Raw genomic sequence first — 115,343 nt, forward strand, 5'->3', positions numbered from 1 at the left:
ACGCCCGGTTACATTCCGAACCCGGAAGCTAAGGCTCTTTGCGCTGATGGTACTGCAGGGGGGACCCTGTGGGAGAGTAAGTCACCGCCGGACTTCTTTTTAGAAAGCAAGGGCCGCCTCTCTGAGGCGGCCCTTTTGCTTTAACATGGATTAGAAACGCGCGAACAAAATAGCGAAGGAAGATAGATGTCTGAATCAGGTCCGGATAATTACACACGCCCCGAGGGTGGCTCCGGCGACTCGTCTTCCGACCGCCGTCCGCGCGCTCGCGCAGATAAGGACGCCGCCCGTTCGGCGGACCGTGCCGCAAGATTTAAGGCTCAGCGCGAAGGTGGCGCCGGTAGCAGTGTAAACCGCGACGCCCGCCCGCATCGCGACGGACAGCGCCCCTCCGGCGACCGTCCTCAGCGTGATGGCAACCGCTCCTACGGTGACCGTCCCCAGCGCTCCTTTGGTGACCGTCCCCAGGGTGATCGTCCTCAGCGTGATGGTAACCGTTCCTACGGTGACCGTCCCCAGCGTGATGGTAACCGCTCCTACGGTGACCGTCCCCAGCGCTCCTTCGGTGACCGTCCCCAGGGCGACCGTCCGCAGCGCGAAGGCAACCGTTCCTATGGCGACCGTCCCCAGCGCTCCTTCGGTGACCGTCCGCAGGGTGATCGTCCGCAGCGTGAAGGCAACCGTTCCTATGGCGACCGTCCCCAGCGCTCCTTCGGCGATCGTCCGCAGGGTGATCGTCCGCAGCGTGAAGGCAACCGTTCCTATGGCGACCGCCCGCAGCGTTCCTTCGGAGGTCGTCCGCAAGGTGATCGTCCTCAGCGTGATGGTAACCGCTCGTACGGTGATCGTCCCCAGGGCGACCGACCCCAGCGTTCCTATGGCGACCGTCCGCAGCGTGATGGTAACCGTTCTTACGGTGATCGTCCCCAGCGCTCCTATGGCGATCGTCCGCAGCGTGATGGCAACCGTTCCTTCGGGGATCGTCCCCAGGGCGACCGCCCTCAGCGTGATGGTAACCGTTCCTACGGCGACCGTCCCCAGCGTGGGGGAGCGGGACGTAACGGCGGCGGCGAGAACCGGCTGTGGACGCGTGACGGTGCACCGGCGCGCGGTGACCGTGATGCGAACCGCTACGAGGAGGAACTGACCGAGCAGCAGCGTCTGGCCAAGGAACTCAAGTCGGTTCGTACCCGGCATGAGGACCCGGAGATTCCCGAGGGCATCACCGAGGACCAGCTGGACCGTCACTCGCGCAATGAGCTGAAGACCCTGACCAAGGAGAACGCCGAGTGGGTGGCACGCCACCTGATCATGGCCGCCGGTCTGCTGGAGCACAACGCCGAGCTGGCTCACCAGCACGCAACCTCCGCCGCGCGTCGCGCCGGCCGTATTGGCGTGGTCCGTGAGACCCTCGCCGTGACCGCCTACAGCGTCGGTGACTACCAGCTGGCCCTGCGCGAGCTACGGACTTTCCGTCGCATCACCGGATCCAACGAGAACATCGCACTGATGGTCGACTGCGAGCGCGCCCTCGAGCGTCCCGACCGCGCCCTTGAGGAGGGTCGGACCGTTGATCCGTCGACCCTGACCCCCGAGGCGCGTGTGGCCCTGGCCATCGCGATGTCCGGCGCACGCCTCGACCAGAACAAGCCCGAGCTGGCCCTGGCCGAGCTGCAGATTCCCGAGCTCGACCCGAACCGCGCGTTCGACTGGAGCCCGGATCTGTTCTCTGCCTACGCCGAGGTCCTGGGCGACCTCGACCGAGACAAGGAAGCCGCCACCTGGCGTAAGCGCGCACGGATCGCCAGCGAGGCGATCGACGAGCGCTACAACCTCAGCGGTGCCGAGACCATCGACATCACCACGATCTACGAGGACTTCGCGACCGACCTGCACGCGGACGAGGAGCAGTTTGACTCCGAGCATTCCGAAACCTCCAGCACGGACGCTCAGGCGGATGCTGATGCCGAAGCCGATGCTGTAGTGGATGCCGAAGCCGAAGGCGCTGCCGAGGCCAACACTGTCGCCGACGCAGCCGCCGTAGTGGAGGCCGAGGTCGAGGCAGAGGTCGCCGCCGAGGAAGCGGTTGTTGCCGAAGCCGACGTCATCACCGAGGTGGCCGCCGAAGCACACGCAGACGCGGAAGCTGCCGCCGAAGCAAACACCGTTGCCGAAGCCGCCCTCGCGATCGAAACCGAGGTTGAGGCAGAGGTTGCCGCCGAGGAAACGGCAGTGACCGAGGCCGAAGCCGCCATCGAGGCCGCCGAGTCGGCGGAGCAGACCGATGGTGCAAACGCCGCTTCGGAGCCGGCTGACAGCGCAGACGCTGCTGCTGAGCAGACTGACAGCGCGACCTCCGGTGCCGACCAGGCCGATACGGCGAAGACCACTGCTGAGCAGGGCGACGCCGCGCACCCCGCTGCGGAATAGGCCGACAGCTTACACACGGGTGATGGGGCACCCTCCGAGGGGGTACTCTCGGAGGGTGCCAGCACCTCGGCGGCAGCGGACCGATGGTCCGCCCGTGCCGTCGAAATCGAGGAGGAGAACACCGATGGTCGTACCGTTTCTGCGTCGTAAGCAGTCGTTGACAACCCCGCTGACCGGCCGTGACGCGGTCTTCGCGGACCTGGACGGCGTCGTGTACGCCGGTCCCGGTCCGATCCCGCACGCGGTTGAGTCGCTCAACCGCGCGGCGGAATCGGTGCGGGTGGGGTACATCACCAACAACGCCTCCCGGACCGACGCCACCGTCGCGGCACACCTCACCGAGCTGGGCCTGAGTGTCCAGCCCTCGGACGTGGTCACCAGTCCGCAGGCGGCGATGACCTTGCTGGGCACCCTGGTTGAGCCGGGATCCACGATCCTCGTGGTGGGCGGCGACGGCCTGGTGGATGAACTCACCAAGGCCGGTTACGTGGTCACTCGTACCGCAGCGGACAACCCGGTCGCCGTGGTGCAGGGTTTCGCCCCGGATGTGGCCTGGACGCACCTGGCCGAGGCCGCCTTCACCCTCGCCCCGCGCGAGGGCGAGGCCGAGCTGCCGTGGATCGCCACCAACACCGACTGGACCATTCCCCAGGCCCGCGGCATCGCCCCGGGTAACGGAACCCTGGTCTCCGCCGTGCACACCGCGGTGGGGCGTCTGGCCACCGTCGCCGGCAAGCCCGAGGTGCCGATCTTCATCGAGGCGAAAAACCGCTTTGGCGTGACCAACCCGATCATGATCGGGGACCGTCTGGACACCGACATCCTCGGTGCCAACCGTGCGGGAATCGACTCGGTTCTGGTCCTCACCGGGATCGACCGCCCCAAGCATGTCCTGGCGGCACCGCGCGACTCGCAGCCGACCTACATTCTGGGCGACCTGCGCGAACTCCACGAACCCTACCCGGAAACCGAGTTCAGCAAGGACGGTCTGACCGCCGCCGTCGCGGACGCGGTCATCTCGATCCGTGGCAACGACATCGTGATCGTCAAGGAGGGTGCCAGCGCGCTCAACCGCCTGCGTGCCGCCGCCGCTGTCATCTGGAAGTCGGAGCGTGCGGTGTGGGGCTTCGAGGTCCCCGAGCGCCTCTATCTGGATGATGTGACCGCGGGCTAATCCCCGGCCGAGTAAAAGCAAACCCGTCCCCCCGCGAGGGCGACGGGTTTCTTTTTGCCCACGAGTAGGTTAATAAGGTTGCCCTAACCTAAGATAGGGGATGCTAACTCGTGTTCCGTCTGTCGGGGCCGGTTTGCATTCCCCCACACTCAACTCGGAAAGAGTCCTTCGTGAAAACTCTTCATCGAGCGCTTGGTGTCGCCCCGCTGATTGGCGCGCTCGCGCTGGCCCCGTTGCTCGGAGCCGGTCCCGCCCACGCGGCCCCGGACAACACCCGCTCCTACTCGTATGTTTCCTCGGTCGCCGCCGGTAACCAGGCTCGCCAGTTTGCCCTGGATGAGCGCAACGGCGCCCTGTACGTCCCCACCGATAACGGCGATGGTCAGCCCGGTGCGCTGACCCGGGTGGGCTCGGCCGCGTTTACGGCCGAGACGCCGATCCTGCTGGAATCCGCCGCCACGCGCGTGGCCGTGGATCCGGCAACCAACACCGCGTTTGTGGCGCGTGATGATCTCAACGGCGGCTGGGACTTCGCCCTCACCGGTTCCCTGGACGTGATTGATCTCGCCACCGGGACGGTGACCAAAACCATCCACGGCGTCCCCACCACCACGGACTCGATCGTCTACTACCCGCGCACCAACACGGTCTACGCGATGTCGAACGACTATGTAGTCCCGATCGATCCCGCCGCGGGAACCGTGGGTACCCCGGTGGAGATCTCCACCGTGGCCGACACCTACTTCACCAACGCGGTCATCGACCCGGCGAACGACCGGCTGTGGGCGGGTAACCGCACCAAGGGGACCATCGAAGCCTTTGACCTGCGCACAAATACCTGGCTTAAGGATCAGTCGATCCCGGTGACTACGTTCACGTTCGACGGGACCGTGGTGGGTGGATCGCTCGCCGCCCTGGCCATCGACCCGGCCCTGAACCAGATCTATGCGGTCCTCAACCCCAACAGCAAGGGCGTGTGGAACGCGGGCCTGGGCAAGCTCGTGGTGGCCAATACGCAGACCCGTCAGATCCTGGGTACCCCGATCCAGGTGGGCAAAACCTCGCGGGCGGCGGCGGTGGATACCCGCAGCCACGAGGTCTATGTGACCAGCAGCGAGGACTCCGCACTGACCGTGATCAGCCCGGACACCTGGACCGCCAAGACCGCGGTGGACTTCGTTCAGGCCGGGATCGTCTCGGGTTACGGTACCGGACCGGCAAACCTTTGGGGTGTGGCCACCGACCCGACCAATAACGCGGTGTTCGTCTCGCATCCGTACTCCAAGACCCCGCTGAGCAGCACGCAGTCGGCGATCTCCAAGGTGGCCGTATCGGGTGCTCTCCCCGCCGTGACCGCGCTCGCGCCGGCCCCCGGTCAGGGTGAAACCCAGCCGAGCACCCCTCCGGTGGTCAACCCGGTTTTTAGCGGGCCGAAGGCACCCGCTCTGGCCAAGGGGCCGGACGGTGCGGTGGAAATCACGGCGAACAGCCTCACCTGGGATATCTCCGCGTACGCCAGCGCCTGGGAGGCCCACCCGTACGGCGGGGTGCGCGTGAGTGATAAGAACGCGTTTACCTTCTCTTCGGGGACCGGGTGGAGTGACCCGAAGACCGGTGCCGCGCAGATCGGCTGGGGCGACGCGATCGAGTATCGCCCCTACCCGGGGCTCGCCCCTGATGTGTTCCTCACCTTCGCCAACCCGTACCTGGTGCGAAATGCCGATGGGAGCGGTGCGCTGAGCTTCGACGTGGCCTGGGGAGAGTCCAAAGCCAACGTTTCCGCGGGGTACAAGCGGGTCACTCTGGCTACCTTCACCAACCTGAGTCTGAGCGTTCAGGGGGACGGATCCACCGCGATCTCGGGCACACCTGTCTATGCTGGCCGCGTGTACCAGGCGCCGGGACAGGCGGCCTCGCCCAACTCGTTCCCCAAGTCGTTCATCGATTACCTCGACCCGGCGCTGCGCGGATGGTGGATGACCACCTCGGCCTCCGCCGACGGTAACGCACGCAAGGTGCCCAACCCGATCGCCGGCACCTTTACCGCGACCGCTAAGCCTTCCGAGGCGAATGGTCCCGCCGTCGATGGGGGAGAGACGGTGGTGACGCCGACGCCGGAGCCGTCCACCGGGCCCTCGACCGATCCCTCGACCGGGCCGTCGACCGGGCCGTCCACTGGGCCGTCGACTGCACCTTCTACCGATCCGTCGACTGCACCTTCTACCGATCCGTCGACTGCACCTTCTACCGATCCGTCGACTGGGCCTACGACCGGGCCGTCGACCGCGCCGAGCACGGATCCGTCCGCCGCCCCCTCGATCGATCCGGGAACCCCGGATAACCGCACCGTCGTGCCCGTCACCATCGGCAGCTCCGCCGCCGTGGCCGGTGGTAGCGTGCACCTACGAGCATCCGGATTCGCGGCGGGGGAGACGGTCGAAATCTGGCTGCACTCGACCCCGGTGCGTCTGGCTACCGTCACCGCGGATGCGCGGGGCCTGGTTGAGGCCACCGTGACGATCCCCGCCACCACACCGCCCGGTGCCCACACCCTCAAGCTGGAGGGCACAACCGCCCGCGGCGAGGCACCGGTCACGGTTTCGGCGGCGCTGTCCACCGGTGATGTCGCCCCCGTCTCGGCCGGTCCCGGCCAGCTCTCGCAGACAGGTGCCAATATCGCCGGGGTGCTCATCGCCGGCAGCGTGCTGCTGCTCCTGGGGCTGGGCTTTGTGCTCAAGCGCCGCCGCGAGGAGGGGGTCTAGCCCTTTCTCTGGTCGGGGCCCGTACGCGCGATCGGCGCGACGGGCCCCGGCTTTTCGGGTTTTGGGAGGCGATTTTCTCCGAGAAATAGGTTAATAAGGCATCCCTAACCTAAGCTAGGTAAGGCTAGCCTGATCAACAGTGACTGTGGTCGGGCGATGCTCCTTCCCCCACACCACACTCGGAAAGAGTCCTTCGTGATTACTCTTCATCGAGCGCTGAGTGTTGCGCCGCTGATCGGCGCGCTCGTGTTGGCACCGCTCATCGGTGCCGCACCCGCGCAGGCAGCCGGAGACAACACCCGCTCCTACACCTACTCGTCCTCGGTAGCCGCCGGCAAGCAGGCCCGATCGTTCGCTCTGGATGAGCGCAACGGTGCCCTCTATGTGCCCACCGACGATTCGAAAACCAAGACCGGTGCGCTGACCCGGGTGAGCACCCCGACCTTCACCGTGGGGGACACCTCGATCCCGTTCAGCAGCGGCATCGACAAGCTCGTGGTCGACCCGGCTACCAACACCGCCTTCGTCCCGCGTGCCCGCACCGCAGCCGACGATAAGAGCGGCATGCAGGGAACCCTGGACGTGGTGGACCTGGCGAGCGGAAGCGTCCTAAAGACCATTGCCGGAACCCCCACCAGCGTGAGTTCGATGGCCTTCTACCCGGCCACCCGCACCGTGTATCTGGCAACCTCGACCCAGGTGGTTCCGGTGGGCATCGACGCCGGTACCGTGGGCGCCCCGATCTCGGTGAGCACCGCCAAGTTTCCGTCGCTGACAAACATCGTGATCGACCCCGCCGCCGGCAAGCTCTGGGTGGGCGATAAGGGTAGCGCGGATGTGATCACCGCCATCGACCTGAAAACCAACACCTGGCTCTCCTCGATCCAGATCGGCGTGGGCACCTTTGAATTCCCCGGCGGACCCATCGGCGGTTACCTGACCTCGCTGGGCATCGACCCGGTCCTGCACCACCTCTACGTGGCCTATGACGCCGACTGGATGAGCGATGACCAGGATGGCAAGCTCGTGGTGGTCGACACCGACACCAACCTGATCCTCGGTAGCCCGATCGGGCTCGGTGATACCACCCGCGGCATCGCCGTGGATGCCCGCAGCCACGAGGTCTATGTGACCTCCAGCGCCGATGCGGCCCTACGCGTGATCAGCCCCGACACCTGGACCTCGAAGATCGCCGTGGACTTTGTGACAGCCGGAGTGGTCCGCGACTACGGTGCCGGCAGCGCTAACCTCTGGGCCGTGGCCGCAGACCCCACCAATAACGCGGTGTTTGTCTCCCACCCGTATGATGGCAACCCGATCAGCGCGACCAACTCGGCGATCTCGAAGATCGCGGTGGCCGGAGCGCTGCCGGTCGTCAGCGCGCTGGCCCCGGCCCCCGGCCAGGACGGCACCGCCCCGACCAAGCCCGCCGAGCCCAACCCGGCCTTCACCGGGCCGAAGGCACCCGCGCTCGCCGCAGCACCCGCCGGGGCCGTCGAGACCAGCGGAAACGCCCTCACCTGGGACATCTCGGACTACGCCAACGAGTGGGAAACCCACCCGTATGGCGAGGTGGCCGTGGACCGCGCCGGACTGTTCACCTTCTCGGGTGGACAGGGATGGAGCGATCCGAAAACCGGTGCCGCCCAGATCGGCTGGAGCGACGCGATTGAGTACCGTCCCTACCCGGGCCTTGCCCCCGACGTGTTCCTGACCTTCGCCAACCCCTACCTGATCCGCCAGGCCGACGGTTCGGCCGCGCTGAGTTTCGACGTGGCCTGGGGCGAGTCCAAGACCAACGTGTCGGCGGGATTCAAGCGCGTGACCGTGGCCACCTTTGCCGCGCTCAAGCTTGAGGCGCAGTCCGATGGCAGCACCAAGATTTCCGGAACCCCGGACTATGCGGGTCGCGTGTATCAGGCACCGGGAGCGGCGGCCTCGCCCAACTCGTTCCCCAAGTCGTTTATCGACTACCTGACCCCGGGCCTGCGCGGCTGGTGGATGACCACCTCGGCCTCGGCCGAGGGCAACGCTCGCAAGGTCCCCAACCCGCTCTCGGGCACCTTCACCGCAACTAGCACCCCCTCCACCGCCAACGGTCCCGCCGTCGACGGCGGAGAGGGACACGGATCCACCCCGGAGCCCTCGACCGACCCGAGTACCCCGCCGACCAGCCCGACCCCGGATCCCTCGACCGAGCCCAGCACCCCGCCCGGAAAGCCCGGAAGCATCACCGGTTCGGCGGTCTGGGGTGTGCACGACGCATTCCGCAAGTACATCCTCGGCGACATCGCCAAGGGATCGATCACCGGGACCGGCGGGGCCGTGGCCGATGCCGCCGGTATCGTCACCTTCCCGCTGACCGAAACCACGAAGGCACCCACCACCTCGATCGCGTTCTCCGGGACCGTGACCTACCTCGGTCACCTGGTGGGCGACACCTGGCAGCTGCGCAGCGTGCTCACCGATCCGCGGGTCGAGATTTCCGGAACCACGGCCTCGATCTTCGCCACCTACTCGGCTCGGTCGATGGGCGGCGTGGACACCCCGGCGGGTGCCCCGGTCCTGATCGCAACCGCGGATCTGTCCGGCTCGGTGCTGAAGACCGATGCCAATGGCTCGATCACGATCACCGCCGCACCGACCGTGCTGGCCGAAACCGGACGGGACCTGTTCGGTGGAACCTACCCGGCCGGTACCGCGCTGGCACCGCTGTCGCTCAAGGTGACGGTGACCCCGGCCACCGACCCGAGTACCCCGCCGACCAGCCCGACGCCGGAGCCGTCGACCAGTCCTTCGACCGGGCCTTCGACCGGCCCGTCCACGGGGCCTTCCACCGAGCCCTCGACTGGGCCCTCGACCGCGCCTTCTACGGGTCCCTCAACCGGGCCGAGCGTGCCGCCGACCAGCCCGACCCAGGGGCCCTCGACCGAGCCCTCCACCGGGCCGAGCACTCAGCCTTCGACGCCGAGCACCTCGGACACCCGGGTCACCGTCCCGGTGACCGTGGGGAAGTCCAGCGTGGCCGTGGGTGGGACCGTGCACGTGTCCGCCGCCGGATTCGCCGCGGATGAGCCGGTGGAAATCTGGCTGCACTCGACCCCGGTGCGTCTGGCCGTGGTCAACGCGGACACCCAGGGGCGTCTCGAAGCCGACGTGGCGATTCCCGCCGGTACTCCCGCCGGTGCGCACACGCTGATCCTCGAGGGCAAGACCGCCCGCGGTGAGATCCCGCTGACCGTGACCGGTGATCCCGCGGCCCCCGCCGCTGCCGGTGGACCGGGCGAGCTCTCGCAGACCGGTTCCGATGTGGCCGGAGCCCTGCTGCTGGGTGGGGTTCTCCTGCTGCTGGGCCTGGGCTTCGTGCTCAAGCGTCGTCGACAGGCCGCGGCCGAGTAACACCTCGGGGCGCCGCGTTGCAGAACCCGGACGCCGCCTCATAAAACCCGGCCGCCGCGTCGTGATGCCCTCGGGCACCGCGGCGCGGCGGCTTTGGTGTGTGCGAGGGACCCGGGGACCGTGATGCCGGGAGCGATGCGCGTAATTGGATGCGGGCGCGGGCGGGGCGTCGTCCGTGACGGTGGTCCACGATACGCTGGGACCGTGAGTGATACATCCGATCCCCGCCCCGGCGTAGGCCTGCCCGGCCCGCGCCCCGGCGAGCGTGCCGGCCGCGGCGACGAGCACACCGCGCCTTCCGCGGGGCACGCAACCTCCGCGCAGGCCACAGCTTCCGCAGAGCAGGCAGCCTCAGCGGAGCAGGCCACCACCGCCGAGCGCGCTCGGGCTGCCGAGGCGCTGGATCTGGATCGGCGTGCCGAGGCGCTCGCCGAGATTGTCCGCGATCTGTCCGACACCCTGGATGCCTCCGACCGCATCACCCTGACCTCCGAGGAGAACCGATGATCCGCCTGGATGCTGCCCTAGCCGAGCGTGGCCTCGCCCGCTCCCGTTCGGCCGCGGCCGCGCTGATCGCCGAGGCTCGGGTTCGGGTGGACGGTGCCACGACCCTCAAGGCATCCACCAAGGTGTCCGAAAGCCAGGAACTCTCGGTGGACGGCGACTCCCACTATGTGAGCCGTGCCGCGCACAAACTGCTGAGCGCGCTGGATAACTTCCCGGTGGATCCCACCGGCCGCGTCGCGCTGGACGCCGGCGCCTCCACCGGCGGCTTCACCCAGGTGCTGCGCGAGCGCGGCGCCCGCGAAGTGTTTGCGGTGGACGTGGGTCACGATCAGCTCGCCGCCTCCGTGCGCGCCGACGAGGGCGTGCGGGTCTTTGAGGGCCTCAACGTGCGCGACCTCCAGGGTCAGCACCTGCAGCATAAGAGCGTCACCAACTCCCTGCCGAGCCTCGTGGTGGGCGATCTCTCCTTCATCTCGCTGACCCTGGTGCTGCAAGCGCTGCGTGATGCGGCCGAGCCCGGGGCCGACTTCCTGCTGCTGATTAAGCCGCAGTTTGAGGTGGGCAAGTCGGGGATCAAGGAGGGGATCGTGCGCAAGGCCGACCTCCGTGCCCATGCGATTGCCACCGTGCTGTGGCACGCCTGGGATCTGGGTCTGGCCACCGCGGGCCTGTTGCCCAGCCCGATCACCGGCGGCGCGGGCAACCTGGAATACCTGGTGTGGTTCCGTGATGCGAAGATTCACGACGCCGACCCTGCCGCGACCAGCGGAAATCCGTCAGAATGGGAAGAGACGGTGAAGAAGCTCGCCGCGGAGGGGAAGTCCACGGCATGACCACGGCCAATTTACGCCCGATCCTAGTTGTTTCGCACACCGGACGGGACGACTCCATCGAAGCCGCCCTGCACGTTATCAACCAGCTGCGTCTGGCCGGGGCCACCCCGGTCCTGGAACGCAGCGAGCGGGACGACATCTGCGCGGCCGGCGTCGAAACCGGACCGGTCCTGCTGCTGGATGAGGACATCACCGCGGCCGATCTGGAAATCGTGATCGTGCTGGGAGGCGACGGGACGATCCTGCGCGCCGCCGAGCTGGTGCGCAGGCATCCGGCCCCGCTGCTGGGCATCAACCTGGGCCACGTGGGATTCCTCGCCGAGAGTGAGCGCGACGACCTGGACGACGCCGTACACCGGGCGATCACCGGCGACTACGTGGTCGAGGAGCGGCTGACCCTCGCGGTGGCCGTGGAACAGGACGGCGAGATCGTCTACGAGACCTGGGCTCTTAACGAGGCCACCGTGGAAAAGGCCAGCCGCGAGCGCATGCTTGAGGTGCTGCTCGAGGTGGACGACCGCCCGCTGTCTTCGTTTGGATGCGATGGGGTTGTCGTCTCGACCCCCACCGGCTCCACCGCCTACGGGTTCTCCGCCGGCGGCCCGGTGATCTGGCCCACGGTCGAGGCGATCATGCTGGTGCCGCTGAGCGCCCACGCGCTGTTCGCGCGCCCGCTCGTGGTGGCCCCCGAATCCTCGATCGGCATTCGTCTGCTCCAGCGCAACGCGGGGACCGGCGTGCTGTGGTGTGACGGACGTCGCACCTTCGAGCTGGGCCGCGGCGCGCACGTGATCGTGCGTCGCTCGGGTGTCCCCATCCGGCTGGCACGCCTGCACCAGGGTCCCTTCACCGATCGACTCGTACAGAAGTTCCGCCTGCCGGTGACCGGCTGGCGCGGAGACGGCAAGTGACCCACACTCGGGCAACACGCACACGCGGAGGAGCGTCATGATCGAAAGCATTGACATTCGGGATCTCGGCGTGATCGCGCAGGCATCGCTGCCGCTCGGTCCGGGATTTACCGCGATCACCGGGGAGACCGGCGCGGGCAAAACCATGGTGGTGACCGCGCTGGGTCTCCTGCTGGGCGGCCGGGCGGATGCTGCAGCCGTACGCCGTGGCGCGCATCAGGCGAGTGTGGACGGCCGCTGGAACATCGACGAGGCAACCGGCGTGGCCGAGCGCGTGCGCGATGCCGGCGGACTGCTGGACGAGATCGGCGTGAACGAGGCGGGGGAGCACCGGGTCGAACTGACCCTGGGGCGCTCGGTATCCGCCGAGGGCCGCAGCCGCGCGCAGGTGGGCGGACGGTCAGCCCCGATCGGCGTGCTGGCCGAGCTGGGCGAAAAGCTCGTGGTGCTGCACGGACAGTCCGATCAGATGCGCCTGCGCACCGCCTCCGCCCAGCGCGATGCGCTGGACCGCTTCGCCGGCAAAAAACTGCGCCGCGCGCTCACCGCGTACACCACCGCCTTCGAAACCTGGAAAACCACCCGCGAAACCCTGGCGATGCTGATCGAGCAGCGCGACCTGCGCCATGCCGAGGCCGAGCGCCTGCGGATCGCGCTGGAGGAGATCGAGGCCGCCGATCCGCAGCCCGGCGAGGAGGATGAGCTGACCGCGCTCGCCGAACGCCTCACCAACGTCGAGGACCTGCGTCTGGCCGCCGCCAGCGCCCGCGAGGCACTCTCGGCCGAGGAGATCGAGGGTGGTGCCGACGTGTCGGCGCTGCTGGATCACGCGCGGCGTCAGCTGGAGCGCGCCGTAGGCTTTGACGCAACCCTCGCTCCGATCGTCGAACAGCTCACCGGGCTGGGATACCAGGTGGCCGAGCTGACCGGCGAGCTCTCGACCTACCTGGCGACCCTCGACTCCGATGGTGCCCACGAACTCGAACAGATTCAGGAGCGCCGCGCGTTGCTCTCCAACCTGGTGCGCAAGCACGGTCCGCGCTACGAGGACGTGCTGGAACTGCGGGCCGTGGGCTCCCAGCGCCTGCTGGAACTCGACTCCGACGAGTCCCGGATCGACGAACTCGGTGCCCGGGTCGAAACCGAGCATGCGGCCGTCCTGACCACCGCCGCCGAGCTGACGGCCGTGCGGACGGCCGCCGCCACCCGGATGTCGGCCGCGGTCTCCACCGAGCTGACGGCGCTGGCCATGGCCCAGGCCAAGGTCACCGTGGCCGTCGAGCCGCTGCCCGAGCCCGGCAGCCACGGCACCGACCAGATCACCTTCCTGCTGGCCCCGCACAACGGCGCCGAGCCGCGTCCGGTGGCCAAGGGTGCCTCGGGCGGTGAGCTCTCCCGGGTCATGCTGGCCCTCGAGGTTGTTATCGCGACCAATGAGCCGCTGCCCACCTTCGTGTTTGACGAGGTGGACGCCGGGGTCGGCGGGGCGGCGGCAATCGAGATCGGCCGACGCCTGGCGTCCCTCGCCCGCAGCGCCCAGGTCATCGTGGTCACCCACCTGGCCCAGGTCGCCGCCTTCGCCGGCAACCACCTGGCGGTGGTTAAGGATGATGACGGACGCGTCACCGCATCGAGTGTGCGCCAGCTGCGCGAGGATGAGCGCCTGGCCGAGATGGCCCGGCTGCTCTCGGGTCTGGCAGATTCGGAAAACGCGCTGGCCCACGCCGGGGAGCTACTCGCCCTGGCGGCTTCGGAAAACGCGACCCCGTGAATTTCGGTGCCTCACGCCGGGGAGCTACTCGCCCTGGCCGCCTCGGAAAACGCGGCCCCGTGATTTTCCTCGCCTCACACGACTCACCGAGTGCCGCGGCCCCCGCCGCGGCACTTTCCCCCGCCATCACGGCGGACTCCTCGTCCCCAGGACCCCGGCGCTAGCCGAGTCCCGATATTGCTGATAGGATCAAAGCCCGTGGTGAATAAATCAAACGCGGTATCTCAGAACGACACAACCAAGCATATTTTTGTGACCGGTGGTGTCGTTTCTTCGTTGGGCAAGGGGCTCACCGCCGCGAGCCTGGGCAACCTGCTGACCGCCCGCGGTCTGCACGTGGTCATGCAGAAGCTTGACCCGTACCTGAACGTCGATCCCGGAACGATGAACCCGTTCCAGCACGGCGAGGTCTTCGTGACCGACGACGGCGCCGAGACCGATCTTGATATCGGACACTACGAGCGCTTCCTCGACATCAACCTGTCCCAGGCGGCCAACGTGACCACCGGACAGATCTACTCGGAGGTCATCGCCAAGGAGCGTCGCGGCGAATACCTCGGTGACACCGTGCAGGTTATCCCGCACATCACCGATGAGATCAAGCGTCGCATGCGCCTGCAGGCCACCGAGGAACCCCGCCCCGACGTGATCATCACCGAGGTGGGTGGCACCGTCGGTGACATCGAATCCCAGCCGTTCATCGAGGCCGCACGTCAGCTGCGCCACGAGCTCGGCCGTCGCAACGTGTTCTTCGTGCACGTGTCCCTGGTGCCCTTCATGGGTGCCTCGGGCGAGCAGAAGACCAAGCCGACCCAGCACTCCGTTGCCGCCCTGCGCTCGATCGGTATCCAGCCCGACGCGCTGGTGCTGCGCTCGGACCGCCCGGTCACCGAGGCCAATAAGCGCAAGATTGCGCTGATGTGTGACGTCGAGGAAGAGGGTGTCATCAACACCGTTGACGTGCCCTCGATCTACCTGATCCCCTCGATGCTCAACAACCAGGGCCTCGACTCCTACATCATCGACCAGCTGGGCCTCGAGGCCGGCGAGGTCGACTGGTCCGGCGAATCCGGCTGGAACACCCTGCTGGACGCGGTCGCCGAGCCCAAGCACGAGGTCAACATCGGCCTGGTGGGCAAGTACATCGACCTGCCCGACGCCTACCTCTCGGTCACCGAGGCGCTGCGCGCCGGCGGGTTCGCCAACCAGACCAAGGTCAACCTGAGCTGGATCCCCTCGGATGACTGCGAGACCCCGGAGGGTGCCGCCAAGGCTCTCGCCGGACTCGACGGCATCTGCGTGCCCGGAGGCTTCGGCATCCGCGGCATCGAGGGCAAGCTGGGCGCGCTGAAGTTCGCCCGCGAGAACAAGATCCCGACCCTGGGCCTGTGCCTGGGTCTGCAGACCATGGTCATCGAGTACGCCCGGAACGAGGCCGGCCTGGCCGGAGCATCCTCGACCGAGTTCGACGAGAACACCGAGTTCCCGGTGATCGCAACCATGGCCGAGCAGGTCGACATCATCGCCTCGGGCGACATGGGCGGCACCATGCGCCTGGGTGAGTACGAGGCCGCACTGGCCCCGGGCTCGCTCGCCGCCGAGGTGTACGGATCCGAGCTCATCACCGAGCGTCACCGTCATCGCTATGAGGTCAACAACCGCTACCGCGACCAGATCGCCGAGGCCGGACTGGTCTTCTCGGGCACCAGCCCGAACGGTGACCTGGTGGAGTTTGTGGAGCTGCCGCGCGAGGTACACCCGTACTACATCGCGACCCAGGCGCACCCCGAGCTGCGCTCGCGTCCGAACCGTGCTCACCCGCTGTTCCGTGGCCTGGTAGCCGCGGCGCTGGAGCGTCACGACGCGACCAAGCTGTTCGCCGAGAACGGTGCCGAAAGCGTGGTCGCCGACTAACATGTCCGAACAGCTCCGGGACGTTCCCTCACACCCGCCCATCGCCTCCAGCGAGGCGGTGTTTGAGGGAGCGGTCTGGAACATTCGACGTGATGTGATCCGGTACCCCGGCGGTGACATCACCCGGGAGTACATGGATCACACGGGTGCGGTTGCGGTGCTGGTACTGGATGATCAGGAGCGTGTGCTGCTGATCCGCCAGTACCGGCACCCGATCCGCACCCGGGACTGGGAGCTGCCCGCGGGCCTGCTGGATATCGCCGGGGAAGACCCGCTGATCGGCGCGCAGCGCGAGCTGGCCGAGGAAGCCGATCTGGCCGCCACCGACTGGTCCCTGCTCTCCGAATTTGCCACCAGCCCCGGCGGCAGCGATGAGGTTATCCGCATCTACCTGGCTCGCGGCATCAGCGACCTGCCCGCGTTTGAACGCGAGGCCGAGGAAGCCGATATCGAAAAGTTGTGGGTTCCGCTTGAGGAGGCCGTGGAGGCCGCCCTGGATCGCCGGATCCAAAACTCGCTGCTCGTGGTGGGCGTGCTGGCCGCCGAGGCTTCGCGCCGCCGCGGTTGGGCGAGCCTGGGCGACGCCCACGAGCCCTGGATCCGGCACCCGAAGTTCTCGACCGAGGACTAGCCCGTGGCCGCCGATCCGAAACGGCAGCTGGAAAACTATCTGCGCCATCTGAGCATCGAGCGGGGTCGCTCGCACAACACCCTGCTCGCGTATCGGCGCGACCTGAACCGCTATCTGGCGTGGCTCGGCGAGCAGGACATTGCCGACCTGGGAAACGTCAGCCCCGAACACATCGCGCTGTTTGGGCGCTCGCTCACCGAGTCGGGTCTCGCGGCGGCGAGCGTCGCCCGCATTCTGTCGGCCGTCCGCGGCTGGCACCGGTTCCTCCTGGAGGAGGGCGATCTGGAGCGTGATAGCGCCCGCGAGGTCCTCCCGCCCAAGCTCCCCTCACGACTGCCCAAGGCGCTGCGCATCGACGAGGTCGAGGCGCTGCTGGCGGCAGTGGCGGGGGACGATCCCCAGTCGCTGCGTGATCGCGCCCTGCTGGAACTGCTCTATGCGACCGGCGCCCGGGTCAGCGAGGCCGTGGACCTCAACGTGGACGACCTGATCGACGGCGACATCCTGCGCCTGCGCGGCAAGGGCAATAAGGAGCGCGTCGTCCCGGTGGGCTCCTACGCCCGCGCGGCACTGGACGCGTACCTGGTGCGTGCCCGCCCAATCTTCTCCGCCCGCGGGCTGGCCACTCCGGCACTGTTCCTGGGGGCGCGTGGATCCCGGGTTTCCCGGCAAAACGCCTGGCTGATTATCCGCCGGGCCGCCGATCGGGCGGAGATTAGCAGCGAGGTATCCCCGCACTCGCTGCGTCACTCATTTGCCACCCACCTGATGCAGGGTGGGGCCGACGTGCGTGTGGTTCAGGAGCTGCTGGGGCACTCCTCGGTCGCGACCACCCAGATCTATACCCGGGTGACCGCCGATTCGCTGCGCGAGATGTTTGTGCAGGCGCATCCCCGGGCTCGCTAGTCGCGTTTTTCCGCTCGATGGGTACTCGCGAGCCGGATTATTCGGCTCGACGGGTGCCCGCCGGGGACCGACTTTCTCGTTATCGGGATCGGGGGTGCAAACCCCGACGGGGGCGGCTTTTCCCGCGACGACGCGAGTAGCGTGGAGGTGCGGGGACAAACCGTGCCTCGCGGAGGAGGAGAGCACCACATGAACATGAAGGCCGTACAGTACGTGGAAATCGGCCGTGCACCCGAGGTGCGCGAAATCCCGATTCCCGAGCCCAAGCCCGGCCAGGTTCGGCTGCGGATTACCGCCGCGGGGCTCTGCCATTCGGACTGGTTTGTGATGGGGTTGCCGCAGTCGGTTATGGGGCATGCGCTGCCGATGACCCTGGGCCATGAAGCCGCCGGAATCGTGGACAAGCTCGGCGAGGGTGTCACCGAGTTCTCGGTCGGCGACGACGTGGCCGTTTACGGCCCCTGGGGCTGTGGCGCGTGCGATGAGTGCACCCGCGGCCGCGAAAACTACTGCCCGAACGCCGCCAAGCTGGGTATCCGCCCGCCCGGACTGGGCGCGCAGGGCGGGATGGCCGAATACATGATCGTCGATAGCGCCCGCCACCTGGTTTCACTGCAGGGCCTCGACCCGGTCGAGTTTGTTTCCCTCACCGACGCCGGGCTGACCCCGTACCACTCGATCAAACACCAGCTGGCCACCCTGCCCGCCGGCTCGACCGCCGTGGTGATCGGGACCGGTGGCCTCGGCCACGTGGGTATTCAGATCCTGCGGGCGCTGACCCCGGCCACGGTCATCGCGCTGGATGTGAACGAGGAAAAGCTCGCCCACGCCCGCGAGGTGGGGGCCCACCACGTGGTGCTCTCCAACGCCGACGCCCCGGCGGCGATCCGCGCGCTCACCGGCGGTGTGGGGGCAGACGTGGTCTTCGACTTTGTGGGCGCCGCCCCGACCCTGGAAACCGCCCGAGCCTCGGTGCGGATCGACGGAGCGATCGAGGTGGTCGGCATCGGCGGCGGCAGCGTCCCGGTGGGCTACGGCACGGTTCCCGCCGGAGCCAGCGTGCGTGCGCCCTTCTGGGGGAGCCGCGGCGAGCTGATCGAGGTGCTGGCCCTCGCCCGCACCGGACAGCTGAAGGTCAGTGTGGAGCGCTTCGACATCGCCGATGCCCCCACTGCCTATGCCCGCCTGCACGACGGTTCGATCGTCGGCCGGGCGGTTGTGGTGCCGTAACCGGCCCGTTTCGTTACAGAGAAAAGGCCCGGAATCCGAGGATTCCGGGCCTTTTCCGGGCCTTTTTCGGGTGCTTAGCGGGGGTCGCGTCCCGGGCGGATGCGGGCGATCCAGTACACCACCGCGGCCGACACCAGGAAAGCCACCACGACGCCCAGACAGTAGAGCGCCACGACGCCGTAGCCGTTTGCCGGGTTGAGGAAGGGGTAGGGAACCCAGCCGTCGGTCGCGCCGCGGATCAGGACCACGATGGTCCACACCGCCGGATACACGAGCACCCACCAGAAGGTGCGCCAGGGCAGGGTGACCCGGTCGGTGAAGACGATCCAGTCGAGGACCGCGATGAGCGGGAACAGGACGTGCATCACGAAGTTGCTCCAGGGCAGCGAGGCTCCGCCATCCACCCCGACCAGCAGCGTGTTATAGACGATGCCCACCACGGCCATATAGGACACCGCGAACCCGCGGGCGAGGCTCCAACCGAGGGAGGGGGCGCGTCCGCTCAGGCTGCGAATGGCCACCACGATCAGGACGACACCCATCAGCAGGTTGTTCTGGATCGTGAAGTATCCAAAGAAGTTAAACGGGTTGACCGGTCCCTGGCTCGCCGAATGGATCAGCGAGCCGGTGATCGCCGCCAGCGTGAGCAAACCAAACGCCACACGGAGAATGCCCGCGACCGGATGGGCCGCGAGGCCGAGGCGAGGCTGTGTGATGGTACTCATGATCTCCCTAACGCTGCGGGTGGCTCGATGTGCCGCTGAGGGGAGTCTAGGGGTAGCGGGGCCCGCGGGAAAAGAGAAGGCGGTCGAAGAACATCGTGGCGGACCGGCGTCCACCGCCTCAACCCGTGGGGATGGTCCTCGCTCGGAGCGGTGGCTTCGCGGAAATGGCGGACGGGCGCGCCCTCGGTGGTGATGTGGGTGGTCGCCGGTAGAATCGGTATGCAACCGCAGGAATTCGCCGGACGTTGGGATACGCAGTGGCCAGAGCAGGACAGAACACACCGCTTGAGGGCATCGACTTCGGCCCGACCGGCCGCATTCAGACCGAGTTCCCCGAGCCGGCCCCGCTGTCCGAGCACGGTCCCGCGCGCATCATCTCGCTGTGCAATCAGAAGGGTGGCGTGGGCAAGACCACCACGACCATCAGCATGGGAGCGGCGCTTGCGGCCTATGGCCGCCGGGTCCTCGCGGTCGACTTCGACCCGCAGGGTGCGCTGAGCGCCGGCCTCGGGGTGGTGGCCCACGACACCCCCACGATCTACGACCTGCTGCTGGGGCACACCAAGGATCCGCACGAGGCGATCGTCTCGACCAAGGTGCCCGGGCTCGACCTGATCCCCGCCAACATCGACCTGTCCGCCGCCGAGGTGCACCTGGTGGGTGAGGTTGCCCGCGAGCAGATCCTCGCCAGCGTGCTGCGCAAGGTCAGCGCCGAATACGACGTGATCCTGGTGGACTGCCAGCCCTCGCTCGGCCTGCTGACCGTCAACGCCCTCACCGCCTCCCACGGCGTGCTGATCCCGCTGGAGTGCGAGTTCTTCGCGCTGCGCGGGGTGGCCCTGCTGATCGAGACCATCGATAAGGTGCGCGACCGGCTGAACCCGGCGATCAAGCTCGACGGAATCCTCGCCACCATGTACGACTCCCGTACCCTGCACTCGCGCGAGGTGCTGGAGCGCGTGGTCGAGGCGTTTGGCGACTCGGTGCTGGAGACCGTGATCGGTCGCACCGTGAAGTTCCCCGACGCCAGCGTGGCCGGGGTTCCGATCACCGATTTTGCGCCGGAGCATCAGGCCGCCAAGGCCTACCGTCAGCTCGCGCGTGAGCTGGTAGCGCGTGGTGCCGTCGCCTGATTCGATGCTTGAAGCCCCGGATTCCGGGGTGTTTCGGGTTGCCCTGGATAACTTCGACGGCCCGTTCGACCTGCTGCTGACCCTGATCGGCAAGCGCGAACTCGACATCACCGAGATCGCCCTCTCGGCGGTCACCGACGAGTTTTTGGAGTACCTGCGCGGGCTCGATGCGGCCGAGGAGATGGATAAGGCTTCGGAATTTATCGTGGTGGCGGCGACCCTGCTGGATCTGAAGATCGCCGGGCTGCTGCCCCAGGGCGAGGTGGTGGACGCCGAGGATGCGGCCCTGCTCGAAGCCCGTGACCTGCTGTTCGCCCGGCTATTGCAGTACCGCGCCTTTAAGGAGGCCGCACGCTGGTTTGAGGAGCGACTCCGGGTGGAATCGACCCGGCATCCGCGTACGGTGCGCCTGGAGGAGAAGTTCCGCGCCCGCACCCCCGAACTGCACTGGACGCTGGGACCGCAGGACTTCGCCGCGCTCGCGCTGATCGCGCTGACCCCGCGGGAGATCCCCACCGTGGGCCTCGACCACCTACACGCGCCGCTGGTGAGCATCCGCGAGCAGGCCGCGCACCTGGTGGCGATGCTGCGCGGGGGAGAACCGAAAAGCTTCCGGGAACTGGTGTCCGGGGTGAGCGAGCGCGGGATCGTGGTCGCCCGTTTCCTGGCGCTGCTGGAGCTGTACCGCCATGCCGCGGTGACCTTTGAACAGATCGAACCGCTGGGTGAACTCACCGTGACCTGGAGCGCGCTCGACTGGGATGCCCAAAACCTCGTGAACCTCGGAGCCGACTATGACAACTGAGCCGCTGTCCGCTGAAACCCTGGCTGCGGAGCCGACGGTCGCGGGCACCTCGATGGCCGAGCCGCTGGCTGCCGAGGCACAGCCTACTGAATCCCTGGCCGCCGAATCCCTGTCCTCGGACGTCACGGGTGCCGAAGCAGCCTCGGACTCCCCGCTCGCCCCGCATGCCGCCGCCGACCTCCCGCTCGAGCGTGCGCTCGAGGCGATCCTGATCGTTGCCGACGAGCCCCAGCCGCTGGTAGACCTGGCCTCGGCCGTGGGGGCACCGCTGCGTGAGGTACGTCAGGCGATCGCCAACCTGGTGGCCGACTTTGACGGGCTGCTGGCCGGAGGCGTACGCCGCGGATTTGAGCTGCGCGAGGTGGGTGGCGGCTGGAGAATCTACGTCCGCACCGACTACGACGAGGTGGTGACCGACTATGTGCACACCCAAAATCCCGCCCGTTTATCGCCCGCAGCCCTGGAAACACTGGCCGTGATCGCCTATAAGCAGCCGATCACCCGCGGTGCGGTAGCAGCCATCCGTGCAGTCAACGTAGACTCGGTGGTGCGCACGCTCGCCGGCCGTGGCCTCATCACCGAGGTATTCACCGATTCCGAGACCGGCGCCATACACTACGGCACCACCGATCTGCTGCTCACCCAGTTGGGACTGAACTCCCTGGACGAGCTCCCGCCGATCTCACCGCTGCTGCCCGATGGTGCGGACGGATTCGACTCCGACCTGCGCCCTGCCTGACCACAGAATAGGAAACCTCGCGGATGCCCGCTTCCCCGCTTCACCCCACCAACCAGCCCGACGGCGTACGCCTGCAGAAGGTACTCGCTCAGCGCGGTGTCGCCTCCCGCCGCGTGTGTGAGGACATGATCACCGCCGGTCGGATCGAGGTGAACGGTCAGGTTGTGACCGAACTCGGTCGCCGCATCGACCCCGAGGTTGATCTCGTCTCGGTGGACGGCCAGGCCGTTCAGCTCGACGAGACCAAGCGTTATGTGATGCTCAACAAGCCGGTGGGTGTGGTTTCCTCCCTCGCCGATGAAAACGGTCGTCCCGACCTCTCGGCGTACACCTCGGAGTTCGAGGAGCGCGTGTACAACGTGGGCCGCCTCGACCAGGAGACCTCGGGTCTGATCATCCTCACCAACGATGGTGAGCTGGCCAACGTTCTCGCGCACCCCTCCTTCGGTGTGACCAAGACCTATATCGCCCGGGTTTCCGGCACCATCACCCAGGCTACGATCACGCGCCTGCTGCGCGGCATCGAGCTGGATGACGGCCCGATCCGCGCAGACCGCGCCCGCCTGATGGACGAGTCGGGCAAGACCTCGATGATCGAGATCACCCTGCACTCGGGTAAGCACCGCATCGTGCGCCGCATGCTGGCCCACGTCGGTCACCCGGTCATCGACCTGGTGCGTCGCTCGTTTGGACCGCTGCACCTGGGCACCCTGCCGCAGGGCCGCTACCGCGAGCTCAGCGCCGCCGAGCTGGGTCGCGTGCTGACCCTGGCCCGCAAGGCCAGCGCCCAGCCGGCCGAGCACATCGAGATTGACCACATCGAGCGCCGTCAGGCCGAGCGTGAGCGCGAGGACCGTGAGGCCAAGCGCAACGGCGGCTACCGCGCTCAGCGCGGCGGCGAGCGTGGGGCCTACGTGCCCACCGAGCGTGGCCCCAAGCGCACCGGCCGGGACGAGCGTCGCGGCGAGCGTGGACCGCGCGAGGGTGGACCGCGTGAGCGTGGCTTCAACCGCGAGGATCGAGCACCCCGCGAGGGTGGCTATGGCCGGGACAACCGGGGCGAGGGTCGCGGCGGTTACGACCGCGCTCCGCGTGAGGGTGGCTACAACCGCGATGCACGCGGAGGCTATGACCGGGCTCCCCGTGAGGGCGGCTATAACCGGGATGACCGCGGCGGCCGTCCCGAGCGCGGCGGCTACGACCGGGACAACCGGGCACCTCGTGAGGGCGGCTACAGCCGTGACAACCGCGGCGAGAACCGTGGCGGTTACTCCCGTGACGAGCGCGGCGGACGCGGCGGCTATGACCGGGCACCTCGCGAGGGCGGCTACAGCCGCGACAACCGCGGCACGGATAACCGCGGCGGAGAACGCCGTGGCGGCGAGCGTGGTGGCTACAACCGCGGCGAGAACCGCGGCGGTTACTCCCGCGACGAGCGCGGCGGACGCCCCGAGCGTTCGGGCCACGGCGACCGTGCCGGCCGTCCCGAGCGCGGCGACTACCGTGCCCGCGGTGCCGGGGCACAGGACCGTGGCGGCCGCTCCGGTGGCGAGCGACGCGATGATTATCGCGCCGCCGGCCCCAAGAGCGCCGGCCCCAAGAGCGCCGGACCCAAGCAGCCCGGCCGTGGTGGCGAGCGTCGCGATGGCGGCCCGCGCGGTGGCGGCGAGCGTTTCGGCCGGGACGACCGCAAGCGCTACTAACAAACCGGGGTTTGTCACCACACCCGATCTGAGATAAACAGGAACGATGGTAGAACAGAAATCCAACGCGACCCGCACCCAGGGTCCGGTCCGCATCGTCGGTGCCGGTCTGCTGGGGGCGAGTCTCGGGCTGGCGCTGCGGGACAAGGGTGTCGAGGTTATCCTCGATGACGCCTCACCCAGCAATCTGCGTCTGGCCGTCGACTACGGTGCCGGACGCCTGCCCGCCGCGGGGGACGCCCCCCGCCTGGTGATCGTGTGTGTCCCGCCGGATGTGGTGGCCGACGCGGTCGAGCGCGCGCTCGCCGACTACCCCAACGCCGTGGTCACCGATGTGGCCAGCGTCAAGCTGGCACCGCTGCGCACCCTCGAGGCGCGCGGCATCGACCTGACCCGCTACATCGGTTCGCATCCGATGGCCGGACGCGAGCGCGGCGGGGCGATCTCCGCCCGCGCCGACCTGTTCTTCGGGCGTCCCTGGGTGATCTGCCGCGACGAGGAAACCCGCCGCGAAGACCTCGCCCTGATCGAGGCAGTGGCGCTGGACGTGGGCGGCGTGCTGATCGAGATGACCCCCGAGGAGCACGACGCCTCGGTGGGCCTGGTTTCGCACCTGCCGCAGCTGGTGTCCAGCCTGCTGGCCGCGGGCCTCGCCGATGCCCCCGATACCGCGATCCAGCTGGCCGGTCAGGGCCTGCGCGACACCACCCGGCTTGCCTCAAGCGCGCCCGAGCTGTGGCTGCAGATCCTCGCCGCCAACTCGGGACCCGTGGTCGAGGCACTCGAGGCGATGATCGCCCGTCTCGGCGCGGTCACCGAGGCCCTGCGCGACCCGGACGCCCCCGGTGCCCGCCGCGCGGTGGCCGATGCGATGGCCGCCGGCAACTCCGGCGTCGCCCGGATCCCCGGCAAGCACGGCCAGTCACAGCGGTTTGCCACCATCGTGGTGATGGTGGACGATACTCCCGGCCAGCTGGGCCGGCTCCTCACCGAGCTCGGTGAGATCAATGTCAACATGGAGGACCTGCGCCTGGAGCACTCACCGGGTGCCCAGATCGGCCTGGCCGAGATCGCGGTCCTTCCCGAGGTTAAGCAGCGCACTATCGAGGATCTCGGGGCGCGCGGCTGGAGAATCGCGAGCGTATAGATGTCAAACGTATTTGTGGTGGCCGTCGATGGCCCGGCCGGCAGCGGCAAGTCCTCGGTTTCCAAGGCCGCGGCGAAGCAGCTGGGTTTTGCCTACCTGGACACCGGTGCCGCCTACCGCGCGCTGGCCTGGTACCTGGATGACGCCGGGGTCGATGGTTCGGATACCGCGCTGGTGATCGCCTCACTGCCCGGATTCGAGTACCGCATCGGTACCGATCCCGACGAGTATTTTGTCCTGGTGGGATCCACCGAGGTCACCGAGGCTATCCGCGAACCGCGCATTTCGGCGCTGGTGAGCCAGGTGGCCCGGGTTCCCGAGGTTCGCACCTTCGTCAATAACCTGTTCCGCACCATTATTGCCTCGACCGAAAAGCCGGGTATTGTGGTCGAGGGACGCGACATCACAACCGTGGTGGCTCCGGACGCTCCGGTTCGGATTCTGCTCACCGCCTCGGAAGAGGTGCGCGCCGCACGCCGGGGAGCCGAGCTCACCGGTGATGCCGCCAAGACCGCGGCCGAAGCACTCGCCAAGCGGGATCGTGCCGATTCCGCCGTGACCGAGTTCATGACTGCCGCCGAGGGTGTCTACACCCTCGATTCCACCCACCTCGATTTCCCGGCCACCATTGCCGCGGTTGTCGAGCGGGTACACAACGGGCTCGCAACACCTGAGCCAGCACACACAACCGAATAGACCCTCCGGTGTCCACCGACCCCGGGGGTACGACCGCCTTGCGGTCACCACCGAGCCCGCAACACCTGGGCTCCCTTCAGAAAGAGAACACCGCAGATGTCACCTGACAACTACGAAGACCTGCCCGCGGATGAGGATTTCGCCGAGCGCCTCGAAGGCCTCGATGACGAGCTCATCAGCCAGCGCGCCAGCGCGCTGCGCCTGGGCCTAGACGAATACGACCTGGACGAGGATGACTTCGACGTCCTCGCCGGCGTCACCGATGACCCCAACGCGATCCGCTACCTGCCGGCCCTGCCGGTTGTGGCGATCGTGGGCCGCCCGAACGTGGGCAAGTCCGCACTGGTCAACCGCATCCTCGGCCGCCGCGAGGCCGTCGTGGAGGACACCCCCGGCGTGACCCGTGACCGCGTTACCTATAAGGCCGAGTGGAACGAGCGCAAGTTCTCGCTCGTCGACACCGGTGGGTGGGAGCCCGATGCCCGCGGCATCGACGCCTCCGTGGCCGCCCAGGCCGAGGTTGCGATCGAGCTCTCCGACGTCGTGATGTTTGTGGTCGACTCCAACGTGGGTCCCACCAGCACCGATGAGCACGTTGTGAAGCTGCTGCGCAAGATCAACAAGCCCGTGTTCCTTGTGGCCAACAAGGTGGACGATGTGCGCCAGGAGCCCAACGCCGCCTCGCTGTGGTCGCTGGGCCTCGGCGAGCCGTGGCCGGTTTCGGCCCTGCACGGCCGTGGCGTGGCCGACCTGCTGGACGCCATCATGGGCAAGCTGCCCGAGGTGTCCGCGGTCGCCAAGCAGGAGGTCGGCGGACCCCGTCGTGTCGCCCTGCTGGGACGCCCGAACGTGGGCAAGTCGAGCCTGCTGAACAAGGCCGCCGGTGAGGAGCGCGTGGTTGTCAACGACCTCGCCGGAACCACCCGTGACCCGGTGGATGAGCAGATCACCCTGGCCGGTAAGGTCTGGCGCTTCGTGGACACCGCCGGTATCCGCCGCCGCGTGCACCTGTCCCAGGGTGCCGACTTCTACGCCTCGCTGCGCACCTCCGCGGCCCTGGAAAAGGCCGAGGTCGCGGTTGTGCTGATCGATGTGACCCAGCCGATCTCCGAGCAGGACGTCCGCATCATCGACCTGGTGCTGGAATCCGGCCGTGCGCTAGTGCTCGCCTTCAACAAATGGGACCAGCTGGACGATGACCGTCGTCGCTACCTGGAGCGCGAAATCGAGCAGGACCTGGCCCACGTGGCCTGGGCCCCGCGCGTGAACATCTCGGCCCGCACCGGCCGTCACCTGGAGAAGCTGGTTCCGGCCCTTGAGCTCGCGCTCGAGTCGTGGGACACCCGCATCCCCACCGGCAAGTTCAACGCCTTCCTCACCGAGCTCGTTGCCGAGCACCCGCACCCGCTGCGTGGTGGCAAGCAGCCGCGCATCCTGTTTGGTACCCAGGCGATCAGCCGTCCGCCGACATTCGTGCTGTTCACCACGGGCTTCCTGGACCCGGGTTACCGTCGATTCATCACCCGCCGTCTGCGCGAGGTGTACGGCTTCGAGGGTTCGCCGATTCAGGTGAACATGCGTGTGCGCGAGAAGCGCGACCGCACCAAGAAGTAGTCGCAACGCATGAACGCGGCCGTCCGGTTTTCCGGGCGGCCGCTTTTATGTGTGCGGGCGTTCAGTCCGACCGAGCCGGCCGCGTGTGCCGGGGCGGCAAGAATGGTCCGGGCGGCCGCGTTCGCGTCTTAGGCGCCGGGGAGCGGGAGCGCCGAGGCCAGCAGCCGGGCGGTGTAGGGATGCTCGGGGGCCGCGAAGACCCGCGCGGTGGGCCCGTGCTCGACGATGCTGCCCGCGTGCATTACCGCGACGCTCTCGCACAGCTCCTGCACCACCCCGAGATCGTGGGAGACCAGGATCAGACTCAGGCCCAGCTCGTCCCGGAGCGAGACCAGGAGCTCAAGAATCTGGGCCCGCACGGTCACATCCAGCGCGCTGAGCGGTTCGTCCCCCACCAGCAGGGTGGGCCGGTGCACGATCGCTCGGGCGATGGCCACGCGCTGACGCTGGCCGCCGGAGAGCTGGTGCGGGTACCGATCGGCAAACTCCGCCGGGAGTCCCACCTGAACCAGAACCTCGTGGACCCGTGCCCGTCGGTTCTCGGACAGGCCGAGCCCAATCAGGGGTTCCGCGATGATCCGGCCCACGCTCATCCGCGGATCCAGCGAGGCATACGGATCCTGGAAAACCACCCCGGTGTGCTTTCGGAACCAGTTCAGGGTCTTGCCACGAATCTGCTTGCGCACCGATCCCTCGGCGCTGACGATGGTTTGCCCGTGGAAGTCGACCCGTCCGCTGCTCGGGGCATCCAGCGCGGTCAGCAGGCGCACCAGGGTGGACTTGCCCGAGCCTGATTCCCCGACGATGCCGAGGCTCTCCCCGTCGTGCATCACCAGATCGGTGGGGGCCAGCGCCACCCGTTCTCCGCGTCCGGCGGTGCCGCGGGGCACGTGGTAGCTGCGGCCGAGGCCGACAGCCTGAAGCAGCGGGGGGCCGGGGAATGCCTGCGCGGGGAGGGGCGGGTTAGTCATTGGTGGATTCCTCCCGAGTGATGGGAGCCGGGCGGAACGCGGTGCGGCGGGCGGCGGCTAGCAGGCGGCGTCCCAGCTCGGACTGGGGAGCCTCCAGCAGGGTCCGGACCGGTGCGGATTCGACCACCCGGCCGTCGGCCAGGACCACCGCGTGATCGGCGATCCGAGCGAGCACCGCCAGGTCGTGGGTGATGAACACCAGCCCGCTCCCGCTCTCGCGCACCAGGGTATCGAAGGTGTTAAGGATCTCGGATTGCACGGTCACATCCAGAGCCGTGGTGGGCTCATCCGCCAGCAGATAGCGCGGACCGGCGGACAGCGCGGCGGCAATCGAGACGCGCTGCCGCTGACCACCGGAGAGCTCATGCGGGTAGCGGCGCAGGATCTCGGCGGGCTCGGGCAGCCCCACCAGCTCCGCCAGTTCGAGCGCGCGGGCCCGGGTCTGCGCCTTCGAGAGGCGGCCGTGCAGGCGCGCGGGCTCGGCAATCTGTCGCTCGATCCGGCGCAGCGGATTCAGCGCCGTGCGTGGCTCCTGGAAGACCATCGCGATCCGGTCTCCGCGGATGCCCGCGAGCTCCCGGTCCGGGCGGCCCAGCAGCTCCTCGCCGTCCAGCCGGATGCTCCCGCTCGCCCGGGCACCCTCGGGCAGCAGCCCCAGGATCGCCAGCGCGGTGAGGGACTTTCCCGAACCGGACTCGCCGATCAGGCCCAGCCGTGCGCCGGGGGACACCTCGAAGGACACCTCGTGCACCACCGTGCGTGCACCGAAGTCGATGCGCAGATTCTCGACGATCAGGCTCATCGTGTGCCCTCCTGTGTCTCGGGGGTCTCCGAAATCGAGGCGGCTTCGGTAGCATCCGGGGATACCGGCGTGATGTGTGCGGGCTCGGTCTCGCGTGCGCTCGAATCCGAGGTCGCACCGGCCGCGGCCGCGGGGGATACCGGCGCATTGCTCGCGGGCACCGTCTCGGACAGGATCGGGTCGGCCAGGGTGGGGTCGGTGACGTCCCGTAGCCCGTCGCCCAGCAGGTTGAAGCCCAGCACAGTGATCGTGATCACGGCCCCCGGCCAGAGCACCGAGAGTGGCTGGATACCGATATAGGTCTGGAGCTCGGAGAGCAGGCGACCCCAGGACGGCGTATCCGCCGGGGCACCGTAGCCGAGGTAGCTCAGTCCCGCCTCGGCGAGGATCGCGATGGCCATGCCCCAGGAGAGCTGCACGATCAGCACCGGCAGGATGTTGGGGATCACATGGCGTCGCAGGATCCCCAGGCTGCCGATGCCCGAGGCACGCGCCGCCAGCACATAGTCGGCGGCGAGGACCGCGCGAATCTCGGGCCGGGTGACCCGGGCGATGTTCACCCCGAACCCGATCGAGACCGCCACGATCACCACGAGCAGCGATCCACCCCAGGCGGCGGCCAGCAGCATCGCGATCAACAGGGTCGGGAAGGCGATCAGCACGTCGATCAGCACGGCCACACCCTCGCGCACCCAGCGCCGGGTTAGCGCGCCGAGCGAGGCCAGCAGCAGCCCCAAAATGCCCGCCCCGAGTGCCGAGCCCACGGCCACCAGCACGGTGACCCGGGATCCGGCGACGATCAGGCTGAAGATATCGCGGCCGGAGTTATCGGTCCCGAACGGATACGCCCAGGTGGGCGCGAGCCAGCGCCGGGCCGAGTCGGTGAAGACCGGATCGTGCGGGGTCCACACCAGCGACACCAGTGCCGACAGCACCAGCACGGCCACCACGATGGCCCCAAACAGGCCCGCGGGATGTCGGAACAGTTTTCGGAGCGGGTTCATCGCGCCACCTCCCTCTGACGCGGATCAAGCAGGCGGTGCACCACGTCGACCAGGGTGCCGATGATCAGCACGATCGCGGTGAGCACCAGGATTTCGCTCTGCACCTTGGTGAGGTCGCGGTTGCCCACGTCGGCCACCAGCATGCGGCCGATCCCGGGCAGGGTAAAGAGGTTTTCCACCAGCACGGTTCCCACCAGCAGTCCGGCGACCTGGATGCCCAGGACCGAGACGATCGAGAGCGCGACGCTGGGCAGGCCGTGGCTCAGCAGCGCGCCGGTGCGGGTGCGCCCGGCGGCGGCGGCCGTGCGCACAAAGTCCTGACCCATCACGCCCAGGGTCGCCGAACGCACGAAGCGCAGCATCGCCGCACCCTCGACGATACCGATCGTCAGCGCCGGGAGCAGCAGCGAACGCAGCGCCGCCCCGGGATCCGACCAGCCGGCCCGGGGGAAGCCCTGCGCGGGCAGCCAACCCAGCCACAGCGAGAAGACGATCACCAGCAACATCCCGGCCCAGATCACCGGGACCGCGGCCAGCGCCTGCGCGCCCCCGCTCAGCGCGAATCCGGCGGGGCGTCCGCGACGCAGCGCGGCGGCGACCCCGAGCGGACCGGCGATGGCCAGCCCGATCAGCATCGACAGCAGCGCGAGCGGCAGCGTGACCTGCGCCTTCTCCCAGATCTCCCCGGCCACCGGGGTTCCGGTGACCACCGAGTTGCCCAGATCCCCGCGCAGCAGCCCGCCGATCCACTCGCCATACTGAACCGGCAGCGGACGCTCAAGCCCCAGGCTGTCGCGAATCGCGGCCAGCCGTTCGGGGGTCGCGTCGGTGCCGGCGATCACCTGGGCCACGTCGCCGGGAAGCAGCCGCAGCGCCAGGAAGATCAGCACGCTGGCCACCGCGAGCCCGAGGACCAGCAGGAGGGCGCGCGTCAGCAGGAATCGGGTCATAGGGTACAGATTTTACTCGGAAACCGCGAGGTTTCCGAGGTACAGCCGCGAGGTGGTGGAATCGGTGGGGAAACCGGTGACTCCCTTGCGTACGGCCGTCAGCGCGGTGCCGGTGAACAGCCAGTCGGCGGGGTTATCCTGGGCGACGATTTTGGCGGCCTCGGCGAGCTTCGCATCCGCCACCTTGGGGTCGGTGGCCGCCACGGATTCCTTGTAAAGCTCCTGAACCTTCGGGTTGTTGTATCCGAAGTAGTAGGTGGGATCGGTCCAGTTGGCGAAGTCGCGGGACTCGGCATGGTTGACCAGCGACAGGTCAAAATCGTGGTTGGTGTAGACATCGTTGAGCCAGGTGGGGAACTCGACCCGGTTGACCTTGAGGGTCACGCCGATGTTCTTGAACTGGGAGGTCAGCACGTTGGAGATCACGGTGGGGTAGTGGTTGGCCACGGTGAGGGTCAGCGTGAGATCGCTCTGCCCGGCCTCGGCGAGCAGGGCCTTGGCCTTCTCCGGGTCGAAGGGAACCAGCCCGGTCAGGTCCTGATAGCCCGGATCCAGCGCGGGGATCGGGCCACCCTGGGGAACCCCGGCACCGCCGATCGAATCGATGATCGCCTTGTGATCGATGCCCAGGCGGAGCGCCTCGCGCACCTTCGGATCGGCCAGCGCCGGCACCTTGGGGTTGAACACCAGCGTGTACTTATCGGTGGTGCGGCCCTTGGTGAGGGTGATGTCCTTATCGCGTTCGAGCTGCGGGCTGAGGCTCGCATCCACGCCGGTCTGCACGTCCAGGTCGCCGGTCAGGGTCGCGTTAATCGCCGCGGTCGGGTCCGGAATATAGGAGAACACCACCTCGCGCACCTTGGCCTTGGTGCCGTAGTAGTTGTCGTTGCGCTCAAGCTTGAGGCTGTCGCCCTGCTTCCAGGCGCCGGCTTTGAGCTCGAAGGGCCCGGTGCCGTTGGCGCTGGTGGCCATGTCGTTGGTGGCCTTCTCCTCGAGGATCTGGCCCGCCCGGCCGCCGAGGTTCCAGAGCAGGTTGCTGTCGGGGCTGGAGAGGTCGATGACGACGGTTTTGGGATCGGGGCTCGATACCGTGCGGATCGAGGCGAGGGTCGCGTGATCCTTGATCGAGGCATCGGTGACCACCTGGTTGAGCGACCAGACCACATCGTTGGCCGTCAACTCGGCACCCGAGTGGAACGTCACGCCGTCGTTGAGGGTGAAGGTATAGGTGAGGCCGTCGGCGGAAATCTCATGTGACTTGGCCAGGGCATCCACGACCGACCCATCGGCCTCGCGACGCACCAGACCCTCATAGACGTTGTCCAGCAGGACCTGGTCGAGGGCGACGCCGGAGGTCTTGCGAATGTTCAGATCGGTGGGCTCCAGGATGAGACCCACGTTGACCGAGGCATTGGTGCCCGTGTTGTCCGAGGTGGACGGGGCAGCGCAACCGCTGAGGGCCAGAACCGTGGCCAGGCCGGCGGCAAACAGAAGCCGGGAACGAGGGGTGCGCATGGGTGATGCCTTTCAAACGTTCGGAGGGGCGGGGTGAGCCCCTCCCTATTTTCACCTACTTTTCCCCGAATTATTGCCGTCGAACGCCCCGCTGTCCATTTGTGACGTAATCGAGAAGACGGCACACGCGTGGGGAAAATCGGCTCTGGCGTTTGGGGTTAGGTAAGCCTATACTGAAGAGGAAATGATCTCGACCACAGCCGCACCCAGCACCCGCCGCGCCCCGCACTCTCCCGCCGGACACGCTCACCGCGTTACCCATTTGGTAGCCGGCACGTTTGCTGAACTCCCCGAGATCGAGGCGCTCCTGGCCACGTTGCCGATGTGCGCCACCGGCCGCGTCTTTGTGGAGGTGGACACCGCCGATCAGGTGGGGATGCTCAGTGCTCCCAGCCGGATGGTGGTTTCCTGGCTGGTGCGGGCCGAGCGCAGCGGTGCCCCGGGCTCCGGACGCGCGTGTGCGCCGGGTCAGGCGCTCTCGCGGGCGGTGCAGGCCTGGTCGGCCGAGATGCTGTGCGCCGAATCCGAAGAAACCGCGGACCTCACGGACACCGTGGCGGCGGCGCGGGTCTGGCTGGCGGGTCCCTTTACCGCCGTGGCCGACTGCTTTGACTATCTGACCGAGTCGCTGAACCTCCCGGCAACCGCCGTGGACACCCCGGCTCGGTTCGGTCTGCGTCGCTAAACCGTCCCACGAGGCGGCCGCGCATCGGTCCGAGCTTTGCTACCGCAGGTCTTAGCGGCGGGGCAGGTAGCCGCCATCCTCGAGCCCGGCTTCGATCTCGAATCGGTTCTTCAGCGGATTGCGTCCGGCCAGCGCGTAGAGGACCGGCATCAGCATGCCGTAGCGCTGCCACTGACGTCGGTGGATCGCCTCGTGTTTGAGGACAGTGGGGGAGTCATTGGTATCGGTCAGATACACCCCGCCCACGCAGACGCCGCCGCGGCCAAAGGCCCAGTTCGGCAGCCCGGTGAAAACGATCAGACCGGCCTCGCGACGAATCCGTCCGGTGGACCAGATCGCGCCCCACACGCAGCCGACCGCGGTGGCGTAGAGATAGCCGAGCCGGCTGATCCAGGAGTCAAGAAACGGGTTCATGATCTGCTTTCTGGCGGGGGAGTACGTAGCGATCACGCTACCATCGCGTGGTCGCTCCGGGGCAACGATCCCCGACGCTGGCGGCGAACGCGCCGCACCGGCGGCGAATGCCACAAGCGGGTCGCGAACGCAACGCACCAGTGCCGCCTGCAAGACACCGGCGGCGAACGCAAAACGCCGAGGACACCCGAGCCTGCTCGGGTGTCCTCGGCGCTGAGTCGCGAACCTACTCGATGGCGCGGTAGGTCTGTGCCTCGATGCCCGCGGGCTTTTGGGCGGCCTTGAGGGCAGCGAGACGAGCATCCACCTCGGAGAGTTCACCCAGGTCCTCGAGCGCCTCGAACTGGGCGTCCAGGCTTGACGCCGCCAGCTCGGCCTGGCCACGGACCTTGGCCTCCTCGCGGCGGATCTTGTCTTCGAAGCGGGAGACCTCGCTGGTGGGATCAAGAATGTCGATGCTCTTCACCGCGTCGGCCACCTTGGCCTGGGCTGCCACCGACTTGGCGCGGGCCGCCAGTTCGTTGCGCTTGGACTTGAGCTGCTCGAGCTTCTGCTTCATGCCGTTCAGTCCGGCCTTAAGCTTGTCCACAACCTCGGTCTGGGCAGCGATCTGCGGCTCGGCGGAGCGCGCCTCGTTCTCGGCACCGATCTGGCGCTGCAGCGCGATCTTGGCCAGGTTGTCGAACTTATCGGCATCGGCGGCGTTGCCCGATGCACGGTACTCGTCGGCCCTGAGGCTCGCGGCGAGGGCCTTGCGGCCCCAGTCGGCGGCGTTCTGCACGTCGGCACGGTGGTCGTCCTCGAGCAGACGCAGGTTTCCGATGGTCTCGGCGATGGCCCCCTCGGCATCGACGATCGAATCGGTGTAGTCCCGCACCAGCTGGTCGAGGATCTTCTCCGGATCCTCGGCGGCGTCCAGGAGGGCGTTGATGTTGGCCTTGGCGAGGGTGGCGATTCGGCCGAAAATAGACTGCTTTGCCATGGGTGATTCCTTTCGATGAAGCGTGTCAATCTGAGGGGGTGGCGCATCTACCACTCTGGCCTAGAAGCGGCCCCCGCCGCCACCGGACCGGCCGCGTCCGCCGGATGAGGATCCGCTGCCGGAATCCCGGGGCCGTCGACTTTCTGTGCGCTCGGCCCTGCGCTGGCGTGCCTGCTCCCGTTCGAGCTCGCGGGCGCGTTCGATCGCCCGGATCTGGTCGCGTTCGGCGCGGGCGACGTTCTCGCGGGCGATCCGTGCGCGCCGCGCCTCGGCCTTCTGGGCGCGCGCCAGGTCCTTGGCCGCGCGAGCCTGCAGCTTTGCGTCCTCGGGGGTCGTGGGAACCGCGGGTGCCGCGGCGAAACCGGCGGCGGCCTCGGCGGACTCTGCCCGAGATCGCTGAACATCCTCGATCGCGTGGGTGAGCGCGGCCGAGGCCTCGCGCAGCTTGTCCAGCGCACGCAGCGGATTGGCATCTGTCCGGGCCAAGGCGACGGTCTGCTCGGCCAGGCTAGCCAGCGGCGTCAGCACGTTGACGTTCTCGGGTATTCCCCGGGCGATCGTGATGAGCTGAGCGAGAATCATGGACTGGGAGAGGACCCGTGAGGCGGCCTCGGCCAGCTCGCCGGCGCGAGTGGAGATCGTGGACGCGAGCGTGGTGGCTTGGCCGGCCGCCTTCTGCGCCCGCTGGATGGCCAGGGCCGCCGCGGCCGAGTCCCCCCGGGCGGTACCCGATTCGGCGGATTCGAGCTCGGTGTGGGCGGCGGCGATGAGCGCCCCCGCGCGCGACAGGTTGTTCCCAGCCTCGGCCAGCACGGATGCGCCGTAGCGGGCGCGCAGGCGATCCAGCTCGGCCCCCGCCGCGGGGATCCTTGTCTCGGCCAGGAGGACCTCCTCACGCGCGGAAGCCAGCAGCGCGCCGGCATCGGCCTCGATCCGGCGCAGCGCCGCAAACCCCTGCTGCTGCGCCTGAACATCCGCCATCGCGGTGGCACACAGCGCGAGGATCCGCGTGGTCCACTCGCGGATTTCCTGCTCGGTGTCCGGGGTTTCATCCGTGAGCTTTTGCTTGAGGGTGAACGCCTCGGCCAGGTTCCGCTTGGCCCGGGCGAGCGCCTCGGTGAAGTCTCCCACGCTGGAATCCCCGTACTGAGCGGCCGCAAATCCGAGGTCCTGGTCCGCCATCCGCACCGCGTCATCCGTGGTGACCAGCGCGCTGTCGGCGTCCCGGCCAAGGTCGGCGATCGGACGGAGGACGGGCGGGGGCGCGGAAGCAGGGGGAGTCTGGGCACTCGCCGGAAGGCGGATTGGTGCCGGTGCCGGGGCCGGAACCTGAGCGGGTGCCGGCGTGGTCGCGGTGATCACCGTGGCCGCCCGAGCCGCACTCAGCGCGCGGGATGCCCGCCGCCGCCGAATCAGAATCCAGATCAGGAGTGCGACCAGCAGGAACGGAAGTGATACCAGAATGATGACGGCGACGACGATTCCCGGGGTAATAATCGTTTTGTCCGCCGTGGCTGTGGCCGTGGACGCGGTGGGTGTGGGAGCGGGCATCGGCTCGGAGAGCCCCGAGAACGTGGCCAGGGCGGCCCCGGTGAAGTCGCCCTCGGTCAGTTGTGGTGCGATCAGCCGGCGTTCGATCTCGAGCAGGCGAGAGTCGGAGACCCGCCCCAGGCTGGGGGCGGAGAGGAAGAAGGTGCGCCCCTCGGTGGCGATGGCCAGCAGGTACTGCTGGGGGCCCAGGCCGTTCTTCTCGGCCACCGCATCGGCCCACTGCTGGGCGTCCTCGGGCTCGGCAAAGCGATCCACCAGGACGATCCAGACGTCCAGGTGCTCATCCGAGGAGAGCTTTCGGCTGGCGGCGTCGATCTCGGTCACCTGCTCGGCGGAGAGGACTCCGGCCAGATCCGCAACGCGTCCGGTCCCCAACTCGAGTGGAACCTGCCCGGCGGAGGCCGGGGTGTCGGTCTCCGCGGGGGCTGCCGACGCCGAGAGGGGGCTACCCGTCACCGTGACATACGCGGTGAGCAGGAGCAGCCCGATCAGGACGAGGGTACGCATCAACGTAAGGGATGATCCGACCGGGCGGCCGTTTCGATGGGGGAGGAGGGAGGTCATGACCGGCTTCCTGTACGGGGTGGATCCAGGGATCACGCTATCATCGCGTCGGTATCGATCATGGCCCGGGCGACAGCGAAACGGGGGATGCGCGCCGAGTGCGTGCATCCCCCGTGGGTTCCGACCGGGCTACTCCAGCGCGGGCAGCGAGCTCGAACCGACGGCGGGGGTCGAGTTTCCAGCCTTCAGCGCCGCGAGGCGGGCGTCCACCTCGGAGAGTTCGCCGAGGTCGTCTAGCGACTCGAACTGGGCGTCCAGGGTGGAGGAGGCCAGCTCGGCCTGACCGCGGACCTTGGCCTCCTCGCGGCGAATCTTGTCCTCGAAGCGGGAGACCTCGCTGGTGGGGTCGAGGATGTCGATGCTCTTGACGGCATCGGCCACCTTGGACTGAGCCTCGGCCGACTTGGCCCGGGCGACAAGCTCGCTGCGCTTGGACTTCAGCTCCTCAAGCTTCTGCTTCATGCCGGTGAGACCGGCCTTGAGCTTGTCCACAACCTCGGTCTGGGCGGCGATCTGCGGTTCGGCGGCGCGCGCCTCATTCTCGGCACCGATCTGACGCTGCAGGGCAACCTTGGCCAGGTTGTCGAACTTATCGGCATCGGCGGGGTTGCCCGACGCCCGATACTCATCGGCCTTGCTGCTGGCCGCCAGGGCCTTCTTGCCCCAGTCCTCGGCCGCCTGGATGTCGACCCGGTGGTCGTCCTCCAGCAGGCGCAGGTTTCCGATGGTCTCGGCAATCGCGCCCTCGGCATCCGAGATCGAGCCCGTGTAGTCCCGGACCAGCTGGTCGAGGATCTTCTGCGGGTCCTCGGCCGAATCGAGCAGGGCATTGATGTTGGCTTTGGCAAGGGTCGCGATACGACCAAAAATGGACTGCTTTGCCATGGTGTGCTTCCTTTCGATGGTGGTGCTGATGGTGAGGGTGCTGCCAGTGAAAACCTGTGTTGTGGGGGAGCGGGAGCGCGGGCGTGGGCGCTTAGAAGCGTCCGCCTCCGCCGCCGGATCGGCCGCGTCCGCCGGAGGAGCCGTTTCCGCCTCCGCCGCGACCGCGACTACCGCCTCCGCCGCTGCCGCCCCAGCCTCCACCTCCGCCAAAGCCGCCCCCGCCGCCTCCGCCGAAGAGCGAGTTGAGGATGATCCCGCCGAGGATCGCGCCGCCCAGACCGCCGCCGCCGTTTCCCCCGGTTCCGCCGCCGAACATGCCGCCATCGCCCCCGGAGAATCCGCCCACATCGCGCTGGGCGAGGGCGAGGGACTGGCGGGCAAGGGTGTCGGCACGCTGGGCGTGGGTGAGCGCGGTGGCCGGGTCGGAGGCCGCCAGCTCGCGGGCCTGGACCAGCGAGCGTCCACCCTCGGCAAGGGCCGTGCGGGCGTCGGCGCCGATCGCGCCGCGGCGGGCGACGATGTAGTCCTCGGCCGCCGAGAGCTGAGACTGTGCCGACACCAGGGTGGCCTGCAGCGAGGAGGATTGCCGCTCGGCGCTGGCCTGGATCCCGCGGGCCGCGGCGAGGAGCTGGGTCAGCGCCTGATCGGTTTCGCCGAGCTTTTCCAGCGCCCGGATCGGATCGGTGTCGGTGCGAGCGGTCTCCACCGACTGCGCGGCGGCCTCGATCACCGGGCCGAAGCGTCCGCCGCCCTCGGGGAGCCCGCGTAGGGCCGCCAGGTCGTGTTCCAGGTCGGCGATCTGGGCGGCAACCTGCGCGCTCGCCGCCGACAGTTCCTCGCCGTGCCGGGTCACCGCGGAGGTGAGGACCGTGGCCTGGGCCGCCGCCTCCTGCGCCGCATGGATCGCGACCGCCGCGGCCGAACGGTCCTCGGCGGCGAGCTTCTGCTCGGCCAGCCCCAGGGCGTTACGCGCGAACGCCACCCGCTCGGTGGCCTGGGTCACGTTATCGGCAACCGGGGCCAGCGCCGACGCCGCATAGCGCGTGTTGAGGGCGGTGAGGGCCGACTGGGCCTGAGCGATGCCGGTTTCGGCATCGTCGGTTGCCGCCCGTACGGCCTGGATCAGCGCCGGAGCGTCGGTCTCGATCTTGCGCAGCTCCTCAAACGCCGCCGTCTCATTGGTGAGTGCGGTGATCGAGGTGGTGCAGAGCTCGATGATCTGGATGTTCCAGTCCCGGGTTTCCTGCTCGGTATCGGGAATGTCGTCGGTGAGTTTCTGCTTGAGCGTGAACGCCTGACCCAGATCCGTGCGCGCATCCTCCAGGGCCCGGGCAAACGCGGTGCTGGCCTCCTCGCCGTACTGGGCGATCGCAAAGCCCAGCTCCTGCTCGGCGGTCTTGACCGCGTCATCCGCGGCGATCAGGGCGCTGCCGGCCTCGCGCTCAAGCTCGGCGATGGGACGCTGCTGCGGGGCATCGGAGCGGGCAGTGCCCGCGCGCCGACGGCGGGTCACAAGGAAGAGGACGATCCCCACCGCGGCGATCACCAGGATCAGCAGCAGGATCCAGCCGCCCCCACCGCCGCCGTTACCGCCGCCACCGAGCCCATCGATGGCGGCCTGGGCGGCACCGGCGAAGTCGTTCTGGGCGAGTTTGGGTTTGATCTGGTCCTGCTCGATCTGGGTCAGACGCTCATCGCTGATTGGTCCGTTAGAGGGGGCCGAGAGGAAAAAGCTGCGGCCCTCGGTCGCGATGGCCAGCAGATACTGCTTGGGGCCGAGGCCGTTATTGGTGGCCACGGTGTCGGCCCAGCGCTGCGCATCCGCGGGGTTCTCGAAGGTGTCCACCAGGACGATCCAGAGGTCGAGACCCGACTTCGAGGACAGCGCGCGACTGGACTTGTCCAGATCCGTGACCTCGGCACCGCTCAGCGAAGCCGTGAGATCCAGGACCCGTCCACTCTCCAGCTGTACCGGGGTTTGGCCCGGCACCCGGGCCGAAACGCTCGCCGAGGGGGTGATCACCAGCCCGGAAATCAGCGCGGCCAGGACCAGCAGTGGGAACAGAAGAAAGACAATGTGTCGGCGTGAGCCGGCTTCGGTGCCCGTCACTGGGTGCCCTGTTTGGCGCATACGTCGCCACCTTCCCCTGGTAAATCGCCGTGCGTTAGGCCGATTCTAGGGCCGAGCAACGCCGTTAGTCCACCAACGGTTGGCATCAATTCGGGGTGGGTTCCCGCGAGTATGACCGAAGATGACAACCAAAGCTCGCATCTTCGAGCGATAACGCGCAGAATAGTAGAAATGTCTGCCGATCGTGAAAGGAGCCCCGACATGACCGATTCGCCCGAACTCGCCGTCATCGAGGTAGTTTCCCAGCGCCCGCACGCACGGGCTTACGAACGGTACACCCGGGCGATGATCGACGGGCTTGTGGCCCGGGCAGAACTCGCCGGCTGGTCGGTTACCCGCGTCTGTGCGGAAGACCTCGGCACCGAGCGCCTGCTCGAGCGCACCCAGAACGCCGACGCGATCGTCGTCTGTGGGGGCGAAGACATCGACCCGCGCTTCTACGGGGGCAGCGAGGTTTATGAGGGTCGAGGCAAGCACTATCCCACCGCGGATGCCGCCCAGATCGCCGTGGTTCGCCGCGCCGCGACCGCCGGTACCCCGCTGCTGGGCATCTGCCGCGGACACCAGATCATCAACGTGGCCTTCGGCGGCACGCTCGTGGAGCACATCGAGCACCCCGGTCACCGCAACGAGTTTCTCCCGATCGAGTACCTGCTGACCGAGCACCCGGTGCAGCTGGATCCCGAGTCGGATCTGGCCGCCACCCTGGGCGAGTCTTACATCCTGGGGCAGAGCGCTCACCACCAGGTGATCGAAACCCCCGGTGCCGGACTGAGCGTCGTGGGTTGGGCTCACGACGGACTGCCCGAGGCTGTGGAGCACGCGACCCTGCCGATCACCGGTGTGCAGTGGCACCCCGAGGCACCGGCGGCCCCGACCGCCCAGCTGGACGCGCTGCTGGCGGGTCTGGGAACCCGGGTTCGCGGTCGCTCGCTGGTCGCAGCCTAGACATCCGGACTCACGGCGGCGCGTCTGCTTGTCGGTTACTCTGCTTGTCGGTTTATTTCGCGTCAGCTTCTTTGCGCGTAGTCCCGTGTGCGAGTCCATTTTTTGCGCGTCGGCTGGTTGGCTCTCCGCCCGACGGTGGCCGCCGCGGCCGAGCCCTCCCGGGTGCGGTTTTGAACCGTGCCCGCACTCCGAGATAGGTTAGCCGGGTGGACTTTGATCAATACGGCGAAGACGTTTTAGCCGGAAACTGGCGTACCCGCGGCACCCTGAGCTCGGCCGAGATCCCCGCCGACAACGGCCTGGTCGTGGAAGAGGTGCAGAGCGGCTGGGTCGGCGCCGTCGTGGGAATCGAAACCCGCATGGTGAAGCTGGAGGATCGCCACGGCAAGGTACGGGTGTTCCCGCTGGGCCCCGGATTCCTCGTGGACGGCAAGCCGGTGTCGCTGGTGGTGCCGAGCCGGACCCAGGCACCGGTGCGCAAGAAGACTGCCTCGGGATCCTTCGCCGTGGCCGATGCCCCGGCACGGGTCGCGCGGGCCAGTCGCATCCTGGTGGAGGGACGCCACGACGCCGAACTGGTGGAGAAGGTGTGGGGTGATGACCTGCGTATCGAGGGCGTCGTGGTGGAATACCTCGGCGGCATCGATGACCTCGACGCCCTGATCGCCACCTATAAGCCCGGTCCCGGCAAGCGGATTGGCGTGCTGGTGGATCACCTGGTGCCCGGATCCAAGGAGAGCCGGATCGCCGAGAAGGTGCGCGCCGGCAAGTACGGCGACTCGGTGCTGATCGTGGGCCACCCCTATATCGACGTGTGGCAGGCGGTCCTGCCGAGCCGACTCGGAATTAAAGAATGGCCCACCGTGCCCCGCTCGATCGAGTGGAAAAAGGGCATCTGCAAGGCGTTCGGCTGGCCCTACGATGATCAGGCCGACATCGCCCGCGCCTGGCAGACGATCCTCGGGCGGGTACGCACCTTTGCCGACCTGGAGCCCGCGCTGCTGGGCCGGGTCGAGGAACTGATCGACTTCGTCACGGGCGAGCCCGAATAGGCCAAGGAAAACGGGGCCGGTCGCAGTGTGCGACCGGCCCCGTTGTAATGCCGAGCGGTTAGACCGTGGCGGTGGCTGGCACCTCGGCCCGGGCGCGGGTGAACTCGCCCCCGCGCAGCCGGCCGGCGATCAGCAGGACTACGAGTGCTCCCAGGGTCATCGCCGCGCCGACCCAGAGCGGGGAGGTGTAGCCGAGGCCCGCACCGATGGTCAGTCCCCCGAGCCAGGCCCCCACCGCGTTACCGATGTTGAACGCGGCCACGTTGGCCCCCGAGGCGAGGGTCGGTGCCGCAGCCGCATGCGACATGATGCGCATCTGCAGGGGCGGAACCGTGCCAAACCCGAATCCGCCCATCAGGAAGAGCGCGGCGATCGTGACGATCGGGTTCTGCGCGAAGGCCGCGAACAGGGCCAGCACGATGGTCAGCCCGATGAACGCGATCAGCAGGGTTCGGGCGGGGAAGCGGTCGGTGAGCTTGCCGGAGATGATGTTTCCGATCACCATGCCGGCTCCGAACACGATCAGCAGCCAGGGGACCGCGCCGGTCACGAAACCGGACACATCGGTGAGCGTGAAGGCGATATAGGTGAACGCCCCGAACATCCCGCCGAAGCCCAGGATGGTGAGCACAATCGAGTACCAGACCTGCGGGTTTTTGAACGCCGTAATCTCGCGGCGCAGCACGCCGGGGGCGGGCTTCTCGCCGGAGCTCGAGGTGCTGGGCACCAGGATGATGATGCTCACAAACGAGACGATGCCGATGATCGTGATGGCCCAGAAGGTCGAGCGCCATCCGGCCGCCTGGCCGAGCAGGGTACCCAGCGGGACTCCGGCGACGTTGGCAATGGTCAGCCCCGCAAACATCGTGGCGATGGCCGCGGCCTTGCGCTCGGCGGTTACCAGGCCGGTGGCCACCACGGTGCCGATGCCGAAGAATGCACCGTGGCACAGGGCCGCGAGAATCCGGCCCACGAGCATCATCGAGTAGTCGGTGGCCAGGGCCGAGACGAGGTTGCCGGCGATAAAGAGGATCATCAGACCCAGCAGGGCCTTTTTCTGATCAAAGCGCAGCAGGGCCGCGGTAAGCAGCACCGCGCCGAGCGCGACGCTGAGCGCGTAGCCGGAGATCAGGTAGCCGGCGGTGGTTTCGCTCACACCAAAGTCGGTGGCGACCTCGGGGAGCAGGCCGAGGATGCCAAATTCGGTGAGGCCAATGCCAAATCCGCCGATGGCGAGGGCATAGAGGGCGAGGGGCATGGGGTCTCCTTGAGTGCGACTGGGCGCGCATCCGGGATGCCGTCCAACATAAATATCCCGCGCCCACAGTAGTTGCAGGCGCGGGATATATTGTTGCACGCGCGGGATATCCGCGCAAGCGGGTCGCGCGAAAGCTAGGCCGAAACGTGCTCCCGCACCGGGCGCGAAGCCAGGGTGATGAGCCAGCCGGCCGCCACGATGAGTGCGGCCAGCAGCATGAGCGGGGTGCCGCCGGAGGCGTCGAAGATCAGGCCGCCGGCGAGGGACCCGATCGCGATCGAGCCGTTGAATACTCCCGACCACATCGAGGAGCTGGATTCAACCATCGCCGGGTTGGCCACCCGGATCCATGCCTGCAGGGCCACGCCGATTCCGCCATAGGCGGCGCCCCAGAAGGCCAGGACCAGGAGCGCGAACCAGGTGTGGGTCGCCGCCAGGGGGATCAGGACGGTGCCGATCGCGATCCCCGCAAGGGCCCAAAGCAGGGCCGTGCGCGGCGATTTTCCGGCCAGGGCGCCGATGGCAAAGTTTCCGGCGATGCCGGTGAGTCCGAAGACCGCCAGCGCGATCACGATCAGGGTCGGGGTGGTCTCGGGATTGGTCTCCAGGACCGGACGGATAAAGGTGTAGGCACCGAAGTGGCCGATGACTACCAGGGTGGTGATGATATAGCCCGTGCGCACTCCGCGATCACGCCACGGGGTGAAGAGTCCGCCGAGGCCCGTGCGCTCGGCGGTGGGGAGCGCGGGCATCGCGGTCCGGGCAAAGATCGCCGCGAAAGCCCCGAGCGCGGCCAGGGCCCAGAAGGCCGTGCGCCATCCGGCGAGGTTGGCAATCAGGGTGCCCAGCGGCAGTCCCAGCACCATGCCGATCGAGACGCCCGAGAAGATCGCCGTCATCGCCCGCCCGATGTGGGCGGCGTCGGCGAGGCGGGCGCCCAGGCCGCCCGAGCTGGCCCAGACGATCCCCATCGAGATGCCGATCAGGACGCGGGCCAGCGCGAAGATCGCAAAGGTGGTGGCGGTCGCGCTGAGGACGTTGGCAATGGCCAGCAGGATCAGGAAGGCCACCAGGGCCGTGCGTCGATCCATGCGTCCCAGGATGACCGGGGTGAGTGCGGCCACGATGGCCGCCATGATGCCGGTGATGGTGAGGGACATGCCGGCCAGTCCGGGGGCGATGTCCAGGGCATCGGCGATCGGGGTGAGGAGGCCCACCGGCATCATCTCGGCCGTGACCACGCTAAAGGTGGAGAGGGCGACCGCGAGAACCGGTGACCAGCGGAAGGTGGCAGTGGACATGCTGAGGGCTTCTTTCGAGCGGGAAGAGATTCTCACATACGTGAGGTATGTGAGTGATACTAGGTCACATACGTCGCGTATGTCAATTCATATGCGCTGCGTATGTGAATGTTCTTTTGTGGGCGGGCGCGCTACGATGGCGGCGGAGGAATGATGCCCAAGTCAGAACGTCGAACACGCACCGAGATGCTTGATCACACGCGGGAGCAGCTGCTGGCCGCCGGCCGGCGGTTTTTTGCCGAGCAGGGCTATGCGGCGACCTCGATGGATGATCTCACCGCCTCGGTGGGGCTGACCCGCGGTGCCCTCTACCACCATTTCGGCGGTAAGAGCGGGCTGATGGACGCGGTGGTGCGCTCGATGGATGACGAGCTCTGTGTGGAGCTGCGGGCGGTCCTGCGCTCCACCGAGGACCCCCTGCTGGCCCTCGCGCGGCGCGGTCGCGCGTATATCGAAAAGACCCAGGCACCCGAGTTTCAGCGCATCATGTTCACCGATGCGCCGGCGGTTGTAACCGATGCGGTGGAGGAGACCGCCCGCGCCTGCATCGCGACCCTGGCCGAGGTGGTCCAGGATGCCAAGGATCGGGGGAGTGTCTCCGAGCGGGTGTCGCCCGTGGTGATCGCCACGATGCTTAACGGGGCGCTGGCGGATGCCTCGCGCTGGGTGGCGGCGGCCAGTAGCGAGGCCGAACGGGCCGAACGACTGAGCTCGGCCATTGACTCGGCCGCCGCCCTGGTGGAGGGCCTGCGACTCTAGTCGCACCCCGGGTTAAAGCAGAAACTGCGACATGGAAAACCATGTCGCAGTTTACATTTGTGCCCCCGGAGGGATTCGAACCCCCGACCTGCGGTACCGGAAACCGACGCTCTATCCCCTGAGCTACGGAGGCGCACAAGAGCTACATTAGCACTAATTGAGGTGGTGCTTGAACCGGTCCGGCGCGTCGCGAATGCGACACGCCGGACCGGTTGGCGGAACCTGCTCCTAGAGCTTCGCGGCCTTCAGGGCGGCGATTGCCGGGGTGCTCAGCTGTTCCAGCGCGCCGGGCTCGGTGAACTCCTCCGAGGAGAGGGTGAGCCAGTAGTTCCCCACAAAAATCTGGGCCTCGTTGATCCGCTTGTCATTCTTCAGCAGAATCGGTCCGAAGTATCCCTCATCCGGCGGGGTGGTGTACGTGGGAACCTGCTGGCTGGTTTCGGCCGCCTTGTTCTTGAGATCCTCAAGCTCCGAGGGGTCCAGCGCGGCCACGGCAACATCGATCGTGGTTCCGCTGGAGTTATTGGTCAGCTGGCAAGCCAGGCCGCCGATTCCCTGAATCTTGGCCGCGGTGCTCCCGGCGGCCGGTGCCGAGGTGGTGGCCGAAACATTGGGGTTGTAGGCATACACGGTTTCGGGTGTAAGGAGCTGATCGCAGGTTAGCGGAACGACGCCGCTTTCGAGCGGGTCGGCCGTCGCACTCGGCGCGGTGGATGGGTTAGTGCTCGGTTCGCCGGAGCCGTTCGGGGTGGCCGAAGGCTTCGCGGGTGAGGATGCCGAGGGACTCGCACTGGCATCGCCCGAGGAGGACGGTGCGCAGCCGGTGATCAGCAGCAGACCGACGCCAGCCAGGGCGAACAGGCTCGCGCGTCGTGCGGAGCGGGGAAGTAGCGTGTTCACGATGGGGTTCCTTTCAAACCAGACACGTTGACGTTAGCAATAAACACGCGCGGATGCCGAAATATCGGGGTACTTGGAGCATTCCTGACGCCTGTAGACTGGGCTGGTGACTCCAGATGATCTCTCCCTAGCCCTGTACAACATCGTGCTGCCTCTGGCCGAGGCCGCCCGCGCCGGTTCCTCCGACGAGATCGCGCGAGAGGACATCACGCTGGAGCGTCCGAAGAACCGCGATCACGGAGACTGGGCCTCAAACCTGGCGATGAAGTTCGGCAAGAAGCTGGGTGTGAACCCGCGCGAGCTGGCCACCAGCGTGGTTGCCGCTCTGGGCGAGATCGAGGGTGTGGCCGGTGCCGAGGTTGCCGGTCCCGGATTCATTAACATTCGCCTGGACGCCGCCGCGGCCGGCGCCCTGGCCCAGACCATCGTCGAGGCCGGTTCCACCTACGGGCAGGGTTCGAGCCTGGATGGCGAAACCATCAACCTGGAGTTTGTGTCGGCCAACCCGACCGGTCCGCTGCACATCGGCCACACTCGCTGGGCCGCCCTGGGCGACTCGCTGGGTCGCGTGCTGCGCGCCGCCGGAGCGAAGGTGGCCAACGAGTACTACATCAACGACGCCGGTAACCAGATGGACAATTTCGGTGCGTCCATCCTCGCCGCGATCCGCGGCCAGGAGACCCCCGAAAACGGTTACCCGGGCGCGTACATCACCGAGCTGGGTGCCGCCGTGCTGGCCGCCCATCCGGAGATCACCGAGCTGGACGACCAGTCGGCCCTGGACCTGGCCCGCGAGACCGGATACCAGCTGCAGCTGGGCGAGATCCGCGAGTCCCTAGCACGCTTCAACGTGCACTTCGATGTCTGGTTCAGCGAGCGCACCCTGCACGCCGCCGGCGAGAACGGTGCCCCCAGCGCAATCGATGCCTCGATCGACCGTCTGCGCGAGCAGGGTCACGTCTATGACAAGGACGACGCGATCTGGGTACGCACCACCGACTTCGGTGACGACAAGGATCGCGTGATCCGTCGGGGTAACGGCGTCTTCACCTACTTTGCCGCCGACGCCGCCTACTACCTGAACAAGGGCGACCGCGGATTCCAGCACAAGATCTACCTGCTGGGCGCCGACCACCACGGTTATGTACACCGTCTGAAGGCCGTCGCCGGCGCCGCCGGGGACAACCCCGAGCGCGACATCGAGGTGCTGATCGGTCAGCTGGTGTCGATCAACGGTGCCCGCCTGTCCAAGCGTGCCGGAAACATCATCGAGCTCAATGACCTGCAGGCCTGGCTCGGCACCGACGCGCTGCGCTACTCGCTGGCTCGCTACCCCGCCGATTCGCCCATCTCGCTGGACCCGGATCTGCTGAAGAAGCGCACCAACGACAACCCGGTGTTCTACGTGCAGTACGCCCACGCCCGCACCTGCGCGGTCGCCCGCAACGCGGCCGAGTCCGGGGTGGACCGCTCGACCTTCGCCCCCGAACTGCTGGTGCACGAGAGCGAGTCGGCCCTGCTGGGCGCGCTGCAGGAGTTCCCGCGGATCGTGGCCCAGGCCGCGACCCTGCGTGAGCCGCACCGCGTGGCCCGCTACATCGAGGAGGTCGCCTCGCTGTACCACCGCTGGTACGACGCCTGCCGCGTGCTGCCGTTTGGCGACGAGGCGGTCGGTGACCTGCACCGCACGCGTCTGTGGCTGAACGATGCCACCGGAACCGTGCTGCGCAACGGCCTGGACCTGCTGGGTGTTTCGGCACCCGAGCGCATGTAGGTTGTTCTCAAACGCCCACCCGTTCTCGGGTGGGCGTTTGGCGTTAACGCGGGTTCGGCTGGGAATGTGTGTGTGGACGCACGCCGATTCGATCCGGGGCGTTATTGTCGAAATAACAGATTGTCTACCCAGGGGGAGCACGGCGTGAGCGAACGGAACGAGACCGAGGTTTCGGCCAACCAGGTGCTGTTTGAGCGTTTGAACGCGGCCCGGATCGAGCAGGAGGCCGAACCGCCCAAGAAGCGTCGGACCGGGCGTCGCTGGCTGGTCACCGGGATCGTCACCGTAGTGGTGCTGGGCCTCGTGGGCGGGGCGATTGTGATCGCCAACAACCTGGTGCGCGATGTGGCGCAGGACTCGGTGAAGTCGCTGGGTGCCAGCGCGGGGGCCACTTTCCAAGGGCCGCTGGATGTGAAGATCGGCGGCGACTGGCCGCTGTTCCAGCTGCTTTCGGGCTCGTTTGACGATGTTCGGGTGAGCGCCCAGCACGCGACCCTGCGCGGGGTTCCGCTGAGCTTTGACGTGCGCGCCCAGGGGGTGCCGCTGGATCCCAAGAAGCCCGCCAAATCGGTGCAGATGACCACCGTGGTGGATCAGGATGGGCTGAACGAGTTCATCAAGCCGCCCACCGAGGGTGGCACGCTGACCCTGGGGGATGGGGTGTTCGGGTACCACGAGGAGGTGACCGGCCCGTTTGGCATCAAGCTCGGCGTGCAGGTTTCCGCGCGTCCGGCCGTGAGCGGGACCACGATGACCCTCACTCCGGTGGGGGCCGAGGTGACCTCCTCGGTGGGGAACATCAACGTGGACCCGATCGTGCAGGCGGTCCTCGGTAAGGCCCCGATTCCGGTGTGCCTGGCCGATCGTCTGCCGCCGGGAGCGGAGGTGAAGTCGCTCACCGTGACCCCGCAGAACGCGACCATCGTGGTGGATGTCAAGGACATCGTGCTGACCGGTGACCTACTGAGCAGCCGCGGAAAGTGCGAGTAGCGCGGCGGTAGTACGTTCCGGTTGGCGTCCGCGTGTTACGGAGAGTGCGGGGCGGCGGGCATCTCGGCCCGATCGGTGACGGCCTGGATCCGCGCGGCAATCGCCGCGTTTTCCTTAACCTCATCGGCGTGCGCGCGCAGCGCCGAGAGAACCGCGGCGCGAATCACGCAATATAGAACGTAGAACCCGGCGGCGATGATGACCGCGATAAACGCGAGCTGTGAAAACCCGTCCATGATGCCTCCCCGATGGCGGTACGTGTGGATCAACGATAGCAGCGTAGCCACGGTGCCGCTTCGGCGCACCATGGTATCTAAAATCCTGTTCGTGAACTTCCTGCAAAATCGGATTTCGGATCGGGCTTGCCACTCATATGTGGTTAGCTAAACTCATGATTCAGGATCCGGATGAGGTACTCGCGGGTATCGATGAAGACGTGCGTCGGGCCGAGCGCCGCATGGCCGCTCAGGCACAGCTGGTCGAGACGATGGGGCAGCTGCGAGGTATTGCAACCGACCGCGGTCGGGACATCACCGTCGAGGTGGACACCTCCGGCGCGATTACCGTGCTGAAGCTGACCGATCGCGCGACCGCCCTGGGCGGGACAAAGCTGGCCCCGGAGATTCTGCGCATCGTGACCGAGGCGCGGGGAAACCTGCAGGAGCAGATGCTGGCCTCGGCCCAGGAACTCCTGGGCGAGGACGATCCGGCCCTGGGAGCCCTGCGCGCCGAGGTGGAGGATCATCGCGAGCGTCAGGAGCGCGCGGCGGGGTTCCACGGTGAGGGGCTGCGGGTCGACGGCCCGCGGTTGGGTGGCCCGAGTCAGGGTGGTCCGCGGCTGGGTGGCCCGCGATGAGCGGTGGCGAGATCGCCATCGACATGGCGATGCTGCGCCAGCATGCCGGTCGAGTTAGCCAGGTGGGGCGTGAGGTGAGCGAGGCCGCGAGTGCCGCGGGAAGCCAGAACATGGGCGATGGCGCGTTCGGGGTCATGTGTGCGTTTCTGGTGCCGCCGGCCACGATGATCACCGACGCGATCACCCAGACGATCAGGGATGCCGCCCAGGCACTTGATCGCACGGCCGCCGAGGTGCGCCAGGTGGCGGCGGATGTGGAGCAGCGTGAGGACGATATTATCGCCCAGATCCGCGATCTTGAGCGGGATTTGAGGTAGCGGATGTCAGGGGGGAATTCGCTGGTTGCGGGGCCGGTCAACACGACGACGCCGTTCTCGGGGCTGTGGCTGATCGAGGATGGTCAGGGCATCGCCGCCGGTATCGAAAACGGGGACTGGCTGGCGACCGGCATGAGTGTCGTGGGCGGGGTGCTCGACGCGGCGGCGGCGATCATCGACCCGATCGGGCAGCTGCTGGGGATGGGCATGGCCTGGGTCTTGGACCACGTTGCGCCGATTAGTGACTGGTTCAAGCAGCTCACCGGTGATGCCGGTCAGGTTGCCGGGTTCGGTCAGACGTGGGCAAACGTGGCCACGCGCATGCACGAGTCCGGCGATCTGCTGAGCAACCGCCTGGGCGATCTGGAGGGCATGTCCGGCGCCACGATCGATGCCTATCGTGCGTATGCCGGCGATTTTGCCAAGCACCTGCACATGCTCGGCGACTGGTCGAAGGCGATCAGCACCGGTTTGCAGGCGGCGTCGACGCTGGTGCAGGTGGTCCACGACCTGATCCGGGATATCCTGTCGCAGCTGGTGGGCACGGCGGTCTCGGCGGTGGTGACCTCCGCGGTCACCCTGGGCGCGGGAATCCCCGTTGCCATCGCGCAGATCGGTACCCGCCTGGCCTCCCTGCTGCCCAAGGCAACGAAGGCAATCAAGGGCCTGGTCGAGTCGTTCAAGGCGCTGCAAAACATGATCCGGCAGCTGGGCCCGATCATCGCCAAGGCGGGTAAGACGTTCTCGGAGCTGATGCGCAAGGCCGGCTGGGCAGTGAACGATGGTATAGCTCGCGCGACTCGGCCCGCGCGGGTGACCATTGAGAATTACAAGAGTGGACGCCCGCTTCGCTGGCAAGAAGGATTGTCTCCCGCTGATTTTGTACGGTATCGAGCACCAGATGGAGCCTGGGTCCGGCTTGACAGCAAATTTATACGAGACTCTGAGGCAGGAACAGGGCTTGTGCACGCGGAATTTGGCGAGAGTGCGGCAATTTCCCGACCGGAGAATAGCCCAAGCCAGTTTCTCGTCTCAGATCCTGAACACCGATATGGGTACGAATATAAAACTGGAATTGCCCATAATAAGGAACAGTTCGATCAGAGATTCACAGATGGGTCGGGAGATCCTCGGATGCCAGATAATGGCGGGGCTAACCTTGGTTCTCGGGTGAAATACCTTGATGCCGTAGCTTTTCAACGAGATCATGGAAGTGTTTTGGACCGAGTCGGATATCCCGGTGGAGACTATTTAGCCGTCGTAGAAAATGGGCGCGCACCGTCATTTGAAGAGCGCGCGCTTCCCCCCGGCAACGTAAATCGCCCTTACCACATGTATGAGTTGACACCAGATGGTGCGCGTGCCATGAATGTCGAAGGGGTAACGATAGATGTCTCCCGCATAGCGCGGGGTTTCGGCCAACCCGGCGGTGGTCTTCAGCTTCAGATATTCGAAGCTGACGGAAATGTGCTGAGCGTAGCGGATCTCATTGATCTCAAATATTTGAAACCGAAGCCATCAAATTGACGTTTCGGTCTTGGAAAGAATGGTGAATTAGAAATGACAGAGGATAATTCGGCCCTTGCCTTGGATTCACGAGTGATGGAAGTTCTCCGTCTTGCCACAACCGAAGCTGCGGTTCGTCCCGCGGATAGCCCTGGGCAGTTCAAGTTCAAGTTTGACTCAGACAAGACATATTTTTTTGAAAGAACAGTCTCCGGTTGGGTGCGAGTAATGTCATCGTCGCGGCGGCAGCAGCCCGTATTCATCGCTGATTTTGCGGCGATGGAATACGTGAATCGCTATTTTGCGATGCTGGGCGGAAAGATTCTGCGCAATATTCGAGGGTTGCCCATGCTCGCTGAATCGCTGCGCGCGTCGAGCGTATCGGTAGGAAGCCAGGTGCAACCAGGAACAGTGCGTGTGAATGATGAAGTGCGTTCCGTGGAAATTCTGGCCTTTGGCGATACTCCAGCCGCTCGCTTTCCGTCTGCTGTAATAAGCCGTGTCTCGCAAGCCGCAGGGGCCTCCTGGTTTTTGAATCATTCCGTTGCGCAAATTCTCGCGTCCCAAGAAGACGACAAGGGGAGGCCACTGTTTACCGTTGCCTCCGATGTGTTCGGAGGAGGAGAGGTATAAGAGATGATCGCTCCATTACGAATTTCTGATTTCAGCAGGGATTTTCGAGACTGGTTACGTTACGGTAATCCGGCGGCGATGATCGAGCTTGCCGACACCGGTGCTGTTGCACTGTCGTATGACAACGGTGACACGCTGGTTTTTATCCAGCCGTTGGAAAGCGGCTGGTTTGAAGTGGTCGAACAGCATCGGCGCAGCGCGTTGCCGTCAGGAACGGCGATTTTTAGTGCGGCATCGCTTGACCTGGTGGAGAAGAACCTGATCGTTCGACACGGATGGGCCGTGCGCCGGTATGCCGGTTATGCGTGGATTCCGGAGCGGGAATCCCGTGAGGCTCCCGCGCCGGGAACGAGCCTCCGATTTGTTGATGTGTCGGGAATTCCGGTTTCTCAGGGCTATACGGATGGGCTATACAACTCGGTGTTCGATGAGGTTGTTGCCGGAGGTGTCCCGATGATTCGGTTCGCTGGGGTGATGGGTTCGTCGCTATCATCGGCTGCCGCAGCGTCCTGGTTGATTGTGCCATCCACTCGCGAGGTCATTGAGTCGTATTCGCATCCCGAAGGGCTTCCCCTGTTTCCGCTGGGTTCGCCAGAGACTCGACCGGGAATCTGATGGGCGGGACAGAATCCGCGGGAGGCTTGAATCGCTACGCCCCGTTGAACGGTCACGTGAAGGATACCCTGGTGGCGTATCGGAATCCGCGTGCATTCATCATCGATCACGGTCTCTATCTGGATCGTTGGGGCACGTTGGATGGAACCTGGTTTCACATTTGGGAGAAACATCGTGCGCCATCCTTTGGCGCGAGATCCTTACCGCCGACGGAGAAAAATGCGCCGTACTATCCGTTGGTCTTCACTGAGGCAGCGGCGATCACAATGGCACGTGATGGCATCGAGGCTCAGGTTTCGAGGACCACACGGTGGTTTGGTCAGCGCGGCGGTGCAATTCAAGCCCAGTTCTGGGCACCCGATGCGGCGAGCGGGTTCTTGACTGCCGAGGAAGTCATCCAGAGAGGATATGCGTATGTCTCGCGATGAACCCGTCATCGTTCTGACTGGTGACTTTGTGACCTGGATGACGGCCATCGGCGGCGACTCTCGACTTGCGAAGGACGGGTCGGTGTGGACCGCGGTCGATAGTGGTGCAACGATCTACGAGTATTTGCCTCTGCCGAATGGATGGTATCGGGTCACGCGGAGCGAACGCGGGAGCGAGGGAACTCTGGTTCTGGATGCCGTTCATCCGGAGTTTATTGAGAAACATTTGGTGATGCTTCACGCCAACTCGTTACGGTCAAGTCGTGGACTACCCATGCTCCTTCGCCGCGACCAGGGGTGGCCCGCGGCCCCCGAGACGGTGATTCGACCGACACATGCCCTGTTCCCCGACAGCGAGGTTTTCTTTCAGGAGGAGGTGCAGATCCGGGGGATTCCCGTTGCCCGGTTCCCCGGGGCTCCTACATCGAGATACTCCACTGCCGTGCATGCATCCTGGTACATGGAGGCTCCGCTTTCCCTTGTGATTCAATCCATTGATCATCCAACCGGAGCACCGTTGTTTCGGTCCTGGGCTCCGACTGAGCGCTGAGAACAGAGCCCCGCGGAATGCAATCACCGTCAAACTTGCAGCGCAATTCAAAGCTGGTTCGGGAGGTCAGAGGCTAGCTTATGAAACACAGGACGGGAAATGGCACATTCTTACGGAGGTAGTCACTGATGAATAGAAGTGTTGGTGAGGAACCTCGCCGCGCATACGGTCGTTGGGCTGAGGACGTGGGATTTAAGATTGTAAGCACCCCGGCTGGACGGTATTTTCGCAACCCTGTGGGCGAGATCAGCTTTGCACGAATCGTGCAGACTCTTTCGGACGGTCAACTCCTCGTTGGCTTCGTATGGTTCAGCGATGAGGAAAATGCAGCCGGCTACACGAGCATCGCTTCAAACGATGTGGTCGGCGGAAGGGCAGGAATCGTCTGGGTACGGAAGATTGACGAAGGCTGCGCGCGGGGAATTCTGCCATCGGCACGGTTCGCTGAGCTCCTGGATATAGAGATGGCTGAGCAGTTTGGTCATATTGCAGTCGAATCTGTTCAGCGAATCGAAAGCCTTTCCCGACTGCGCACACTCGCAAAGACTGTGTCGTCTCGTTTGTAGCCAACCGGATTGGGACAGGACCCTGGGCTCCTACTTCCTCGGACCCTCGTGTATCAGGTTGAGTATGTCATCTAGTTGAATCTGGGTCCCGGCATGTATTTGCGGATGTAGAGAACATTGAGCTAGTAACACTGACGACCGCGGGACGAGCAATGCCTATGGCTGTTGGGCTTCCGATGCCGGCAGGCGGCGCATCACAGGTTCGGTTTCTTGGGCCCAAAGGTGATGCGTTCCCTATTGATGAGTTGGATAGATTAGGAATTTTTGATGAGTGATGGTGCCAGACCGCTACGATTTAGTCCCATTTTCTTGGATTGGCTGATTCAGATTTCTTCTAATTGGGTCGCTCATTCAGTCGACGATCATTTAGAACTGAGCGTTGACCGAGGGGAGACAATACAGTACGTCCGCCAGACAGTCGGCGGATGGATAATGCTAAGTGAAACTTCTCGTGGAGGGACTCCAATATATATTGGAGAATTTTGCAGTCTTGAAATGTTCGAAAGGTGGTTCGCAATGGCAAAACACCTTAATTTTCGAGTGCAGCACGATCTTCCGTATCTTCAGGAATGGACAACCGCGGCATCGGTTGCGCCGAGGTTTCAGGTTCGTCCGGTCACGCTCCTCATCGACTCGCAACCGGTTCCCGGAGAGGAACTCATCGAGGGTGAGCACGCAATCGCTCGTTTCCGCAGTTTTCCGTGGCTCACAGAGACTGAGGCTGCCGGTGCCTCTTGGTTCTTAGGCGCGTCGCTCGAAACGATTATCCAGTCGTGCTCGAGCCCCACGGGCGCACCCCTGTTCACGGCGAGAAACAGGTGAAAGATGAGTGAACGCAATAGCGAAAGCCCCAGGAAAACTTATGGACGTTGGGCTGAAGACATGGGGAATATGATCTCGGCGGAACCATCGGGACGATATTCGCACCGACCTTCCGATGCCGTTACATTTGCGCGGATAGTTGTGGAAGAGGAGGAGTCGATGAGGGTTGTGGAACGAGATACGTTCTTCTCGCGCGAACATCGTTTTTGGCTCGGGACCGATGATGTGTCCGAGCTCAACTACGTTTCGATTCCCGTCACCATCGGGGTCGCCGACTACATCGAGTACCACATGTTAGATGGGGTTGAGTATGCACGGTATCTAGCCGATCCGAGCCTCGCCGTGCCCTTCGTGGAGGAATGCCGGGCGTGCATGCACGATGACCTGTTGATCCAGAAACCGGGATGGAACCGTGGGATTCCGATTTAGAAATTGCACCCGATTCAGGGCGGACCTTTTACGCAGACGGGTAGCTGGACCAACATGCCTCACCGACGTCCGGACTGCCACAGGGCGTCGGTAGTTTGCGGTCGGGGTGTTTTGACTAATCAATTACTAGTCAAAACATGATGCACCCTAAATTGGCACCACCCGCCGAGCGGAGTTCGAACCTTCGCACCCGCGGTGATCGGGGCGTTTAGCAGCATCTCGAACGTGGGCCGAGTGCCAATCGTGAGGCTTGGGCCGAGTGCTCATCGCGTACTCGAGCCGATCACGCAATGGGGGCACCGCCGGAAACCGGCGGTGCCCCCATTGCGAATGAGCGTTAGTAGCCCGCGGGGCCCTCGGTGGCCGAGTCGGCCAGCAGGGCGGCGCTGCCCGAGACACCCAGGCGGGTGGCACCGGCGGCGATCATGGCCTCGGCCTGCTCGCGGGTGCGCACGCCACCGGAGGCCTTGACGCCCAGGCGTCCGCCCACGGTCTTCGCCATCAGCGAGACCGCGTGCACCGAGGCGCCGCCGGCCGGGTGGAAGCCGGTCGAGGTCTTCACGAAGTCGGCACCGGCGCGCTCGGAAGCCTCGCAGACCGCGACGATGGCCTCATCCGACAGGGTTGCCGACTCGATGATGACCTTGAGCAGCACGGGGGCCGGAGCTGCCTCGCGGACGGCGCGAATGTCGGCCTCGACATCGGCGTAGCGGCCCTCGATGGCGGCACCGATATCGATCACCATGTCGACCTCGTCCACTCCCTCGCTCGCGGCCAGAGCTGCCTCGGCGGCCTTGATCGAGGAGTGGTGCTTTCCGCTGGGGAAGCCTACGACCACGGCGAGGCTCAGGTCCACGCCCTCGGGCATCTGCACCGGCAGCACCGAGGGGGACAGGCATACGGCCTTGGTGCCCAGGCGGGCGGCCTCGGCGATGGTTGCGGCGACATCCGCGGTGGTCGCGGTGGGTGCCAGCAGGGTGTGGTCAATGAACTGCGCCAGTTCGGCGGTGGTCAGGGGGGAGTTTGACTCGGTCACGGTACTCGCCTTCGAAATAGGGGATGTGATGGTTCCAGCCTACTCGGGCGGGCCTCGTTCGCCGCCGCGCCGACCGCGCGGACACCCAATCGATATCCGCGGAGACGCGCCCCCATCCCAGTGGACAGAATCGTTAGGGAAACACCACTGTCGGGGGTTACCCTGAACCCATGGGAACCACGAGCGAGCGCTACGGCGTTGTTACCGGACCGGATGATGCGGGAGCCGTCCAGGACCTGCTCAACACGTTTGCCAACGGTCGTTCCGGCAAACCCGACCTGCTGGCCACCGCGCACTCGGCCGCGAGTTGGTGGGTCGAACGCGGGGGAGCCGCCACGGGGCTCGCGGTGTCGCCGAAAGGGGCACCGGAGGATGCGCGGGGAGACGCACTCGGCGAAGCGTCGGGGGATTCATTAGGACATGCGCTAGGGGATCCGGCGAGGCTCCGAGAGCTTCGGGACGCGCTGCGCGCCGCGCTGACCGAGAGCGCGGTTGCCGCAGAGGAGGCCGATTCTTACCCGCACGGTGACCCCGTCGTCGGTGCCTCCGCCGACCCGGCACCGGCGCCCGCCGGATTCCCACCCGCCACGATCACCCTCGGCCTCCGTCCCGACGGCACGGTCGCCCCCACCCCTGCGGGCACCGGCTGGGATGCCGCGCTCGCCGAAGTGCTGCTGCGGGCATATCGCTCCCAGCTGGAGGGCACCTGGCCTCGACTCAAGGTGTGCCGAAACCCCGAGTGCGGGGTGGCGTTCTATGATCGATCCCGCAACTCCAGCGGAGTGTGGCATGACGCCCTGGTGTGTGGAAACGTCGCCAATCTGCGGGCCTCCCGTGCCCGCAAACGCGAACGTGCCGAGAGCACCGAATCGGGGAGCGGTAACTAGGGATTCCCCGGGCCGACGCTGGAGGAAACATGTGCACCGTGCGGCATACGGATTCTGGGAAAATGGGCAGGTGCCGCCCGGTTAGACTGGTCGGACTCCGCCCCGGGTAGCCCGCGCTACCCCCACGACCCAGATTGGTTCCGCCGTGGCCGCTCATTCCCTCGACTCCGCCGATCTCGCCCCCGCCTGGCTCGAGATCCCCGCCGACCCCAACGACCTGGCACCCGGACTCTGGCCGGCCAACACCACGCGCGAGTCCGACGGTCGCCTGAGCCTGGCCGGAATCCCCGTGGATGAGCTGGCGGCAACCTACGGCAGCCCCCTGTACGTTATCGACGAGGCAGACTTCCGCGGCCGGGCCGCCCGCGCCCGCGCTGCCTTCGACACCGAGGCTGCCCGCATCGGCACCAGCGCCAAGGTGTACTACGCGGCCAAGTCGTTCCTCAGCGCGGATATCGCCCGCTGGGTGGCCGAGGAGGGCCTCTACGTCGACGTGTGCAGCGGGGGAGAACTCGCCCTGGCGCTCGCCGCGGGTATCCCCGCCGCGCGTCTGGGTCTGCACGGCAATAACAAGTCGCTGGCCGAAATCGACCGCGCCGTGGGTGTGGGAATCGGCGCGATCGTGCTCGACAGCCTGCAGGAGATCGAGCGCGTCGCCGATGCCGCCGCCCGCCACGGCGTGGTGCAGAACGTGCGTCTGCGGGTCAACTCCGGCGTGCACGCCGACACCCACGACTTCCTGGCCACCTCCCATGAGGACCAGAAGTTCGGCATCACCCGGGCCGATGCCCCCGACGCGGTGGCGAAGATTCGTGCCCGTGCCGAACTGAACTTCCTCGGCCTGCACTGCCACATCGGCTCGCAGATCTTCGGGTCGGCCGGCTTCGGCGAATCCGCCGCACGCCTGCTGGAGCTCCACCGCGACCTGCTGGCCGGCGGTGACATCCCCGAGCTGAACCTCGGCGGTGGATTCGGGATCGCCTACACCCGGGCCGACGACCCGGCCGAGATCGAAACCATCGCCGCCGACATCGCCGACCAGGTGGCCACCGAGGCCGTCCGCCTGGGCATCGCCGTGCCGGTGCTGGCCTTCGAGCCGGGCCGCTACATCTCCGGACCCACTACGATGAGTCTGTACGAGGTTGGCACCACCAAGGATGTTTCGGTGGCGCTTCCCGAGGGTGGCACCGCGATCCGGCGCTACCTGTCCGTGGACGGCGGTATGAGCGACAACGCTCGGCCCGCACTCTACGAAGCTCAGTACTCGGCCCGGATGACCAACCGCGTCTCCGATGCCGCACCCGCACTCTCCCGGGTGGCTGGAAAGCACTGCGAGTCCGGCGACATCGTGGTGTACAACGAGTATCTGCCCGCGGACGTGGTCCCGGGCGATCGCATCGCCGTCCCCGCGACCGGTGCCTACTGCTGGTCGCTCGCCAGCAACTACAACTTCCTCGGCCGTCCCGCCGTGGTCGCCGTGCTGAACGGTGAATCACGTCTGCTGGTGCGCGGCGAGACCGAAACCGAACTACTGGCTCGCGATGCCGGATTGGACAAAAAGTGAGTGAACTTCGGACCCTGCGCGTCGCGCTGCTGGGCGCAGGCTCGGTGGGATCGCAGGTGGCACGACTGCTGACCGAGGACCGGGAGGAGCTCGCCGCCCGCGCGGGCATCACCCTGGACCTGGTGGGTGTGGGTGTGCGCAGCCTGGACTCGGCCCGCGACTGGGACATCCCGGCCGAGCTGCTGACCACCGACGCCCACGAGCTGGTGCAGCGCGCCGACGTGGTGATCGAGCTGATCGGCGGCATCGAACCGGCCCGCACCCTGATCCTCGAGGCCATCGCCGCCGGGGCCGACGTGGTCACCGGAAACAAGGCGCTGATTGCCGCCCACGGTCCCGAGCTGTTTGAGGCGGCCGCCCGGGTGGGCGCGCTGATCTCCTATGAGGCCGCCGTGGCCGGTGCCATCCCGATCCTGCGTCCGCTGCGCGAGAGCCTCGCCGGCGACCGCGTCAACCGCATCCTGGCGATCGTCAACGGCTCCACCAACTTCATCCTCGACCGCATGGACCGCTTCGGCGACACCATGGAGCAGGCCCAGAAGACCGCGTTCGAGCTGGGCTTCCTCGAGGCCGACCCGACGCTGGACGTGGACGGCTACGATGCCGCCCAGAAGGCAGCGATCCTCGCCCGCCTGGCCTTCCACGCCGATGTGCCCGCCGAGGCCGTCTACCGCGAGGGCATCGCCGACATCACCGCCGAGCAGATCGCCGATGCGTCCGCCGCCGGTGCCACGATCAAGCTGCTGGCCATCGCCGAGCGCGTGACCGGCGAGCACGGCGAGGGTATCTCGACCCGCGTCTACCCGGCGCTGATCCCCAAGGAACACCCGCTCGCCTCGGTGCACGGCGGCAACAACGCGGTCTTCGTGGAGGCCGCCGCGGCCGGACCGCTGATGTTCTACGGCGCCGGTGCCGGTGGCGTGCAGACTGCCTCCGCGGTGCTGGGAGACCTGGTCTCCGCCGCCCGTCGCCACGTGGCCGGCGGTCCGGGACTGACCGATGGCGCCACCGCCAAGCTCCCGCTGATCCCGATCGGCGAGGTGCGTGCCCGCTACCAGATTGCCCTGCGGGTGAGCGATCGCCCCGGCGTGCTTGCCCAGATCGCCGGGATCCTGGCCGAGGCCGGCGTCTCGGTCGAGACCGTGGTGCAGTCGGCCGCCGAGGCCGCCGACGATTCCGAGGAGCGCACCGCGATGCTCGTGATCGGCACCCACACCTCGCGCGAGGACGCGGTACAGAACACCGTTTCCGAGCTGCGCTCCCACGAGGCCGTGCGCACCGTGGTCAGCGTCCTGCGCTTCGAGGGTGAGTAACCCCTCTACACCCGTGGTGACGAGGCGGCCGTGCCGCCTCGTCACCGTGCATCATCATCAACACGACCACACCGGTGGTCAGGATCCCGAGCCCCGCTCGGTGTTAGGACTGGTAAGGAATGAGCCCCTCGGACATGCCCGAGAACGTCGCGACCCTGCTCGGCCGCGGCGTTCGTGTTCGCGTCCCCGCAACCTCCGCCAACCTCGGCCCGGGGTTTGACACCCTGGGACTCGCGCTCAGCGTGTACGACGAGATCGAGGTGACCGTGCGGGAGGAGCCCGGCGCGTTTGTGGACATCCACGGCGTGGGCGAGGGGACCGTCCCCACCGACGACACCAACCTGGTGGTGACCTCGATGGCCTATGCGTTCACTGCCGTAGGGCAGCCGGTTCCCGGCGTGAACATCGTCGCGCATAACACGATCCCGCACGGCCGCGGCATGGGCTCCTCGGGGGCCGCCGTTGTCGCCGGAATCATGGCCGCCAAGGGTCTGCTCGAGGGAATTTTCGAGTTCTCCGACGAGGACCTGCTGCGCATCGCCACCGAGATCGAGGGCCACCCGGACAACGTGGCCCCGGCCCTATTTGGCGGACTGACCATCGCCTGGGAAACCCCCGCCGGTCCCAAGCACAAGAAGCTCGCGGTGCACCGCGGCGTCTCCCCGCTGGTCCTGGTGCCCGAGCACACCCTCTCCACCAAGGTGGCCCGTGGTCTGCAGCCCGCCCAGGTGCCGCATGAGGACGCGGTCTTCAACGTTTCGCGTTCGGCCCTGCTGATCGCCGCGCTGACCCAGAGCCCCGACCTGCTGTGGGACGCCACCGAGGACCGTCTGCACCAGAACTACCGTGCCTCGGCGATGCCCGCGACCCATGAGCTGGTCACCGCGCTGCGCGAGCAGGACTTCCCGGCCGTGGTGTCGGGTGCCGGGCCCTCGATCCTGGTCCTCGCCGACGGCACCGGTGACCGCACCGCCGCCGCCGCGTTTGTGTTCGAGCAGGCGAGCGTGCCGTGGCAGATCCACTCGCTCGCGGTGGACGTGCAGGGGGCCAGCGTGGCCCCGCTCGCGGCGGTCTAAACAGCGGAATTCGATATGGCGGCCCTCCTTTGGGGGCCGCCATTCGGCGTTTTTGATATCAATTGCTTTGCACTGTGTCCGAACCCTAGCCATCCGCCCGATAACCCCGATAGTGTGACGCTCACCAAGGGGAACGGGTGGCTATGGTGGCGAAGAAGCGCGCACGCGGTGTTCGAGATGCACGGATCGTGGCGCGCAGGCGTCCCCGCTCGTGGATCGCCGGGGCGCTTGCGCTGATCCTGGTGGTCGCCGGGGGCTATGTGCTGGATGCCGCGGGTGCACCGCCCGCCTCCGCCGAATCCGGGGTCGAGGGCACCACGGTGCAGATCCCGCAGCGCTGGTACAGCTACGTCAGCCCGGGGGAGAGCTTCCAGCTGCGTTCGGCCTTCCGCACAAACACCGGGGCCAACGGCGGCGATCTCTATACCAAATGGGTTGTGTACGCGCCCGACGGGACCAAGGCGTGGGAATGCTCGGACACCACAAGCTCCGGGAAGCGCTGCGACTGGCAGAGCCCGGTTCAAACCGAGGCCGGCGTGTGGGTCGCAGCCCTCGAGCCCCTACGTGGATCCCACCCCAATAATCACGGCCGCAACGTGGTGACCTGGCAGGTGAACCCGCTGCGCGGATCCTCCACCGTGCCCGGCCGCACCTGGAGCGAGCGCTTTGACCTCACCGACTCCTCCACCACTGCCTCGTACCCGATGTGGGTGCAGACCGAGTTCGGCTACACGTATGAGGTGGAATACCGCGGGCTGAGGGGCATCACCTCCGCATTCCAGGCCTCCGCGTTTGGCAACGTGAACGGCACCACCTGCACGTCGATCTATCACTCGCTCGCCTCCGGTGCCAACAATCCCAAACCCGAGTTTGGGCCGGTCGCCTGGAAGCCACAGTGTGGTGCGGCACCCGACAAAATTTTCTTTGGCAAACCCAATCTGGACGGCCTGCCGCGCACCGTGAGTCTGCCCGGCGGCGGATCCACCTGGCTCAACGTGCCGCTGGAAAAGCCCGCCCTCACCGTGGATAGCTTTGTACCGGATGCACCGGGATCGCGCGCGGGGGAGTTCTCCTTCACCGCGACCGGGTTCGAGGGCAACGTGGAGATCCTGATCGATACCGACGCCGACGGCGTCTTCGATGGGCGCAACGATATCGTGACCCAGGCCGCGGTATACGCAGGAAAGGGAACCTTCAGGTTTGACGGCCGCGATGCCTCCGGAGCCGACATCCCCACCAGCACGCCGATCGCCTTCAGGGTGGGGATCGAAAAGCTTGGCGAATCGCACTTCCTGCTGGGCGACGTGGAGATTCTTTCCGGGGGCATGAGTGTGACCCGGCTGAACGGGCTGCAGAGCAGCGGATCCTCGATCATCCACTGGAACGATGAGCCGGTGACCCTGCGCGAGTGGGACCGCCAGGCCCTGATCAAGTGTGGCACCCAGCCATCGCCGCTGCGCTCGCCCGCCGAGGGGGTGGATTCCAGCGGCGGCGTACGCGGCTGGTCGGCCACCGGCTGTAAGGACATGAATGGGAGCGCATCCAGCACCACAAACGGCGGGTCCTGGGGCAATAACCGCTCGATCGACACCTGGGCGTTTGAACACTTTGACCTGACCCAGCCCGGTGCCCCCGTGGTGACCATGGACATTCCCGGGGTCGCCCTCGCCAAGGCCTCCGAGCCCGCCTCGGGTGCGGTGGTGGCACCGGGCGAGACCATTATCTACACGGTGACCGCGAGCGCGGTCGCCTACCCGCATCCCGAGCAGATCAGCCAGCCGGCCACGTTCTGGAACGGTCGGCTCAGCGACACCGTAACGGGTCTCACGGATGACGCCGACGTCAACCTGGGGGCCCTGGCCTGGACGTCCTCGGCCGAGCTGCCCGGCGACGCCAGCAACACCACCAGTACCCGGGCGGACGAGCCGCAGTGGAGCTGGACCGGGCTGCGGATCCCGATGAGCACGTCGATCGCGCTGACCTATCCGGCCACGGTGAAGCCGCTGGATCAGGGCGGTGACGGCACGCTGCTCAACGTGGCCTTCACGCATCCCGAGGAGACCCCGCCGCTCTTCCCCGAGGAGTGTCCGGTGGCGCCCAACGGCAGCCTTCCCGGGTGTGGCTGGACCGAGCACCTGGTGGATGGGCTGGCGATCGAGAAGTCCAGTTCCCCGGTGCGGGAAACCGCGGTGGTCCCCGGGGACCGCATCGACTACACGCTGAGCTTTACCAATAACGGGCAAAACACCGAGGCGATCAACCACGTCGACGATCTGACCGGCGTGGCCGATGACGCGGACCTCACCGGATTCTGGGTCAACGACCTCACCATCACCCCGGCCGATGCCGACCTGACCCCGGTGTGGGATGCGGCGACCCGACGGCTGAGCCTCCAGGGGTCGGTGGCACCGGGAGCGCGGGTCACGGTGTCGTATCCGGTGACCATCGGAACCGGCACGGGGGACGGGGTTGTGGCCAACTTCCTGCTGCGGGCGGGGGAGGATCGCCCGGCCGTCTGTGTCGAGGGAAACCTGGGCTGCACCGTGCACTTTGTGCCGGGGCTGGCGCTCACCAAAACCTTCGCGGGGGACTATGAGGACCTCGACGGAAGCGGCACGATCAGCCTGGGCGACCTGCTGCCGTTCACCTTCACCGTGACCAACACCGGCGCGACCACGATCGAGCAGATTCGGATCATCGACCCGCTGGTGCAGGAGCAGGGGGTCGGCGTGACCTGTGACACCGTGCGGCTGCGTCCGGGGAACTCCACGACCTGTGCCACGCTGTCCGGTTACGAGGTCCAGGCGGCCGATGTGGCCGCGGGATCGGTGCTCAACCGCGCCACCGCCCGCGGCATTCCCGCGCACGGGGCACCCCTGAGCTCGGATGCGGCAACCGTCTCGGTACCCGTGATGGTGGCCGAACCGGGGCTCGCGCTCACCAAGACGCTGGACCCGGATCACGCGGCGGTGGGGGAGATCCCCGCGGGCATCGAGGATGTGAACGCGAACGGTCGCGTGGATGCCGGGGACCATGTCTGGTATGCCTTCACGCTGATCAACACCGGTGATACCCGGCTGGAGGAGCTTCGGGTCCTCGATCCCAAGCTCGCCGCGGCCGGCATCGCGATTGAGTGCCCGGCGAACACCCTGGAGCGCGGCGCCTCCCTGCGCTGTGTGAGCGTGGAACCCTATGTGATCTCCGCCGCGGATGTGGAGGCGGGGGCGGTTCTCAACACCGCCGAGGCGGAGGGGGAAAACGCCACGACCGGCATGATCGGTTCGACGCCGGTCGAGCACCGGGTGCCGGTGGACCCGGACGTGGAGCCCACCCCCGAGCCCTCGACAGGGCCGTCGACCGGGCCCTCAACCGGACCGTCTACCGGGCCGACCGAGCCGGGTACTCCGGGCCCGAGTACCGGTCCGACCGGTCCGGGGACCCCGGGACCGACCGATCCCGGAGCCCCGAGTCCCGGGGAATCGCTCGGTGAGACGGGGGCCCACCCACCCATTTCGGGTGGCATCCTGGCGCTGATTCTGGTGCTGCTGGGACTGGGGGCCCTCGTCGCACGCCGGAATTCCGGGGCGCGATCCCGAGACCTGTAAACGAGGAGAAACCCCGCGGGCCACCACGGCCCGCGGGGTTTCTCTCGCGTTGGAAGCACGTGAGGTGCTAGTCTGGGCGTAATCCCACACGGCAACACCGTCTCGAACGCTGTATGAATCGCGGCGGTAACTCTGGCCGGGCGGGTCAATTTTGCACATCAACGCCATCGCTTCTGTGCCCCCGTACCGAGCATTACGCCTCCGGATCGGGTCGGGTCTCGTATCCCGCGTTTCCCATGCCGCGATGAGCATTTCAGCCCGTGGCCCACGCCCGGGTATAGGGGAAGGAACCCTCCGTGAGTAACACCGAAAACACCTACGAAATCGCCAATGATGCTCTGTCCACCCTCAAGGTGGCCCAGCTGCAGGCGCTCGCCGCCGAACACGGCGTCGTAGGATCCTCCAAGCTGCGCAAGAGCGCCCTGGTCGAGGCCATCGTGGCGGCTCGCGCCGCCGAGGCCCCCGCCGGTGCCGGCGCATCCAACACCGATTCTTCACCCGCCGAGGCGACGTCGCCTGCGGCCGGTGCCGCCGATTCCGAGACTGCCGATTCCGAGACTGCCGTTTCCGAGACTGCCGTTTCCGAGGCACCCGCCGCTTCCGACGCCGTCGCCGCCCCGGCCGCCGCGCCCGTGGTCCGCAAGCGCGGATCGCGCCGCGTCAGCACCGGTACCGTCGCCGCCGAGCCGGTGGCCGCCACCGAGGCACCCGCCGAGGACGCCGCGCCGGTTTCGGCCCGAGGCCACGTCAACCACGACGGCGCCCCGCTGATCCCGAGCACCCCCGCCGCGGACGGCACCGCCGAGGCCGCCGAGCCCGCCGCCGAGAACGGTGAGTCCGAAACCGCCGAGGCACCCCGTGGAAACCGTCGCGGTCGCGGTCGTGGTCGTGGCCGCGGTCAGGGCAACACCACCGAGAACGCGGACGCCACCGAGAGCACCGAGCCGGCCGAGGCGGCCGCCGAGGAGAGCACCGAGGGTGCCGAGCAGGCGACCGAGCAGCCCCGCAACACCCGCGGCCGTGGTCGTGGCCGTGGTCGCAACAACGTGGAGCGCGCCGAGCAGGCCGAGACCAAGTCGGAGGACGCCGCCGAGCCGCGTCAGAACGGCCGAGGCCAGAACGAGCGTACCCAGGGCGAGCGTACCCAGAACGACCGCAGCCAGAACGACCGCGCAAACAACGACCGCGCAAACAACGGTCAGGGTGAGGGCAACCGCAACGAGCGCGCTCAGAACGACAACAACCGTGGCGAGCGTGGCAACAACAACGGCCCCGCCGAGCGCACCCAGAACTCCGAGGACGAGGGCGGCCGCGGTCGCGGTCGCTACCGTGACCGCAAGCGTCGCGGCGTAAACGAGGACGGCGAGATCGAGCTGGCCGAGGACGATGTCCTGCTGCCCATCGCCGGTATCCTCGACGTCCTGGACAACTACGCCTTCGTGCGTACCTCGGGCTACCTGCCCGGCACCAATGACGTCTACGTCTCGCTGGGCCAGGTTAAGAAGTACAACCTGCGCAAGGGTGACGCGGTGGTCGGATCCATCCGTCAGCCCCGCGAGGGCGAGCAGAACGCCCGCCAGAAGTACAACGCCATCGTCAAGGTGGACTCGATCAACGGCCTGTCCGTGGAAGACGCCGCAACCCGCGTCGACTTCGGCGAGCTGACCCCGCTCTACCCGCAGGAGCGCCTGCGCATGGAGACCGAGCAGGGCAAGCTGACCCAGCGCATCATCGACCTGGTTGCCCCGATCGGTAAGGGCCAGCGCGGCCTGATCGTTGCCCCGCCCAAGGCCGGTAAGACCATCGTGCTGCAGCAGATCGCCAACGCCATCGCGACCAACAACCCCGAGACCCACCTGATGGTGGTCCTGGTGGATGAGCGTCCCGAAGAGGTCACCGACATGCAGCGCACCGTGAGCGGCGAGGTCATCGCCTCGACCTTCGACCGCCCGGCCGAGGATCACATCACCGTCGCCGAGCTCGCGATCGAGCGCGCCAAGCGCCTGGTGGAGCTGGGCACCGATGTCGTGGTGCTGCTGGACTCGATCACCCGTCTGGGCCGCGCCTACAACCTGGCCGCCCCCACCTCGGGCCGCGTGCTCTCCGGTGGCGTGGACGCCGCGGCCCTGTACCCGCCCAAGCGCTTCTTCGGTGCCGCCCGCAACATCGAAAACGGTGGCTCGCTGACCATCCTCGCCACCGCCCTGGTCGAGACCGGGTCGAAGGCCGACGAGGTTATCTTCGAGGAGTTCAAGGGCACCGGGAACTCCGAGCTGCGCCTGAGCCGTCAGCTCGCCGATAAGCGCATCTTCCCGGCCGTGGACGTCAACGCCTCCTCGACCCGCCGCGAGGAGATGCTGCTCGGCAACGACGAGGTCAAGGTCACCTGGAAGCTGCGTCGGGCCCTCGCCGGTCTGGACCCGCAGCAGGCGCTTGAGGTTGTACTCGGTAAGCTGAAGGAGACCTCCAGCAACGTCGAGTTCCTCGTACAGATGCAGAAGTCGATGCCGGCACCCACCTCGGGTAACGGTCACGACCACCGCTAGCTGTTTTCCTCGAACCCGTTTCTCGCCGGCAGGTCACTGCCGCGGGCAGCGGGTTCGGGCTTTTTCCCCGAAAACAGTTTTGAGATAAGGAATCACATGTTTGAATCAGTGCACACACTGATCGCCGAGCACGCCGATCTGCAGGAGCAGCTCGCCGATCCGGCCGTCCACCAGGACCCGGCACGCTCGAAGAAGATCAACCGTCGCTACGCCGAGCTGAGCAAGATCATCGCCGCGCACACCCGCTGGCTGCAGTCCCAGGAAGACCTGGAAGCCGCCCGCGAAATGGCGAAGGAGGACGACGAGTTCGCCGCCGAGATCCCCGCGATCGAGGAGGGACTCGCCGAGAACCAGGAGAAGCTGCGCCGTCTGCTGATCCCGCGCGACCCCGACGACGCCCGCGACGTCATCATGGAGATCAAGGGTGGCGAGGGTGGGGCCGAGTCGGCTCTGTTCGCCGCCGACCTGCTGCGCATGTACATGTACTACGCGGAGTCCAAGGGCTGGAAGACCGAGATGCTCGAGGCCGACCACAGCGATCTGGGCGGATACAAGAACGTTCAGGTGGCCATCAAGTCGAACGCCACCGATCCCTCGCAGGGGGTCTGGGCTCACCTCAAGTACGAGGGTGGTGTGCACCGCGTGCAGCGTGTGCCGGCCACCGAGTCGCAGGGACGCATCCACACCTCGACCACCGGCGTGCTGGTGTTCCCCGAGGTGGATGAGCCCGAAGAGGTCGAGATCAACCAGAACGACCTGAAGATCGACGTTTACCGCTCCTCGGGCCCCGGTGGCCAGTCGGTGAACACCACCGACTCCGCCGTGCGCATCACCCACCTGCCCACCGGTATCACCGTGGCCATGCAGAACGAGAAGTCGCAGCTGCAGAACCGCGAGGCCGGTATGCGCGTGCTGCGTGCCCGCCTGCTGGCCCACCAGCAGGAGCAGATCGACGCCGCCGCCTCGGATGCCCGCAAGAGCCAGATCCGCACCATGGATCGCTCGGAGCGCATCCGTACGTACAACTTCCCGGAGAACCGCGTGGCCGACCACCGCACCGGCTACAAGGCGTACAACCTGGACGCGGTCATGAACGGTGCCATGGAGCCCATCATCCAGTCGGCGATCTCCGCCGACGAGGAAGCTCGTCTGGCCGAGATCGGCGACAAGGGTTAGTCTCACCCACAGCACAATGGCCCCGGAATCTCAGGATTCCGGGGCCGTTTTTGCACCTCGCTTGAGGAGCGGACAGTAATTCATGTTGTGTGCGAACATGACCCGACCGTCATGACGCCAACAAAACGGCGATCGAGCCATACCTGAGCCTCGTGAGAAGTGTCCGCTATGACCGCTTGCGAACACGCATCGGCCCCCGTAACCTTGAAAACGTAAGCCCCGTGTGGACCGCTGGTTGTAAACCATGTCGCCGGGGCTCTGTTCTTGCCATAATTTCCACATGTCTGATCGGTGGATTGATTCGTGGCTGGGAGCCGCTCGTTTCCAGCGATACGTTGATGCCTGCGAGGGCGATCGTGCCCGAGCCCTTGAGCTCTACGAATGGAACCTGACGGCGAGTCAGGTTCTTATGCGCGATCTTGCGCACTTTGAGATCGCACTTCGTAACGCGTACGATGCCGCGATTACCGCACACTGGCCTCACCACACTCACTGGCTCCTCCATCCTGAATCTCCCGCGGTCATGCCCATCTGGCGAACTCGAGACATCGGCGGTATGAAACGTGGCACCGACGTCAACTCACTCACCCGTAAAAGCGTGGACGATGCGATCCGGCGCTGCGGTTTTGGGCGTGCAACCGCAGGAAAGGTGATCGCTGCGCTGTCCTTCGGGTTTTGGCGTCAACTCACCACCAATGCGATGGAAAAATCGGTGTGGGTGCCATACCTGCACCATGCATTCCCGCCGGGCACATCACGGACGACTATAAATACGCAGATCGAAGCGTCAAACCGGTTGAGAAATAGAATCGCTCACCATGAATCACTGATTTCGTCGACATTGGATCTTCGCGCTATTCACGGCGGAATGATGGACTGCCTGCGGGCAGTGTCACCTCGGGCACATCATTATGTGCTGCGCACCTCGGCTGTCGCAGCGGTTCTTGACAGCAGGCCGGAGTCGCCTACCTCGATACGAGATTAGACACCAAACGGCCCCGGAATCTCAGGATTCCGGGGCCGTTCTGCGTGGGCTAGATGAAGTACTCGGGAGTCACCGGATCAGTGACGATCTTGCGCACCTTCGCCGGCACACCCACCAGGAGCGAGTCCGAGGGGGCGTCCTTGGTGACCACCGCATTGGCCCCCACCGCGCTGCGCGGGCCGATGGTGATCGGGCCCAGGATCTTGGCGCCGGCACCGATGGTCACTCCATCACCGATGGTGGGGTGACGCTTGCCCTTGGCCAGCGACTTCCCGCCCAGGGTCACGCCGTGATAGATGAGCACGTCATCGCCCACCACCGCGGTTTCCCCGATCACCACGCCCATTCCGTGATCGATGAAAAAGCGGCGGCCGAGCTGCGCGCCCGGGTGAATCTCGATCCCGGTCAGGAACCTGACGATCTGCGAGTTTAGCCGGGCGGGCAGCTTGAAACCGCGTCGCCACAGGGCATGGCTGAGCCGATGCCCCCACACCGCGTGCACCCCCGAGTACAGCAAACCGACCTCGAATGAGGATCGGGCCGCGGGATCGTGGGTGCGCGCGGTGCGCAGGTCCTCGCGCAGGCGCGCGAAGAAACCGGAGGTGGTGCTGATGATCGGTCCTTACTCGGCCAGGCCCGCCCAGAGCGCGGTGGAGATGTAGCGCTCACCGGTGTCGGGAACCACGGCCACGATGGTCTTGTCGGCGTTCTCGGGACGTGCGGCCAGCTGGAGAGCGGCCCACAGGATCGCACCCGAGGAGATACCCGCCAGGATACCCTCCTGGGATGCGAGGTCCCGAGCGGTGTCCAGCGAGTCCTCGAAGGACACGTCGATGACCTCGTCGTACACCTCGGTGTCGAGGACCGGCGGCACGAAGTTGGCACCGATGCCCTGAATCTTGTGCGGGCCGGGCTTGCCACCGTTGAGGATGGGGGAGTCGATCGGCTCCACGGCCACGATCTTGACCTCGGGCTTGAGCTCCTTGAGACGCTGACCCACGCCGGTCACGGTGCCGCCGGTGCCCACGCCGGCCACGAAGATGTCGACCTCACCCTCGGTGTCGCGCCAGATTTCCTCGGCGGTTGTCTCGCGGTGAATCTGCACGTTGGCCGCATTGGCGAACTGCTCGGCGAGGATCGCCCCCGGGGTCTCGGCGACGATCTCGGCGGCCTTCTCCACGGCGCCACGCATGCCGGCGGCGGGATCGGTCAGGACCAGCTCGGCACCAAAGGCGCGCAGCAGTGCGCGACGCTCGACACTCATCGAGGAGGGCATGCTCAGCACCACCTTGTAGCCGCGAGCGGCACCCACCAGGGCCAGGCCGATGCCGGTGTTACCCGAGGTGCCCTCGACGATGGTGCCGCCGGGCTGCAGGTCTCCCGAGGCCTCGGCGGCGTCGATGATCGCGATGGCCAGACGGTCCTTAACCGAGGAACCGGGATTGAAGAACTCAAGCTTGGCGAGGACCGTGGCGTGCGACTCGTCGGCGAGGCGGTTGATCCGAACCAGGGGGGTGTTACCGAAGGTCGAGGTGATGTCCTCGTGGATGTATGCGTTCACGGGTGGGTGTCCTTACCATGTGGGGGTCAGCTGGGTAGTGCGGGCCGTGCCTGTGCGCGAGAATCTGCCCGCCGGTTTTCGATGGGCAGAGCCGTGCGGAACCAGCCTATTGCGATCAGCGTGCCGCCGCGAGGCTCATGTCATTCGGATAGGGTTTATTACGCCGTGCGCATGCAGGGCACCGTTCCGACAGGGGTAAAAACAGCCGTGACCGAGACCCAACATCCCGCCGAATCCGCCGCCACGCCGAGCCCGCTGGGTCTTGTGCGCGACCAGATTGAGGCCAGACTCGCCGCCGCGGGGATCGCCGATGCCCGCATTGACGCGGAACTCCTGCTGGGGCACGTGCTGGAAGCCGGCCGCGGGGAGATCCAGAGTGCGATCATCCTGGACCGCACCCTCACCCCCGAGGATGCCGAAACCCTCGAACCCCTGGTTGCCCGGCGTGTGTTACGTGAGCCGCTGCAGCACATCCTGGGGACCGCGCCGTTCCGCTCGATGGAGCTGCTGGTGGGACCGGGCGTGTTTGTGCCGCGGCCGGAGACCGAGCAGGTGGTGCAGTACGCGATCGACGCGTTGCGGATCCTGCCCGATGTCGAACCCATCGCGATCGACCTGGGCACCGGCTCGGGGGCCATCGCCCTGGCCATGGCCACCGAGGTGCCCAATGCCCGGGTGTTTGCGCTGGAGAAGATTCCCGCGGCCCACGCCTGGGCCGCCCGCAACTTCGAGAAGATCGGGGCCGAGAACGCGACCCTGACCCTGGGGGACATGGCCGAGGCATTCACCGAACTGCATGGATCGGTAGCCGTGCTGATCTCCAATCCGCCGTATATTCCGGCGCGGGCAATCCCACGCGATATCGAGGTGCGGGAGTACGACCCGCCCACCGCGCTCTATGGAGGGGAGGACGGCCTGGACCTGGTGCGCACGATCTCCCGCCGCGGCCTCGACCTGGTGCGTCCGGGCGGCACCCTGATCCTCGAGCACGGTGAGCTGCAGGGCGAGGCGATCCGTGCGATCCTCGCCGCCGACGGCTGGCGTGCCCCGGCCACCTTCCCCGACTTCACCCTGCGCGACCGGGTCACCACCGCGGTGCGCTAACGCACACAAAAACGGCATGCCCCGCGGGGCATGCCGTTTTTGTGTGCCGGGACCTAGCCGATCAGAGAGGGCTGGAGGTCGCGCAGCGTGCGGAAGTGCGTCATCCGCGTCACGCCGATCGCCGAGACAACCAGCGCCCCCAGCAGGATCAGCGTCAGCACGATCGCATCGTTTCCGGCCGCGGCCAGGTCACCGCCGTACATCAGCTGGCGCATCCCGTCCACCGCGAAGGACATCGGCAGGAAGTGGTGCAGCGAGGCCAGCGGGCCGGGGAGGGTTTGCCAGGGGAAGGTTCCACCGGCGGTGACCAGCTGGATCACCATCAGCACCAGACCCAGGAACTGACCCACCGAGCCCAGCCAGACGTTCAGCGCCAGGATGATCGCCGCGAACGTGACCGAGGCCAGCGCCATCATGCCGTAAGCTCCCACCGGATTCGACACCTGGAAGCCCAGGGTTCCGGCCACGATCCCGAACAGCGCGATCATCTGCACGGCACCGAGGATCGCCGGCGTCGCCCACCCGGCGAGGGTGATCTTGATCGGGGAGTGCAGCGCGGTGATCGCCCGACGCGAGAAGGGCTTCAGGATCAGGAACAGCGCGTAGATGCCGATCCAGGCGGCCAGGCTCACGAAGAACGGTGCCAGACCCGCACCATAGGTGCCGGCACTGGTGACGGCGCTGGAGTGCAGGTTAACCGGGTTGGAGATATTGGTGGCCTGATCGCTGCGCAGGGTGACCGTGGTCTCGGGGATCTGCTTGAAGCCGTCGCTCAGGCCATTGGTCAGCGTCCCGAGGCCGCCGTGAATGGTGTCGAGGCCGCCGCCGAGCTCGCCGAGCTTTTCGGTCAGGGTCCCGAGGCCCTGGTGCAGGGTCCCGGCCGCGGTCGCCGCGGTCGAGGCACCATCGCGCAGGGTCCCGGCACCGGTGGCCAGCTGGTTGATGCCGTTGGTCAGCTGCGGGGTCGCGTCGGCCAGGGCCTTGCTGCCCGAGGCCACCGCGGCGGCACCCGCGCTGAGCTGGTTGAGCTGGCCGACGGCCGCCTGCACCTTGGTGTTGGTCTGGTTGGCGGCATCGCCGACGGGCTTGAGGTTGGCCAGCACGCTGTTGATGGTGTCCTGCGGGACACCCGCCTTCGTAAGCTGCTCCTGAATCTCTTCCGAGACCTTCGGAATCTGATCCACAAGTTGGCTCGATCCCTGCGCCAGCTCGTTACCCACCTGGGCAAACTGGGCGTTCCCGGCGGCGACCTTGGCGGCACCGTCGGCGAGCTGCTGGGACTGACCCGGCAGCGACGCCGTCTGGTTGCGCAGGGTGTCCAGCCCGCCGGCGAGGGTCTGCGACCCGTCGCGGAGTGAGTTGAGCCCCGTGCCCAGCTGGCCGGCACCGTCACGCGCCTGCTCGGCCCCCGAGGTCAGTGCACTCGCACCGTCCAGGGCGGTCTTGGCACCGTCGGTGAGCTTGGTCCCACCGTCGGCGGCCTCGACCAGGTTGCCGCGGATCTTGGCCAGCGCATCCAGGAAGGTCTGCGCCGCCTGCTTGTTTACGGTGGCCACGATCTGGGTCTGCACGGTCTTGGCCGCCTGGGTTCCGATCGTGGTGGCCAGGTAGCTGTTGGCGTCGTTGGTAGTCAGGATGACCTCGGCCTGACGCGGCTGATCGGTCTGCGAGGAGGCCAGGTCTTCGGAGAACTTCTCGGGCAGGGTCAGCGAGAAGTCGAACTCGCCGTCCTTCACCCCGGCCTTGGCCTCGGCGGCGCTGACCTGCTTCCAGGCGAAGGTTCCGTCCTTAACCAGCTGCTTGGCCACATCGTGACCGAAGTTGGTTTCCTTGCCGTTCTGGGTGGTTCCGGTATCCGAGACCACCAGGGCCACCGGGATCCGGTCCAGACGGTCATAGGGGTTTTGGTTGGCCCAGAGGTACAGGCCGCCGTAGAGCAGCGGGACGATCATCAGCGCGAGGAAGGCCAGCCGCGACATCCGCGTGGCCCAGAGCCGAGCGAACTCGGCACGGATCATGGCGATTATCTTGAGCATTAGGCGAGGCCTTCCAGGTTGAAGAGGGTCGCGGAATCCGAGGGCACGTCCGCCAGGGGTTCGATTTCGCGGGTCGAGGAAATGGCCGTGTGTGCGGCGACACCGGCGATGACCAGCACCGCCAGATCACGCGCCGCGAGTTCGCGGGCGATCCGCCACCAGGCTTCGGGATCCCCGCCGTGGCGGTCGGGGGAGACCAAAACGATGCCGCGGACCTCGGGGCGGCGCGCGGCAAGTTCGGTCAGCATGCGGATCCGGTCGGTCGGGGCCAGATCCGCCATGTCGGTGCTCGATCGGTCACGCAGCCCCATCTCGTCCAGGGTGCGCGCCACGGCAATCGGGTGGCTCTTGAGACCGGCGAACATGAGCTCCTCGGCCACAACCTGAGAAACCGCAACGTTTCCTGCGGGTTCGCTGACGATCGGCGCGTCGACTAGGGCAATCTCGCGGCGAATCCGCGAGGCGTCAACCTGACCGTCGATGAGGACCGTGCCGCTATCCGGGCGCATTCGGCCCGAGGCGATCAGTCCCAGAACGGTGGGACGCTGCTCCGTTTCGGCGCGGGCGAAGGTGGCGGCGCCGGTCTGAAGCTGAAGGCTAGTCTCCGGGAGAGCCGAGCCGTTCTTCCCCTTAGTAACCTGGCGAAGTTCGATTCTCATGCAGGATCCTTTGTGTTTTGTATGCACTCCATTCTGCGCTCATTTATACATACATGATGCAAATTGACCCGGCTCGGGGCAGATTCGAAGAACAGGATTGTCTCCCGGGATAGAATCTGTTCATAATGTCCCGCATTTATGACTGCGCCCAGAGCGCTCAACTCGATACCGGCCTGAAGCTTGCCGCATCCTCCCTCGGTCGGGGAGAGCTTGTGGTTATCCCCACCGACACCGTCTACGGTGTTGCCGCCGACGCCTTTTCCCCCGCCGCCGTGCGTGCGCTCCTCGCCGCCAAGGGCCGGGGTCGTCAGCAGCCGCCGCCCGTGCTGGTGGCGGATGTGGGAACGCTGCATGCGCTGGCCGAGAGCGTGCCGGAGATCGTGACCGAGCTGGTCGCCGCCTTCTGGCCCGGCGGACTCACGATCGTGTTGAACGCGCAGCCGTCCCTGGCCTGGGACCTGGGGGACACCCATGGAACCGTCGCCGTGCGCATGCCCGATAACCCGATCGCCCTGGCGCTGCTGCGCGAGACCGGCCCGCTCGCGGTGTCCTCGGCGAACCTCACCGGCCTGCCCTCGGCGACCAGCGCCGCCGACGCCGAGCTGATGCTGGGCACCTCGGTGCACATTTACCTCGATGGCGGCCCGGTGGGACAGACCGCGTCGACCATCATCGATGCCTCACGCCTGTCGGGTCCCGGCGGCAAGGTGCACGTCCTGCGTGACGGTGCCGTTAGCCGCGAGCAGCTGCGTGGCATTCTGGGCGACCTGCTGGCCGAGGATGACGAGGCCGCGGCGACCGAGGCCGCGGCGACCGAGGTCGCAGCGTCCGAGGCCGCCGCCAGCGCGCCCACGACCCCCGCCGCCGACGCCGTAAGTCCTGCTTCCGCCGCGGCAGCTCCCGACGCCGAGGAGGGCTCCGCGTCCGAGCCCACCGAACCCGAAGCCGGTGCCGGCGGATGATCCAGTACGTTCTCGTTGCGGCGATCACCGCGGTGGTCACCTGGCTGTTGTCCCGGGTGGTCTATCGGGTGGCTTTGAAATACAGGCTGTATCCGGAGATCCGCGAGCGAGACGTTCACACCCGACCCACCCCGCGCCTGGGTGGAGTAGCGATGTTCCTGGGCGTGATCGTGGCGTTTATCTACGCGTCGACGAACCCCTTCCTCGCCCAGACCTTTGCCGATGCACCCGGCCAGCTCTGGGCGGTCCTGGGGGCGGCCGGACTGATCGTGATCATCGGCGTCCTGGACGACCTGATCGACCTGGACTGGATGATCAAGCTGGCCGCCCAGTTTGTGGCGGCCGGGATCATCGCGTTCAGCGGCGTCCAGTTCTACTCGCTGCCCATCGGCGGCCTGACCGTGGGATCCAGCCAGGCATCGTTTGTGCTGACCACGTTTACCCTGGTCCTGATCATGAACGCGGTGAACTTCATCGACGGTCTCGACGGTCTGGTGGCCGGCGTGGGCCTGATCGCCAACGGTGCATTCCTGATCTACGGCTACCTGCTGGTGCGCTCGATGGGTCAGACCTCGTTCTTCAACCTGCCGCTGCTGCTCTCGGCGATTCTGGTCGGCATCTGCGCGGGCTTCCTGCCGATGAACTGGCATCCGGCCAAGATGTTCATGGGCGATGCCGGGGCGCTGCTGCTGGGTCTGCTGATGGCCACCTCGGCCGTGGCCATCACCGGGCAGATCGACCCCTCCGCGCTCGGCGTCGGCCAGGATACCGCGCTGTTTGGGCGCAGCCAGCTGATCGGTGCGTTTATCCCGATCATCCTGCCGGTGGCGATCCTGGTGGTGCCGCTGCTGGACTTCTTCCTGGCGGTCTTCAGGCGCACGGCGGCGGGAACCTCGCCGTTTACGGCCGACCGCAAGCACCTGCATCACCGCCTGCTGGACATGGGTCACAGCCACCTCCAGGCCGTGCTGGTTTTCTACGCGTGGACCGCGGTGATCTCCGCCTCGTGCCTGATCGCCTTTGTGATTTCGCCGAGCTGGATCGCGCTGACCTTCCTCGCCGTGGGCGTGATCGCCTGCACCCTGTGGACCTTCGCCCCGCGCCTGAACCGCTGGCGTGATCGCAGCGTCGAGGTGCGCGAGGCCCGCGAGGCCGGCGTGCCGATCGCCCCCGAACCCTTCCGTCGTCCCAAGCACCTGGACGATAACCATGCGCCCCAGGGCACGTCCCTCCCCGAACACCCCGAGACCCCCGCAGCAAAGGATCCCCACGCATGAATGCCAACCCGATCTTCAAAAAGAGCCTGATCTGGGGTGGGCTGCTTGCGCTGGCCATCGCCATCGTCGGCGGCGTCATCGGCGGGCTGGTGGACGGCTCCCGCGGCGTGATTTCGGCGCTGATCGGCACCGCCATGGCTGCCGTCTTCCTGGGCATCACCGTGGCCTCGATCCTGATCGCCAACCGCTACTCCAAGTCCGACCTCTACGTGCCGATCTTCTTCGGCGTGGTGATGGGCGGCTGGATCGTCAAGTTTGTGCTGTTCCTGATTCTCGCCTGGAACCTCTCGGGTGCCGACTGGATCAACAAGACCGTGCTGCTGCTGTGCCTGATCGTCGGGGTCATCGGAACCCTGGTGGTGGACTGCGTGGCCGTGGCCAAGGGCCGACTGCCCGCGGTCAGCGACATCGAGCTGCCCAAGTACGTCGACCCGGATGATGCACCCGCTTCCTGAGTGCCCACACACACGTGCCTCAGCCATCGGGTGTAGGCACCGATAACGTTTCGAGCCGGGCCGCGGGATACCGCGGCCCGTGTGCTTTAAGACGAGGCGGCGCCACGCCAAATCGAGGGGAAATCGGCGTGCCGCCGGGCCCCTTTTACACCTGCGCCTCGCCGATTGTGGTTTTCCACACCGTATCTGCAAGAAATTCGGTGGATTTAACAAGCTTGCGGGCGTAATGGGGGGCAAAAATTTGATAGGCTAACTGAAGTTCCCCGCCTGAAGTGTGTAGTTTTTCTGTGTGCCCGGGTGGGGCGTCCAAACATTCGTCGTCGCGAGAGCTGAGCTCCCCGCCCGAAACAGGAGATAGCGCTGATAGTAAACGCTGTGCACCTGCTGGTCCCGACCGGAAACGAAGACGGTTTCCACGCGCCGTCCATCATGGAGTTCTTCCCTGAGGTCTTCCTCTTTGACGGAACTCCGTTCGCGATCAACCGCATCATGATGGTGCGTTTCATCGCTGTCGCCGCTCTTCTTATTTTGTTCTGGATCGGCACCCGCCGGATGCGAGTCGTCCCGGGTCGCTTCCAGAGCCTGATCGAGATGGGACTCGACCTCGTTCGAGTCAACATTGGCGAGGACCTCCTCGGCAAAAAGGATGCCAAGCGCTTCCTGCCGATCCTCACAACCATCTTCTTTATGGTTCTGTTCCTGAACATCACGGGAGTCATTCCGTTCCTCAACATCGCCGGTACTTCGGTCATCGGTGTCCCGTTGGTTCTTGCCCTGGTGTCTTACATCACCTTCATCTATGCCGGTATCAAGAAGAGCCCGAAGAAGTTCTTCAAGAACTCGCTGTTCCCCGCCGGGGTTCCGTGGCCGGTCTACATCATTGTGACCCCGATCGAGCTCGTCTCGACCTTCGTTATTCGACCGGTCACCCTGACCCTTCGACTGATGATGAACATGGTCGTTGGTCACCTTCTGCTGGTGCTGTTCTTTGCAGCCACGCAGTTCTTCATTTTTGCTGCGGGTGGCCTCTGGCCGCTGCTCGGCATCGGAAGCCTGGCATTCGGCTTTGCTTTCACCCTGTTCGAAATCCTGGTTGCAGTGCTCCAGGCTTACGTCTTCACGCTGCTGACTGCTGTCTACATTCAGCTGGCAGTAGCGGACGAACACTAACCGAGTACGGCAAACGCCTGCTCACCATCACGGAAGGAAACACTCGTGGACGCAACTACCGTTCTCGCTGACATCTCTGGAAACATCGGAACCGTTGGTTACGGTCTCGCTGCTATCGGCCCGGCCATCGGTGTGGGTATCGTCGTTGGTAAGACCATCGAGGGTGTCGCACGTCAGCCCGAGCTGCAGTCGAAGCTCCAGGTTCTGATGTGGATTGGTATCGCCTTTACCGAGGCCCTGGCCTTCATCGGTATCGCAACCTACTTCATCTTCCAGGGTTAATCACCCCCTCGCAGACAATAAGGAGGCATCATGCTTCATGCAGCAGTTTTAGCTTCGGGTGAGGCCACGCCTAACCCGATGCTTCCTGCCCCGTACGACATCCTCTGGTCGTCCGTCTGCTTCATCATCATCCTGATTGCGTTCTGGAAGGTCTTCCTCCCCAAGATGCAGGCGATGCTCGATGAGCGTTCGGCTGCTATCGAGGGCAACATCGCTAAGGCCGACGAGGCCCAGCGTGAGGCCGAGGCAGCACTGGAGAAGTACACGGCTCAGCTGGCCGAGGCTCGTGTGGAGGCTGGAGAAATCCGCGAAGCCGCCCGTGAGGATGGCAAGCAGATCGTGGCTGAGGCTCGTGACCTGGCAACCACCGAGGCGTCGCGGATCACCGCTACCGCCAACGCACAGATCGAGGCAGAGCGTCAGAGCGCCCTGGTTTCGCTGCGCACCGAGGTGGGAACCCTGGCCCTGGACCTGGCTGGCAACGTGATCGGGGAGAGCCTGAGCGACGACAAGAAGGCCGCAGGCCTGGTCGACCGCTTCCTCGCCGACCTCGAGGCCGCTCCGGCCTCGACCGTAGGAAAGAACTAACACAATGGGTAGCGCAACCAGAGAAGCACTCGCCGCAGGAACGCAGGCACTGCAGTCGACCGGCGCGGTGGACCAGAACACGGCCACCGAGCTGTTCGCTGTGGGTCGTGCAATTGATTCCAGTGCCCAGCTGCGCGCGCTGCTCGCGGACCCGGCTGCCGAAGCCGCGGTCAAGGTAGCGGCTACGGAGCGTATCTTCGCGAAGGCGGTGAGCGCCACGACCCTCGGTCTGGTGAACTCCGTCGTGTCGCAGCGCTGGTCCACCTCGGTGGACCTGCTCGAGGGCATCGAAGACCTCGGGCTCCGTGCCGCCGCCGTTTCGGCCGGTGCCGAGGCCCCGATCACGAGCGAACTCTTCGAGTTCGGTCAGGTCGTGGCCTCGGACGCCGAGCTGGAACTCGCACTCGGCTCCAAGCTGGGTACGGCAAAGGACAAGGCCGCCGTGGTCACCAAGCTGCTTGAGGGCAAGGCTCTCCCGCAGACCGTGGCCATCGTGGAGCACCTTGTGGCTCAGCCCCGTGGTCGTCGGATCCGTGAGCTGCTGCGTACCGCGGCCGCCACGGTCGCCGATCAGCAGGGCTTCGCCATCGCCACCGTGACCAGCGCCGTTCCGCTGAGTGACGCCCAGGTTGAGCGGCTCTCCGCCAGCCTCAGCGCACAGTATGGTCGCAGCCTTCGGGTGAACAAGATCATCGACCCGACCATCATTGGTGGCCTTCGGGTTCAGATCGGCGACGACGTGTTCGACGGAAGCGTTTCGACGCGTCTGTCGGAACTCCGACTTCAGCTTGCTGGCTAGCACAGCCAGACAAATTCGCAGGAGACCTTATCGTCTCCGCACAGATAGGGAAGAAGATGGCAGAACTTACGATCAGCCCCGACGAGATCCGTGATGCTCTCAAGGACTTCGTATCGGCATACGAGCCCGGCTCGGCCTCCAAGACCGAGGTGGGCCACGTGGTTGACGCCGCGGACGGCATCGCTCACGTTGAGGGCCTCCCGGGCGTAATGGCTAACGAGCTCATCCGTTTCGCGGATGGCACGCTTGGTCTCGCCCAGAACCTCGACGAAAACGAGATTGGTGTTGTTGTTCTCGGTGAGTTCGGCGGCATCGTCGAGGGCCTCGAGGTCACTCGCACCGGTGAGGTTCTCTCCGTTCCGGTTGGTGACGGCTACCTGGGTCGCGTTGTTGACCCGCTGGGTAACCCCATCGACGGTCTCGGCGAGATCGCTACCGACGGTGTCCGCGCCCTCGAGCTCCAGGCTCCCGGCGTGATGCAGCGTAAGAGCGTGCACGAGCCCATGATGACCGGTATCAAGGCTATTGACGCCATGATCCCCGTCGGTCGCGGTCAGCGTCAGCTGATCATTGGTGACCGTCAGACCGGTAAGACCGCAATCGCGATCGACACCATCATCAACCAGAAGGACAACTGGGCAACCGGTGACCCCTCGAAGCAGGTTCGCTGCATCTACGTAGCAATCGGCCAGAAGGGCTCCACCATCGCCTCGGTGAAGGGTGCCCTGGAAGAGGCCGGCGCGCTGGAGTACACCACCATCGTGGCGTCCCCCGCATCCGACCCCGCAGGCTTCAAGTACCTCGCTCCGTACACCGGTTCGGCCATTGGTCAGCACTGGATGTACGACGGCAAGCACGTCCTCATCGTGTTCGATGACCTCTCCAAGCAGGCCGAGGCCTACCGTGCCGTGTCGCTGCTGCTGCGTCGTCCGCCGGGGCGTGAGGCTTACCCGGGTGACGTCTTCTACCTGCACTCCCGTCTGCTTGAGCGTTGCGCCAAGCTCTCCGACGAGCTGGGTGCCGGTTCGATGACCGGTCTGCCGATCATCGAGACCAAGGCAAACGACGTCTCCGCATACATCCCGACCAACGTGATCTCGATCACCGACGGTCAGATCTTCCTCCAGTCGGACCTGTTCAACGCGAACCAGCGCCCGGCAGTGGACGTGGGTATCTCCGTGTCCCGTGTGGGTGGTGACGCTCAGGTCAAGTCGATCAAGAAGGTCTCCGGTACCCTCAAGCTCGAGCTGGCTCAGTACCGTTCGCTGGAAGCCTTCGCAATGTTCGCTTCGGACCTGGACGCCGCTAGCCGTCGTCAGCTGGCCCGTGGTGCACGCCTGACCGAGCTGCTCAAGCAGCCGCAGTACTCGCCGATGCCGGTCGAGAACCAGGTCGTTTCGATCTGGGCAGGTACCAACGGCAAGTTCGACACCGTTCCGGTGGAGGACGTTCTGCGCTTCGAGAAGGAGCTGCACGACTACCTGGCTCGCAACACCGAGGTTCTGAAGACCCTCCGCGAGACCAACGTGCTCGACGACGACACTCGTGACGCACTGTCGGCCGCCGTTGACGCATTCTCCAAGGAGTTCATCACCAAGGGTGAGCACGACGAAGAGGTAGTCGAAGCGGAAAACGACCAGGAAAAGATCGTCAAGGGACGTCGCTAACCCATGGGTGCACAGCTCCGGGTCTACACGCAGAAGATTAAGTCCGCGCAGACGACCAAGAAGATCACCAAGGCGATGGAGCTGATCGCCGCGTCCCGTATTCAGAAGGCGCAGGCGCGCGTGGCGGCTTCCGGGCCGTACTCGCGGGCCATCACCCGTGCGGTTTCCGCGGTGGCAACGTACTCCAACGTGGAGCACGTTCTCACCACGGAGCCGGCCGAGATCAAGCGTGCCGCGGTGGTTGTATTCACCTCGGACCGCGGTCTCGCGGGTGCCTTCAACTCGCAGATTCTGCGGGAGGCCAACGACCTGACCGAAGAGCTTCGCGCTGAGGGCAAAGAGGTGATTCACTTCGCTTACGGACGTAAGGCCGTTGCGAACTTCACCTTCCGCAAGCAGCCGCTCGCCGGTCAGTGGGTTGGCGAGGCCGAGAACCCGACCTTCGCCGCGGCGAAGGAGATCGGTGAGGCCCTGCTGGATTCCTTCCTGAAGGATGAGGCAGACGGTGGCGTGGACGAGATCCACCTCGTCTTCAACCGCTTCGTGAGCATGATGACGCAGACCCCTCAGGTTCTGCGCCTGCTGCCGCTCGAGGTTGTTGAGGGTGTGGAGGCTCCGGACAAGTCCGAGGTTCTCCCGCTGTACGAGTTCGAGCCCGACGCCGAGACGGTTCTGGACGCCCTGCTCCCGGTATACATCGAGAGCCGGATCTTCAACGCCCTCCTGCAGTCGGCTGCCGCAAAGCACGCCGCCACCCAGAAGGCCATGAAGTCCGCCTCCGATAACGCCGACAAGCTCATTACCGACTACACCCGACTGCGTAACAACGCACGTCAGGCGGAGATCACCCAGCAGATCTCCGAAATCGTCGGTGGAGCAGACGCCCTGGCGTCCTCCTAGAAGTTTTTCGAGAACGAGAGAGAAGAAAGCTATGACAACCACCGCCGATGCCACGGCGACCGAGCAGACCGCCGTTGTCGGTCGTGTCGCTCGCGTCACCGGCCCGGTCGTTGACATCGAGTTTCCGCACGATGCGATCCCCGGGATCTACAACGCGCTGAAGACCGAAATCACGATCGGTGACGAGACCACCACCCTGACCCTCGAGGTTGCCCAGCACCTGGGCGACGACCTGGTTCGCGCCATCGCCCTGAAGCCGACCGACGGTATCGTCCGCGGCCAGGAGGTTATCGACACCGGTCTGCCGATCTCCGTACCCGTTGGTGATGTCACCAAGGGTAAGGTATTCAACGTTCTGGGCGAGGTCCTGAACGGTGACGCCATCGAGGTTTCCGAGCGCTGGCCCATCCACCGCACCCCGCCGCCCTTCGACCAGCTCGAGTCCAAGACTCAGCTGTTCGAGACCGGTATCAAGTCGATCGACCTGCTGACCCCCTACGTACAGGGTGGAAAGATTGGTCTGTTCGGTGGTGCCGGTGTGGGTAAGACCGTTCTGATCCAGGAGATGATCCAGCGTGTTGCGCAGGATCACGGTGGTGTGTCGGTCTTCGCCGGTGTGGGTGAGCGTACCCGTGAGGGTAACGACCTGATCCACGAGATGGAAGAAGCGGGCGTGTTCGACAAGACCGCGCTTGTGTTCGGCCAGATGGATGAGCCGCCGGGGACCCGTCTCCGCGTGGCACTGTCGGCCCTGACCATGGCGGAGTACTTCCGCGATGTTCAGAAGCAGGACGTGCTGCTCTTCATCGACAACATCTTCCGATTCACCCAGGCGGGTTCGGAGGTGTCGACCCTGCTGGGCCGTATGCCTTCGGCCGTGGGTTACCAGCCGAACCTCGCGGACGAGATGGGCCTCCTGCAGGAGCGCATCACCTCGACCCGTGGTCACTCGATCACCTCGCTGCAGGCGATCTACGTGCCGGCCGATGACTACACCGACCCGGCTCCGGCGACCACCTTCGCCCACCTGGACGCCACCACCGAGCTGTCGCGTGAAATCGCGTCGAAGGGCCTCTACCCGGCCATCGACCCGCTGACCTCGACCTCGCGGATCATGGACCCGCGTTACTTAGGTGAGGACCACTACCGCGTGGCCACCACGGTCAAGTCGATCCTGCAGAAGAACAAGGAACTCCAGGAGATCATCGCGATCCTCGGTGTTGACGAGCTCTCCGAGGAAGACAAGATCACCGTGTCGCGCGCACGTCGTATCGAGCAGTTCCTGTCGCAGAACACCTACATGGCGAAGAAGTTCACCGGTGTTGAGGGTTCGACAGTCCCCCTGCGCGAGACCATCGAGTCCTTCGATGCCATCGCCAAGGGTGAGTTCGACCACGTCGCCGAGCAGGCCTTCTTCAACGTCGGTGGTATCTCCGACGTTGAGGCCAAGTGGGCTCAGATCCAGAAGGACAACGCCTAATCATGGCCGTTCTTTCCGTCAGTGTTGTTTCGGCTTCCCACGAGGTGTGGACGGGCGAAGCGAAGCAGGTCGTTGCTCGTACCGTCGAGGGTCAGATCGGTATTCTTGCCGGTCACGAGCCGCTGCTGGCCATTCTGGCCAACGGTGAGGTTCGGATCACCCTCGAAAACGGCGAGAAGATCGTTGCTCAGGCGGACGGTGGATTCCTCTCGGTTGAGCACAACTCCGTGAGCATCGTCGCCGGCGCTGCCTCGCTCGTCGGCTAGTTCGCCCGCTTCACCCCTACGACCCGCCCCCGTGTTTATTCTGCTGCCTCCTTCGGAGACCAAGCGGCAGGATGAACCGGGGGCGGTGTCGTTTAACGACGATCTCTACTCGGGGCTGCGTTTTCCCGAACTGGGGATCGTCCGCCAGGAACTGGTGGCGGATCTGGAGCTTCTCTGCGCCGATCCGGTGGCCGCCGCCGCGGCTCTCAAGCTCGGCGCTCGGCTGGCGGGGGAGGTGGTGCTGAACACCGCGCTGGAATCCGCCCCGCGCCTGCCCGCGCTGGAGCGCTACACCGGGGTGCTGTTTGACCCCATCGGGGCCCCGTCGCTCTCGCGTGCCGAGCGCACCTGGGCGGCCGCCCACATTCTGATTCAGTCGGCCCCGTTTGGGCCGGTGGGCGCGATGGACCCGCTGCCCAACTATCGACTTTCGGCCACCGGGAAGGTGCCGCCGACCACGCTCAAGAAGCGCTGGTCCGCCGCCGGTGCTTCGGCCCTGGCCTCCCTGCACGGTTTTGTGCTGGACCTGCGCTCGGAGGCCTATGCGGCGCTCTCGCCGCTGGCCCCCACTGGTAACCACGCCTATCTGCGTGTGGTCGCCGCCCCCGCGCCCGGGCAGAGCACGCCGGGCAACGCCCTCAACCACTTCAATAAGAAGACCAAGGGCTTGCTGGTGGCCCGGCTCCTGGCCACCCGTCCCGGCTGCCGCAACGCCGCGCAGTTTGTCGAATGGGCGACCGAGCAGGGCTTCACCGCGTCGCTTGTCGACGGTGAGATTCGCTTCGAGGAGCTGCGGTAGGACGTGCAGGGGCCGCGTCCCGGGTATTTACCGGGGAATAGACTGGAGGCTGCGTCCGGGATGCCGACCTAGTTGCGTCCCGGAACCCCCACGCACATCTCATACCCAGGAGCCCGCTTCATGACCGATCTTGTCGCCTTCGCCCACGGCCTGCCCAAGGCCGAACTGCACCTCCACCTCGAGGGCACCCTCGAACCCGAACTGAAGTTCGCCCTCGCCGCCCGCAACGGCATCGAGCTGGCCGAGAAGACGGTGGAGGAGGTCCGCGCGACCTATAACTTCCACGACCTCACCAGCTTCCTGCAGGTCTACTACCCGGCCATGGGTGTGCTGCAGACCGCCCAGGACTTCCGTGACCTCGCCTATGCCTACCTGAAGAAGGCCGCGAGCCAGGGGACCCGGCACGCCGAGATGTTCTTTGACCCGCAGGCCCACACCTCGCGGGGCGTCCCGTTCGCGAACGTCATCGGTGGTTACCGTCAGGCGATCATCGAGGCGCGCGCCGACTTTGGCATCCAGGGCGAACTGATCCTCTGCATCCTGCGTGACTTCTCCGCCGAGTTTGCGATGGCCACGCTGATGGAGGCGCTGCCCTATAAGGACTGGATCCTGGGCCTCGGCCTCGACTCCGATGAGCGCGGTAACCCGCCGGCAAAGTTCGCCGCCGTCTTTGCGCGCGCGAAGGCCGAGGGATTCCTGCTGACGATGCACTGCGATATCGACCAGGAGGGGTCGATCGAGAACATCCGCCAGGTCATCGAGGACATCCAGGTGGACCGGATCGACCACGGCACCAATATCGTCGAGAACGACGCCCTGGTCGAGGCGGCCAAGGCCCGTGGGCTGGGTTTCACCACCTGCCCGATCTCCAACTCGTTTGTGACCGACCAGATGAAGTCCGATGAGATTGTTGCGCTGCTGCGTCGCGGCCTCAAGGTCACGATCAACAGCGATGACCCCGCCTACTTCGGTGGTTACGTGGCCGATAACTACGTGGCTCTGGCCGAGAAGGCCGACCTGGGCATCGAGGAGCTCGCCCAGCTCGCCCGGAACTCGTTTGAGGCTTCCTGGCTGACCCCGTTCCGCCGCGACGCCTACCTGGCCGAGGTGGATGCCTACGTGGCGGCCTTTACCGCCTCCTAGATAGCTCGGGCGGATTCGCCCGCAGATGGCCTGGACCACACCGTCCCGGATTTCGCGGATGTGCCGTAACGCCCGTGTCTCCCCTTGGGGAGACGCGGGCGTTTTCCACAGATGCAACGTGTTCGTGAGTTATCCACAGAGCGGTTTCCGGGTGGCGTACCGGGCACCGGAGCGGGTGAGGCTTGGGGCATGAAACCATTCCACGCCCACACACCCGACGCCTTCCTGCGCGTTCTTCCCCGGCTCCTGGGGTTTGCTCCGCGCCGCTGCATCCTGCTGGTCGCGTTTAACGCCGACCACACCTGCGGACTCCTCCGCTTTGATCTGCCGCGCCGCGCGGGGCAGACCGATCTTTACGAGGCGGCGTTTGGACTGCTCTCGGCCGAACCTGCCCCGCACAACGATGCCTCGGTGGTGGGAGCCCCACCGGAGTTAGGGGACACCACGGCGAGAGATTCTGCCGTCGGGAATCGCTCGGCGGAAGTCCCCGCGGTGGGTGCTGCGGTGGGTGCTGCGGCCGCGGGGGATTCCTCGGCGGGAGGCGATGCGGTGAACGACGTTGCCGAGGGGGAGAGCTCGGCGGGCGGCTTCGCGGTGAAGGGCGGGGCCACGGGGGCGAAGGCGATGACCGCGGCCGATGTCGAGTGGGTGCGGACCCTCGATAACCGAGCGCGCGCGATGATCGGGGTGTTCTGTCGCATTCCCCACGCCGAGTCGATTCTGCCCGTGGTCTATACCGATCGCTCGATCGGTCGCATCCGCGCCTCGAGCTCGCTGCCCTGGCGAGACTTCGTGGGGGAGGTGCTGACCTATGCGGAGATCGCCGGGTACCCGGTGCGGGATGCCCTGGTGGTTTCGGGCTCACACTGGGGCCATTACCTGGCCGAGCCGGGGACGCCGGCGGTCCGGAGATTGACCCTGCCGTCCGACGCGCCGCCGGATCGGTAATGTTATCTTTGAGGCGAGTCGGTGGCCAATTCCCAGCAAAAACGGTACCTTCTGACATACCCTGGCCCGGTTCGAAGTCGCGCGTCGGGGTTGAACCTCGGTAGACTCGTCGAACGAGGAAACAATACTCGGTGCCAATGTGTCGCCGGTTGCGAGAACAATTGGCCGAAAGGAATCCACGTGAGCGAGCTTGACGTGCATAGCGGCTCGTACCGTGTTCCCCGATCCGAGGGTGCAGACCTCATCATCCGATGGGCGAGTGCCACCGATACCGGCAGAAAGCGCGAGGTCAATCAGGACGCCCTGATCGCCCGCTTCCCGCTGTTTGTTGTCGCCGACGGCATGGGCGGGCACGAGGCCGGCGAGGTTGCCTCCGCGGCGGTTGTTGATCACCTGGGGACCCTCCTGGACAGCGGTGCCACCGTGAGCCGGGAAAACCTGGAAAACTCCCTCCGCGGTGCGGTGCACCAGATGGCCGAGGCAGTTGGCCCGTCCGAGCTGGGCACGGGCACCACGATCACCGGCGTGGTGTATGCCGGTGCCGGCGCGGCCGAGAGCCAATGGTCGGTGCTGAACATCGGCGACTCGCGGGTTTACCGCCTCGCCGAGGGTCGTCTGGATCAGATCACCGTCGACCACTCGATCGTTCAGGAGCTGCTCTCCGCGGGCGCGATCAGCCCCGCCGAAGCCGAAAACCACCCGCACGGCAACGTGATTACCCGGGCGGTGGGCCTCAACGAGGACCCGATCCCCGACTACGTGACCGTACGCACATCACCCGGGGCACGCTGGGTCGTCTGCTCCGACGGGCTGACCAAGGAGCTGACCGACTACGGAATCCAGCACTTCCTGGAGACCTCAGAGACCCCCGCCGATGCGCTGCTGGCCATGTTCACCGCCGCCCTCGGCAACGGTGGACGCGATAACATCTCGGCCATCGTGTTCGACGAACTCCTCGACGACGCGCGTATCGCCGCCGAAACACCTGGTACTCCCGAAACATCCAGTACCCCGGAAACGCTCAGTACCCCGGAAACCCCTGGTGCGCCTGCGGCCCACTCGGATGTTTCCACTCAGGCGCTTGTCGACGAGACAGCAATCGAAGCGGCGGCCCATGCCGCCGCCGACGGTGCTGCCGTGCCCGACACGGCCACCGAAGCAGCCCACCCCGGCGCCTCGTAGGCGCAAACGCCGCCCAGGGCACCCACCCCAGCGCGCCCGAGGCGCGAATGCTGCTCGTGCCGTCAGCCGCAGCGCCCTTGCCACAGCGCGATCGTCGCTGGGGCCGTCCGCCGCACAGTTTGGGCCGCGGCGAAATCAGCGCGCACGCAATGCGGCAAACCGCACTGCGTCCCGCTAGCGGCGCTCTCGCCTGCAATCGCTGCGCTCCCGCCCGCTGGCGGCGCGCTCGCGTCCGCTGCTGCCCCGCTACGGGCGTGCGATCAGCGGGGAGACCCGGATGTCGCCGACGACCGCGCCGCCGCCGGAGAGGTGCAGCGGAAGGCGGGTGAGGGTTTCCGCGACGTCCGCAGGGTCCAGGGCCCCGGCATCGGCCAGCAGCGTCAGGGCCACCAGGGCACCGGCCCGGGCGCTGCCGTCGAGGATCTTCACGGCGGCGGTGGTGCCATCGGGGGCCGAAACCACCATGACGCCCTCGGCACCGGTCTTGGCAAAGGCCCCGTGACGGTCGGCGATGATCGTGTCCGGGCGGCCGGGACCGTCGATGCCCCAGGCATCGGCCAGAACCGCGTCCACCAGGATGCCCGCGTTGCGGTACAGCGCGAACGGGGAGGAGGCCGAGGAGGTGCGAATCCGCGCGTATCCGCGCGCGAGTGCGGCCAGGGAAATCGCGAAGACCGGGGCACCGCAGCCGTCCACGCCGGTGGCAACCGGACGCTCGCCACAGAACCGCTCGATCACGTCCCGCACCTGCTGCTGAACCGGGTGCTGGGGATCCAGATAGCTCTCCACCGGCCAGCCGTTCTGCGCGCAGGCCAGCAGCATCGCCGCATGCTTGCCCGAGCACTCCATATAGATCGGGGCGGGCTCGACATTGTCGCGAAGCAGCTCGGTGCGGGTCGCGTTATCGCGCGGCAGCGCGGGCGGGCACTGCAGGGCGGCCTCGGTCAGACCCGCCTGGGCGATCATGCTGCGCACCACCTGGATGTGACGCTGGGTACCCGCATGGCTCGCGGTGGCCAGCGCGGCGGCGGCCGAGCGCAGACCCACGCCGGCGTTCATCATCGCGATCGCCTGGAAGGGCTTGAGCGTGGAGCGGGGGAAGATCGGGGCATCGGGATCACCGATCGAGCGGACCACCTCGGCGTGCTGATTCAACACGATCGCCGAACCTGCATGACGGGACTCGACAAAGCCGCTCCTCACCACCTGCGCCAGCTCGACGGCGCGCGCGGCGCTAAAGGTTTCGGCACGAATCGGGGAGGCAGCTTCGGAAGTAGTCACCGATCCAGCGTACCCGGGATGGTGGGCTCATGTCAGAATGACACCATGATCGGAGAACACAACTACCTCGTCCGGGTCACCTGGGACGGCAACCGCGGTACCGGCACAACCGGTTACCGGGACTACGATCGCGACCTGACGGTGCGAATTGACGGGAAACCCGACCTGTTGGGATCCTCCGATCGTCCGTTCCGCGGCAACCCCGCACGCTGGAACCCCGAGGACCACCTGCTGACCGCGCTCTCGGAGTGTCACCTCCTCAGCTACCTCCACGCGGCCGTGACCGCGGGTGTGGTGGTGACCGACTACGTGGATGAGGCACGTGGCACCATGCGCGAGGACGGACGCGGCGGGGGAGCCTTCACCGACGTCCTTCTCTCCCCGGTGGTCACCGTGGCCGACGCGAGCATGGTTGAGGCCGCTCACGCCGCCCACGCCGAGGCCAACCGGATGTGCTTCATCGCCAACTCGGTGAACTTCCCGGTGCGGCATGAGGCCACCATCCTGGTGGCCGGTGCCTCCGCCGAGCGGGACACCTAAATCGGCGGCGAGCAACCCCAGACACAAAACCCGCGTGCCCAGGGGCACGCGGGGTTTCAGGAGAACTAGAGGCGTTCGCGGCGCCACAGGGCGCGCTTGGCCTTCTCGATAATGTCGTGGGGCGGCGATTCGTTGTACTCGTTGGCGAGCTCCTGCTCGCTCAGCGCGTGAATCGCGGCCATGATCTCGTCGGTGGCCAGGCGGCGGGCGCGACCGCTGTTGGCGGGACCGTGAACCGAGACATCGATCGGCTCACCGTAGCGGATCTTCACCTTGGCAAATCGCGGCACCTTGGCGCCAACCGGCATCATCTTATTGGTACCGATCAGACCCACCGGAACCACCTTCGCCCCGGTGGTCAACGCGAGCCAGGCCACGCCGGTGCGTCCCTTATACAGGCGACCGTCCAGCGAACGGGTGCCCTCGGGGTAGATCGCAAACGCGTTCCCACCCTCGAGGATCTGGCGACCCTGTTCGAGCGCCTCCTGCGCCGCCTGTCCGGCACCGCGGCGCACGCCGACGGCTCCGATCGAGGTGAAAAACATCTTGGAGAACCAGCCCTTGATGCCGGTGCCCTCGAAGTACGCGGACTTGGCCAGGAACTGAACCCGCCGCGGTGCCAGGACCGGAATCACGATGCTGTCGATAAAGGAGAGGTGGTTGCTCGCGATGATCACGGGCCCCTCCAGCGGAACGTTCTTGGTGCCCTCGATCTTGACCCGGTACACCATTTTGGCGAGCGGAAACATGATCGCTCGGCCCAGGTGGTAGACAAAACCCGGGCGCTGAAGCGGCTCGTTCGGCGTGTTCTCGGTCATTAGATTGAGGGTACTAGGGTCCACATGCCCGCCGGGTTATGTTCTCGGCGCGGCGTTAACCTGGGCATTTCGTGCATCGGCAGTGCACATCTCAGCAACGTCGGGCAGACTGGTACGCGGTGGCATGTTCACATGCCCGTCGATCGCAGAGAAAGTTATCCGAGTGAAAATTCGTTCCAGCCTTGCCCTTGCCGCCGCGGTATCCGTCCTTCTGGTCGGCTGCACGAGCACCAACAACTCCGCCGAGGTCGAAAAGGGGTGTTTCACCTTCCCGACCGGCAAGCAGCTGGACTCGGCCAAGATCGGCGATAACTTCGGCAAGGAACCGAAGATCGACATTGCCAAGGGAACCAAGGTTGAGACCTCGCAGTCGCGCGTGATCGTCGAGGGTAAGGGCGAGAAGGTTCGTCCGAACGACACCGCCGTCGCCGACATCTCGCTCTACAACGCCACCACCGGTGAGTTTGCGTTCAAGGCCCCCTACAACGGCCAGGGCAGCAACTCGGTGCAGATCAACGAGCAGCTGATCGAGAGCATCAGCGCCGCCGTGGGCTGCCACACCGTCGGCTCGCGCGTGGCCGTGCTGGCCGCCCCCAAGGACCTGTTTGGTGCCCAGGGCAACGAGCAGCTGAAGATCGGTAAGGACGACTCGGTTCTGATCGTGGCCGACATCATCTCCAACGAGAAGGCCCCCAAGGCTCGCGAGCTCAAGGGTGACTACAAGGACGCTCCCAAGGTCGAGTTCCCCGGCAACGGTGAGGCCCCCAAGGTGACCCTGCCGGACACCAACCCGCCCAAGGAGCTGACCATCGAGGTGCTGGAGAAGGGTGACGGTCCGGTGATTGCCGAGACCGACGCTCCCAAGCTGCAGACCGTCGGCATCAACTGGAACACCGGTGCCACCTTCCAGAAGTTCGACTCGGTGCTCGACATCGCCGCCAACGGCTACGTGCCCGGCTTCTCCAAGGCGATCATCGGCCAGACCAAGGGCTCCAAGATTCTGGCGATCCTGCCCCCGGCCGACGGCTACGGTGCCGGCGGTAACGCCCAGGCCGGTATCGGTGGCAAGGACACCATCGTCTTTGTGATCGACATCGCAAAGGACTAGTTCGTGCGTAAGGTCATTATTCTCGGGTCGACCGGATCGATCGGCACCCAGGCCCTGGACGTGATCCGGGCCAATCGGGAACGCTTCGAGGTGGTCGGTCTGATCGCCGGAACCGACCGGGAAACCCTGGACGCCCAGGCGGCCGAGTTTGGTGTTGAGCACACCGGGCTCGGCGTCGCCGCCGCCGAGGAGATGATTCGGGACGTCGAAGCCGATGTGGTGCTCAACGGCATCACCGGTTCGATCGGCCTGGGACCGACCCTGGCCGCGCTGCGGGCGGGGCGCACCCTGGCGCTGGCCAATAAGGAGTCGCTGATCGTCGGGGGAGACCTGGTGAACGATCTGGCATCTCCCGGGCAGATTGTCCCGGTGGACTCCGAGCACTCGGCGATCGCCCAGGCCCTGCGCGGCGGTGCCGCCCACGAGGTGCGCCGCCTGGTGCTCACCGCATCGGGCGGTCCGTTCCGCGGACGCAGCCGTGAGTCGCTGGCGGGGGTCACCCCGGCCGAGGCGCTCGCGCACCCCACCTGGGATATGGGGCTCATGGTCACCACCAACTCCTCGACCCTGGTCAATAAGGGACTCGAGGTCATCGAGGCGCACCTGCTGTTCGGGGTGCCCTATGACCGGATCGACGTGGCCGTGCACCCGCAGTCGATCGTGCACTCGATGGTTGAGTTCATCGACGGCTCGACCCTCGCCCAGGCCTCCCCGCCGGACATGCGCCTGCCGATCTCGCTCGGCCTGGACTGGCCGAACCGGGTCGCCGGGGTGGGGGTGCCGCTGGATTGGACCACCGCCCAGACCTGGACGTTTGAGCCGCTGGATAACGCCGCCTTCCCGGCGGTCGAGCTGGCAAAGACCGTGGGGCGCGCGGGGCTGAGTTATCCGGCCGTGTACAACGCGGCCAATGAGCAGGCGGTTCTGGCCTTCCACGCGGGGGCGCTGGACTACCTGGGCATCATCGACACCGTGCGCGCGGTCGTGGAAAAGCATGAGGCCGAGGACGCGCTGACCCTGGAGTCGCTGGCCGAGGCCGAGCGCTGGGCCCGGGCAACCGCGGATGCGCTGATCGCCGGTTAGTCGAGCGGATCTTCGGCGGGCACGCGCCCGCCCTCGGGCCCGGCGGGTAGCAACACCCGCAGCAGCCACATTGCCGGCAGCAGCAACGCCGGTAACAGCAACGCCAACGACAACGCCGGTAACACAAAGCCGGTAACACAAAGCCGGTCACCTCCCATGGAGGTGACCGGCTTTTGTGTGTGTACTAGGCGCCGTAGCCGTGCTCGCGCAGGGCCTGACGCGCCTCCTCGGCCACGTCGAAGGGACGTTCCACGCCGTCCACATCGCGGTAGTCCTGGGAGGCCAGTCCGCACCAGAGAATCGTGTCGGTGGCGCCCGCTCGCTCGACCGCCGCGCGAATCGCCTTCTCGGGGTTGGGGACCTCAAGAATGCGGTCGGCGGTGACCCGGGTACGAGCCCCGGCGATCAGCGCCGCGCGAATCTCGCCCGGGTTCTCCCGGCGGCTGTGGTGGTCGGTGATGATCAGCAGGTCGCTGCCGTCGGCGGCTGCGGCCCCCATATCGCCACGCTTGCTGGCATCGCGGTCCCCATCGGCGCCGGCGATCATGATGACCTTGCCCGCGGTGACCTGACGAACCGCATGCAGCGACTTTTCGATCGCATCGGGGGTGTGCCCCGAATCCACAAACACGGTGGGTCCGCTCTCGCCCGAGACTCGCACCAGGCGGCCGGGCAGCTGGGCGTTGATCTGACCGTCGGCGGCCAGCGCGCTGCCGATCGTGGCGAGCGACAGCCCGGCCTCGGCGAGCATCGCGATGGCCAGGCCGGCGTTGGAGGCCATATGGGCACCGATCAGCGGAATCCGGGTGCGCAGCGCGCCGAGGGCCGGGTGGTCCACCCGGAACTCGGTAAAGCGCGGGTTTTCGTTCTCGATGGTGACCATCCAGTCGGCCACGATGCCCGGCGCCAGGACGCCGGTGGTGCCGATCGTGGTGACCGGGATTCGCGCGCCATCACGCACCGCGAGGCCCGCCGGGGTGTCCAGGCAGACCACCGCGCGGCGCGCATACTCGGGGGTGAAGAGCTCCTGCTTGGCGGCGAGGTAGTTGTCCATCGTGCCGTAGTCATCGAGGTGGTCGTGGCTGAGGTTGGTGAAGCCCACCACGTCAAAGTGCACGCCGTCGATGCGGTGCCGGGTGAGCGCGTGCGCGGACACCTCGATGATCGCCGCATCCACGCCGGCCTCGATCATCGTGCCCAGCAGCGCGTGCACCTCGGGTGCCTCGGGAGTGGTGAGGTGGCTGATGACCGCCTGATCGCCGATGCGGCGCTCGGCGGTCGAGCTGAGTCCGGTGATCAGGCCTAGCTGGCGCATGATCGCGTCGAGGAAGTGGGCGGTGGAGGTTTTGCCGTTGGTTCCGGTGATGCCCAGGGTGAGCGCGTGCAGATCCGCGGTGCCGTACACGCGTCCGGCGAGCTTGCCGGCGAAGGAGCGGGGGTTCTCGGTGGTCACCAGCAGCGGCAGGTCCACGTCCTTCTCCCGCACCAGGGCCGCGCCGGCCGCATCGGTGAGGATCGCCACGGCCCCGCGCTCGCGCGCCTGATCGGCAAAGGCCGCCCCGTGGAATCGTGCCCCGGGTACACCGAGGAACAGGTCTCCGGGTTCGACCTCGGCGGCGGACATGCTCACGCCGCGCGCGCTGATCTCGCCGCCGTGATCATCGGGGCCGGGTTCGCCGGGCACGAGGGTCACTATCTCGCTCAGGAGTTCGGTCAGTGGCAGGGATACACGCTGTTGGGGTCTCACCCGTCTATCGTCTCACGCGCGGGCGATTTCGCGCGGGCGCTCGCCGAATGCGGGGGCGTCCGATCCGCGGCCCGGATCAAAAGTGTGTGCATAAGGAACGCACAGCCGATCATCCAGGTTTTCCCAGCGCTGTGCGGGGTAGGGTTATCTGGTGATTACGGTCTTGCTCTACATCCTTGGCATCGTGGTGATCCTGATCGGTCTCGCGATCTCGATCGGTCTCCACGAGGTCGGCCACCTGCTGCCCGCGAAGCTGTTCGGGGTCAAGGTGACCCAGTACATGGTGGGCTTTGGCAAGACCATCTGGTCGCGCAAGAAGGGCGAGACCGAGTACGGCGTCAAGATGTTGCCCCTGGGTGGTTACATCTCGATGATCGGGATGTTCCCGCCCGGCAAGGACGGCAACGTCCGCGACTCGACCACCGGTTTCCTGCAGACGCTCTCGGATGAGCGGCCTACCCTGCGCCGCGGGCACGGCGAGACCGAACTCGACGATCAGAACGCCGCGGATACCGTGACGCCTTCGGCCGAGGAGCTCGCCCAGGCGAACCTGCCCGCCGACGCTACGGTGCCCGACGGACGCCGCCGCTTCTTTGATCAGCTGGTCCAGGACGCCCGCGATTCCAGCGCCGAGACCATCGGCGAGGGGGAGGACCACCGCGCGTTCTACCGCCTGCCGGTCTGGAAGCGGATCATCATCATGCTGGGTGGTCCGCTGATGAACCTGTTCCTGGCGGTGCTGTTCATGTCGATTGTGGTGATGGGTTTCGGACTGCCGCAGTCCTCCACCACGATCGAAACCGTCAATGCCTGCGTGGTACCCGCCGGGTCTACGGCCACCAAGTGTGGTCCGGATTCGGCCCCCTCGCCCGGTGCCGAGGCAGGCCTCAAGCCCGGGGACAAGCTGGTGTCGCTCGATGACACCGCGATCACCTCCTGGACCCAGGCCACCGAGATCATCCGGGTGTCCCCGGGCAAGACCCTCAACCTGGTGGTGGAGCGCAAGGGTGCCGAGGAAACCCTCAAACTGACCCCCCTGCTGACCAAGCGATATGTGCTGGATGCCCAGAACCGACCGGTCAAGGATGCCGATGGGAAGTACAAGACCGAGGAGGTCGGGTTTGTGGGCATCGGCCCCGGCACCGAGACCGTGCAGGGCTCCTTCGGGGATGTGTTCCCGCTGATCGGCAACAACATCGGGGCCGTGGCCAACACGATTGTGCACCTGCCGCAGCGCCTCTACGACGTGGCCGTGGCCGCATTCGGGGGTGGCGAGCGTGACCCCAACGGCCCGCTGAGCGTGGTGGGTGTGGGGCGGATCGCCGGTGAGGTGGTCTCGAATCACAACATCACCGACAGTAATAAGGCGGCGTTTGTTTTCAACCTGCTGGGCTCGCTGAACGTCGCGCTGTTTGCGTTCAACCTGATCCCGCTGACGCCGCTGGATGGTGGACACGTGGCCGCCGCCCTCTGGGAGGGGTTGCGTCGTCGCATCGCCAAGCTGTTTGGTCGACCGGACCCCGGACCCGTGGATGCGGCCAAGCTGATGCCGCTGACCATGGCGGTGGCCGGGATCTTCCTGGTGATGACGGTGCTGCTGGTGTTCGCCGACCTGGTCAACCCGGTTCGTTTCTAACCCCGGGTTGGCATACCGATCGTTCGCTCTGGGCGTGCGATCGTGGCCCCAAGCTGAGTGCCATCCGGGAGTTTGACGGGGGTGAGGGCGTAAGATATCGACGTGGCTGCAATTAATCTAGGTCTTCCCAAGGTTCCCGAAACCCTCGCTCCGCGACGCAAGTCGCGGCAGATCAAGGTCGGTAAGGTCCTCGTGGGCGGTGACGCTCAGGTGAGCGTCCAGTCGATGACCACAACTCCGACAACCGATATCAACGCAACCCTGCAGCAGATCGCCGAGCTCACCGCGAGCGGATGCGACATCGTGCGGGTCGCCGTGCCGAGCCGGGACGACGCCGCGGCGCTGCCGATCATCGCGATGAAATCGCAGATTCCGGTCATCGCGGACATTCACTTCCAGCCGAACTACGTGTACCAGGCCATCGACGCCGGGTGCGCCGCGGTTCGCGTGAACCCGGGTAACATCCGGAAGTTTGACGACCAGGTGGGCGAGATCGCCCGTCGCGCCAAGGCCGCCGGGGTTTCGCTGCGGATCGGTGTGAACGCCGGATCGCTCGACCCTCGCCTGCTGCAGAAGTACGGCAAGGCCACCCCCGAGGCACTCGTGGAGTCCGCGGTGTGGGAGGCCAGCCTCTTCGAGGAGCATGACTTCCACGACTTCAAGATTTCGGTCAAGCACAACGACCCGATCGTCATGGTCAAGGCCTACCGCCTGCTGGCCGAGCGGGGCGACTGGCCGCTGCACCTCGGTGTGACCGAGGCCGGACCCGCCTTCCAGGGCACCATCAAGTCCGCGACCGCGTTCGGCATCCTGCTGGGCGAGGGCATCGGCGACACCATCCGCGTCTCGCTGTCGGCCCCGCCGGCCGAGGAGGTCAAGGTGGGTCTGCAGATCCTGCAGTCGCTGAACCTGCGTGAGCGCAAGCTGGAGATCGTCTCCTGCCCGAGCTGTGGCCGTGCCCAGGTGGACGTCTATACGCTCGCCGAGCAGGTCACCGAGGGCCTGAAGGACATGAGCGTTCCGCTGCGCGTGGCCGTGATGGGCTGCGTCGTGAACGGCCCCGGTGAGGCTCGCGAGGCGGACCTCGGCGTCGCCTCCGGTAACGGCAAGGGCCAGATCTTCGTCAAGGGTGAGGTCATCAAGACCGTGCCCGAGGCGCTCATCGTCCCGACCCTGATCGAGGAGGCCAACCGCCTCGCCGCCGCAATGCCGGTGGCCGAGGGCGGCGGCACCGGTAACGTGCAGGTCATGGTGGGCCCCAAGGGCTAACCCTCCCTCGTCATCACAAAACCCGCGTCCTCCCCGGAGGGCGCGGGTTTTGTAGTTTTGAAGAAACACCGGACCCGGAGCGCAGCCCGGGGCGCTAGCATGGGAACGTGGTTACGCGACTTTCAAACTATTTCCTTCGTACGCTCCGTGAAGACCCCTCCGATGCGGAGGTGAAGAGCCATCGACTGCTGGTGCGCGCCGGATATATCCGACGCCAGGCTCCGGGTATCTTCGCCTGGCTGCCACTGGGGCTCAAGGTAAAGGCGAAGGTTGAGGCGATCGTCCGCGAGGAGATGACCGCCGCCGGTGCCCACGAGGTGCACTTCCCCGCACTGCTGCCGCGCGAGCTGTACGAGGCGACCGGTCGCTGGAACGAGTACGGCGAGAACCTGTTCCGCCTGAAGGACCGCAAGGGCACCGACATGCTCCTCGCTCCGACCCACGAGGAGGCCTTCACCGCGCTGGTCAAGGACCTTTACGGCTCCTATAAGGACCTCCCGGTCACCCTGTACCAGATCCAGGACAAGTACCGCGACGAGGCACGGCCCCGCGCCGGCCTGCTGCGCGGCCGTGAGTTCACGATGAAGGATGCCTACTCTTTCGACCACACCGACGCCGGCCTCGAGGCCAGCTACCAGGTGCAGCGCGACGCCTATGAGCGCATCTTCACTCGCCTGGGACTCGAATACGTCATCGTGAAGGCCGACGCCGGTGCGATGGGTGGCTCGCGTTCCGAAGAGTTCCTGCACCCGACCGTGATCGGTGAGGACACCTTCGTCCGTTCCGCCGGTGGGTACGCCGCGAACGTCGAGGCCTACGTGACCGAGGTGCCCGCCGAGATCGCGATCGAGGGTCAGCCTGCCGCCTCGGTGTTTGACACCCCGGACAGCGAGACCATCGAGAAGCTCGTGGCCGCCGCCAACGCCGACCACCCCCGCGCCGATGGCCGCGAGTGGACCGCCGCCGACACCCTGAAGAACGTCGTGCTGAAGCTCACCAACCTCGACGGCTCGACCGAGCTGCTCGTGATCGGTCTGCCCGGCGACCGCGACGTGGACCTCAAGCGCGTCGAGGTGGCCGTGGCTCCCGCCGATGTTGACCCCGCCGAGGCCGAGGACTTCGCCAAGAACCCGGGCCTGGTCAAGGGTTACATCGGCCCGTGGTCGCCCGCCGGCGCCGTGCTCGGTGAGGAATCCGCCACCAAGATCCGCTACCTGCTGGACCCCCGCGTGGTGTCCGGCACCAGCTGGATCACCGGTGCCAACGAGGCCGGAAAGCACGTGTTCGGCCTGGTCGCCGGTCGCGACTTCACCGCCGACGGCACCATCGAGGCCGCCCAGGTTCTCGCCGGCGATCCCGCACCCGACGGCTCCGGCCCGGTCGAGCTCGCTCGCGGTGTGGAGATCGGCCACGTCTTCCAGCTCGGTCGCAAGTACGCCGAGGCCCTGGGCCTCAAGGTGCTCGACGAAAACGGCAAGCTGGTGACCGTCACCATGGGTTCCTACGGCATCGGTGTGACCCGTGCCCTGGCCCTGCTGGCCGAGCTGAACTCCGACGATAAGGGCCTCGCCTGGACCCCGGAGATCGCCCCGTTCGACCTGCACATCATCGCCACCGGTAAGGACGCGGCCGTCTTCGACGCCGCCGAGACCGCCGTGGCCGACCTGGAAAAGCACGGCTTAGACGTGCTCTACGACGACCGCCCCAAGGTGTCCCCGGGCGTCAAGTTCGGCGACGCCGAGCTGCTGGGCGTCCCCACCATCGTGATCTTCGGCCGCGGCGTTGCCGACGGCGAAGCCGAGCTGTGGGACCGTCGCACCGGCGAGCGTACCCCGATCAAGATCGAGGAGTTCACCGCCGCCCTGGTGGCCGCCCGCGGCTAATCGCCGATCTGAAAACGCCGCCGATTCTCCGGGGAATCGGCGGCGTTTTCTGTGAACCGGCAATCGAAATCGCCTACAAGAATGGCCGCCGCTCCGAACGGAGCGGCGGCCATTGTGGTGTGCGGGTTAGGCTGCGGCGGCCACCTCGGGGGAGGGGGTGGTGAGGCGGCGGGCGGAGATCATCATGATCAGGAAGATCAGCGTGTAGGAGATCGCGCCAACCAGGAGCGCGGTGCGGATGCCCGAGCCGGTGGTGATTGCGCCGAGGATCGGGGCCGCGCCACCTTGGAAGACATAGCCGATCAGGTACCCGCCGGAGACCATGCTGGCGCGGTGTTTGGGGGCGGCGAAGCGGGTGAGGATGGTCAGCCCGGCCGTGAACGAGAGGCCGTAGCCGAGCCCGGCGAGGGCCGAGGCCACAAAGTACAGGGCCAGGCTCGGGACGCTGCCGGTCAGATCGAACAGCCACAGCCCGATGATCAGGGTGATTCCGGCGGTGAAGGTCAGCGAGCGCACGTGCCAGGTGCGGGTCAGCAGGGATCCGGCGGCCACCATGACCGGAAAGATCGCCATCAGGGATCCGGTGACCAGGGCGTTGTTTGAGCCGGCCAGGGTGTGCGCGATCTGGGCGCCAAGCGGGAGGATCAGCGCACCGCACAGGTAGGCGGCGCTGATCGTGAGAGCCCCGATCCCAAACAGCTTGCGCGAGCCTCGGGGGATCGCGATCGGGCGCACCCGCCACCGTCCGGCGGGCTCGGCGGGGTTGTGGCGCGGGAGGGCGGTTGCGAAGACAAAGACCACCAGGGTTACCGCGGCCAGCACAAAGAAGTTGAGGTGCAGCGGCAGGGGTGCGTACTGAATCAGCGCGCCGCCGACCAGGGTCGAGAGGGCGAGGCCCACGGCGGTCGCGGTGGTGGTAACCGAGCCCGCGCGCTCCTTCTTGCCCGGGGCCGCGAACTCAACCATCGCCACGCTCGCCGGGCTGAGGGCCAACCCCACACCGGCCCCGATAAACAGCCGGGCGATGATCAGCCAGGCGTAGCCCGGGGCGAAGGCGAACACCAGGGTTCCGATGATCTGGGCACCGAGGCCCAGCAGGATCGTGTTGCGGCGGCCGATGTAGTCGGAGAGGTTTCCGAAGAGGACCAGGACCACGATCAGCATGGCAGGGTAGGCCGAGAAGATCCAGGTGGCGTCCGCGGAGCTGATGCCCCACTGCGCCTCGTAGAGCGGATAGGCGAGGGTGGGCGCGGCGCTGGACCAGAGCGCGAGGGCCGCGACGGCGGCCGCGGTCCAGAAGCTGGCGCGGGATGACAGGGTGGGCATGGGTTCCTAACAAACGAGTGCTGAGTAGTAAAAAACAATCTAGATCACCTAAGTAGATTTTTGCAACTCAGGTGGGTAAACTTTTTGTTATGACCGGCCACACGCAGTCCCCAGATCCCACACTCGACCCCGAGCTGTGCCCCGTGCATCGCAGCCTGGAAATCGTCGGGGATCGCTGGACCATGCTGATCCTGCGCCGCGCCCTGCTGCGCGGGACCACCCGGTTTGCGGACTTCCGCGACGGTCTCCATATTGCCCCGAACATTCTCACCGACCGTCTCGGCAAGCTCGTAGATGAGGGCATCATGGAGCGCCACGGCTACCGGGAACCGGGCTCGCGCGAGCGCTTCGAGTACGTGCTGACCGAGGCCGGACGCGAGTTCAATATGCTGGTGAGCGCGCTCGCCGGTTGGGGTGCCAAAAATCGACCCCTGGAAAACAGTCGCCGGGTGGATGCCTATACCCTGGACGATCAGCGGCCGGTGGAGCTGGCCTACGTGACCCCGGAGGGGGAGCGGGTGGATCCGCAGCGCGTTTCCACTCGCCGCCGCGATCTGGGAGATAACCCTCGGTAGCCGTTGAATCACGCAGGTTCCCGTTGATGAATACCGAGTTGCGGGGAAATGCGATCGGCGAATCGTCCAGGTAACGCATTGGAACGGGCATGTTTTTTGCCCGCGCTGCGCCCTAATCTCCTGGGTATGAGCCACACAAACCCACGCTTTCCCCTCCCCGAAATCCCCTCCGACCAGCGCAGTGCCGCGGTTGCCGGATGGAGCGAGCCGGTGGAGCTGCCCACGTACCTGCCCGGAACCCCCGAACGCCTGCCCGCGTTCCTGGAGAATCGTGTCTACCAGGGATCCTCGGGGCGGGTGTATCCGCTGCCCTTCATCGAATCGGTCAGCCACGAGGCCACCACCGAAACCTGGCAGGCACTGCACCTGGAAAACCGCTATCTGCGCCTGGTGATTCTGCCCGAGCTCGGCGGCCGCGTCCACATCGCCGTGGACAAGCTCACCGGCAAGGACCTGTTCTACCGCAACGACGCGATCAAGCCCGCCCTGGTGGGCCTGGCCGGCCCCTGGATTTCCGGCGGCATCGAGTTCAACTGGCCTCAGCATCACCGCCCCGGTACCTTCCTGCCGATGGACTGGAGCATCGAACACGAGGAGGACGGGTCGATTACCGTCTGGTGCTCGGACCACGATCCCTTCGCCCGAATGAAGGGCATGCACGGCATCCGGCTGCGCCCGGACAGCGCGGTCATCGAGGCGCGCGTGCGCGTCTTCAACCGCACCGACACCACCCAGACCTTCCTCTGGTGGGCAAACGTCGCGGTGCGGGTGCACGATGAGTATCAGTCCTTCTTCCCCGCCGACGCCCACGTGGTTGCCGACCACGCCAAGCGCGCCGCCACCGCGTTCCCCGCCGCCGACGAGCCCTACTACGGCATCGACTACGCGGCCCGGGCGCGGGTCGGGGATCCCGAGTTCATCGCCGAGGACGCCGACCGCATCGACTGGTATCGCAACATCCCGGTACCCACCTCCTACATGTGTGTGGCCAGCGGGGACGACTTCTTCGGGGGCTATGACCACCACACCGGCCTCGGCTTCGCCCACATCGCCGATCACCACGTGTCGCCGGGTAAGAAGCAGTGGACCTGGGGAACGGCACCGTTTGGTCGCGCCTGGGATGCCAACCTCAGCGACGACTCCGAGCCCTATGTGGAGCTGATGGCCGGGGTCTACACCGACAACCAGCCCGACTTCACGTTCCTCACCCCGGGGGAGACCAAGACCTTCAGCCAGTTCTGGTTCCCGTACCACGGCATCGGACCGCTGACCCAGGCGAACACCGAGGCGGCGATCCGGCTGAGCATCGAGGGGGAGGGAGCCGAGCGCAACGCCGTCATCGGTGTCGCCAGCACCGGCGTGCGTGAGCGCGTTCGCATTGCCCTGGTGGACGTCGAAGGCACCGAGGTGTGGTCCACCGAGACCGCGCTGAAGCCCGGACACCCGCTGCTGACCCGGGTGTCGGTCGCCGTCGAGGGTGACCTGCGCCTGATCCTGACCGATGCCGCTGCCGACGCCTCCGCCGACGGGGCGATCATCCTCGAGGCCTCGACCGAGTACCGTGATGCCTCCGCCGACGGTTTCGACACCGCGACCGAGCCGCCCGCGCCTGCGGACATCGACTCGGTGGATGAGCTGTATGTGACCGGCGTGCACCTGGTCCAGAACCGGCACGCCACCCGCTCACCCGAGCCCTACTTCCAGGAGGTGCTGCGCCGCGATCCGCTGGATGCTCGCAGCAACGTCGCGCTGGCAAGCCTCCGGCTGACCACTGGCCGCCTGGCCGAGGCCGAGGAATACCTGCGTACCGCGATCACCCGCCAGACCCGGCGGAACCTCAACCCGATCGACGGCGAGGCACTGTATCTGCTGGGCGTGGTCCTGGTTGCCCAGGGCCGCGATACCGACGCCGAGGAGGCGTTCGGCAAGGCGGCCTGGAACTTTGCCTGGCGCAGCGCCTCCCACCTGCAGCGCGCACGCATTGCCGCGCGGGCCGCGCGCTGGAGCGATGTGCGCGAACACGCAGAGATTGCCGCGCGCTTTGACGCCGACAATCTGCAGGCCTTCGCCCTCCGGGTGCTGGCGCTGCGGGCCCTCGGCGAGGATCGGCAGGCCGCCGCGGTCCTGGCCGAGGCGCGGACGTTGGATCCGCTGGATGCCTGGCTGCGGGACCTGGAGGAGAACGAATCGCGGTCGCCCGGGGATGCCGTCACCGGCCTCGCCGCGACCTCCGACCCGAGTATCGCCGGCGGCTTTGCCGCTCTCACTGAGTCGTCCGGCCCGAGCGACGCGGGCATTCTCCGCGACGTGGCCGGCGAATATGCGGCGCTCGGTCTCACCGAGGATGCCCTGCGGGTGTTTGCGGCCGCGCAGACCGCCGCCCGGGTCCGCCCGGTCGAGGGGGCCGGAGACCCCGCCGTGCTGATCGCCTACTATCGCGCCGAGCTGCTGGAATCGCTGGGCCGTTCCGAGGAGGCCGCCGCGGCGCTCGCCGATGCACGCACGCTCTCGGCGGATCGCTGCTTTGCCGCGTCCCTCGCCGATGCTCAGCTGCTGGAGCGCCGCATCGCCGCCACCGATGACGCCCGCGCCCACACCCTGCTCGCGCACTGGCTCTACTTCCACCGTCGCTACGCCGAGGGCATCACCGAGCTGGAGCATGCCGAGCGTATCCAGCCTGGGGATCCGGTCGTGCTGCGCGGGCTGGGACTCGCGGCCCACAACGTGCAGGGCGATCCCGCCCGTGCGGTCGAGTATTACGCTCGGGCGGTGGCCGCGGATCCCGCCGATCCCAAGCTGCGTTTCGAGGCCGATCAGCTCGCCCGTCGGGTGGGAACCCCCACCGCCGCGCGCCTGGACGCGCTGGCCGCGGCGGGGGAGGCCGCCCGCGACCGCGACGACCTGGCCCTCGCCTACGCCGAACTCCTGGTGTTGGAGGACCGGATCGACGAGGCCGTCGCCCTGCTATCCACCCGCCAGTTCAGCCCGTGGGAGGGCGGCGAGGGCGAGACGATCCGGGTCTGGTCGCTGGCTCAGCGCGCGGTGGCCGCCCGGGCGCTCGCCGCGGGCGACCCCGAAACCGCGCTGGCCGCACTGCGCAGCGTGGTGACGGTGCCGGGGAACCTCGGGGAGGCCCCGCATCCGCTGGCCAACCGGTCGGACCTGTACCTGGCGCTCGGGGATGCGCTCGCCGTCGCTGGGCAGGATTCCGCGGCCGCCGAGGCCTGGACAACCGCCGCCCACAGCGCCGGGGACTTCACCACGATGCTTGAGGTGCCGCACTCGCCGATGACGTACTACTCGATCCGCGCCGCTCGCCGCCTGGGCGAGGATGCGCTGGCCGAGCGGCTGACCCGGGAACTCGGCGAGTATGTGGCCGATACCCGGACCAGGGTCGCGAAGATCGACTACTTCGCGACCTCGCTGCCCTCGATGCTGATCTTCCACGAGGACGTTCAGCAGACACAGGACAACCTCCTGGACGTGATGGAGGCCCAGCTTGCGCTTCTCGCCGGAGACGTCGCTCGCGCGGCCGACCTGCTCGCCACTCGCGCGGCCGAGGACCCGGCCAACCCGCTGGTGCGGGCGCTGCATGCCGACCTGGAAACGGTGAGTGCCTAGCGCCCGCTAATCGAACCGCCCGCGAATACCGCGCTCAGCCCTTGTGCTGGTCGCGGTATTCGCGCGGGGTGGCGCCGTGGAGCTTTTTGAACTGCCGGGTGAAGTACAGGGCGTCGGGATAGCCCACCTCGGCGGCGATCGCCGCGACCGTTGATCCCGTGGTGTCCAGCAGTTCGCGGGCGCGGCCCATCCGCAGCATCGTTTGATACTGGAGCACCGGATACCCCATCTGCTTGCGAAACAGTGCGCTGAAGTGCGAGGCGCTGAGCGAGGCCATCGCCGCCAGATCGGGCACGCTGATCCGGTCGGCCATATGGGCGCGCAGGTAGTCCACCGCGTGTTCGATCACGTCCTCGCGCTGGCCCGACTGCGCCCGCTCGGTGGCCAGCAGCGTCAGCGCATGCCAGGCCGCCCCCGATGCGGCGAGCAGGCTCGTGGTGGTGGAGTCACGTTCCATCCAGGCCAGAACCTCGGCCATCAGCGAGACGATCGGGTACAGATCCCGCGGATAACGCACCGGGGTTGCCGGGGTGATATCCGCGACACGCAGAAACGATGCCACCTGGGGACCGGCCACATGGAACCACCACAGGGTCCACGGATTCTCCTCATTGGACCCGTAGGAGTGCGGCAGACCCGGCGGCAGGATGACCACCTGCCCACGCTCCACCTCGAATCGTCCAGCCTCGGTTTCGCACCAGCCGGCCCCCTCCACACACGCCAAAACCACGGCCTGGGGGATCGGGGAGATGCGCCGTCTGCCGTGGGATTGAGCCTTGGGGAAGTATCCGCAGTCGGTTACCACAAGCCCCAGTGTCCCCTCCTGCTGGAGAAATTCGCGCGCCCGGGGGCGGGGGAGGACCAGCATGCGCTGTCCGGGAAAACCATCGGGAATGAGCATGCCAGAATTCTTGCGCAGGATCATCGAAATGTCCATATTGTTCGCGGCTTCCTTCTACGCCGTGCGGGTCTGCCCGCTTAAATTGGATACATTCGGTCGTGGAATCAGTCGCCTGAGCACACACCGATTGTGAAATTCCCCCAATGAATTGGAGTCAAAGATGACCCGTAAGCACACCCGATGGCTGGGTGCCGTAGGAAGCACCATCCTGGCCACCGCGCTGCTGGCAGGCTGTGTGTCCACCGGCGGCGAGGCACAGGGCCCGAAGGAGGGCCCCGATTCCGAGGGACCGCTGATCCTGCAGTCCCGCTTCACCGACGCCGAAAAGGGCGGCCTGGAAGAACTGGTCAAGACCTTCAACGCCAAGGGTGAGGGCACGGTCAAGATCAACAGCATCCCGACCCAGACCTTCAACCAGCAGCTGCCCTCCTACCTGACCTCGAAGAATCCGCCGGACGTCTACACCTGGTACGCCGGTCAGGCCACCCGCGACTTCGCCGACCAGAACCTGCTGCTGGATCTGAACAGCGTCTGGGACAAGAACAAGGCCGACTTCCCCGAGAACCTCGCCTCGCTGAGTGAGGATGCCAAGGGGACCAAGGTGTTTGTGCCCACCAACAACTACTGGTGGGGCGTCTACTACTTCAAGAGCGATTTCGAAAAGCTCGGCGTGACTCCGCCCAAGACCTGGGACGAGTTCCTGGCCCTGTCGGAGAAGATCAAGGGCGAGGGCGTGACCCCGATCACCATGGGGCTCAGCGACAACACCTGGCTGGCTTCGGCCTGGTTCGACTATCTGGACCTGCGGATCAACGGTGCCGACTTCCACCAGGAGCTGCTCGCGGGCAAGAAGTCCTATGACAGCCCCGAGGTCAAGAAGGTCTTCGAGGCGTTCGCGCAGATCCTGCCGTTTGTGAACCCCTCAACCCTGGGGACCACGCACAACCAGGCGATCAGCGACTTCTCCCAGGGCAACGCGGCCATGTACCTGCTGGGGGCCTGGGCTCAGCCGGCGATCCCCGCGGACAAGAAGGACGATCTGGCCTTCTTCCAGTTCCCGGTGATTGACCCCTCGGTGCCGATCGCAGAGGAGGCCCCGACCGACGGCTTCATCGCCAGCGTCAAGACCACCAAGCCCGAGCTGACCAAGAAGTTCCTCGACTTCATCGCCAGCGCCGAGGCGCAGACCCAGCTGGCCAAGGGCCAGGACGGGACCGCGCTGCCGGCAAACCTCAAGGCTACGGTCACCCTCGACGCCCTGGCGACCCAGGGCAAGGACATGATCCAGTCGGCCAAGTCGGTGACCCAGTTCTTCAACCGTGACGCCGGGGATGCGCAGCAGACCCCCGCCGACACCGCCCTCACCTCGTTCATCGCCAACCCCGGAAACATCGACCAGATCCTCAAGACCTGGGAAGATGCGTCCCAGAAGATCCGAGCTAATTCGTGACAATCAGTACTCCGGTACGCGGGCGGCGGCGGATCAAGGTTCCGCCGCCGCTCGTCTTCGTACTCGTTCTTGTTCCCTTCCTCATCGAAGCCGTCGGCGTGTTCTGGCCGGCCTTCCAGGGCATCTCGCTCTCGTTCCTGCGCTGGAACGGGATCGGCCCGGCCACCTCGGTCGGCGTCCAAAACTACACCGACCTGTTTTCGGATCCGATCTTCCTCACCGCGCTGAAAAACACCGCGATCTGGATTGTGCTCTTCGGCGGCATCTCGTTCCTTGCGGGCCTCGGCGTGGCCCTGCTCTTCCAGTCCGAGCGGCGCGGCGTGGCCATCTACCGCACCGCCCTGTTCCTCCCCATCGTCTTCTCGCTGGTGGTGACCGCGCTGATCTGGGGCGCGTTCTTCCAGCCCAATGGTGTCCTCAATAACGTCCTCGACGCGGTGGGTCTGCACGACTGGACCCGCGTTTGGCTGGGCGACTCGGACACCGCCCTCTACGCCGTGATCGTCGCCGCGCTGTGGCGCGAAATCGGCTACGTGATGGTCCTCTTCATCGCCGGACTCAAGGCCCTGGACCCCTCGGTCCAGGAGGCCGCCCGGATGGACGGCGCCTCGGCCTGGCAGCGCTTCCGCTTCGTGACTCTGCCGCAGCTGCGCAGCGTGACGATGGTGGTGATCTCGGTCCTGCTGATCGACTCGCTACGCTCCTTCGACATCGTCTGGGCCATGACCGGTGGCGGTCCGTATCACTCGACCGAGCTGCTTAGCACCTACATGTTCTCGACCGCGTTTAGCTCCCACGCCCTCGGCTATGCCTCGGCGATTGCCGTGGTGATTTTTGTGCTGGCCATCGCCGTGATCATCTCCTACCTTGTCCGTGCCCTGTCCGAGGAGAAGGAATCTTGACCGATACGCTCCCGTCCCGCCGCGAAACCCTTCCGGTTCCGGCACCCCGGCCCGCGGTCCGGCGCGGCTCGCGCCGTCGCCGCGCGGCCACCGCCGGATTCCACACCACCGGCATCCTGATCTCCGTGGCTTGGTTCCTCCCGATCCTGATCGTGCTGATCACCTCGTTCCGCACCTTCGATGACGTGGCCAAAAACGGCATCGCCAGCATCCCGCGCACCTTCACCTTCGATACGTATGCGCAGGCCTGGCAGCAGGGTGACCTGCTGCCCGCGCTGGTGAACTCGATGATCGTGACGATCCCCACCGTGGTGCTGACCCTGCTGCTGGCCGCGGCCGCCGCCTTCGGGCTCAGCCGATTCAAGATTCCCTTCCGTCGCACGATCCTCCTGATCATGCTCGCCGGAAACCTGCTGCCGGTGCAGATGCTGCTGATTCCGGTGACCCGGATCACCCAGCAGATCGATGTCTATGACACCCTGGGCGCGCTGATTGCGGTGCAGATCGCGTTCGGTCTGGGCTTCTATACCTTTGTGCTCTACGGTTTCATGCGTTCGATTCCGCACGAGCTGCAGGAGGCCGCGACCCTCGATGGTGCCGGGGTCGGGCGCATTTTCATTCAGGTGATTCTGCCGCTCACCCGGCCCGCGCTCGCGGCGCTCGGGGCGCTCTCCTTCACCTGGATCTTCAACGACCTGCTGTGGTCGATCACCCTGCTGCAGAGCTCGGAGAAGCTGCCGATCACCGCGGCCGTGCTCTCCCTGCAGGGACAGTATGTGTCCAGCTGGTCGGTGATTGCCGCGGCCACAGTGGTCGCCGCGATCCCCTCAACCATCGTCTTCCTTGTGTTCCAGCGCAGTTTCATCGGGGGCCTGGCCCTCGGCTCGGTCAAGTAGTAAAGAGGTTTTCATGTCTTCCGAATTTGTGTATCTGCGTGCCGGTGGCACCGGCGTCATCGTCTCCCTCGCCGAGGCGCGGCTACCGCGCATCCTCTACTGGGGCGAAGACCTGGGCACGATCGACGATGCGGAGGTGGCCACCATCGCCCGGGCCGCGCTGCCCGCGGTGGGCGATAGCCCGGTGACCTACGCCCAGCCGATCCCCGTGCTCGGTCAGCTCAGCGAGGGCTGGATGGGACGCCCGGGGCTGGTGGGGGACAGCGCCGGTCGCCGCTGGGCGGCGAAGTTTGCGCATGTGGAGGCGCGCACCGTGTCCACGGCCGAGGCCGAGACGCTGATCGCCGATGCCACGGATCCCGAGTATGGCCTGACGCTGCGGATCGAGATCGAGCTGCTGCACGCCAGCGGTCTGATCCGTCAGCGCGCGACCCTGACCAACGCGGCCGCGGACACCTTCCGGGTGGACGGCCTCGAGCTTGCGCTGCCCGTGCCGCAGGCGGCGACCGAGATTCTGGATCTGACCGGACGCTGGTCGCTGGAACGTGTGCCGCAGCGCCACGAATTCCACGTGGGCGAGTGGGCGCGCACCTCGCGCGGCGGCAAGCCGGGGCTCGAACACACGCTGCTGATCGCGGCCGGTGAGGCCGGATTCGGGTTCCGTTCGGGCCGGGTCTGGGCTACGCACCTGGGATGGTCGGGCAACCATACCCTGGTGGCCGAGCGCACCCCGGCGGATGTGCGTCGCCTGGCCGCGAGCGAGGTGCTGGCCTCGGGGGAGGTCGAGCTGGCCCGGGACGCGAGCTACACCACCCCGTGGCAGTACGGGGCCTGGGGCGAGGGGCTGGACGAGTTGTCGGCCCGCTTCCACCGCCACCTGCGTGCGCTGCCGGCCTATCCCAGCTCGCCGCGTCCGGTGATCGTCAACACCTGGGAGGCCGTCTACTTCGAGCAGGATCTCAATACCCTGATCGCCTTCGCCGAGGAGTCGGCGAAGATCGGGGCCGAGCGCTTTGTGGTGGACGATGGCTGGTTCCTCGGTCGACGCGATGACACCACCTCCCTCGGCGACTGGATCGTGGACCCCGCGGTGTGGCCCACCGGGATCGAACCGCTGGTGGACCGGGTCGAGGAGCTGGGGATGGACTTCGGGCTGTGGTTTGAGCCCGAGATGATCAACCTGGACTCCGAGCTGGCCCGCGAACACCCCGAGTGGATCTTCGATGCCGGCCACGGTGTGGGCCTGCCCTCGCGGCATCAGCACGTGCTGGATCTCGGCAATCCCGAGGCGTACGCGCTGGTACTGGAGCGGATCTCGACGCTGATTACCGCGCTGCGGATCACCTACGTCAAGTGGGATCACAACCGTTACCTGCTGGATGCCGGCCACGCGGAGGACGGCCGTCCCGGCCTGCGCGCCCAGACCCTCGCCGCCTACGCGCTGATGGATGAGCTGGCCGCGCGACACCCGGGCCTGGAAATTGAGTCCTGCGCGAGTGGCGGTGGCCGGATCGACCTGGGCGTGCTGGAGCGCACCCAGCGGGTGTGGCCGAGCGACTGCAACGATCCGCACGAGCGCCTGGAGATTCAGCGCTGGACCTCGCTGGTGGTGCCGCCCGAGCTGCAGGGCACCCACATCGGAGCCGAGGAATCGCACACCACCCACCGCTCGCATCCGCTGAGCTACCGCGGCGAGAAGGCCGTATGGGGGCACCTCGGCGTGGAGACCAATCTGCTGACCGCCGATGCCGAGACCAAGCGCGGGGTGGCCGCCTGGATCGACTTCCACAAGGCTCACCGGGCGCTCCTGCACGGCGGCACCGTGGTGCACGCCGACCTCTCCGAGCCCGCGGCCCGGTTTGAGGGGGTGGTCTCGCCCGCGCGGGATGAGGCGCTGTATGCGTTCTCGATCACCGAGCGGCCGCGCACCTGGCCGGTCGGCCGGATCGGCTTCCCGGGGCTGGATGATGCCGTTCGCTACACGGTGAGCGCGGTTTATCCCGATGGCACGCGTCCCTCGGGGGTGCAGCCGCCGTGGATGGAGGAGGGCGTCACGCTGAGCGGGAAGAGCCTGCGGCTGGTGGGACTGGAATCGCCCTCGCTGGATCCCGACCGTTCGGTGCTGTTCCACGTGGTGGCGGTTTCTGATGGTGACGTTTCCGATGGTGCGGGCAACTAGCCCGATCACCCTCACGCTGAACGATGGCGGCGCGCGTGTGCGCGCCGCCATCTCGTGCGTGGGGGCGAGTCTGCAGGGCTTCTGGGTGAATGACACCGCGCTGGTCTGGGGGAGTGCGGATGCCGCGCGTCCCGTCTCGGCCTCGGGCGTCACCCTGGTGCCCTGGCCCAACCGGGTGCGTGGTGCCCGCTGGGAGTGGGAGGGTCGGGTCTTCGAGCTGGAGCCCACCGAGCCCGCCCGCGGCAATGCGCTGCACGGGCTGCTGGCCGATACCGCGTTCGAGGTGCGCGAGCTGCGCGCCTCCACGGTGCTCCTGGGGGCGCGGATCCGCAACGCCCCCGGCTACCCGTTTGCCCTGGATGTCCTGGTGGAATATGCGCTTGAGGCCGCGGGAATCCGGGTGCGCACCACGGTGACCAACGCCGGCGAGAGCGCGGCTCCGGTCGCCCTGGGAGCACACCCGTACTTGCGCCTGGGCGACGTCCCCGCGGCCGAGCTCACGCTGGAAATTCCGGCGGACGAGGCGCTGCTGCTCGATGCCGAGGACCTGCCCGACCGGGTGGTACCGGTCGCGGGCACCGAGTGGGACCTGCGCGCGAGCGTCCCGGTCCTCGACGGTCCGCAGCACCTGGGCTTCACCGCGCTGAGCGCTCGCGACGGCGTGGTAACCAGCATCCTGCGGGGGCGAGACGCCGCCGTCGAACTCTGGATGGACCCGCGCTTTCGCTGGCTCCAGATCTATCTGACCCGCGATTTCCCCGGCGTGGGCCCCGATCACCTGGCCATCGCGGTCGAACCGATGACCGCGCCCCCGGACGCCCTAAACTCGGGCACCGACCTGCACCGCCTGGAACCCGGCGAGACCTGGACCCTGGACTGGGGCATCCGTGCCACCGGGCTTGCGCCCTAACCCCGAGGCGGTGTCCGCTCCATACACACAGCCGGGCCGCGACGCGCAGAGGATGCGCGCCGCGGCCCGGCCGTTGGGGGTACCCGATCCGGGTGCTAGTGGGCGCTGATCTTCAGGTTGGCCCAGTCTGCGCGGTCGTTGTAGCCGCCGTCGCCGGCGTCGCCCACGTGCAGGGTCAGGTCGCGCACCCCGGTCAGCGAGACGTCAAACGGGATCGCGTGGCCGCGGGTCACGGTGCCGCTCTCCCAGATGGTCTGGCCATCGGCGATCAGCGAGAAGGTCACCGTGCCGCCGTCGGGTCCGACGTTATTGACCACATCGTCCACACCCACCACGCCGGTCAGCCGGGTGGCGGTACCGCCGAGGTAGTAGCGGATGTCCGAGGGGCTGGCCACACCGAGGCCGGTCGGGTAGGTGGTCCCGGCGATCTTCAGCGGGCTGCCCCCGCCCACGCTGGCATCCACGCTCGGCGTGAGCCATCCGCTGGTGGCCGAGATCCACGGGTGAGCCGAGAGCGGCTGGTCGGTGCCGGTCGGCGGCGCCGGAGCCACGGTCACACCGAGGGCCGGGGCGTTGGCGGTGGTCTTGCCCCGCACACCGATGTAGCGCACCGAGGTGCCCAGCGAGACGCTGCCGTTGCTGGCACCGGCGGGCACCACAAACTTGACCTTCACATCCACGCTCTTTCCGGCCTTGATCAGCACCGGCTGCGATCCGACCACACTGGCGCTCCAGCCGTTGGGCACCGTGAACGAGACCTGGGGAGAGACCACGGGGATCGTTCCGTCATTGTGCAGGGTCACGGTGCCGGTGAGGGTGGCGCCGGCCGAGGTCAGCACGTCTCCGCTGGCAGGAACCGGCTGGCCGTTGATCGCGGTGATCGCCGGGGCATCGGCGACCACGCGGGCGCTCTGCGGCAAACCGGTGGCCTTCTTGACCACCAGGACCGCGACACCGCGGGCGGGCACCGAGGCACGCAGGGTTCCGTTTGCTTCGGTGGTGGTGTGGGTCCAGGCGTCCTTCACGGTGACCCGCTTAGACGAGAGGCCCACGGCCGAGGTCGTGGTCGAGATGCTCACCGGGGCGTCGGTGCGGTTGACCAGGCCCACGGCCACCGAACCATCGGCCAGTGGCTTCACCCAGGTCTCGGTGGTACCGGCCGCACCCACGCGGGTGGCCTGCTTGCCGAGGCGGTCCTGGTTGATAGCCAGCAGATCCTTATTGGTCAGCGTCGCCAGGGTCTCGGGGGTGAAGGTGCGCGGGTCGCTGCCGATCACCAGCGGGGCGGCGGCCAGGGACCACAGCGCCATCTGCGAACGGAACTCCTCATCGGAGAGGCCCAGCTGGGGTCCCAGATAGTCGGGGTCGTTGAAGTGACCGGGACCGGCAACCTCGGGATGCGCGGCGTTGGCGTCGAAGTTGCGCAGCACGTCGCGGTAGGTGATCTTGCCCACAAAGCCCACGTCGGTGTAGGTCCGCCAGGACTGGGCGATCGCCGGGGCGTAGCTCCAGGTGTGGGTGGACTGCTGGGACTCGGGGTAGTTGCCCCAGTCGGGCGAGGTCACCGGGTTGCAGATGTTCAGGATGATGTCGCGTCCGCTGGCGTTGTTGCGCAGCGCGGTCGCGAACTCGGTGTAAACGGTCTGCGGATCCAGGTCGGCGGCGATGCCACACAGGAAGTCAACCTTGACCGCGTCATACCCCCAGGCGGCGATGGTGTCGGCATCGGTCTGGTAGTGACCGTAGCTGCCCAGGCCGCAGTGCTCGGGCATAAACGGACCGGCGTCGGTGTAGATACCGGCCTTGAGTCCGCGGGCGTGGATCGCATCGGCCACGGCCTTCATACCGCCGGGGAAGCGGGCGGCGTCCCCCTGCAACTGGCCGTCGGCACCGCGCGGGGTGTCGGCCTGCCAGCCGCCATCCAGCCAGACGATGTTGTAGCCGGCCTTGGCGAGCCCGCTGGAGTTCAGAAAATCGGCCACCTCGATGACCTTATCGGTGGTGAAATCCCCACCCAGACCGAAGTAGGTGTTCCATCCCTGATAGGGGGTGGCACCCAAGACGGGTGGGGTGCTCGGCTGATGATACGAGCTGGAGGTCGCGGGTTCGGCCGGGGCCGCCTGCGCGGGCAGGGCCGCGGAGGTGGCGGCGGCGATACCCAGTATCGCGGCGGCGCCAATCCCCAATAAGCGCTGTAAGGACATGCATTCTCCTGACGTCTTCGTCGCCCCGAACACTTCGGGGGTGGGGCCATAAAACCGCATTGCACCGGCCGGGCAATATGCATCGCTCGACTGAATACCTGGAGAAGTTGATGATTGGGCCTCTCGAAATTCCCGCGCGGCGGCCCGGATGGGGATAGCCTGACCACAGTGATCAACCGAGGGCTAGCGAAGGGGAGCACCGGATGGAACTGGAGCGTCGTCACTTTTTGATTCTGGGTGCGCTGGCGCTCGCCGGATGCGCGCCGGTGAAAAACCCCGGTCCGAGTGGATCGCCGAGTATCCTCCCCAGCGCCTCGCCCTCACCCTCGCCCTCACCCTCGGTTTCGGCCGGGCCGCCCG

Annotated in this window: 97 protein-coding genes, 1 tRNA gene, 1 rRNA gene and 1 pseudogene (1 of these 100 running past the window's edge); 73 read left to right on the forward strand and 27 right to left on the reverse strand. The window is 66.5% G+C overall.

Going from position 1 to position 115,343, the window contains the following annotated elements; all coding sequences use genetic code 11:
* The 13 genes from rrf to IE92_RS0100065 all read left to right on the forward strand — a co-directional run.
* Window positions 1–93 (forward strand): 5S ribosomal RNA (rrf, locus tag IE92_RS17010); the annotation flags it as partial.
* 93 nt (window positions 94–186) lie between these two features.
* Window positions 187–2,430, forward strand: a complete 2,244-nt coding sequence (locus IE92_RS18655; protein ID WP_051701423.1) for a hypothetical protein — start codon at window positions 187–189, stop codon at window positions 2,428–2,430.
* 124 nt (window positions 2,431–2,554) lie between these two features.
* Window positions 2,555–3,604, forward strand: coding sequence for an HAD-IIA family hydrolase (locus IE92_RS0100015; RefSeq protein WP_030142829.1), 1,050 nt, complete (start codon window positions 2,555–2,557; stop codon window positions 3,602–3,604).
* A gap of 170 nt (window positions 3,605–3,774) precedes the next feature.
* Complete coding sequence (locus IE92_RS17015) at window positions 3,775–6,366, forward strand: HtaA domain-containing protein (protein ID WP_051701424.1); 2,592 nt, start codon at window positions 3,775–3,777, stop codon at window positions 6,364–6,366.
* A 195-nt stretch (window positions 6,367–6,561) separates the two neighbouring features.
* Window positions 6,562–9,765 (forward strand): HtaA domain-containing protein, encoded by a 3,204-nt coding sequence (locus tag IE92_RS0100025; protein WP_030142830.1) that lies wholly within the window; start codon window positions 6,562–6,564, stop codon window positions 9,763–9,765.
* A 204-nt stretch (window positions 9,766–9,969) separates the two neighbouring features.
* Entirely contained in the window at window positions 9,970–10,272 is a 303-nt protein-coding gene (locus IE92_RS0100030) for a hypothetical protein (RefSeq protein ID WP_030142831.1), read from the forward strand.
* Complete coding sequence (locus IE92_RS0100035) at window positions 10,269–11,105, forward strand: TlyA family RNA methyltransferase (RefSeq protein ID WP_030142832.1); 837 nt, start codon at window positions 10,269–10,271, stop codon at window positions 11,103–11,105. The genes IE92_RS0100030 and IE92_RS0100035 overlap by 4 nt, the downstream gene beginning before the upstream one ends.
* Window positions 11,102–12,016 (forward strand): NAD kinase, encoded by a 915-nt coding sequence (locus IE92_RS0100040; RefSeq protein WP_030142833.1) that lies wholly within the window; start codon window positions 11,102–11,104, stop codon window positions 12,014–12,016. Before IE92_RS0100035 ends, IE92_RS0100040 begins: the two co-directional genes overlap by 4 nt.
* 37 nt (window positions 12,017–12,053) lie before the next feature.
* Entirely contained in the window at window positions 12,054–13,787 is a 1,734-nt protein-coding gene (gene recN, locus IE92_RS0100045) for a DNA repair protein RecN (protein ID WP_030142834.1), read from the forward strand.
* Between the two features lie 201 nt (window positions 13,788–13,988).
* Entirely contained in the window at window positions 13,989–15,701 is a 1,713-nt protein-coding gene (locus IE92_RS0100050; RefSeq protein WP_043321320.1) for a CTP synthase, read from the forward strand.
* 1 nt (window position 15,702) lies between these two features.
* Entirely contained in the window at window positions 15,703–16,332 is a 630-nt protein-coding gene (locus IE92_RS0100055; protein WP_030142836.1) for an NUDIX domain-containing protein, read from the forward strand.
* Window positions 16,333–16,335: 3 nt separating this feature from the next.
* Window positions 16,336–17,238 carry a site-specific tyrosine recombinase XerD gene (xerD, locus tag IE92_RS0100060; RefSeq protein ID WP_030142837.1) on the forward strand — a complete coding sequence of 301 codons (903 nt, stop codon included), beginning with the start codon at window positions 16,336–16,338 and terminating at the stop codon, window positions 17,236–17,238.
* Between the two features lie 195 nt (window positions 17,239–17,433).
* Entirely contained in the window at window positions 17,434–18,468 is a 1,035-nt protein-coding gene (locus IE92_RS0100065; RefSeq protein WP_030142838.1) for an NAD(P)-dependent alcohol dehydrogenase, read from the forward strand.
* 74 nt (window positions 18,469–18,542) lie between these two features.
* On the opposite strand, the gene IE92_RS0100070 is transcribed toward IE92_RS0100065, so the two are convergent.
* Complete coding sequence (locus tag IE92_RS0100070) at window positions 18,543–19,193, reverse strand: Pr6Pr family membrane protein (protein ID WP_051701425.1); 651 nt, start codon at window positions 19,191–19,193, stop codon at window positions 18,543–18,545.
* A gap of 257 nt (window positions 19,194–19,450) precedes the next feature.
* Between IE92_RS0100070 and IE92_RS0100075 the strand changes: the two genes are divergently transcribed.
* From IE92_RS0100075 to der, 7 genes and pseudogenes are all read left to right on the forward strand, one after another.
* Window positions 19,451–20,326, forward strand: a complete 876-nt coding sequence (locus IE92_RS0100075) for a ParA family protein (protein WP_030142840.1) — start codon at window positions 19,451–19,453, stop codon at window positions 20,324–20,326.
* Window positions 20,327–20,330: 4 nt separating this feature from the next.
* Window positions 20,331–21,131, forward strand: coding sequence for a segregation and condensation protein A (locus tag IE92_RS0100080; protein ID WP_081863752.1), 801 nt, complete (start codon window positions 20,331–20,333; stop codon window positions 21,129–21,131).
* Window positions 21,132–21,240: 109 nt separating this feature from the next.
* Entirely contained in the window at window positions 21,241–21,870 is a 630-nt protein-coding gene (gene scpB / locus IE92_RS0100085; protein WP_425411820.1) for an SMC-Scp complex subunit ScpB, read from the forward strand.
* 23 nt (window positions 21,871–21,893) lie between these two features.
* A pseudogene (locus tag IE92_RS18825) lies at window positions 21,894–22,658 on the forward strand (pseudouridine synthase); the annotation flags it as partial.
* 961 nt (window positions 22,659–23,619) lie between these two features.
* Window positions 23,620–24,720 (forward strand): prephenate dehydrogenase, encoded by a 1,101-nt coding sequence (locus IE92_RS0100105; protein ID WP_030142843.1) that lies wholly within the window; start codon window positions 23,620–23,622, stop codon window positions 24,718–24,720.
* Window positions 24,721–25,416 (forward strand): (d)CMP kinase, encoded by a 696-nt coding sequence (gene cmk / locus IE92_RS0100110; protein ID WP_043321232.1) that lies wholly within the window; start codon window positions 24,721–24,723, stop codon window positions 25,414–25,416.
* A 96-nt stretch (window positions 25,417–25,512) separates the two neighbouring features.
* Window positions 25,513–27,030, forward strand: a complete 1,518-nt coding sequence (der, locus tag IE92_RS0100115; RefSeq protein WP_030142845.1) for a ribosome biogenesis GTPase Der — start codon at window positions 25,513–25,515, stop codon at window positions 27,028–27,030.
* Between the two features lie 128 nt (window positions 27,031–27,158).
* Here the strand turns inward: der and IE92_RS0100120 are convergent, their stop codons facing one another.
* Genes IE92_RS0100120 through IE92_RS0100140 form a run of 5 tightly spaced genes read right to left on the reverse strand, consistent with a single transcriptional unit; the run spans window position 27,159 to window position 32,272 of the window.
* Window positions 27,159–28,001 (reverse strand): ABC transporter ATP-binding protein, encoded by an 843-nt coding sequence (locus IE92_RS0100120; protein ID WP_081863754.1) that lies wholly within the window; start codon window positions 27,999–28,001, stop codon window positions 27,159–27,161.
* A complete protein-coding gene (locus tag IE92_RS0100125; protein ID WP_030142847.1) occupies window positions 27,994–28,803 on the reverse strand; it encodes an ATP-binding cassette domain-containing protein in 810 nt (269 codons plus the stop codon). The genes IE92_RS0100120 and IE92_RS0100125 overlap by 8 nt, the downstream gene beginning before the upstream one ends.
* A complete protein-coding gene (locus IE92_RS0100130; protein WP_081863755.1) occupies window positions 28,800–29,807 on the reverse strand; it encodes an ABC transporter permease in 1,008 nt (335 codons plus the stop codon). Before IE92_RS0100130 ends, IE92_RS0100125 begins: the two co-directional genes overlap by 4 nt.
* The gene (locus IE92_RS0100135; RefSeq protein ID WP_030142849.1) at window positions 29,804–30,757 is read right to left on the reverse strand and encodes an ABC transporter permease; all 954 of its coding nucleotides are present in this window, start codon (window positions 30,755–30,757) and stop codon (window positions 29,804–29,806) included. The genes IE92_RS0100130 and IE92_RS0100135 overlap by 4 nt, the downstream gene beginning before the upstream one ends.
* 12 nt (window positions 30,758–30,769) lie before the next feature.
* Entirely contained in the window at window positions 30,770–32,272 is a 1,503-nt protein-coding gene (locus IE92_RS0100140) for an ABC transporter substrate-binding protein (protein ID WP_030142850.1), read from the reverse strand.
* Window positions 32,273–32,456: 184 nt separating this feature from the next.
* Here IE92_RS0100140 and IE92_RS0100145 point away from each other — a divergent pair, with 184 nt between their 5' ends.
* Window positions 32,457–32,957: an SIP domain-containing protein gene (locus IE92_RS0100145; protein WP_030142851.1), complete on the forward strand. Its 501-nt coding sequence runs from the start codon at window positions 32,457–32,459 to the stop codon at window positions 32,955–32,957.
* 51 nt (window positions 32,958–33,008) lie between these two features.
* Here IE92_RS0100145 and IE92_RS0100150 read toward each other — a convergent pair whose 3' ends face one another.
* From IE92_RS0100150 to IE92_RS0100175, 5 genes are all read right to left on the reverse strand, one after another.
* Window positions 33,009–33,371, reverse strand: coding sequence for a hypothetical protein (locus IE92_RS0100150; RefSeq protein ID WP_030142852.1), 363 nt, complete (start codon window positions 33,369–33,371; stop codon window positions 33,009–33,011).
* A gap of 226 nt (window positions 33,372–33,597) precedes the next feature.
* Entirely contained in the window at window positions 33,598–34,353 is a 756-nt protein-coding gene (locus IE92_RS0100155; protein WP_030142853.1) for a PspA/IM30 family protein, read from the reverse strand.
* Between the two features lie 60 nt (window positions 34,354–34,413).
* Window positions 34,414–36,411: a TPM domain-containing protein gene (locus IE92_RS16305; protein WP_043321235.1), complete on the reverse strand. Its 1,998-nt coding sequence runs from the start codon at window positions 36,409–36,411 to the stop codon at window positions 34,414–34,416.
* 186 nt (window positions 36,412–36,597) lie between these two features.
* Complete coding sequence (locus tag IE92_RS0100170; RefSeq protein ID WP_030142854.1) at window positions 36,598–37,353, reverse strand: PspA/IM30 family protein; 756 nt, start codon at window positions 37,351–37,353, stop codon at window positions 36,598–36,600.
* Window positions 37,354–37,444: 91 nt separating this feature from the next.
* Window positions 37,445–39,463 (reverse strand): TPM domain-containing protein, encoded by a 2,019-nt coding sequence (locus IE92_RS0100175; protein ID WP_051701426.1) that lies wholly within the window; start codon window positions 39,461–39,463, stop codon window positions 37,445–37,447.
* A 222-nt stretch (window positions 39,464–39,685) separates the two neighbouring features.
* Between IE92_RS0100175 and IE92_RS0100180 the strand changes: the two genes are divergently transcribed.
* Both IE92_RS0100180 and IE92_RS0100185 read left to right on the forward strand, forming a co-directional pair.
* On the forward strand, window positions 39,686–40,432 hold the full coding sequence (locus tag IE92_RS0100180; protein WP_030142856.1) for a gamma-glutamyl-gamma-aminobutyrate hydrolase family protein: 747 nt from the start codon (window positions 39,686–39,688) through the stop codon (window positions 40,430–40,432).
* Window positions 40,433–40,638: 206 nt separating this feature from the next.
* On the forward strand, window positions 40,639–41,484 hold the full coding sequence (locus IE92_RS0100185) for a DUF3097 domain-containing protein (protein ID WP_030142857.1): 846 nt from the start codon (window positions 40,639–40,641) through the stop codon (window positions 41,482–41,484).
* Window positions 41,485–41,542: 58 nt separating this feature from the next.
* On the opposite strand, the gene IE92_RS0100190 is transcribed toward IE92_RS0100185, so the two are convergent.
* Together IE92_RS0100190 and IE92_RS0100195 are read right to left on the reverse strand one after the other, a co-directional pair.
* Complete coding sequence (locus tag IE92_RS0100190; RefSeq protein ID WP_030142858.1) at window positions 41,543–42,742, reverse strand: MFS transporter; 1,200 nt, start codon at window positions 42,740–42,742, stop codon at window positions 41,543–41,545.
* 134 nt (window positions 42,743–42,876) lie between these two features.
* The gene (locus tag IE92_RS0100195) at window positions 42,877–44,043 is read right to left on the reverse strand and encodes an MFS transporter (RefSeq protein WP_030142859.1); all 1,167 of its coding nucleotides are present in this window, start codon (window positions 44,041–44,043) and stop codon (window positions 42,877–42,879) included.
* 153 nt (window positions 44,044–44,196) lie between these two features.
* Between IE92_RS0100195 and IE92_RS0100200 the strand changes: the two genes are divergently transcribed.
* Window positions 44,197–44,802 (forward strand): TetR/AcrR family transcriptional regulator, encoded by a 606-nt coding sequence (locus IE92_RS0100200; RefSeq protein WP_030142860.1) that lies wholly within the window; start codon window positions 44,197–44,199, stop codon window positions 44,800–44,802.
* A 60-nt stretch (window positions 44,803–44,862) separates the two neighbouring features.
* Here the strand turns inward: IE92_RS0100200 and IE92_RS0100205 are convergent.
* Window positions 44,863–44,935: transfer RNA gene (locus IE92_RS0100205), tRNA-Arg, on the reverse strand.
* 95 nt (window positions 44,936–45,030) lie between these two features.
* Window positions 45,031–45,702, reverse strand: a complete 672-nt coding sequence (locus IE92_RS0100210) for a hypothetical protein (protein WP_030142861.1) — start codon at window positions 45,700–45,702, stop codon at window positions 45,031–45,033.
* A gap of 106 nt (window positions 45,703–45,808) precedes the next feature.
* Between IE92_RS0100210 and argS the strand changes: the two genes are divergently transcribed.
* Together argS and IE92_RS0100220 are read left to right on the forward strand one after the other, a co-directional pair.
* Window positions 45,809–47,476 (forward strand): arginine--tRNA ligase, encoded by a 1,668-nt coding sequence (gene argS, locus IE92_RS0100215; RefSeq protein ID WP_030142862.1) that lies wholly within the window; start codon window positions 45,809–45,811, stop codon window positions 47,474–47,476.
* A gap of 144 nt (window positions 47,477–47,620) precedes the next feature.
* Window positions 47,621–48,466: an LmeA family phospholipid-binding protein gene (locus tag IE92_RS0100220; protein ID WP_030142863.1), complete on the forward strand. Its 846-nt coding sequence runs from the start codon at window positions 47,621–47,623 to the stop codon at window positions 48,464–48,466.
* Window positions 48,467–48,501: 35 nt separating this feature from the next.
* Here IE92_RS0100220 and IE92_RS0100225 read toward each other — a convergent pair whose 3' ends face one another.
* Window positions 48,502–48,702: a hypothetical protein gene (locus tag IE92_RS0100225; protein WP_030143906.1), complete on the reverse strand. Its 201-nt coding sequence runs from the start codon at window positions 48,700–48,702 to the stop codon at window positions 48,502–48,504.
* A 155-nt stretch (window positions 48,703–48,857) separates the two neighbouring features.
* Between IE92_RS0100225 and IE92_RS0100230 the strand changes: the two genes are divergently transcribed.
* From IE92_RS0100230 to IE92_RS18665, 9 genes are all read left to right on the forward strand, one after another.
* Window positions 48,858–49,322 carry a hypothetical protein gene (locus tag IE92_RS0100230; RefSeq protein WP_030142865.1) on the forward strand — a complete coding sequence of 155 codons (465 nt, stop codon included), beginning with the start codon at window positions 48,858–48,860 and terminating at the stop codon, window positions 49,320–49,322.
* Complete coding sequence (locus IE92_RS0100235) at window positions 49,319–49,639, forward strand: hypothetical protein (protein WP_030142866.1); 321 nt, start codon at window positions 49,319–49,321, stop codon at window positions 49,637–49,639. Before IE92_RS0100230 ends, IE92_RS0100235 begins: the two co-directional genes overlap by 4 nt.
* A gap of 3 nt (window positions 49,640–49,642) precedes the next feature.
* Entirely contained in the window at window positions 49,643–51,166 is a 1,524-nt protein-coding gene (locus IE92_RS0100240) for a TNT domain-containing protein (RefSeq protein WP_030142867.1), read from the forward strand.
* 33 nt (window positions 51,167–51,199) lie between these two features.
* Entirely contained in the window at window positions 51,200–51,778 is a 579-nt protein-coding gene (locus IE92_RS18030; RefSeq protein WP_156027337.1) for an Imm61 family immunity protein, read from the forward strand.
* A gap of 3 nt (window positions 51,779–51,781) precedes the next feature.
* Complete coding sequence (locus tag IE92_RS0100245) at window positions 51,782–52,393, forward strand: hypothetical protein (RefSeq protein ID WP_156027338.1); 612 nt, start codon at window positions 51,782–51,784, stop codon at window positions 52,391–52,393.
* A gap of 56 nt (window positions 52,394–52,449) precedes the next feature.
* Window positions 52,450–52,821, forward strand: coding sequence for a glycohydrolase toxin TNT-related protein (locus IE92_RS17625; protein ID WP_162178469.1), 372 nt, complete (start codon window positions 52,450–52,452; stop codon window positions 52,819–52,821).
* A 37-nt stretch (window positions 52,822–52,858) separates the two neighbouring features.
* A complete protein-coding gene (locus IE92_RS19120) occupies window positions 52,859–53,371 on the forward strand; it encodes an Imm61 family immunity protein (RefSeq protein ID WP_425411821.1) in 513 nt (170 codons plus the stop codon).
* 185 nt (window positions 53,372–53,556) lie between these two features.
* Window positions 53,557–53,937, forward strand: a complete 381-nt coding sequence (locus IE92_RS18035) for a hypothetical protein (protein WP_156027339.1) — start codon at window positions 53,557–53,559, stop codon at window positions 53,935–53,937.
* Between the two features lie 825 nt (window positions 53,938–54,762).
* The gene (locus IE92_RS18665) at window positions 54,763–55,188 is read left to right on the forward strand and encodes a hypothetical protein (RefSeq protein ID WP_211250735.1); all 426 of its coding nucleotides are present in this window, start codon (window positions 54,763–54,765) and stop codon (window positions 55,186–55,188) included.
* Window positions 55,189–55,525: 337 nt separating this feature from the next.
* Here IE92_RS18665 and deoC read toward each other — a convergent pair whose 3' ends face one another.
* Window positions 55,526–56,224: a deoxyribose-phosphate aldolase gene (gene deoC / locus IE92_RS0100265; RefSeq protein WP_043321243.1), complete on the reverse strand. Its 699-nt coding sequence runs from the start codon at window positions 56,222–56,224 to the stop codon at window positions 55,526–55,528.
* A 170-nt stretch (window positions 56,225–56,394) separates the two neighbouring features.
* Between deoC and IE92_RS0100270 the strand changes: the two genes are divergently transcribed.
* The 8 genes from IE92_RS0100270 (at window position 56,395) to IE92_RS17630 (ending at window position 69,376) form a co-directional block, all read left to right on the forward strand.
* A complete protein-coding gene (locus tag IE92_RS0100270) occupies window positions 56,395–57,111 on the forward strand; it encodes a CGNR zinc finger domain-containing protein (RefSeq protein WP_030142873.1) in 717 nt (238 codons plus the stop codon).
* A 145-nt stretch (window positions 57,112–57,256) separates the two neighbouring features.
* A complete protein-coding gene (gene lysA, locus IE92_RS0100275; protein WP_030142874.1) occupies window positions 57,257–58,675 on the forward strand; it encodes a diaminopimelate decarboxylase in 1,419 nt (472 codons plus the stop codon).
* Window positions 58,672–59,988 (forward strand): homoserine dehydrogenase, encoded by a 1,317-nt coding sequence (locus IE92_RS0100280; protein WP_030142875.1) that lies wholly within the window; start codon window positions 58,672–58,674, stop codon window positions 59,986–59,988. The genes lysA and IE92_RS0100280 overlap by 4 nt, the downstream gene beginning before the upstream one ends.
* A 119-nt stretch (window positions 59,989–60,107) precedes the next feature.
* Window positions 60,108–61,064: a homoserine kinase gene (gene thrB / locus IE92_RS0100285; protein ID WP_245601189.1), complete on the forward strand. Its 957-nt coding sequence runs from the start codon at window positions 60,108–60,110 to the stop codon at window positions 61,062–61,064.
* Window positions 61,065–61,207: 143 nt separating this feature from the next.
* Entirely contained in the window at window positions 61,208–64,669 is a 3,462-nt protein-coding gene (locus IE92_RS0100290) for a DUF7927 domain-containing protein (protein WP_030142877.1), read from the forward strand.
* 296 nt (window positions 64,670–64,965) lie between these two features.
* Entirely contained in the window at window positions 64,966–67,215 is a 2,250-nt protein-coding gene (rho, locus tag IE92_RS0100295; protein ID WP_030142878.1) for a transcription termination factor Rho, read from the forward strand.
* A 96-nt stretch (window positions 67,216–67,311) separates the two neighbouring features.
* Window positions 67,312–68,391: a peptide chain release factor 1 gene (gene prfA / locus IE92_RS0100300; protein WP_030142879.1), complete on the forward strand. Its 1,080-nt coding sequence runs from the start codon at window positions 67,312–67,314 to the stop codon at window positions 68,389–68,391.
* A 280-nt stretch (window positions 68,392–68,671) separates the two neighbouring features.
* Complete coding sequence (locus tag IE92_RS17630) at window positions 68,672–69,376, forward strand: hypothetical protein (RefSeq protein WP_081863828.1); 705 nt, start codon at window positions 68,672–68,674, stop codon at window positions 69,374–69,376.
* A 49-nt stretch (window positions 69,377–69,425) separates the two neighbouring features.
* On the opposite strand, the gene epsC is transcribed toward IE92_RS17630, so the two are convergent.
* Both epsC and cysK read right to left on the reverse strand, forming a co-directional pair.
* Complete coding sequence (gene epsC, locus IE92_RS0100305) at window positions 69,426–69,989, reverse strand: serine O-acetyltransferase EpsC (protein ID WP_030142880.1); 564 nt, start codon at window positions 69,987–69,989, stop codon at window positions 69,426–69,428.
* A 9-nt stretch (window positions 69,990–69,998) separates the two neighbouring features.
* On the reverse strand, window positions 69,999–70,937 hold the full coding sequence (gene cysK / locus IE92_RS0100310; RefSeq protein ID WP_030142881.1) for a cysteine synthase A: 939 nt from the start codon (window positions 70,935–70,937) through the stop codon (window positions 69,999–70,001).
* 207 nt (window positions 70,938–71,144) lie between these two features.
* Between cysK and prmC the strand changes: the two genes are divergently transcribed.
* Window positions 71,145–72,041, forward strand: coding sequence for a peptide chain release factor N(5)-glutamine methyltransferase (prmC, locus tag IE92_RS0100315; RefSeq protein WP_043321245.1), 897 nt, complete (start codon window positions 71,145–71,147; stop codon window positions 72,039–72,041).
* A 53-nt stretch (window positions 72,042–72,094) separates the two neighbouring features.
* Here prmC and IE92_RS0100320 read toward each other — a convergent pair whose 3' ends face one another.
* The gene (locus IE92_RS0100320) at window positions 72,095–74,077 is read right to left on the reverse strand and encodes a YhgE/Pip family protein (RefSeq protein ID WP_030142883.1); all 1,983 of its coding nucleotides are present in this window, start codon (window positions 74,075–74,077) and stop codon (window positions 72,095–72,097) included.
* Entirely contained in the window at window positions 74,077–74,736 is a 660-nt protein-coding gene (locus tag IE92_RS0100325) for a P-loop NTPase family protein (protein WP_043321247.1), read from the reverse strand. Before IE92_RS0100325 ends, IE92_RS0100320 begins: the two co-directional genes overlap by 1 nt.
* A gap of 125 nt (window positions 74,737–74,861) precedes the next feature.
* Between IE92_RS0100325 and IE92_RS0100330 the strand changes: the two genes are divergently transcribed.
* The 15 genes from IE92_RS0100330 (at window position 74,862) to IE92_RS0100400 (ending at window position 88,654) form a co-directional block, all read left to right on the forward strand.
* Window positions 74,862–75,698 carry an L-threonylcarbamoyladenylate synthase gene (locus IE92_RS0100330; RefSeq protein WP_030142885.1) on the forward strand — a complete coding sequence of 279 codons (837 nt, stop codon included), beginning with the start codon at window positions 74,862–74,864 and terminating at the stop codon, window positions 75,696–75,698.
* Window positions 75,695–76,975 carry an MraY family glycosyltransferase gene (locus IE92_RS0100335; protein WP_156027341.1) on the forward strand — a complete coding sequence of 427 codons (1,281 nt, stop codon included), beginning with the start codon at window positions 75,695–75,697 and terminating at the stop codon, window positions 76,973–76,975. Before IE92_RS0100330 ends, IE92_RS0100335 begins: the two co-directional genes overlap by 4 nt.
* Window positions 76,972–77,430: a Cg1360 family ATP-synthase-associated protein gene (locus IE92_RS0100340; protein ID WP_030142887.1), complete on the forward strand. Its 459-nt coding sequence runs from the start codon at window positions 76,972–76,974 to the stop codon at window positions 77,428–77,430. Before IE92_RS0100335 ends, IE92_RS0100340 begins: the two co-directional genes overlap by 4 nt.
* 375 nt (window positions 77,431–77,805) lie before the next feature.
* The gene (atpB, locus tag IE92_RS0100345) at window positions 77,806–78,600 is read left to right on the forward strand and encodes a F0F1 ATP synthase subunit A (RefSeq protein WP_043321249.1); all 795 of its coding nucleotides are present in this window, start codon (window positions 77,806–77,808) and stop codon (window positions 78,598–78,600) included.
* A 45-nt stretch (window positions 78,601–78,645) separates the two neighbouring features.
* Window positions 78,646–78,882 carry an ATP synthase F0 subunit C gene (gene atpE, locus IE92_RS0100350; RefSeq protein ID WP_030142889.1) on the forward strand — a complete coding sequence of 79 codons (237 nt, stop codon included), beginning with the start codon at window positions 78,646–78,648 and terminating at the stop codon, window positions 78,880–78,882.
* Window positions 78,883–78,912: 30 nt separating this feature from the next.
* A complete protein-coding gene (locus IE92_RS0100355; RefSeq protein ID WP_030142890.1) occupies window positions 78,913–79,470 on the forward strand; it encodes a F0F1 ATP synthase subunit B in 558 nt (185 codons plus the stop codon).
* 4 nt (window positions 79,471–79,474) lie between these two features.
* Window positions 79,475–80,269, forward strand: a complete 795-nt coding sequence (locus tag IE92_RS0100360; protein ID WP_030142891.1) for a F0F1 ATP synthase subunit delta — start codon at window positions 79,475–79,477, stop codon at window positions 80,267–80,269.
* Window positions 80,270–80,325: 56 nt separating this feature from the next.
* Window positions 80,326–81,936 (forward strand): F0F1 ATP synthase subunit alpha, encoded by a 1,611-nt coding sequence (gene atpA / locus IE92_RS0100365; RefSeq protein ID WP_030142892.1) that lies wholly within the window; start codon window positions 80,326–80,328, stop codon window positions 81,934–81,936.
* Window positions 81,937–81,939: 3 nt separating this feature from the next.
* Window positions 81,940–82,836, forward strand: a complete 897-nt coding sequence (locus IE92_RS0100370) for a F0F1 ATP synthase subunit gamma (protein ID WP_030142893.1) — start codon at window positions 81,940–81,942, stop codon at window positions 82,834–82,836.
* A gap of 31 nt (window positions 82,837–82,867) precedes the next feature.
* Complete coding sequence (atpD, locus tag IE92_RS0100375; protein WP_030142894.1) at window positions 82,868–84,316, forward strand: F0F1 ATP synthase subunit beta; 1,449 nt, start codon at window positions 82,868–82,870, stop codon at window positions 84,314–84,316.
* A 2-nt stretch (window positions 84,317–84,318) separates the two neighbouring features.
* Complete coding sequence (locus tag IE92_RS0100380) at window positions 84,319–84,582, forward strand: F0F1 ATP synthase subunit epsilon (RefSeq protein ID WP_030142895.1); 264 nt, start codon at window positions 84,319–84,321, stop codon at window positions 84,580–84,582.
* Window positions 84,583–84,613: 31 nt separating this feature from the next.
* Window positions 84,614–85,381: a peroxide stress protein YaaA gene (gene yaaA / locus IE92_RS0100385; protein WP_030142896.1), complete on the forward strand. Its 768-nt coding sequence runs from the start codon at window positions 84,614–84,616 to the stop codon at window positions 85,379–85,381.
* 120 nt (window positions 85,382–85,501) lie between these two features.
* Entirely contained in the window at window positions 85,502–86,524 is a 1,023-nt protein-coding gene (gene add, locus IE92_RS0100390) for an adenosine deaminase (RefSeq protein ID WP_030142897.1), read from the forward strand.
* A gap of 189 nt (window positions 86,525–86,713) precedes the next feature.
* Window positions 86,714–87,472, forward strand: coding sequence for a DUF4192 family protein (locus tag IE92_RS0100395; protein WP_030142898.1), 759 nt, complete (start codon window positions 86,714–86,716; stop codon window positions 87,470–87,472).
* 180 nt (window positions 87,473–87,652) lie between these two features.
* Window positions 87,653–88,654 carry a PP2C family protein-serine/threonine phosphatase gene (locus tag IE92_RS0100400; RefSeq protein WP_081863764.1) on the forward strand — a complete coding sequence of 334 codons (1,002 nt, stop codon included), beginning with the start codon at window positions 87,653–87,655 and terminating at the stop codon, window positions 88,652–88,654.
* A gap of 246 nt (window positions 88,655–88,900) precedes the next feature.
* Here the strand turns inward: IE92_RS0100400 and IE92_RS0100405 are convergent, their stop codons facing one another.
* Window positions 88,901–89,935, reverse strand: coding sequence for an asparaginase (locus tag IE92_RS0100405; RefSeq protein WP_043321252.1), 1,035 nt, complete (start codon window positions 89,933–89,935; stop codon window positions 88,901–88,903).
* A 45-nt stretch (window positions 89,936–89,980) separates the two neighbouring features.
* Here IE92_RS0100405 and IE92_RS0100410 point away from each other — a divergent pair, with 45 nt between their 5' ends.
* The gene (locus IE92_RS0100410) at window positions 89,981–90,475 is read left to right on the forward strand and encodes an OsmC family protein (protein WP_030142901.1); all 495 of its coding nucleotides are present in this window, start codon (window positions 89,981–89,983) and stop codon (window positions 90,473–90,475) included.
* A gap of 65 nt (window positions 90,476–90,540) precedes the next feature.
* Here the strand turns inward: IE92_RS0100410 and IE92_RS0100415 are convergent, their stop codons facing one another.
* The gene (locus IE92_RS0100415; RefSeq protein ID WP_030142902.1) at window positions 90,541–91,293 is read right to left on the reverse strand and encodes a lysophospholipid acyltransferase family protein; all 753 of its coding nucleotides are present in this window, start codon (window positions 91,291–91,293) and stop codon (window positions 90,541–90,543) included.
* A gap of 163 nt (window positions 91,294–91,456) precedes the next feature.
* On the opposite strand from IE92_RS0100415, the gene IE92_RS0100420 reads away from it, so the two are divergent.
* Both IE92_RS0100420 and IE92_RS0100425 read left to right on the forward strand, forming a co-directional pair.
* A complete protein-coding gene (locus tag IE92_RS0100420) occupies window positions 91,457–92,401 on the forward strand; it encodes an FKBP-type peptidyl-prolyl cis-trans isomerase (RefSeq protein ID WP_030142903.1) in 945 nt (314 codons plus the stop codon).
* A 3-nt stretch (window positions 92,402–92,404) separates the two neighbouring features.
* Entirely contained in the window at window positions 92,405–93,484 is a 1,080-nt protein-coding gene (locus tag IE92_RS0100425; protein ID WP_030142904.1) for a 1-deoxy-D-xylulose-5-phosphate reductoisomerase, read from the forward strand.
* A gap of 184 nt (window positions 93,485–93,668) precedes the next feature.
* Here IE92_RS0100425 and IE92_RS0100435 read toward each other — a convergent pair whose 3' ends face one another.
* Entirely contained in the window at window positions 93,669–95,168 is a 1,500-nt protein-coding gene (locus IE92_RS0100435; RefSeq protein WP_245601190.1) for a Mur ligase family protein, read from the reverse strand.
* A gap of 214 nt (window positions 95,169–95,382) precedes the next feature.
* Here IE92_RS0100435 and IE92_RS0100440 point away from each other — a divergent pair, with 214 nt between their 5' ends.
* The 3 genes from IE92_RS0100440 (at window position 95,383) to IE92_RS0100450 (ending at window position 100,019) form a co-directional block, all read left to right on the forward strand.
* Window positions 95,383–96,867, forward strand: coding sequence for a M50 family metallopeptidase (locus IE92_RS0100440; RefSeq protein WP_030142906.1), 1,485 nt, complete (start codon window positions 95,383–95,385; stop codon window positions 96,865–96,867).
* A 102-nt stretch (window positions 96,868–96,969) separates the two neighbouring features.
* The gene (gene ispG, locus IE92_RS0100445; RefSeq protein WP_030142907.1) at window positions 96,970–98,136 is read left to right on the forward strand and encodes a flavodoxin-dependent (E)-4-hydroxy-3-methylbut-2-enyl-diphosphate synthase; all 1,167 of its coding nucleotides are present in this window, start codon (window positions 96,970–96,972) and stop codon (window positions 98,134–98,136) included.
* Window positions 98,137–98,243: 107 nt separating this feature from the next.
* The gene (locus IE92_RS0100450) at window positions 98,244–100,019 is read left to right on the forward strand and encodes a proline--tRNA ligase (RefSeq protein WP_030142908.1); all 1,776 of its coding nucleotides are present in this window, start codon (window positions 98,244–98,246) and stop codon (window positions 100,017–100,019) included.
* A gap of 126 nt (window positions 100,020–100,145) precedes the next feature.
* Here IE92_RS0100450 and IE92_RS0100455 read toward each other — a convergent pair whose 3' ends face one another.
* Window positions 100,146–101,345, reverse strand: a complete 1,200-nt coding sequence (locus IE92_RS0100455; RefSeq protein ID WP_030142909.1) for an MFS transporter — start codon at window positions 101,343–101,345, stop codon at window positions 100,146–100,148.
* A gap of 89 nt (window positions 101,346–101,434) precedes the next feature.
* On the opposite strand from IE92_RS0100455, the gene IE92_RS16310 reads away from it, so the two are divergent.
* Window positions 101,435–101,920 (forward strand): winged helix-turn-helix transcriptional regulator, encoded by a 486-nt coding sequence (locus IE92_RS16310; protein ID WP_051701428.1) that lies wholly within the window; start codon window positions 101,435–101,437, stop codon window positions 101,918–101,920.
* A gap of 126 nt (window positions 101,921–102,046) precedes the next feature.
* Window positions 102,047–105,541 carry a DUF5107 domain-containing protein gene (locus tag IE92_RS0100465; RefSeq protein WP_030142911.1) on the forward strand — a complete coding sequence of 1,165 codons (3,495 nt, stop codon included), beginning with the start codon at window positions 102,047–102,049 and terminating at the stop codon, window positions 105,539–105,541.
* 34 nt (window positions 105,542–105,575) lie between these two features.
* Here IE92_RS0100465 and IE92_RS0100470 read toward each other — a convergent pair whose 3' ends face one another.
* Window positions 105,576–106,442 (reverse strand): AraC family transcriptional regulator, encoded by an 867-nt coding sequence (locus IE92_RS0100470; RefSeq protein ID WP_187976530.1) that lies wholly within the window; start codon window positions 106,440–106,442, stop codon window positions 105,576–105,578.
* 160 nt (window positions 106,443–106,602) lie between these two features.
* Between IE92_RS0100470 and IE92_RS0100475 the strand changes: the two genes are divergently transcribed.
* The 5 genes from IE92_RS0100475 to IE92_RS0100495 are packed head-to-tail and all read left to right on the forward strand — an operon-like array spanning window position 106,603 to window position 112,779.
* Window positions 106,603–107,892, forward strand: a complete 1,290-nt coding sequence (locus IE92_RS0100475) for an ABC transporter substrate-binding protein (RefSeq protein WP_030142913.1) — start codon at window positions 106,603–106,605, stop codon at window positions 107,890–107,892.
* Entirely contained in the window at window positions 107,889–108,794 is a 906-nt protein-coding gene (locus tag IE92_RS0100480; protein WP_030142914.1) for a carbohydrate ABC transporter permease, read from the forward strand. Before IE92_RS0100475 ends, IE92_RS0100480 begins: the two co-directional genes overlap by 4 nt.
* Window positions 108,791–109,690 carry a carbohydrate ABC transporter permease gene (locus IE92_RS0100485; protein WP_051701431.1) on the forward strand — a complete coding sequence of 300 codons (900 nt, stop codon included), beginning with the start codon at window positions 108,791–108,793 and terminating at the stop codon, window positions 109,688–109,690. Before IE92_RS0100480 ends, IE92_RS0100485 begins: the two co-directional genes overlap by 4 nt.
* Before the next feature lie 13 nt (window positions 109,691–109,703).
* Window positions 109,704–111,869 carry an alpha-galactosidase gene (locus IE92_RS0100490; protein WP_043321254.1) on the forward strand — a complete coding sequence of 722 codons (2,166 nt, stop codon included), beginning with the start codon at window positions 109,704–109,706 and terminating at the stop codon, window positions 111,867–111,869.
* Complete coding sequence (locus IE92_RS0100495; RefSeq protein ID WP_030142917.1) at window positions 111,853–112,779, forward strand: aldose epimerase family protein; 927 nt, start codon at window positions 111,853–111,855, stop codon at window positions 112,777–112,779. Before IE92_RS0100490 ends, IE92_RS0100495 begins: the two co-directional genes overlap by 17 nt.
* Window positions 112,780–112,874: 95 nt before the next feature.
* Here the strand turns inward: IE92_RS0100495 and IE92_RS0100500 are convergent, their stop codons facing one another.
* Window positions 112,875–114,983 (reverse strand): NPCBM/NEW2 domain-containing protein, encoded by a 2,109-nt coding sequence (locus IE92_RS0100500; protein WP_030142918.1) that lies wholly within the window; start codon window positions 114,981–114,983, stop codon window positions 112,875–112,877.
* Between the two features lie 203 nt (window positions 114,984–115,186).
* Between IE92_RS0100500 and IE92_RS0100505 the strand changes: the two genes are divergently transcribed.
* On the forward strand, window positions 115,187–115,343 hold the start of the coding sequence (locus IE92_RS0100505; RefSeq protein ID WP_051701432.1) for an FAD-binding oxidoreductase. It continues 1,421 nt past the right edge of the window; the window shows 157 of its 1,578 coding nt (coding positions 1–157); its start codon is at window positions 115,187–115,189; the stop codon falls past the right edge of the window.

This window comes from Mycetocola saprophilus (assembly GCF_000718085.1).
GTDB lineage: Bacteria > Actinomycetota > Actinomycetes > Actinomycetales > Microbacteriaceae > Mycetocola > Mycetocola saprophilus.

Coding starts and splice junctions, on each gene's coding strand:
- IE92_RS18655 (WP_051701423.1), top strand. CDS start 187: ATGTCTGAATCAGGTCCGGATAATTACACACGCCCCGAGGGTGGCTCC.
- IE92_RS0100015 (WP_030142829.1), top strand. CDS start 2,555: ATGGTCGTACCGTTTCTGCGTCGTAAGCAGTCGTTGACAACCCCGCTG.
- IE92_RS0100035 (WP_030142832.1), top strand. CDS start 10,269: ATGATCCGCCTGGATGCTGCCCTAGCCGAGCGTGGCCTCGCCCGCTCC.
- IE92_RS0100040 (WP_030142833.1), top strand. CDS start 11,102: ATGACCACGGCCAATTTACGCCCGATCCTAGTTGTTTCGCACACCGGA.
- recN (WP_030142834.1), top strand. CDS start 12,054: ATGATCGAAAGCATTGACATTCGGGATCTCGGCGTGATCGCGCAGGCA.
- IE92_RS0100055 (WP_030142836.1), top strand. CDS start 15,703: ATGTCCGAACAGCTCCGGGACGTTCCCTCACACCCGCCCATCGCCTCC.
- IE92_RS0100065 (WP_030142838.1), top strand. CDS start 17,434: ATGAAGGCCGTACAGTACGTGGAAATCGGCCGTGCACCCGAGGTGCGC.
- IE92_RS0100070 (WP_051701425.1), bottom strand. CDS start 19,193: ATGAGTACCATCACACAGCCTCGCCTCGGCCTCGCGGCCCATCCGGTC.
- IE92_RS0100080 (WP_081863752.1), top strand. CDS start 20,331: ATGCTTGAAGCCCCGGATTCCGGGGTGTTTCGGGTTGCCCTGGATAAC.
- IE92_RS0100105 (WP_030142843.1), top strand. CDS start 23,620: ATGGTAGAACAGAAATCCAACGCGACCCGCACCCAGGGTCCGGTCCGC.
- cmk (WP_043321232.1), top strand. CDS start 24,721: ATGTCAAACGTATTTGTGGTGGCCGTCGATGGCCCGGCCGGCAGCGGC.
- der (WP_030142845.1), top strand. CDS start 25,513: ATGTCACCTGACAACTACGAAGACCTGCCCGCGGATGAGGATTTCGCC.
- IE92_RS0100120 (WP_081863754.1), bottom strand. CDS start 28,001: ATGACTAACCCGCCCCTCCCCGCGCAGGCATTCCCCGGCCCCCCGCTG.
- IE92_RS0100125 (WP_030142847.1), bottom strand. CDS start 28,803: ATGAGCCTGATCGTCGAGAATCTGCGCATCGACTTCGGTGCACGCACG.
- IE92_RS0100130 (WP_081863755.1), bottom strand. CDS start 29,807: ATGAACCCGCTCCGAAAACTGTTCCGACATCCCGCGGGCCTGTTTGGG.
- IE92_RS0100135 (WP_030142849.1), bottom strand. CDS start 30,757: ATGACCCGATTCCTGCTGACGCGCGCCCTCCTGCTGGTCCTCGGGCTC.
- IE92_RS0100140 (WP_030142850.1), bottom strand. CDS start 32,272: ATGCGCACCCCTCGTTCCCGGCTTCTGTTTGCCGCCGGCCTGGCCACG.
- IE92_RS0100145 (WP_030142851.1), top strand. CDS start 32,457: ATGATCTCGACCACAGCCGCACCCAGCACCCGCCGCGCCCCGCACTCT.
- IE92_RS0100150 (WP_030142852.1), bottom strand. CDS start 33,371: ATGAACCCGTTTCTTGACTCCTGGATCAGCCGGCTCGGCTATCTCTAC.
- IE92_RS0100155 (WP_030142853.1), bottom strand. CDS start 34,353: ATGGCAAAGCAGTCTATTTTCGGCCGAATCGCCACCCTCGCCAAGGCC.
- IE92_RS16305 (WP_043321235.1), bottom strand. CDS start 36,411: ATGCGTACCCTCGTCCTGATCGGGCTGCTCCTGCTCACCGCGTATGTC.
- IE92_RS0100170 (WP_030142854.1), bottom strand. CDS start 37,353: ATGGCAAAGCAGTCCATTTTTGGTCGTATCGCGACCCTTGCCAAAGCC.
- IE92_RS0100180 (WP_030142856.1), top strand. CDS start 39,686: ATGACCGATTCGCCCGAACTCGCCGTCATCGAGGTAGTTTCCCAGCGC.
- IE92_RS0100190 (WP_030142858.1), bottom strand. CDS start 42,742: ATGCCCCTCGCCCTCTATGCCCTCGCCATCGGCGGATTTGGCATTGGC.
- IE92_RS0100195 (WP_030142859.1), bottom strand. CDS start 44,043: ATGTCCACTGCCACCTTCCGCTGGTCACCGGTTCTCGCGGTCGCCCTC.
- IE92_RS0100200 (WP_030142860.1), top strand. CDS start 44,197: ATGCCCAAGTCAGAACGTCGAACACGCACCGAGATGCTTGATCACACG.
- IE92_RS0100225 (WP_030143906.1), bottom strand. CDS start 48,702: ATGGACGGGTTTTCACAGCTCGCGTTTATCGCGGTCATCATCGCCGCC.
- IE92_RS0100230 (WP_030142865.1), top strand. CDS start 48,858: ATGATTCAGGATCCGGATGAGGTACTCGCGGGTATCGATGAAGACGTG.
- IE92_RS0100235 (WP_030142866.1), top strand. CDS start 49,319: ATGAGCGGTGGCGAGATCGCCATCGACATGGCGATGCTGCGCCAGCAT.
- IE92_RS0100240 (WP_030142867.1), top strand. CDS start 49,643: ATGTCAGGGGGGAATTCGCTGGTTGCGGGGCCGGTCAACACGACGACG.
- IE92_RS18030 (WP_156027337.1), top strand. CDS start 51,200: ATGACAGAGGATAATTCGGCCCTTGCCTTGGATTCACGAGTGATGGAA.
- IE92_RS0100245 (WP_156027338.1), top strand. CDS start 51,782: ATGATCGCTCCATTACGAATTTCTGATTTCAGCAGGGATTTTCGAGAC.
- IE92_RS19120 (WP_425411821.1), top strand. CDS start 52,859: ATGACGGCCATCGGCGGCGACTCTCGACTTGCGAAGGACGGGTCGGTG.
- IE92_RS18665 (WP_211250735.1), top strand. CDS start 54,763: ATGAGTGAACGCAATAGCGAAAGCCCCAGGAAAACTTATGGACGTTGG.
- IE92_RS0100270 (WP_030142873.1), top strand. CDS start 56,395: ATGGGAACCACGAGCGAGCGCTACGGCGTTGTTACCGGACCGGATGAT.
- thrB (WP_245601189.1), top strand. CDS start 60,108: ATGAGCCCCTCGGACATGCCCGAGAACGTCGCGACCCTGCTCGGCCGC.
- IE92_RS0100290 (WP_030142877.1), top strand. CDS start 61,208: ATGGTGGCGAAGAAGCGCGCACGCGGTGTTCGAGATGCACGGATCGTG.
- prfA (WP_030142879.1), top strand. CDS start 67,312: ATGTTTGAATCAGTGCACACACTGATCGCCGAGCACGCCGATCTGCAG.
- IE92_RS17630 (WP_081863828.1), top strand. CDS start 68,672: ATGTCTGATCGGTGGATTGATTCGTGGCTGGGAGCCGCTCGTTTCCAG.
- IE92_RS0100320 (WP_030142883.1), bottom strand. CDS start 74,077: ATGCTCAAGATAATCGCCATGATCCGTGCCGAGTTCGCTCGGCTCTGG.
- IE92_RS0100325 (WP_043321247.1), bottom strand. CDS start 74,736: ATGAGAATCGAACTTCGCCAGGTTACTAAGGGGAAGAACGGCTCGGCT.
- IE92_RS0100330 (WP_030142885.1), top strand. CDS start 74,862: ATGTCCCGCATTTATGACTGCGCCCAGAGCGCTCAACTCGATACCGGC.
- IE92_RS0100335 (WP_156027341.1), top strand. CDS start 75,695: ATGATCCAGTACGTTCTCGTTGCGGCGATCACCGCGGTGGTCACCTGG.
- IE92_RS0100340 (WP_030142887.1), top strand. CDS start 76,972: ATGAATGCCAACCCGATCTTCAAAAAGAGCCTGATCTGGGGTGGGCTG.
- IE92_RS0100355 (WP_030142890.1), top strand. CDS start 78,913: ATGCTTCATGCAGCAGTTTTAGCTTCGGGTGAGGCCACGCCTAACCCG.
- IE92_RS0100360 (WP_030142891.1), top strand. CDS start 79,475: ATGGGTAGCGCAACCAGAGAAGCACTCGCCGCAGGAACGCAGGCACTG.
- atpA (WP_030142892.1), top strand. CDS start 80,326: ATGGCAGAACTTACGATCAGCCCCGACGAGATCCGTGATGCTCTCAAG.
- IE92_RS0100370 (WP_030142893.1), top strand. CDS start 81,940: ATGGGTGCACAGCTCCGGGTCTACACGCAGAAGATTAAGTCCGCGCAG.
- atpD (WP_030142894.1), top strand. CDS start 82,868: ATGACAACCACCGCCGATGCCACGGCGACCGAGCAGACCGCCGTTGTC.
- IE92_RS0100380 (WP_030142895.1), top strand. CDS start 84,319: ATGGCCGTTCTTTCCGTCAGTGTTGTTTCGGCTTCCCACGAGGTGTGG.
- add (WP_030142897.1), top strand. CDS start 85,502: ATGACCGATCTTGTCGCCTTCGCCCACGGCCTGCCCAAGGCCGAACTG.
- IE92_RS0100395 (WP_030142898.1), top strand. CDS start 86,714: ATGAAACCATTCCACGCCCACACACCCGACGCCTTCCTGCGCGTTCTT.
- IE92_RS0100410 (WP_030142901.1), top strand. CDS start 89,981: ATGATCGGAGAACACAACTACCTCGTCCGGGTCACCTGGGACGGCAAC.
- IE92_RS0100415 (WP_030142902.1), bottom strand. CDS start 91,293: ATGACCGAGAACACGCCGAACGAGCCGCTTCAGCGCCCGGGTTTTGTC.
- IE92_RS0100455 (WP_030142909.1), bottom strand. CDS start 101,345: ATGCCCACCCTGTCATCCCGCGCCAGCTTCTGGACCGCGGCCGCCGTC.
- IE92_RS16310 (WP_051701428.1), top strand. CDS start 101,435: ATGACCGGCCACACGCAGTCCCCAGATCCCACACTCGACCCCGAGCTG.
- IE92_RS0100465 (WP_030142911.1), top strand. CDS start 102,047: ATGAGCCACACAAACCCACGCTTTCCCCTCCCCGAAATCCCCTCCGAC.
- IE92_RS0100470 (WP_187976530.1), bottom strand. CDS start 106,442: ATGCTCATTCCCGATGGTTTTCCCGGACAGCGCATGCTGGTCCTCCCC.
- IE92_RS0100475 (WP_030142913.1), top strand. CDS start 106,603: ATGACCCGTAAGCACACCCGATGGCTGGGTGCCGTAGGAAGCACCATC.
- IE92_RS0100490 (WP_043321254.1), top strand. CDS start 109,704: ATGTCTTCCGAATTTGTGTATCTGCGTGCCGGTGGCACCGGCGTCATC.
- IE92_RS0100495 (WP_030142917.1), top strand. CDS start 111,853: ATGGTGCGGGCAACTAGCCCGATCACCCTCACGCTGAACGATGGCGGC.
- IE92_RS0100500 (WP_030142918.1), bottom strand. CDS start 114,983: ATGTCCTTACAGCGCTTATTGGGGATTGGCGCCGCCGCGATACTGGGT.